The following is a 114,149-nucleotide window of genomic DNA, read 5'->3' as shown; positions in this document are numbered from 1 at the left end:
CGGCAAGACCGTGCAGGGCTGGGGCTACGCGGTATTCGGTAAAGTGATCGCCGGCACCGAAGTGGTCGACAAGATCAAAGGCGTGGCCACCACCATGAAATCCGGCCACCAGGACGTACCCGCAGAAGACGTGATCATCGAGAAAGCCGAGATCATTGAGTGATACTGCTGATTTCAGATCTGCATCTGGAAGAGGAGCGCCCGGACATTACCCGGGCGTTTCTGGATTTACTCGGTGGGCGCGCCCGCGCCGCCGAGGCGCTGTACATCCTCGGGGACTTTTTCGAGGTATGGATCGGCGACGATGCCATGACCCCCTACCAACTTTCCATTTGCCAGGCACTGCGGGAACTGAGCGACAGCGGTACGCAGGTTTTCCTCATGCACGGCAATCGCGATTTCATGCTGGGCCAGGCCTTTTGCAAGGCGGCCGGCGCCACCCTGCTCAAAGACCCCAGCGTCGTCGACTTCTACGGTGAACCGGTATTGCTGATGCACGGCGACAGCCTGTGCACCCGCGACGAAGCCTACATGCGCCTGCGCCGTTACCTGCGCAACCCGCTGAGCCTGTGGATTCTGCGGCACTTGCCGCTGGGCACCCGGCGCAAGCTGGCGCGCAAGCTGCGCAACGAAAGCCGGACCCAGACCCGCATGAAGGCCAACGACATTGTCGACGTGACCCCGGACGAAATACCGCGGGTGATGCGCGAACATGGAGTGGGCACCCTGATTCACGGCCACACCCACCGCCCGGCGATTCACAAGTTGCAGATTGGCGAGCAAGCCGCCAAGCGCATTGTGCTGGGGGATTGGGACCGGCAGGGATGGGCCTTGCAGGTGGACGAGCAGGGTTTCCAACTGGCCGCGTTCGATTTCGTCCCCACGCAGCTGGCGTTGCCCGGTTCACCCTGAACGGACGCCTTCTCTGGCAAACAGCCCCTGCAACAAACGCCCCACCGTAGGAACCGGCTTGCCGGCGAAGCGGCCAGCAAGCCCGGCATCGCCCTTACGGACGCCTTCGCTGGCAAGCCAGCTCCTACAACAAACGCCCCACCGTAGGAGCCGGCTTGCCGGCGAAAAGGCCAGCAAGCCCGGCATCGCCCTTGCGGACGCCTTCGCTGGCAAGCCAGCTCCTACAACAATGGGCGTCAATGCCCCGCCGAAGCAGGGCCGGCCTTGGCGGCAAAGGGTGGCTTGGCCAGCCACACCAGCAGAATCAGGCCCATGAAGCCCCAGCCCAGCAAGGTGAAGTAGTCCACGGTCGAGAGCATGTACGCCTGGCTGGTCAGGACTTGATCCAGTTGTGCGTAAGCCTTGCTGCTCGCGCCACCAAGATTGTTCAGCGCGTCCCGGGTCACCGGATCGAAGATGCTCATGCTCTCGCTCATGTAGGCATGGTGCTGATCGGCTCGGCGAATCCAGATCCAGGTGGTCAGCGATGCGGCAAAGCTGCCCCCCAGGGTCCGCAGGAAGGTCGCCAGGCCAGCGCCGTCGGCGATCTGGTGCGGCGGCAGGTCGGACATCAGGATGCTCAGGGTCGGCATGAAGAACAGGGCCACGCCGATCCCCATGAACAACTGCACCAAGGCGATGTGCTGGAAGTCCACCTCATTGGTGAAACCGGCACGCATGAAGCAGCTCAGGCCAATGGCCAGGAACGCCAGCCCGGCCAGCAGGCGCAGGTCGAACTTGTGGGCGTACTTGCCGACAAAGGGCGACATCAGCACCGGCAGGATGCCGATCGGCGCCACTGCCAGGCCGGCCCAGGTGGCGGTATAGCCCATCTGGGTCTGCAACCATTGCGGCAGGATCAGGTTGATCCCGAAGAACCCGGCATAACCGCCCACCAGCACAATGGTGCCGATGCGGAAGTTGCGATGGGCGAACAGCCGCAGGTTGACCACCGGGTGACGATCGGTCATTTCCCAGATCACGAACACTGCCAGGGCAATCACCGAGATCAGCGTACCGACGATGATGAAGTTGGACTCGAACCAGTCCAGGTCGTTGCCCTTGTCGAGGACGATCTGCAGGGCCCCCACCCCGACGATCAGGCTCAGCAAACCGATGTAGTCCATCGGCTGCCGGCTGGTGACCACCGGCCGTGCCTTCAATTGCTGCTGCACCACCCAGGCGGCGAACAGGCCAATCGGCACGTTGATGAAGAAGATCCACGGCCAGCTGTAACTGTCGGTGATCCAGCCCCCGAGTATCGGCCCGGCAATCGGCGCCACCACCGTGACCATCGCCAAAAGCGCCAGGGCCATGCCCCTCTTCGCCGGTGGGTAGACGGCAATCAGCAAGGTCTGGGTCATCGGGTACAGGGGGCCGGCCACCACCCCTTGCAGCACCCGAAAGCCCACCAGCTCGGGCATCGAGGTGGAAATGCCGCACAGAAACGAGGCCAGCACGAACAGCAGCGTGGCCCAGATAAACAGCTTCACCTCGCCGAAACGCCGGCTCAGCCAGCCGGTCAGCGGCAAGGCAATGGCGTTGCTCACGGCGAATGAGGTGATGACCCAGGTGCCCTGCTCCGAACTCACCCCGAGGTTGCCGGAGATGGTTGGCAACGCCACGTTGGCGATGGTGGTATCGAGCACCTGCATGAAGGTCGCCAGGGACAGGCCGATGGTGCTCAGCAGCAGGCTGGGAGGCTTGAAAGACGCGTTATTGCTCATCGCGAATCCTTTGGAACAGGGCAGGCACCCCGGCCATCAGGCTGGCCGGGGTCGACGGATTGGCGAATCAGCGCTGGGCGGTCTTGCCGATGGCAGCGCTGTTGTCGTGGATCAGGCGGGCAATCAGCGTATCGGCCTCACCCAACTGACGGTCGTAGACATTGGTGCTGAAAGACGCCTTTTGCGGAGGCTGCTGGGCCAATACCGGGCCGCTCTGGTCCCGCAGGTTGACGTTCACCTGAGTCGACAGGCCAACCCGCAGCGGATGCTTGGCCAACTCTTCGGCATTCACGTGAATACGCACCGGCACCCGCTGCACGATCTTGATCCAGTTGCCGGTGGCATTCTGCGCCGGGAGCAAGGCGAAGGCGCTGCCGGTACCGGCACCGAGGCTATCGATGGTGCCGCTGTATTTCACATCGCTGCCGTAGATGTCCGCCTCGATCTCCACCGCCTGACCGATGCGCATGTCCCGCAGTTGGGTTTCCTTGAAGTTGGCGTCGATCCACAGCTGGTCGAGAGGAATCACCGCCATCAGTGCGGTGCCCGGCTGGACCCGCTGCCCCAGCTGCACGGTGCGCTTGGCCACATAGCCGGTCACCGGCGCAATCAGGGTACTGCGGGCATTGTTCAGGTAAGCCTGACGCAGTTGCGCCGCCGCGGCCTGCACATCCGGATGGTTGGAAACCACGGTGTCATCCACCAGCGCATTGGTGGTGTTGAGTTGCTGCTGGGCATTGGCCAGGGCGTTTTGCGCCGAGGTCAGGTCATCGCGGGCGTGGGACAGTTCCTCCTGGGAAATCGCTCCGCTGGCCGCCAGATTCTTGCGTCGGCTGAAGTTCTCCTGGGCCTTCTGCACCTCGGCTTTCTGCGCCGCCACCTGGGCCCGCATGCCATCGACATTGCTGTACAGGCCACGCACCTGGCGCACCGTGCGCGCCAGATTGGCCTCGGCACTCTGCAGGCCGACCTGGGCGTCGTTGGGGTCGAAGTTGATCAACACCTGGCCTTCATGCACCAGATCGCCGTCGTCGGCGCCGATGCTGACCACGGTGCCGGTGACCAGCGGGGTGATCTCCACCACGTTGCCGTTCACGTAGGCATCGTCGGTGCTTTCATTCCAGCGCCCATAGAGCTCATGCCAGGCGAACACGCCCAGGCCACCCAGGATGACCAGGGCGGTGAGCCCCAGCAGCATGACTTTGCGCTTGCGCGATTGAGCGGCGTCCGGGGTGTTTTCGGTTGTTTGAGTGTCGGCAGTGGCCATGACAAATACCTCGAATTATTTAGTCTGCGGGGCTGGGGTCGGGTTGACCGAGGCCAGGTTCTGGGCGCCAAAGCCGCCCCCCAACGCCTGCATGAGTTGGATCGACAGATCAATCTGCTGGGCATTGAGCGTGGCCAGCTGACGCTGGGCCTGGAGCAACTGCTGCTCGATGCTCAGCACATCCAGGTAGTTGCCGATACCGGAACCGAAGCGCTGAACCACGGTGTTGTAAGAGTCCCGGGCAATGTCCGTGGCATGTTGCTGGGCGGCGATCTGCCGCCCGATATCCCGCAGTTGCGAGATGCTGTCGCTGACATCCCCCAGGGCGGTCACCAGGGTCTTGTTGTATTGCGCCACCGCCAGGTCGTAGTCGGCGTCCCGGGCATCCAGGTCGGCGCGCAGGCGCCCGCCGTCGAAAATCGGCAGCGAAACAGTCGGCGCAATGCTGAAGAAGCGGCTGGCGGAACCGAACATCGCATCCCCCAGCAACGACTCGGCACCGGCGCTGGCCCTCAGGTTGAGGTTGGGATAGAAGCGGGTCTTGCTGGCGTCGATGTTCTTGCTCGCCGCTTCCACCCGCCAGCGCGCCGCCACCAGATCAGGCCGGCGCCCCAACAGTTCGGCGGGCAGGGTCGAAGGCAGGGCCACGGCACTGGCCTGCAGGACCTTGGGCCGGACGATGTCGTCGGCCCGGCCGGGGCCTTTGCCCAACAGCACCGCCAGGGTGATCTTGGCGCTCTGCAGTTGCTTCTCGGCGTCGATCAGGCTGGCCTGGGCACTGGCCTCCAGGCTTTCGGTCTGTTGGTACTGGTACTGGCTGTCGATCCCGGAATCCAGGCGACGCCGGCTCAGGTCGAGCATCTGCCGGGTCCGCTTGAGGTCTTCGTCGGCCAGGTCATGGACGATATGGGCCCGTCCCAGGTCGCTGTAGGCCCTGGCCACATCGGCGGCCAGGGTCAGGCTGGCGGCCTGGCGGTCGATCTCGGCGGCGCGGGCCTGGCCCAGCGCGGCTTCCCAGGCCGCACGCTGGCCGCCCCAGAGATCGAAGTTGTAATTGAAGGTGGCGCTGATGTTGCGCACCGTGGAATAGACGCCGCCCTGCCCCAGCGGATCCTGGTCGCGGGCCAGACGCGAGCGGCTGACGCCGGCGCTGGCATCCAGGGTCGGCATCCGCTCGGCATCGGCGGCATAGGCCGCGGCGCTGGCCTGATGGGCCCGGGCGCTGGCGATCTGCATGTCCGGGCTGTCCCGCAACGCTTCCTGGATCAGGCCATCGAGCTGGCTGTCCCCCAGGCTTTTCCACCAGTCGCTTTGTGGCCAGGCCGCCGGCGACAGCTTCACGCCATTGAGCGACTGACCGGTTGCCAGGCTCTGCGCCTCAAGGTTTACCCCCGAGGTCGCCAGGCCACTGTAATTGGCACAACCGGCCAGGCTCATGGCCAACAGCACCAGGCTGACGCGTGTACGCAAGGTTTTACTGCTCATTTTTCACCTAAGCGCAGGACAGTGATCGGGTCACCGGCTGCCAGCAAAATTTTCTTGAGGATCTGTTCCAGGGTGCGCAACTCGTCGGGCGTGATGGCACCGGCCAGCTGGTTCATTGCATTGGCGCCGATGTAGGGCAGCCGATCGGCAAGCTTCTGCCCCTCCTCGGTCAGCACCAGGCGCACTTGGCGCCGGTCGCCTTCCGAGCGTTTGCGGGCGAGGAAATCCTTCTGTTGCAGACGATCGAGCATGCGGGTCATCGAACCGCTGTCCAGGGACAGGTGACGACACAACTCGGCCGGGGTATCGACGCCGAACTGGGCCATGATGATCAGCACCTTGAACTGCGCGGCCGTGATGCCGTGGGGTTCCATGTGCGTGTCGATGATCCGGTCCTTGAGCAAGGCGGCACGCCCCAGCAACAGGCCGAGATGGCAATTGTGAAAGTCGTCGGGTTCGAAATGCTTCATCTGAGCACCAATTAGCTGCCTAGGCAGAGAGTGTGTGTCGAGATATTACTGCCTAGGCAGCGAATGTCAACGCAATAGTTAGCTTGCTCTTTATTTGTTTGATGAACGGCGCAGCGTGCCGCCTTGCAAGCGGCGCGGGTCAGGAGCGAGGAAAGACGAGGACGTGAACGGGAGGCGTTGCGCCTCCCGGCGGCGAGCGCTAGAAGTCGCGCTTGTAGAAGATGTCCAGGGAGCTGGCAAAGCCGCTGGCCGCTTCCAGGTAGACCTTCTTGCTCAGTTTGTAGCGCAGGGCGATGGTGCTGGCCGGCTCGAACACCCCGACGCCATAGCGCAGGCTGAGCTTCTCGGAAATATTGCCGCTGGCCACCACGCTGGTGCTGTTGCCACTGCCCTGGGTATCCAGTTGGAAGTCCTGAATCCCCAGCTCTTTGGCAATACCGCCCGTGAGATCGGCACTGCCCATTAGCCCCAGGCCAAGGGCGGCCTGGGCCAGCATATTGTTGTCCTCGCCGGTGGAGCTCAGCGGCCGCCCCAGTACCAGGTAGGACAAGGCCTGCTCTTGGCTCATGGCCGGTTCGGAGAAGATCTGCGTCGCCGGTTGCTCGGCGCTGCCGCTCAGGCGGATGCCGGCGATCACGTTGTCGGTCTGGCGCACCGCTTCGATATCCAGGTACGGCTGGTCGATCGGGCCGGCGAACAGCAAGCGCGCGCGGCGCACCGTCAGGCGCTGGCCGTAGGCTCGGTAGCGGCCGTCGTTGAGCCACAGCTCGCCACGGGTGTCCAGGTTGTCGCCGATATGCACATGGCCCTGCAGGTTGGCGGTCAGACCAAAGCCGGCAAAGCTGAGCTTGTCCTGTCCCACCTCGACATCGATGTTCATCGCCATGGCCATGGGCTTCTGCCCTTCCTCGGTCTGCTGACCGACGATGACCGTGTCCTCAGACACCTTGACCGTGGACGGCGGCAGTTCACGCACGGTGATCTGCCCCCTGGGAATCAGCACCTTGCCATCGATCGCCAGCTTGTCGTCGCGCAGCGAGATCTGCAGATCCGGCGCCACTTCCAACGCCGCATAGGGCTCGACCGTCACCGGCAACTGCGTGCCTTTGAGACTCAGGTCCACCATCAGCGCCCGGCCCCAGGCCAGGTTACCGGTGAGGCTGCCCTGTCCGGACTTGCCGCTTTTCCAGCCGCCGTCCAGGCGCACGCTCTCGCCCATGATCTGTGCATTGAGTTGCAGGTCTTCAAGGCTGGTGGGCAGCTCCGAGCCGGACACCTGTCCGTCACTGAGCTGCAGATTGCCATTGACCTGGGGCGCCAACAGCCCACCCGACAGGCGACCACTGCCATTCAGGTTGCCGCCCAGCTTCTCCACCATGGGCACGAAGGGTCGCGCCACCGACAGGTCCAGGCCACTGAGACGAAATTCCCCGGACAGGGGTTTGTTTTTCCCCAGCGGATTAATCTGGGCCTGCACCATCAACTGCCCCAGCTTGCCGCCTTCGAACTGCAACTGGGTATCGATGCGCCGTGGGTTGAGGCGGGTATCGAGCTTCAGCGCCTGATAGGGGAAGTCCAGCCACTGATCCTTGTCCTTGACCCGCAGGGTGCCATCGCTGGCGTCCAGAACAATCTGTCCCTTGGGACCACTGGCCGGCAGATCCAGTTGCACCTGGCCATTGAGCAGGCCTTTCCAGGCGAAATCCTTGGGCAGCCATTGGGCCAGACTGTCGATGGGGAAACGCTTGAGCTGATAACGCAGCTTCGGATCGGGCATCAATCGCTGGTCTTCGCCGCACAGGCTGGCATCGCCACTGACCCAGCAGTGGGCGCCGAAGTTGAGGGTGCCATTGGCCAGCCGCTCGAGCCTGGCCGGGCTCTGCAACGTCCAGTCCTGGCCGCCGGTCTGTACATCGCCACTGGCCAGGCGCCCGCGCCAGTTGCCCTGGTCCAGGGTGCCGTCCAGTCCCAGGGCCAGTTTCAGCAAGGGGCCTTGCAGGTCCAGTTGCAGTGTCTGTTTCTTGATATCGCCCTGGCCGGCCAGGGTCAGGGTGCCAAGCTGAGTCTCTCCCGCTTGAATCCCACTGCCCTTGAGGTCCACCCGAGCCTTTTGTGCGCCGTCGAGCATCGCATCCAGCTTGAGGTTTTGCAGGCGGTTCTCGGCAAAGGCCAATTGCTGCCCCGCAAGATCCACCTTGCCCTGTGGCGCCTTGAGCGTGCCTGCCAGATCTACCCGGCCATTGAGTTGCCCGCGCAACTGCGGCCAGAGCTGGCCCAGGCGCGGCAGCTTGATCTCCAGTTGCCCGGCGAGCTTCTGCTGCAGGCTGCCCGCGCCCTTGATGCTGTTGTCGCCGAGGCGGATGTCCAGCGCGCTCAGTTTCCACTGCTCCCCCGCGCCGTCGGCCTTGGCCTGCAACAGCGCCGGTTGCCCTCGCAGGCGGCCCTTGAGGTCAAGGTCGGCGGTGAGCTTGAGCTGTTCATTCTTGATTTCACCCTGACTGCGCAACGGGCCGGCCAGGGTCCCGGGCAACTCGGCCAGCCAATAGGCCGGATTGATCGCCGACAGGTCCAGGGCCGTGTCCCAGGCAATGCCATCGGCAAATTGCAGGTTCAGGTGACCTTCGGCCTTGCCTTGCCCCGCCGCCAGCTTGAACTGTGGCAGGTAGATTTTCGTCAGGTCGCCACTGAACGGGCTGCTCAAGCTGAAGGCTCCTGCCGGACCATCCAGGTCACCCTTGAAATTGCCCAGGTAGTTGCCGTCCCGATAGGCCACTTCGGCATTGAATCTGCGCAGCGCCACGGCCGGTTCTTCGATCAATGGGTAAAGGCGATGCCAGGGGAAATCCAGCCAGGCTAGCTTGGTTTCGGCCGAGAAGCCTTGGCTCCAATCAAGCTGGCCACTGAGATTGAGGCTCTGCTTGTCGTTGGCCCGCAACTCCAGCGTGGCAATCTGTGCGCCCTTGGCGTCGACCTCGCCTTGCAACAGCAGAGCCACCGGCCCTTGCTCCGCCGGCAGACTGGCCTGGCCGTTGAGCTGATAGCCGTTTTTCAAGTCCCCCTTGCCGGTCAGTTCCAACTGATCCAGTTGCAGGGTGTCCGGCAAGTCGGCGCCGGCCTTGAAGCCATCGGCGGTGATCCGCACCTGAGCCGGCAGGTTCTCCACCAATGGTTGCAGTTGGCCGCTCAATTGCCCTTGCAGGTAGCCGCTGCTGTCGGCATGCAGCTTCAGGGTCTTGAGCAAGTCGCCTTCCACCTTCAGCGCCAGGGACCAGGGGCCGCCACCGGGAGCGGGCAAACCGAGGGTGCCCTGGGCAGTCAGCGGCCAGTCGCCAGCAGGTTGCAACAGCCCGGAAAGCTCCAGGCTCAAGTCATCACGCCGCAACTGCAGCGAGTCGATCTGCAGGCCTTGCGCGGTCCAGTGCGCCGCCAGTTGCAAGCCCTTGAGCTGTTCGCTGCCGTTGAACAGCAGGCTGCCGATCTGCACCTTGCCCAGCTCGATGGCCAGTGGCAGTTTCAGCTCCGGCAGGCTGATGGGACCTGAATCTGTTTCATCTTCGGCACCGGGCGGGAACTGCAGGCTGACCTGCTCGGCCTGCAATTGCTCGATGCACAGGGTGCGGCGCAGCAGGCAGGCGGGAGACCAGGCGAACTTCACCTGGGCAAGCTCGACTCGATTGTCGCCCTGTTGCCAGAGCAGATGATCGGCGCTCCATTGGCCGCCGAGGCGGCCATCGAAATGCTCCAGGGTCAGCCCCGGCACCCGCGCCAGGGCCCAGCGACTGCCGGCCTGGGTCCCCAGCACCGTGGTCACGGCCAGGATGATCAGGATCACCAGCGCAAGGACCGCCAGCAGCGTTATCTTCAAACCACGCTTCAAAGCTCTGGCCCCATGGAAAAGTGCAAACGAATACCGCCGTCGTCATTCAGCGCGTGGGCCAGGTCGACCCGGATCGGCCCCACCGGCGAGACCCAGCGCAGGCCCAGGCCAACCCCGGTCTTGAGGTTCGGCAGTTCCAGTTTATTGAAGGAGTTGCCCTGATCGACGAAGGTCGCGATCCGCCATTTCTCGGCGATGGAGTATTGATACTCGACACTGCCGGCCACCATGTAGCGGCCACCAATGCGATCGCCTTCGGCGTTTTCCGGCGACAGGGTCTGGTAGTCGTAGCCGCGCACGCTCTGGTCGCCACCGGCGAAGAAGCGCAAGGACGGCGGAATCGACTTGTAGCCGTTGGTGGCGCTGCCACCGAACTGCACCCGGCCGAGAAACCGGTGATTGTCCCAGGCCGTGGTCAGGCCCTTGAGCAGCACCGTGCCGTACAACAGGTTGGTGTCGGAACCTACGCCTTCCTTGGCCAGCTTGGTGTCGAACTGGATGCGATAACCGTTGTGTGGATCGATGCGGTTGTCACTGCGCAGGTAGGAATACGTCAGACCGGGCATCAGCAGATTACTCAACCCTGAGTCGTCCCCGAGGCGATATTCCTCACGTTGATACTTCAGCGACACCACCCGCTGCCAGCCGCTGGGCAGCTTGCTGTGCCACTCGGGGCCCACGGTGAGCAGCTTGCTCAGGGTGTCGGTGCCGGCGATCTCTTCGTTCTGGTAACCGCCAGCGAAACGCAACTTGTCGGTCAGCGGCGGATCCAGGGGGATGTCGTACCACAGGCCGACGTTCTGCCGGGGCGCCGAGACTTCCGCCTCCCAGCCGTAACTGTGGCCTTGGGGATTGACCCAATGCCGGGTCCAGTTGGCCTTGACCCGCGGGCCGACGTCGGTGGAGTAGCCCAGGCCCAGTCCCAGGGTCCGCGGCTTGCGAGTCTCCAGCTGAACCGCCACCGGGATCACTTGCTGCTCGGCGGCCGTGGGTGCGGCGTCCACCCGCACGCCTTCGAAGTAGCCGCTGGACTGCAGCGCCTGGTTGAGTTCGGCGATCAGCTCCGAGTCGTAGGGGGCACCGCTCTTGAAGGGCACCATGCGCCGCAGCAGGTCTTCGTCGAAAAGCGAATCACCGCTGAAGCTGACCTTGCCCAGGGCGTAGCGCGGGCCGCTGTCATACACCAGTTCGATGTCGGCGATGCCGGCCTGGGGGTCCACCGAGAGTTGCTGGCGCGTAAAGCGCCCGCTGAAAAAACCGTAGCGCGAGGCCTGGTTCTGGATCAGGCGCTTGGCGTCTTCATAACGGCCATGATTGAGCACCGCGCCCGGCTTGAGCTGCTCGCTGTCGGGGGTGCGAAAGGACTTGAGGGACGCCGCCGGACCTTCGACGCGGATCGTGACATTGCGCAGGTGCACCGGCTCGCCGGGATCGATGCGCAGCAGCAGACGGGGCTTGTCGCCACCGCGCACTTCGCTCTCGATATGGGGCTGGTAATAGCCCAGAGCCTGGGCGGCTTTCTTCGCCTGCTCCTCGGCCCCCCGGCTGAACCGCAGCAGGGCTTGCTCATCGCGATCACCGACATCGCCAATGTAGCCCTCCACATTGGCCTTCAGCTCGTCATTGGCGGGTTTTACCCTGACATCCAATTCGCTCTGCGCCAGCGCCGCACAGCTTGTGAACAACAGCAAAAAGCCGCTGGTAAATCTTCCTGGAAACTTCATAGGCGCGGATGCTATCACGAGCTTGGGAGGGCGATAGAGCGCTCAAACGCACGGAAAGTTCTATATCAGCCTGTTGCACTTTGTAAGAGCTGGGGGTTGGGGTGGAAGAACACGTGCTCGCGAACCGGCCCCACGGCCACCTCTCCGACTTCGGCGTAGCCCTGGCGCTTGTAGAACTCCAGATAACGGGGATTGCCGGTGTCCAGCACCACCCCTTGGGAATGCTCGTCCACCGCGCACCAGTTGTGCACCGCGGCGAGCAACTGCTCGCCAAAATGCTGCCCCTGGAACTGCGGATGCACCCCCAGCAGCGGCAACACGTGGACCGCGTCACTGGGCAGACAGGCCTGCACCGCCTCGTGGTACTCCAGGTAACGCCGCGTGCAGCGAAAACCGGTGCTCAGCACCATGCGCAAGCGCCAGGCCCAGCTCTCGGTGATCCCCAGGCGCCGTTGCGGTGGCGCAATCAACGCAATGCCGATCAGCCGGTCGTTGACCAGCAGGCCAATGGCCGGCAGATCCTGAAGAAAATGCTGCTTGACCAGTTCGCGCACCGTAGCCCGGACCCGTTGTTCGTAACCGGCGCGCTCGGACTCGAAAATGAACGCGAAGGTCGGTTCATGCCGGTAGGCCTGGTACAGCAGCGACCGCGCTTCGCGGGAGTAACCGCTGTCGAGCATATGGATATCGGCAATGGTGTTGGAGGTATCAGGCATGACGGTCACTCTCCCCTGGCCCCGGCTCAAGTGGCCGCGCTCTTGTTATTACGAGCCCTGCGCGGCGCTGATCGTTCCCCGCGCTCAAGGACATTAGCAGTGCATCCACGGCGCTGCCACGCTGGTCGACCCGGGCGTTGTCAGCTAGCATCGCTGTTTTGCCAGGACCGCCGACCATGAAGATCGTCTCGTTCAACATCAACGGGCTGCGCGCCCGCCCCCATCAGCTGGCGGCGCTGATCGACAAACACCAGCCGGACGTGATCGGCCTGCAGGAAACCAAGGTTGCCGACGAGCAGTTCCCCCTCGCCGAAGTCCAGGCCCTGGGCTACCACGTGCACTACCACGGCCAGAAAGGCCATTACGGTGTCGCCCTGCTCTCGCGCCAGGCGCCACTGGCCCTGCACAAAGGCTTCGAAGGCGATGACGAAGACGCCCAGCGACGCTTTATCTGGGGCACCTTCGCCGACGCCCATGGCACGCCGGTGACCATCATGAACGGCTACTTTCCCCAGGGCGAAAGCCGCGACCATCCGACCAAGTTCCCGGCCAAGGAGCGCTTCTACAGCGATCTGCAGCACCTGCTGGAAAGCCGCTTCAGCAATGACCAGCCGCTGGTGGTCATGGGCGACGTCAACATTTCCCCGGAAGACTGCGACATCGGCATCGGCGCCGACAACGCCAAGCGTTGGCTCAAGACCGGCAAATGCAGCTTCCTGCCGGAAGAGCGCGAGTGGATGGCCCGCCTGAAGAACTGGGGCCTGGTGGACAGCTTCCGTCACCTCAACCCCGAGGTGAACGATCGCTTCAGCTGGTTCGACTACCGCAGCCGCGGTTTCGAGGACGAGCCCAAGCGTGGCCTGCGCATCGACTTGATCATGGCCTCCCAGGGCCTGCTGCCGCGCATCAAGGACGCCGGTGTCGACTATGAACTGCGTGGCATGGAAAAGCCGTCGGACCATGCACCGATCTGGCTCGAACTGAGCTGATCGACAGGCACAAAAAAGCCCATCTGACGATGGGCTTTTCTTGCTACCGCTTACATGTGGACCACTTCAACCCGTTCAGTGGTGCCGGCTGCCGCGATGGCGTTGATGGCGCTCTCGAGAGTGGGCTCCGAATCGTACAAATGGCTGACCAGAATCACTTCCTTGCCGGCCTTGAGCTTGAAATAAGGTTTGCCGCCCGATGAAATTTTCTTGACGTAACGCTCGGGAGAAGCGCAGTGTGCGCGGAACAGGCCGAGAGCCGCCTCGGCACTGTCCCGGCAGGGGAATCGTTCGCTTTGAAGCATGGTCTGCGCCTCCTTTGTCTTCAGCAAGAATCTGCATGCACCACTGCCATACTGCTTCAGCTCGAACCAGGCACTCATTTGTAACTCCTTTGCTTACTACGAAATAGCAGCACAACACTGCCGAGGCATCCGCGGGGATGACGCGTTGGCAGTCGCCCCAATCCCCGCCAGACAAAGTTGCCCACTCTACGCATCGCTCAGAGGCCGGTCTTTAGGACAAGTCTCAAAAAATCTAGAGAAAACAGCTATTTACGATGTAGGACTTTCGCCATTTATTGCTGAAAACCGCCATCGGTCACATCTTTGTCACCTCCCTGACTTAATCTCGCCAGCACTCCCCCTCTCTATATAGAAGGCCAGTGCCGCCATGCCCCGCGCTTCCACCGCCAGTGAACGAGATATCTGGTGCCGGACCATCAGCCTGTTTCTGATTGGCTTCGTCTGCTACGCCCTGCCCTGGTCGGTATTCGCCGCCCTGCCCCTGGCGACCGACAATGCCGCCGTGCTGCGCATCCAGGGGTCCAACACCATCGGCGCCCGGCTCGGTCCGGCGCTGGTCAAGGGCTTGCTGGAACAACAGGGCCTGCACGACATCCACATCGAGGCAAGCGGCAAGGACAATGAGCAGCGGGTTCTGGGACAGAGCCCCCAGGGCCGGACAGTCCGCGTGGAGATTGCCGCCCATGGCTCGAGCACCGGCTTCAGTGCCCTGAAAAACGCCCAGGCCGATGTGGCGGCCGCTTCCCGCCCCATCAAGGACAGCGAACTGGTGGACCTGGAAAGCCTGGGGGACCTGAAGAGCCCCAGCGCGGAACAAATCATCGCCATTGATGGCTTGGCCATCATCCTGCATCCGCACAACCCGCTGAACCAACTGAGCACCGAGCAACTGGCCCGTCTGTTCAGCGGCGAGATCAAGACCTGGGAAGAGTTGGGGAGCAGCGGCGGAGCGGTCCATCTGTATGCCCGGGATGACCAGTCCGGCACCTACGACACCTTCAAAGAGCTGGTCCTCAGCCGTCGCGGCAAGACGTTGAACCCGGCAGCCAAGCGTTTCGAGTCCAGTGAGCAGCTGTCCGACGCCGTCAGTCGCGACCCGCAAGGCATAGGTTTCATCGGCCTGCCCTATGTGCGCCAGGCCAAGGCGGTGGCGATTGTCGATGGCCAATCCCAGCCCATGCCGCCCCTCAACAGCCTGATCGCCACCGAGGACTACCCGCTGTCGCGACGTCTGTATCTGTACCTGCCGCCCAATGGCCACAATCCCTGGGCCGACGCCTTGGTGAGTTTTGCCCAGAGCGCCAAGGGCCAGGCCATCGTCGCCGCCAACGGCTTTGTCGCCCAGACCGTACAAGCCATGCGGGTAACGCCCAGCCCACAGATGCCCGAGGCCTACCAGCAACTGAGCCGGGACGCGCAACGCCTGAGCGTGAACTTTCGCTTCGAGGAGGGCAGCGCCAATCTGGACAACAAGGCGCGCCAGGACCTGAATCGGGTCCTGGACTACCTGCGCCAGCACGGCAAGCTGGACCGCCAAGTCACCCTGGCCGGCTTCGGCGATGCCAAGAGCGACCCGGCGCGTGCCGCCCTGCTGTCCAAGCTGCGAGCCATGGCGGTCCGTCGGGAACTGGTGAAAAGCGGCGTAGTGTTCCGCGAGATCCGCGGTTTTGGCGCCGAGCTGCCGGTGGCGACCAATCACGCCGACGAGGGCCGGATCAAGAACCGGCGAGTGGAAGTCTGGGTGTACTGAACACAACACTGCCGACCGGCCGGGCACTTGCCCGCCCGGCCGGCGGCGACCTCATCAATGCCCGCTGCGCAGCAGCTCCCTGGGCACGTACTTGCCGATTTCGTACTTGCCGATGGCCGCGCGGTGCACTTCATCCGGGCCGTCGGCCAGGCGCAAGGTGCGCTGCATGGCGTACATGTAGGCCAGGGGGAAGTCATTGGACACGCCCGCCCCACCGTGAATCTGGATCGCCCGATCGATCACCCGCAAGGCCACGTTCGGCGCCACCACCTTGATCTGGGCAATCTCGCTCTTGGCCACCTTGTTACCGACGGTGTCCATCATGTACGCGGCCTTCAGGGTCAACAGCCGAGCCATGTCGATTTCCATTCGCGAGTCGGCGATCTTGTCGATGTTGCCCCCCAGGCGGGCCAGAGGCTTGCCGAACGCGGTGCGATTCACCGCGCGCTTGCACATCAGCTCCAGCGCCCGCTCAGCCATGCCGATCGAACGCATGCAGTGATGGATGCGCCCCGGACCAAGACGGCCCTGGGCAATCTCGAAACCGCGACCCTCGCCCAGCAGCACGTTTTCGTAGGGCACTCGAACATTGTCGAACAGCACCTCGGCATGGCCGTGGGGCGCATCGTCGTAGCCGAACACCGGCAGCGGACGGACGATCTTCACCCCGGGGGTATCCACTGGCACCAGGATCATCGAGTGCTGCTGGTGACGTGGCGCATCGGGGTTGCTCAGGCCCATGAAGATCAGGATCTTGCAGCGCGGATCACAGGCGCCGGAGGTCCACCACTTCTTGCCATTGATCAGCCACTGGTCGCCATCGCGCACCGCGCGGGCGGCCATGTTGGTGGCGTCTGAGGAAGCCACATCCGGTTCGGTCATGGCGAACGCGGAGCGGATCTCGCCGCGCAGCAGCGGCTCCAGCCAGCGCTGCTTCTGCTCTTGATTGGCATAGCGCACCAGCACTTCCATGTTGCCGGTATCCGGCGCCGAGCAGTTGAACGGCTCGGGCCCCAGCAACGAACGGCCCATGATCTCCGCCAGTGGCGCATATTCGAGGTTGGTCAGGCCGGCACCCAGTTCCGACTCAGGCAGAAACAAATTCCACAGACCTTCAGCCTTGGCCTTGAGTTTGAGCTCTTCCATGATGGCGGTCGGTTGCCAGCGATCGCCTTCGGCAACCTGACGCTCGAAGACCGCTTCAGCCGGATAAACATAGGCATCCATGAACGCGGTGACGCGCTCACGCAGCTCCTGGACCTTGGGGGAATAGGCGAATTCCATGGGCAGTTCTACCTTTTTGAAGAACGGGTGTTGGGGGACTGAAATCGATGCTAGATCAGCTACGAAAATTTACCTAGCCTATTCTCGGCGTGTATTAACATTCATCACCGATATATGATCGGCTGATCCGACAGGCTTCCGAGCCTCCCTCACAGGCCCTAACAACAAGAGTGCAGCGCCATGAATCTGAGCAAGGTCGACCTCAACCTCTTCATCGTTTTCGACGCGATCTACACCGAAGCCAACCTGACCCGCGCCGGGCAGATCGTCGGCATCACCCAGCCGGCGGTGTCCAACGCCCTGGCGCGTCTGCGCGAGACCTTCAACGATCCGCTGTTCGTCAGGACCGCCCAGGGCATGGTGCCCACCCCCATGGCACAGAACATCATCGGCCCGGTGCGCAATGCCTTGTCGCTGCTACGGGTTTCAGTCCAGGAAAGTCGGATTTTCAACCCGCTGCAAGCGGTCAAGACCTACCGCATCAGCATGACCGACCTGACCGAGGCGGTGATCCTGCCGCCGCTGTTCCAGCGCCTGCGCCGCCTGGCCCCGGCGGTGATCATCGAGAGTTTCCTGTCCAAGCGCCGGGAAACCACCAAGGAACTGGCGGCCGGGCGCCTGGACTTTGCCGTGGACGCCCCCCTCAACACCGATCCGCAAGTGCGCCACGTCAAGCTCATGGAAGACCGCTACGTGTGCGCCATGCGCAAGGGCCACCCCCTGGCGGGCAAGGAAAAATTCACCCTGGACGATTACCTGTCCATGACCCACATCCATATCTCCAGCCGTCGCAGCGGCCTGGGCCATGTCGACCTGGCCCTGGGCAAGATGGGCATCCAGCGCAAGATCGCCCTGCGCTCCCAGCACTACCTGATGGCCTCCCAAGTGCTGCAACAGACCGATATGGTGATGACCGTGCCGGAACGCTTTGCCCGCCGCCACGACCTGCACGCCTTCAATCTGCCGGTCAATGATGTACCGCCCGTGGAAACCCACTTGTACTGGCACGAAAGCACCGACCAGGACCCGGCCAACCGCTGGATGCGCGAGCAGATGATCGAACTCTGCCAGCAGGTCACGGCTCATGAAAAGAAGCTCGACCAACAGACCGCCTGACTCCTGCGCCGGCAAGCCCTCACTACAAGAGCCGGCTTGTCGGCGAACGGTATCGACGCAGACTGCTTGACGTATACGTAAACCTGCCTTTAGCTTAGCGCCAAGTCCCACCTTGAGCGCCTCCATGAGCAGCCAGACCTACAGCATCTCCGACCTCGCCCGCGAGCTCGACATCACCACCCGGGCCATCCGCTTCTATGAGGAGCAAGGCCTGCTGGCCCCCGAGCGCCGCGGCCAGGAACGCATCTATTCGCCCCGGGACAAGGTCAGTCTGAAGCTGATCCTGCGGGGCAAGCGCATCGGTTTTTCCCTGGCCGAATGCCGTGAACTGATCGAGCTCTATGACCCCAGCAGCGGCAACCTAAAGCAGTTACACAGCATGCTGGCCAAGATCAGCGAGCGCCGTGAGCAGCTCGAACAGCAGTTGCTCGACATCGAACAGATGAAGCTGGAACTGGACACCGCCGAAGAGCGCTGCACCCAGGCACTGCAACAGACCCTCCAGAGCCAGCAGCACCCTGCCCAATAATCCCCGGGACACCGGCGCGGCTTGTGCCGGCACCCGCCCTCCCTCATAAAGGTGAACCTGTATGTCACTCCCCAGCCATGTACGCCTGATCGAAGTCGGTCCTCGCGATGGCCTGCAGAACGAAGCCCAGCCCATCAGCGTCGAAGACAAGGTGCAATTGGTCGACGCCCTGACCGCAGCGGGCCTGGGCTATATAGAAGTCGGCAGTTTCGTCTCGCCCAAGTGGGTGCCGCAGATGGCCGGCTCGGCCGAGGTTTTTGCCCGCATCCAGCGCCAGCCCGGGGTGGTCTACGGCGCGCTGGCGCCGAACCTGCGGGGCTTCGAGGACGCCCTGGCGGCCGGAGTCAAGGAAGTCGCGGTGTTCGCTGCCGCGTCGGAGTCGTTCTCCCAGCGCAACATCAACTGCTCCATCAGCGAAAGCCTGGAGCGCTTCGTACCGATCATGGACGCAGCCAAACAGCACGGGATCAGCGTGCGCGGTTACGTGTCCTGCGTGCTGGGCTGCCCCTATGAAGGCGAAGTGGCGGCGGAGCAAGTCGCCCTGGTAGCCCGCGAACTCTATGCCATGGGCTGCTACGAGGTGTCCCTGGGTGACACCATCGGCACCGGCACCGCCGGCGCCACCCGGCGCATGTTCGAGGTGGTGGGCGCCCAGGTGCCACGGGAAAAACTCGCCGGGCACTTCCACGACACCTACGGCCAGGCCCTGGCCAACGTCTACGCCAGCCTGCTGGAAGGCATTGCGGTGTTCGACAGCTCGATCGCCGGGCTCGGTGGCTGCCCTTATGCCAAGGGCGCCAGCGGTAACGTTGCTACTGAAGACGTCCTCTACCTGCTCAATGGCCTGGGCATTCACACCGGTATCGACATGGACCGCCTGATCGACGCCGGCCGGCAGATCTGCACGGTACTGGGACGCCCCAGCGGTTCTCGTGTGGCCAAGGCACGTAACGCCGGGTGAGCCAATGTGCGGCCGGGTGTTACCGGCCGCTCTAAACGGCGGCGAGAGCGAGTAACACGGAAACAGTTTGTCGATTTTTTTGCGACACAGATTGTCCTACAAAAAGATCAAGCCATTGATTTTAAAGGACTTTAAAAAGTTGGCACGGCTTCTGCTATCTCTATGGCATAACAAGAATAAAAAGCAGCAAACCTAATAAAAATAAGACGTAACGACTCTGAGATAACAAAAACAACACGGCAGAGACGCAGCTAACAGATTTTTTTGGAGAGGATGTAGTGTGCAGGAGGGCTTGCAAGAGCCACCCGCAACCGGTCAGAGAACAATAAAACTACCCTGAGGTAGCTCCCGAACTGGTTGGATCGCCCTGGCGACACATTAGATCAGCGCTCAAAAAAATACGTTTGCTCTTGATCCCGGATGGGAATCGCCAAAAACAGCGGTAAAGGGCAACGGTTGCCAAAAACAACAACAGACCGCCCCTCAATAATAAAAAAAGAGCACGCAACGACAAATTAAAGGGGAGCTTCGGCTCCCCTTTGTGCTTTTCGCGATTCGGCTTTTACCCACCCTTCCTCGCCCCTAAAGCGTGCATCGATGCAGATGCACGCCCCAGCGAGGCTCAGACCTTACCCACCTGCTCGCCCAGCTCCTCGATGCTGATTTCACGCATGCGGAATTTCTGGATCTTGCCCGTCACCGTCATCGGAAACTCCTCGACGAACTTGAAGTAACGCGGCGTCTTGAAATGGGCGATGCGCTCCTTGCACCAGGCCTGCAGCTCGACTTCATTGGCGCAATGCCCGGGATGGAACTTGATCCAGGCGACGATTTCCTCACCGTACCTGGCGCAGGGAATGCCGATCACCTGTACATCGGCCACGGCAGGATGGGTGAAGAAGAACTCTTCCAGCTCCCGGGGGTAAATGTTCTCGCCACCGCGAATGATCATGTCCTTGTTGCGCCCGGCGATGCACACATACCCCTGCTCGTTCATGGTCGCCAGGTCGCCGGTGTGCATCCAGCCCGCCTGATCGATGGCCTCGCTGGTGCCCTGGGGATTGTTCCAGTAGCCGAGCATGACGCTGTAGCCCCGGGTACAGAGTTCGCCGATCGTGCCCCGCGGCACCACATTGCCGACTTCGTCGATGATCTTGCTCTCCAGATGGGGCTGGGTACGCCCCACGGTGGTGACTCGCAACTCCAGATCGTCATCAGGACCGGTCTGCAACGACACCGGACTGGTCTCGGTCATGCCGTAGGCGATCTGCACTTCGCTCATGTGCATCTCGCTGATGACCCGACGCATCACCTCGATCGGGCAAGTGGCGCCGGCCATGATCCCGGTGCGCAGGCTCGACAGATCGAACTCGCCACGCCTGGGCTGATCAAGCATGGCGATGAACATGGTGGGCACCCCATACAAACCGGTGGCCCGCTCCTCGGCCACGGCGTTCAGGGTCAGCAATGGGTCGAAGGCATCGTTGGGGTAGATCATGGTGGTGCCATGGGTGATACAGCCCAGGTTGCCCATGACCATGCCGAAGCAGTGATACAGCGGCACCGGGATGACCAGGCGATCCGCCGCGGTCAGGCCCAGGCTCTCCCCCACCATGTAACCGTTGTTGAGGATGTTGTAGTGACTCAGGGTCGCGCCCTTGGGAAAGCCCGTGGTGCCCGAGGTGTACTGGATATTCACCGCCTGATCGAAATCCAGGCTGTCCTGGCGCGCCTGCAGTTGCTCGGCCGTGATGCTAGCGGCCAGGGCCGTCAACTGCGACCAGGGCAGAAAGCCGGAGGGCGGCTGGGCGTGCAGGCTGATCACCCCGCGTAACTCGGGCAGACGCTCACAGTGCAATTGGCCGATGGATTGCTCGGCCAGTTCGGGGATCAGCCCCTGCAGCATGCCGTGGTAGTCGGAAGTCTTGAACGCCCCGGCACAGATCAGCCACTGGCAGCCGGACTGCTTGAGCACATACTCCAGCTCGGAACTGCGGTAGGCCGGGTTGATGTTCACCAGGATCGCGCCGATCTTGGCGCTGGCCAGTTGCGCGATGCACCATTGGGCGCAGTTGGGCGCCCAGATTCCCAGTCGATCCCCTGTCTTGAGCCCCAGGGCCAGCAGCGCCCTGGCATGCAGATCCACCGCGTCGCGCAACTGCTGCCAGGTGTAGCGCAGCTGCTGATGACGCACCACCAGAGCCTCGCCCTGAGGATAGGCGGCGACGGTGTTATCGAAAGCCTGGCCGATGGTCAGCGCGAGCAACGGCTTGTCTTGCGTACCACGGGTGTAACTGCGATCCGGCTGGAAACCCGAGTGTTCCATGACGACCCCTATTGTCTTTATTAGTGGGTGTTCAGGAGTCAGGCGAAAGGTGCAAAAAAGCCTGGCCCCAATCGAAAGCCCTGCTACTCTGGCGCAAGTTGACGTTTACGTAAAGGGCGATTGACAGCCTTCGGTCGCAGATTTACGTTAACGTAAAGGTGAGAGCCCGCCAGCGCCGCTCTCCACGTCTCCTCTCTCAATAAAAACAAGTGTGAAGGTGCCCACGCCATGAGTTATCCGACCCTGAACTTCGCCCTCGGTGAAACCATCGACATGCTGCGCCAACAGGTCCAGGCCTTCATCAAGGCCGAGCTGGCACCGCGGGCGGCCCAGATCGATGTCGACAACCTGTTTCCCGCCGACATGTGGCGCAAGTTCGGTGACATGGGCCTCTTGGGCATCACCGTGGCCGAAGAGTACGGCGGTGCCGGCCTGGGTTACCTGGCGCATGTGGTCGCCATGGAAGAAATCAGCCGCGGCTCGGCCTCGGTGGCGCTGTCCTACGGCGCCCACTCCAACCTCTGCGTGAACCAGATCAACCGCAACGGCACCCACGAGCAGAAGAGCAAGTACCTGCCCAAGCTGATCAGCGGCGAACACATCGGCGCCCTGGCCATGAGCGAGCCCAACGCCGGTTCCGACGTGGTGTCGATGAAGCTGCGCGCCGACAAGCGCGGCGACCGTTTCGTGCTCAACGGCAGCAAGACCTGGATCACCAACGGCCCCGACGCCAACACCTATGTGATCTACGCCAAGACCGACCTGGAAAAAGGCCCCCACGGCATCACCGCCTTCATCGTCGAGCGCGACTGGAAAGGCTTCAGCCGCAGCAACAAGTTCGACAAGCTGGGCATGCGCGGCTCCAACACCTGCGAGCTGTTCTTCGATGATGTGGAAGTACCGGAGGAAAACATCCTCGGCGTGCTCAATGGTGGCGTCAAAGTCCTGATGAGCGGCCTGGACTACGAGCGCGTGGTGCTCTCCGGCGGCCCGACCGGGATCATGCAGGCCTGCATGGACCTGGTGGTGCCCTACATTCACGACCGCAAGCAGTTCGGCCAGAGCATCGGCGAGTTCCAGCTGATCCAGGGCAAGATCGCCGACATGTACACCCAGCTCAACGCCAGCCGCGCCTACCTGTATGCCGTGGCCCAGGCCTGCGAACGCGGCGAAACCACCCGCAAGGACGCCGCCGGGGTGATTCTCTATAGCGCCGAACGTGCCACCCAGATGGCCCTGGATGCGATCCAGATCCTCGGCGGCAACGGCTACATCAACGAATTCCCGGCCGGCCGCCTGCTGCGTGACGCCAAGCTTTACGAAATCGGCGCCGGCACCAGCGAGATCCGCCGCATGCTGATCGGCCGCGAACTGTTCAACGAAACCAAGTAAGAGCAGCCGCAAGTTGCGAGCTACGAGCGGCACGCCAAAGCTGCCGTCATACCGACTTACTTTTGCAGCTTGAAGCTTGTCGCTTGAAGCTGCCGTAGGCCCTCCCATGATTCTGAAGTCTCAGCTCAACCCGAAATCCCCCGAGTTCGCGCAGAACGCGGCCAGCATGCTGGCCCAGGTCGACGCCCTGCACGGCCTGCTCGCCCAGGTCCAGCAAGGCGGTGGCGCCAAGGCCCAGGAGCGCCACACTTCCCGGGGCAAACTGCTGCCGCGCGAGCGTATCAACCGCCTGCTCGATCCTGGCTCGCCGTTTCTTGAACTCAGCCCCCTGGCCGCCTACGAGGTCTATGGCGAAGACGTGCCGGCCGCCGGGCTGATTGCCGGCATCGGCCGGGTGGAAGGCATCGAGTGCATGATCGTGGCCAACGACGCCACGGTGAAAGGCGGTTCCTACTACCCGCTGACGGTGAAAAAGCACCTGCGGGCCCAGACCATCGCCCAGCAGAACCGCCTGCCGTGCATCTACCTGGTGGACTCCGGCGGCGCCAACCTGCCACGCCAGGACGAAGTGTTCCCGGACCGCGAGCACTTCGGACGGATCTTTTTCAACCAGGCCAACATGAGCGCCCAGGGCATCCCGCAGATCGCCGTGGTCATGGGCTCCTGCACCGCCGGTGGCGCCTACGTACCGGCCATGGCCGACGAAGCGATCATGGTCCGTGAACAGGCGACCATCTTCCTGGCCGGTCCGCCCCTGGTGAAAGCCGCCACCGGCGAAGTGGTGAGTGCCGAAGACCTGGGCGGTGCCGACGTGCACTGCAAGGTTTCCGGGGTCGCCGACCACTACGCCGACAGCGACGAACACGCCCTGGCCCTGGCGCGGCGCAGCGTGGCCAACCTCAACTGGCACAAGCAGGGGCAATTGCAGCAACGCACCCCGATCGCCCCGCTGTACGCCGGCGACGAGCTCTATGGCGTGGTGCCGGCCGATGCCAAGCAGCCCTTCGATGTGCGCGAAGTCATTGCCCGACTGGTGGACGGCTCGCTGTTCGATGAATTCAAGGCCCTGTTCGGCACCACCCTGGTCTGCGGTTTCGCCCACCTGCACGGCTATCCGGTGGCCATTCTCGCCAACAACGGCATCCTGTTCGCCGAAGCCGCGCAAAAAGGCGCGCACTTCATCGAGCTGGCCTGCCAGCGCGGCATTCCCCTGCTGTTCCTGCAGAACATCACCGGCTTCATGGTGGGACAGAAATACGAAGCCGGCGGCATCGCCAAACACGGCGCCAAGCTGGTGACCGCGGTGGCCTGCGCCAAGGTGCCGAAACTCACCGTGATCATCGGCGGCAGCTTCGGCGCCGGTAACTACGGCATGTGCGGCCGCGCCTATGACCCGCGCTTTTTGTGGATGTGGCCCAACGCGCGAATCGGCGTGATGGGCGCCGAACAGGCGGCCGGCGTACTGGTTCAGGTCAAGCGCGAACAGGCGGAACGTGGCGGACAGCCGTTCGACGCGGCCCAGGAAGCCGAAATCAAGCAGCCGATCCTCGATCAGTACGAGCACCAGGGGCACCCCTACTACTCCAGTGCACGCCTGTGGGACGACGGCGTCATCGACCCGGCGCAAACCCGTGACGTACTGGGCCTGGCCCTGTCCGCGGCCCTCAACGCCCCCATCGAACAGAGCCGCTTCGGCGTGTTCCGCATGTAATCCTGCGCGAGAAGAACATGAGCGACTTCAATACCCTGGAACTGCTGCGCGACCCCCGTGGTTTTGCCACCCTGTGGCTCAGCCGCGAAACCAAGAACAACGCCTTCAATGCCGAGATGATCCGCGAGCTGATCCTCGCCCTGGACCAGGTTCAGGCCGATCCGAGCCTGCGTTTCCTGTTGCTGCGCGGACGCGGCCGGCACTTCAGCGCCGGCGCCGACCTGGCCTGGATGCAACAGTCGGCCGAACTCGACTACCAGACCAACCTCGACGACGCCCGGGAACTGGCGGAGCTGATGTACAACCTGGCCAAGCTGAAGATCCCGACCCTGGCCGTGGTGCAAGGCGCAGCGTTCGGCGGAGCCCTGGGCCTGATCAGTTGCTGCGACATGGCGATTGGCACCGACGATGCGCAGTTCTGCCTCTCGGAAGTGCGCATCGGCCTGGCGCCGGCAGTCATCAGCCCGTTCGTGGTGCAGGCCATCGGCGAGCGCGCCGCCCGGCGCTATGCCCTCACCGCCGAACGTTTTGGCGGCCAGCGCGCGCGGGACATCGGCTTGCTGGCGGAAAGCTACCCGGCTACCGAGCTGGAACAGCACGTGAACCAATGGATCGACAACCTGCTGCTCAACAGTCCCCAGGCCATGCGCGCCAGCAAGGACCTGTTGCGGGAAGTCGGCAACGGCGCCCTGACCACGGCCCTGCGCCGCTACTGTGAGAACGCCATCGCGCGCATCCGGGTCAGCGCCGAAGGCCAGGAGGGCCTGCGGGCGTTCCTGGACAAACGTCCGCCCAGCTGGCAGTCCGCGACCACCACCAAGGAGCCCCGCTCATGAGCGCCCCTGTTCTCGACACCCTGCTGGTGGCCAACCGCGGCGAGATCGCCTGCCGCGTGATGCGCACCGCCAAGGCCCTGGGCCTGACCACCGTGGCCGTGCACAGCGCCACCGACCGTGACGCCCGGCACAGCCGCGAGGCGGATATCCGTGTCGATCTGGGCGGCAGCAAGGCCGCCGACAGTTACCTGCAGATCGATAAGCTGATTGCCGCGGCCAAGGCCAGTGGCGCCCAGGCCATTCACCCCGGCTACGGCTTTCTCTCGGAGAACGCCGGTTTTGCCCGAGCCATCGAAGCCGCCGGGCTGATTTTCCTCGGTCCGCCCGCCTCGGCCATCGACGCCATGGGCAGTAAATCGGCGGCCAAGGCGCTGATGGAAACCGCCGGCGTGCCGTTGGTGCCGGGTTATCACGGCGAAGCCCAGGACTTGGACACCTTCCGCAATGCCGCCGAGCGCATCGGCTACCCGGTGCTGCTCAAGGCCACCGCGGGCGGTGGCGGCAAGGGCATGAAGGTGGTCGAGGACGTCAGCCAGCTGGCTGAAGCCCTGGCCTCGGCACAGCGTGAAGCCCAGTCGTCCTTCGGCGATTCGCGGATGCTGGTGGAAAAGTACCTGCTCAAGCCGCGGCACGTGGAAATCCAGGTGTTTGCCGACCAACACGGCAACTGCCTGTACCTCAACGAGCGCGACTGCTCGATCCAGCGCCGCCACCAGAAAGTGGTCGAGGAAGCCCCCGCTCCGGGCCTCAGCCCTGAGCTGCGCAAAGCCATGGGCGAGGCGGCCGTGCGCGCAGCCCAGGCCATTGGCTATGTGGGCGCCGGCACCGTGGAGTTTCTCCTGGATGCCCGCGGCGAATTCTTCTTCATGGAGATGAATACCCGGCTGCAAGTGGAGCACCCGGTGACCGAGGCCATCACCGGCCTGGACCTGGTGGCCTGGCAGATCCGCGTGGCACGAGGCGAAGCCCTGCCCATCAGCCAGGAGCAGGTGCCGCTGCACGGGCATGCGATCGAAGTGCGGCTGTACGCCGAAGATCCAGCCAATGACTTTCTGCCGGCCACCGGGCGCCTGGAGCTGTACCGCGAGTCGGCTGCCGGGCCCGGGCGCCGGGTGGACAGCGGGGTTGAGGAAGGCGATAGCGTTTCACCCTTCTACGACCCGATGCTGGGCAAGTTGATTGCCTGGGGCGAGGACCGCGAACAGGCGCGTCTGCGGCTATTGAGCATGCTTGACGAATTCGCCATCGGTGGCCTGAAAACCAACCTGGCGTTCCTGCGGCGCATCATTGCTCATCCGGCATTCGCCGAGGCGCAACTGGATACCGGATTTATCCCACGCCATCAGGAGCAACTCCTGCCAGCGCCAAGCGAACCGACTACGGACTTCTGGCACGCAGCCGCCCAGGCCTTTGCGCAAAGTCAGCCGCAGCGCACCCGCGACGACGACCCTCAATCGCCCTGGTCAAGGCTCAACGGCTGGCGCAGTGGCCTGCCAGCCCAGACCAGCCTGCACCTGAGTTGTGCCGGCCAGGACCGGGCCATCAGCCTTGGGGCTCACTCCCCCGCCTATCAGTTGCAAGGCGAACACCTGTGGGTCGAGCAACAGGGGCAGCGTCGTGAACATCGCGCCATTCGTCGTGGCGACACCCTGTACCTGCACTGGCAGGGCGACATGCATGCCATCACCGCCTTCGACCCGATCGCCGCCGCAGACGCCAGTCATAGCCAGCATGGCGGGCTCACGGCGCCGATGAATGGCAGTATCGTGCGGGTGCTGGTGGGTGTCGGACAAAGCGTCGAGGCCGGTGCGCAACTGGTGGTACTGGAAGCGATGAAGATGGAGCACAGCATCCGCGCGCCCAAGGCGGGAATCGTCAAGGCGCTGTACTGCCAGGAAGGTGAGATGGTCAGCGAAGGCAGTGCGTTGGTGGAGTTGGAATAAGCGCAGGTCAAGCAGATGCACTCTCCGGCCCTTGTGGGCCTGGAGAGTGCTTTGTCACCGTCATTGCGATATCGGGTTCCAGCTAAGCCTGCGTTGGCTGTGCCAATGATCGGGCCAGTCGAAAACCCAGGTCTTCAATACGGAAGGTCGGATGGCTGCGGCGGCGATTGGATGCCAGGCAACCGCGACTCTGATCGCTCCAGCCACCCCCGCGAAAGACTCGATAGCTGCCGTAAACCTGCGGATCGTATTGATCCCAGCACCACTCCCAGACGTTCCCCAGCATGTCGTGCAAACCAAAGCCATTGGGCGCCTTCAGCCCCACGGGATGGGTGCGCTCCCCGGCATTCTGTGCGTACCAGGCGATCTCGTCCAAGTCACCGTACTGCACCGGGCCGTCCCCGGCGCGACAGGCGTATTCCCACTCGGCGTCAGTGGGCAGCCGAAACCCGCAACGCTGCCGATCCCAATGCACGTACTCATCAGCCAAGTGGATGTCGTACACCGGTTCAAGATCCAGCAGGCGGGATAGACGATTGCAGAACTCCACGGCATCCAACCAGGAAACGCATTCCACTGGCGCATCCTGGTGTTCAAAGTGCGCAGGGGATGCTTGCATGACCTCAAGGTAGAGCGCCTGGGTGGTGGGAAACCGACAGAGTTGGAAGCCCTCGATGTCACTGCTCCATTGGCTTTTCTTCCGGTCATCTCGCTGGGTGATTTGACCGGCGGGCAGAGTGAGCATCGAGCCATCCAAGTGCTGAACACTCAGGCGTGGTTCCTCAACGTCAATGAACATGCATTCGACCTTATAAAAAGGAGCAGGGCCACAAGCATAAACCTGTGCCATGAATTGACAGAAGGAAGAGGACTGCATTCGTTTAAACGGCCAGCCTTTCCTACATAGGTTGTAGGAAAAGGCTTGGCAGTTAGTTAAAACTTCGCAGTTGCTTGTACGACTACACCAATAACCCGGCACTCGTCGCTGTAGAGCATCTTCGGATAAGTGGGATTGAGTGGTACCAGATAACGCTGACTACCCTCTTGTACCAACTTGCGAAAGATCGCCTCGTCATTCCCGGGACACTGCACGACCAGCAACTTCCCAGGCTCGGCCGCAACGGCCGGATCCACCAGGATCAGCATGCCCTGACTGATGCTCAGGCCGCTTGGAGCGATCATCGCGTCACCGACCACCACCAGCCAGAAGGCTGCGCCCTGCGCCTGGTAGTCGGACAGTTCGTAACGCTCGGGCACATAGGCCGACTGGCCATTCTCCCGGACTTCTCCGACCATCCGCCAATCGCTGACCGGATAGCGGAAATACGGGTTGTATTTGTGCTGCAGGGAAGGCTCGTCCACCAGGGGTTCGCCATCGTCGCCGAGCATGGGTTTTTCGCGGACCACCAGGGCAACTTCAAGAAAGCCCATGCCGATCTCTTCAAGCACCCGGTTCATGTCTTCGATTTTCGGCTGGCGACGCTTGCTCAGCCAATGACCGATACCACCTTGAGACATGCCCAGACGCTCGGCGAGTTTTTCCTGTGTGACCTTGCGGCCTTTCATGTTGGCTTTAACCAACTCGATCCATTTGTCCATGGGCCGAACAATACGTTGTGTATTTCCCGCCTCAACACACAAGTTGTAGTATTTGAAATCTCGTCACAATTACAATACGTATTAACATCGTTCCTACCCCTCTTTCCTTATCACCATCAGGGCAGAACACTTCATGAACACAAGCAGCAAGGACGTGCCGCAATTCGATACAGAGGCCACATTGAACGCGCTCAAGGACAGCGATGCGGCACGGCGAGCAATGGACTACTACTTGAAACCCGCCATTACCGAGCCCAGCAAGGAGGAAAAGTTTTTCGAGATCAGACGCAGCCTGAGCAGCGAGGAAGCCATGATCCATGCATCCGATCTATTGCGCTGCGCGGCAGCCACCGCCTATGACGCCGCCAACAATCTGCGGGGAGCCAACCGTGACCTGGCGTTTTCGGTGGTGCACATGATCGACCTGGCCAAGGCCCTGGTGGACAAGTGCCTGGAATGCCAGCGTGGTGAGTCCAGCTAGGGTGCCTGATCCCCTCCCGACAGGAGGGTGGACAAGTGGGCAAGATAAAAAGGGAGGATTATTTACCGGAACGCGAGGAAAATCATTTGACTTGCAAATGATAATGATTATTATTGCACTCAGCTGATCGCGAGATCGGTCGATAACCCAAAGGACCTTAGGTCGGACCTCTGGATTATCTCCTCATCAGGCTAATCACGGTTTTTGACCCGGCTTTTTGCCGGGTCTTTTTTTTGCCAGTTTTTCTGGCTTGGCTTCAGGCTAATGAAGACGTGGGTGCTGCTAAAAATAATGGCGGCGATGATAGCAAAAGAATGTCGTTTTGCAAGTCAGCACCTGGCGCCATGCTCCGGGTCAAGAAAAAAGTAGCGCTTGAGAATCAATCGCATAGCCACTAAGCTGCTTTGGCGTCAAGGACGACGCCCCCCTTCTATTACCCTCTCCAGTGTGTAGAGTGACGGTCATAACAATCCTGTACAGGAGCCGAACATGACCGTGGGCAATCACGCTTCGTTTCAAATCACTGCCGACTTCGACAGTGGCAACATCAAGGTGCTGGACATCAGCAATCCACTGCAGGCCCTGCTGGCCATCCGCCCGGATACCCAGAGTCCGCATTTCCAATGGTTTCACTTCAAGGTCAGCGGCCTGCATGTCGGCCAGGAACACTGGTTCCGTCTGACCAATGCCAGCCAGTCCTCCTACAACAAGGCCTGGACCGGCTACCAGGCCGTCGCTTCCTATGACCATGTGAACTGGTTTCGCGTACCGACGATCTTCGAAGGCGACGCCCTGCGCTTCAATCTGGAAGCCACCCAGACTCACGCCTGGTTCGCCTACTTCGAGCCCTACAGCCGCGGACGCCACGACTGGCTGATCGACCAGGCCTTGAGCAAGGCCGGCGCCCAATTGCTGGCCGTGGGCAAAAGCGTCGAAGGCCGGGACATCCAGCTGCTGCGCAAGGGCAGCGGCGAGCAAGGCCGACGCAAGCTGTGGATCATCGCCCAGCAGCATCCCGGCGAGCACATGGCCGAGTGGTTCATGGAAGGCGTGATCGAGCGCCTGCAGCAGCGGGATGACCCGGAACTCAATGCACTGCTGGCCAAGGCCGATCTGTATCTGGTGCCGAACATGAACCCGGATGGCGCGTTCCATGGCCACCTGCGGACCAACGCCAAGGGCCAGGACCTGAATCGCGCCTGGCAGAACGCCAGCCAGGAGCTCAGCCCCGAAGTGCTGTTCGTCCAGCAGCAGATGGAAAAGTACGGCGTCGACCTGTTCCTCGATGTACACGGCGATGAAGAGATTCCCTACGTATTCACCGCCGGCTGCGAAGGCAACCCGGGCTACACGCCACGACTGGCGGCGCTCGAAGAGCATTTCCGCAGCCACCTGAAGCGCCAGACCCGGGATTTCCAGACCACCCACGGTTACGCCCGGGACAACCCCGGAGAGGCCAACATGACCCTGGCCTGCAACGCCGTCGGGGAAAAATACGATTGCCTGGCATTGACCCTGGAGATGCCCTTCAAGGATCACGACGATGCCCCCAACCCGGTGACCGGCTGGTCCGGCAAGCGCTCCATGCAATTGGGCAAGGATGTGCTGAGTACCCTCGCCGATCTGGTGGACAGCCTGCGCTAAGCCATGCCGACGACTGCGGGAAGCGCTCCCGCAGTCGTCATGTACTCACGACGCCGGCACCCGCAGGCAATCGTCCGGCCCCAGCAAGCGCCCATCCGCTGTCCGCAGTTCCAGTGCCGGCAGCGGTTGCCCGGTTTCCCGGTCGACCATTCGCGAATGCGCCTCGCCCTCCGCGTAGAAAAACGCCTCGCCCCATTGGCGCAAACCGATGATCAGAGGAAACAACCCCTTGCCCTTCTGCGTCAGGACGTACTCCTGATAGGCACTGCCATCGGAGGCGGGCACAACCGCCAGCACCCCATGTTCCACCAAGGTGCGCAGGCGCGCGGCGAGGATGTTCTTGGCCATGCCCAGGTTGCGCTGGAACTCGCCAAAGCGGCGGATGCCGTCAAAGGCATCGCGCACGATCAGTAACGACCACCAGTCGCCAATGGCGTCCAAGGAGCGGGCCACCGGGCACTCGGCATCTTGCAGGCTCGTGCGTTTGACCATGTCGAGGATTCTCCAGACAGGCAGCGGAAAAGTGGTTGCAATATAAAACCGCGATCACTACCGTACAACTGGTTTCATAACAAAACCAGATACGGAGTCCGCCATGTCATCAGAATCCTCAACCCCCTCGCCACTGTCAGCCAAGGTGGTGCTGTTGTTCGCCGTAGCCTGCGGGCTGGCGGTGGGCAACGTGTACTACGCACAACCGCTGCTGGACGCCATGGCCCAGGCCTTCGACCTGGCGCCGGCCACGGTGGGCATCGTCATCACCCTGACCCAGGTGGGTTACGGCCTCGGCCTGCTGTTGCTGGTGCCCCTGGGCGACCTGCTCAATCGCCGACGCTTGATCGTCAGCCAGACCCTGCTGTCGGTCCTGGCCCTGTTGACCGTGGCCCTGGCCCCCAACAGCGCCTGGCTGTTACTGGGCATGGCCTGCACCGGCCTGCTGGCGGTGGTGACCCAGGTGCTGGTGGCCTACGCCGCCCACCTGACGCCGGTCGCTCAACGCGGACGGGTGGTGGGCATGGTCACCAGCGGCATCGTCGTGGGCATCCTCCTGGCCCGCACCGTGGCCGGCACCATGGCCGATCTGGCGGGCTGGCGCTCGGTGTACCTGCTGTCGGCCGGGCTGACCCTGCTGGTGGCCCTGGCCCTGTGGAAGGTGCTGCCGACCGCTGAACAGCCGCCAGCGGTGCAACGCTACGGGCAACTGCTCGGCTCCCTGCTGCTCTTGTTCAAGGAGGAAAAGATCCTGCGCGACCGGGCTGTCCTGGCCATGCTGATTTTCGCCGCCGGCACTGTGTTATGGACCCCGCTGGTGCTGCCCCTGAGCGCCCCGCCGCTGTCGCTGTCACACACCGAGATCGGTCTGTTCGGCCTGGCCGGCGCCGCGGGCGCCCTGGGCGCGGCACGGGCCGGACACCTAGCGGATCGCGGGCTGGCGCAGTGGACCAGTGGCCTGGCCCTGACGCTGATGCTGCTGTCCTGGTTGCCCCTGGCCTTTACCCAATCCTCCTTGTGGGCCCTGCTCGTCGGGGTGATCACCTTCGACCTGGGCCTGCAGGCGGTCCACGTCACCAGCCAGAGCCTGATCTACAGCGTGCGCCCGCAAGCCCAGAGTCGTCTGGCGGCCGGTTACATGCTGTTCTACTCGGCCGGCAGCGCCGGCGGCTCCATCGCCGCCACCGCCACCTACGCCTGGGCCGGCTGGACCGGGGTGTGCCTGCTGGGCGCCGCCATCAACGGCGTGGCACTGGCCTATTGGCTGTGGAGCCTGAACCCCGGAAAACACCCGGTCACTGCGCACTGCGCCAGTTCAGCGCGTCCCTAAGAGGCTCGCCCGAAAGTGTTTCAACCCCGACCCCGCACCATGCGTTGCAGCAGCGCGGCGCCAGGGAACCGCCAGCCAGGGCATGACTGAGCCAAAGCACCTCGGGCGGACGACGGCGATATCAATGGCGCGGTGGTTCCTAGAACCCCACATCCAGCACCACGTTGTCGACATAGGTGCCGGCCGGCGGAGTGTTCTGGTCGGTATAGATCCGGGCGTTGTAGTTGAAGATCTGGCTGCCGGTGCCCAGGCCGTTGCCCGGGTTGACCTCGGCATCTGTGCTGGAGCGCCGGGCACTGCCGACACTGCCCCAGCGAGTGTTGCCGGCACTTTTGAAGATGTCATAGGCCAGGTAATTGCCGCTGGAAACCATCCGTCGCCGACCGCCCGTGCTCACCGGCTGCTGGCCATCGCTCAAACCCACGGTGTAGGCGCTGCCCTTGGTGCAGGCCAGGTTGATGGTCTGCCCGGTCACCGTGGCAAAGGCGCTGACCACCGGCGCACTGCCGAAACTGATGTTGGGCGCGGTGATCACGCAATCGTTGGACACCGTCATGTTGACTGTCAGGGCCTGGGTGCCGCTGCCGATATCACGCCCCAGGCAGGCGCCCAGTGCGCCGATCCCGGCGCAGTAGTTCCAGCTCCAGAAGATGCTCAGGTTCTCGGTATAGACCCCGGCCGCCACGTTGCTGCCGGTGATGGTCCCCATGTAGATCGGCACGGTCTTGGCCACGGTGGGGCTGCCCAGCAAACCAAGCACATCGATGATCGAGTTGCGGGCGAAGTCGAACTGCACCCCCCGAGTGATCGGGTAGCTGGTGCTGTTGTTGGCGTACAGGGTGTAGCCGATGACGTCGCCGGTGGGGCCGACCATGCCGCTGGTGGCGGAAGTGATGGTGGCGTAGAAGTGGTCGCTGCTGGTCAACAGGCTCAGCAACGAGCCGGTGCAACTCAGGCCGGCATTGGTGGTGGAGGCCGGCTGCGAAGTGGTTCGCACCAGGATCGAGCTGAGCGTGCCGAACCCCGCCGGCGCGGTACTGACCGTGGTGCACAGCGCCTGGGCCGACAGCGCCAGCATGCTGGCCAAGAGTCCCGCCACTGCCTGTCGCCAGCCCTTGAATCTGCCCACGCCTCGCCCTCCCTTGCGTCTTGATCCTGCCGCTACTGACAGACCAGCGGGCCGATCAGCGGCACCTGCTGCTGTTGCAGGTCCATATCGAACTGCGCATGACAGCGCTGGCCATCGGCCAGGCCGACTTCCAGGCTGTTGTGTTGCGCCAGGTTCTCCAGGTACACCAGCCCATCCCAGCCGACCACCGCCCGGGTGCCGCTCGGCTGGTGGGTCACACTGCTCCCCAGAGGCAACTCCCGTTGCTGGGCATCCACCAGCACCACGCTGGCGGCGATCACCCGGGCCAGGGGAAACTCCAGCAGATAGCCGCTGCCCCGGCGTACCGCCACCCGCTGCTCGACATTCGGACTCTGCACGTTGGCCGGCAGGTTCAGCGGATCGATCTCGTACTTGCCCCGGTAGTAGGCGCTGCTCCAGGGCACCAGCAGGTGCCCACTGTTGTCGGTCTTGCCCACCAACTGGTTTTCATAGCGCACCGGTATGTCCGGGTAGCCGCCGGTGCTGACCACCACGAAGGCGTCGTCGATCTGGTTGGCGGCGAACAACTGGCGGTCCATCCACACCAGCGAACCACTGGCATCGGCCCAGCGAGTCTCGGCTTCGCGGGTGCCGTAGACCCCGGCCTGCAGACGCACCGATTGCAGGCGCCAGGTGGCATCCGCCTGGCGATAGTCGGCACCGGCGCCGGTGGCATACCCCAGGTTGTATCCGACACCCCCCTCAAGCGGCACCGAACGACTGAAATTGACCCGCTGGCGGTTTTCCCCAGTCTTGCTGCGCTCGTTGCTCAGGCTCAGGCTGCCGTGCAGATCGAAGGGAATCACCAGTTGCGCCTGCAGGGCCCACTGGCTGTTGCCGATCTCCCGGTTGGCCGACAGGTAGAAGCTGCTGTTGTGCCACAACGGCTTGCTCCAGGTCAGGTTCAGCAAGCGGGTGCGGCTCGAATCGGCGGCCCGCACATCGAAATAACCGGCCCCCAGGCTGCCGTAACGCTCCAGATTGAGGCTCAGGGTCAGTTGCTCGCTGCGCTGGCTGAGACGGGTGTAGGGACTGTCGAGCAGACTCAGGTCGGCGTACTGGTCACGACGCTGCATGCGCTGGTACGCGAGGCTGAAGCGCTGGTTGTTGTACTGGTAGCCGAAGCTCAACTGCTGGCCGCCGCTGCCATCGAAGCGGCTCTGGCTGAGCGCGGTATTGAGCACGCCGAAGTGCCCCAGGCCCAGGTTGCCGCCCAATCCGCCCAGCGTCAGGGAATCCGCGGCTTCGGCGTGGGCCTCCAGGGTCAGGCTGTCGCTCAGGCCATGGCGCAGGCTGCCGGATGCGACGCCCGGGCCATAGCCGAAATCACGCAAGCTGTAGTCACGACGCAGGTTGCCCGCGGCCACCGAGAAATCCGTCAGGCCCTTCTGCAGCAAGGTGCTGGTGACATAGAACGGCACCGTGGTCGACACCTGGCGCCCCAGGGCATCGGTGGTCACCACCACCGCCTCTCCCGCACCGTTGATGAAGGGAATGTTGGTCAGGGTATAGGGACCGGGCTGCAACTCGCTGCTGCTGGCCTTGTAGCCGTTGATGAACAGGTCCAGGGAGGATGGCACCGCCGCTTCCCCGGCAAACTGCGGCAAGGGATAGGTCACCAGGTCCGGACGCACGGCGAAGTCCCGTGACAGCTGGACCCCGCCCAGGCGCACCGAACTGCTCCAGGGCAAGGCGCTGCTCACCACGTCACCCGCCTCATAGGTCAGCAGGCGCTCCTCATCGGAAAAACGCCAGGTGGTGTCGTAGCGCCCATAGCCATTGTTCAGCGAAGCACTTTCAACCCCGGACAAGGTGCGCCGGTACTGGCCGGTATTGGACAGGGTGCCCCAGGTGTCGAACAGCCGCACTTCGTTCCAGGCCGCCAGGTAAGTGCCGCCGTCATCGGTGTCATTGAGGTACAGGTCATAGTTGAGCAGCGCGCCGAAACTGCTCAGCGCCGGGGTTCGCGGATAGGCCTGGCGACTGCCGATGAACTGCTCCGGCAACCAGTCCGGCGGCACATCCAGCAGCAGGCGCTGGCCCTGGCTGTCGTAATCGCTGTGCAGGTCCGGCAGGCTCTGCAGATCCACCTCGCCGCCCAGCCCCTGCGGCAGCTTGATCCCGGCGTCCTGCAGCGTCTGCAGCGGCATGAACAGTCGTCCGGCGCGCTGCTCTACCGCCACCACCTTGCCCGTGTTCATCTGATTGATCACCAACTCCAGAAACAATTGCGCGTCGGCCATCGACTCCAGGCTGCTGGGCGGCGGCGGTAGCTCGCCGGCCTGGACGGGCCAGCCCAGCATCACGCCCCACAAGCCGGCAAAAAGCCCTTGCAAGCGCCGGAAACGACGAGCCGGAACCGGGCTCATGGCGGGTTCAAGTCCATCTATGGGCATCTCCATCCCAAGGCGAATGCGCCATCGTGCTCACATCCGTCCGTACCGCTCCCCGATTGCCCTCTTGCCGACGGCCGCGCGACGCCAGTGCTTCAATGCGCAGGCGCCAAACTCTGCAACTGCGGCGCACCGTTGACCCGCAGTTGCAGGGTCGAGTCAGCCGCCAGGGGCTCGGTCAGCGGCCAGCGCATCACCGCGCCGGGCAGGACATACCCCAGCAAGCCCGGCGCCAGCGGCCGGGTCTGCGCGCCCTGTTTGAACCCGACATCGGTCAGGCGCGCATGCACCGCGCCCTGATTGCGCATTTCGAGGAACGTCTTGCCGTCCACCGCCACCTTGCGCCAGCTCAGGTCGGGTACGCCGGCGCCCTTGGGATCGCGCTGGCGGGTGGTGTCCTCCTTGCTCCAGAGTCCGGCGCCATAGGCGAACAGCGGCACCGAGTAGCGCATCTGGAAGCGAATCGCCGCCGCGCTCTTGGCACCGTCCTGCGGGGTGATGGGTTGGGCCGAAGGGATCTCGTCGATGATGATCCGGTACGCCAGCTCCTGCCCCGGCGGCACATCGCGGGTGCGGGTCAGGCGCACCAGTTGCTTCTGCCCGGGTTCGATCTTCGCCACCGGCGGGCTGCAGATGACCTCGCGCTGGTTCTGGTACTGATCGGCAAAGCCGCTCTGGCTCCAGGCAAACACCCGGATCTGCAGGTTGGCCGTCTCGGTGCCACGGTTTTCCAGCCACAAGGCGCTGGCCTGCTGGTCGGCCTCCAGCACCGGGTCGATCGGCCAGATCAGCACCGAGCTGGCGGCCTGTACCGCGGGCACACCGGACAACAGCCCGGCCAATATCAGGTAACGGGTGGCCCGCAGGCCCCGCAAAAGTAAATGCATACTGCTACTCCTTGTCCGCCTGCCGGCTGATGGTCGATTCGCCCCTTCACCACGACAGCTGCACCTGCAGCACGTCGCTGTACGTCCCCCCAGGCTGATTGCCCGGCAACTGCACCTGTCCGTAGATCGGCAGGCTGATGTTATTGGCATCGCTGTAAGCCACGGCCACGCTCTGGCCGATCCCCAGGCTCTGGCTGTATCCCGCATCGCGAAACAACTGATAGGCGACCCGGGCACTGCCGCTGTTGATCTGCATGTGCCGCCCGCTGCTGTTGTACTGGCCGCCGTCCACCGTCATGTTAAGGGTCACTCCCGGGGTGCACTGCAACTGCACGCCGCCGCTCAGTGCCACCCGGACCGTGCTGGTGGACAGCGCCGACTGGCTGCCGAACGCCAGGCTGCCGTAGTTGCTGACGCCGCCCACCACCAGGCAACCGGCGGTGATGGTGGCGCTGACCTGGAAGCTCTGGCTGGTGGCGGCACTGATCCACGCCGGCCAGGCACTGGCACAGATCAGGGCCAGCAGCGCACATCCGGGGCGGACCATCGCATCAGAAGGTCAGTTGCACGGACACCGTATCGGTGTAGGTGCCGGCCGGCAGCCCGGCCTTGCCCACGGCCTGGCCATAGAGATTCACGGTCTGCGCCACCCCGGTGCTCGGTGCCAGGTTGATCACCCCGTTGATCGCCACGATCTGCGAATGCCCGGAGTCGGTGTACAAGTCGTAGGGCACGTAGTTGGCCACGCCGTCGTACAGCGCCCGGGTGCCACCGGTGGACTTGCCGTCGTTGCTGCCGCCCTGGATGGTCAGGCTGGGGGTGGTGCCGCTGGAGCAGAGAATCGACAGCGCTCCGCCTCCGCCTCCCAGCACCTGGCCGGTGGCGGTGGTAAACAGGCTGTTGGTGGTGCCGAAGTTCAAGGCGCCGAAGTTCAGGCCGGTGCTGCCGCCGACGCCGTTGACCTGACAGCTGCTGGTGAGGATCAGGGTCGAGCTGATCTGCCCGGTGACCGTGGTGGCGGCGTTGACCGTTGAGGCCATGACCAGCCCCAGCAAGGGCCAGCCGATTCTGGATACAAGCGCGTGCATGATGTGCGTCCTCTCATGAGTTACCAATCCAGCGTGATGGTCAGGGTGTCGGTGTAGACCCCTGCCGGAACCGCGCGGGTATTCGCGACCACCGAGCCGAACACCGGAATGGGAATCCGCCTGCCGCTGCTCACTGCGAAATTGCGCTGCTGGCCGATGCTGTAGCTGTCGCTACCGGATGCATCGACGAACAATCGATAGGGAATGGTCTGGCGCCCGTTGCTCAGGCGCCGGGTCGTGCCGTCACCGTTGAGGCCGCCATTGATGGTCACGGTGAACCCGGTGACCGAAGGGTTGCAGGCCACCTGCAAGCGGCCTTCGGCGCTGTCGGCAAGGCTGGCCTTGATCGGGTTGACCCAGGTCGGACCTTGTCGGCCGAAATCGAGCAGGCCCAGGTCGCTGACAGGACCTGCGGCGGGATCGCTGCCCGCACTGCTGACCTGACAACTGGCCAGGATCACCAGGCGCGCCTGAATCTGTCCGCTGATTACCGCCTGGGTGTCATCGGCCAGCAGGCACAGCGAACCCAAGGCGATGATCGTCCAGCTCCTGCCATTCATTGCTGCCATCCCGCTTCCATCAGGACTCCCGCCTGAGCCGTCCATCGTCGACGGCTTTCCCTGTTCTGCCCGGGATCCCCCGCGGCAGCTGTCATGCCCCCGACTTCACCAGCTCAGGGTCACCTTCAATAGATCGGAATAGCCCCCGGCCCGGGGAATCTCGGCCAGGGGCTCGATGCGCCCGTAAAGGGGCAGATCCACGCTGCCGGAATCCGGTACGCGTCCGCTGACCGGGACATTCACCGGCAACGGTATGCGCCGGGCCGGGTCCTGGTACAGGCGATAAGGAATGGGTTTGCCCGGCGCGCGGTTGCTCGCCAGGTAGCGCACGTCGCCGACACCGCCATGCAGGCCGCCATCGACGCGCAGTTGATAGGGCGTATCGGGATTGCACTCCAGACGCGGCCGGCGGCCACTGGGCAGCGCGGCGGTCAAAGGCCCCGCGGCATCATCCAAGCGCGCGCTGCTGCCGAAATCCAGGGTGCCGAGCTGCTCGATGCCGGCTTCGCGCTGTTGCCCCTGCAACTGGCAACCACGCAACACATCGACCCGGACCTGCACCTGCAGATCCGCGGCTCCTGCCGTCGCGCAGAGCAACGCGCTCATGACTGCCATCCCCTGGTATCCATTCAAGGCCTCAATCCTTGTGAGAAGCATTTGCTGCAATCAGGTTAGCAAGCAGCGGGGAAACCGCCAGTTTGCGTATTAATTGGCCAGATTCCGGCCCACCCGCCCCTCGCATCCGAGCCATGCCCTTTAGAGATCACTGGTCGACAGGTTTCCTATTGGTTAAATTGTCGCGCCGCTTTTAAGGTGAGCGGCCCGAATCATCGAGGTAACCGCTCTTGGCCGCTCTACCGCCAAAACCTGCACCGACTCGCTCCACCTGGCGTCGCCTGTTCGCCAGGCCCGCGCACCGCCCGAGTGCTGCCGGTGCGGTCATCCGCGACTACTTTCGCCACCGAGCCCAGGAGTTGGGCTACACCCTGAGCCACAGCCAGTTGCGGGTGATCGACTGCATGGCCCAACAGGCCGAAGACCTGGCCCACTCACCCGGCAAGGCCCAGAGCCTGTACCTGTACGGCGCCGTCGGCCGAGGCAAGAGCTGGCTGCTGGACGGGTTCTTCCGCGCCCTGCCCCTCGCGGAAAAACAGCGCCTGCACTTCCATGACTTCTTCGCCCAGTTGCACCAGGGCATGTTCCGCCACCGGCAACAGGCCGACGCCCTGGAAACCACCCTGGACCAATTGCTCAACGAGTGCCGGGTGCTGTGCTTCGATGAGTTCCATGTCCACGACATCGGCGATGCCATGCTCATCACCCGGCTGTTCAAGGCCTTGTTCAAACGCGGCATCACCCTGCTGGTGACCTCCAACTACGCTCCCGAAGGCCTGCTGCCCAATCCGCTGTACCACGCCCGGTTCAAGCCGGTGATCGAGCTGATCAAGCAGCGCATGCAGGTCATGGAAGTGGGCGGCCCCCACGACTACCGCAGCCAGGCCAGGACCCATGAGCAGCAGGTCTTCACCCAGGGATGCTATGTGTGGCCCGGCACCCCGGCCCAGCGCCAGGCCCTGGCACTGCCGCAGCGCCATGCCCCGGCGCAGCCGCTGAGCGTGGGGACCCGGCAACTGACCGTGCGCCAGATCCAGCAGCGCAGCATCCGTTTTGAATTCAACGACCTGTGCGAACAACCCACGGCCGTCATGGACTACCTGGAACTGAGCCGCCAGTTCGACACCTGGATCATCGACGAACTGCCCGAACTGGGAGAATGCTCGATCGCCGCCCAGCAGCGCTTCATCAACCTGATCGACGTGCTCTACGACCAGGACAAGCGCCTGCTACTGATCGGCCAGCGCCCATTGCGCGACAGCCTGGGCGGCCACGCCATTGACCTGGCGCGCACCCGCAGCCGCCTTGGGCAACTGCGGGAGATCGGTCCCGAGCCAGCCCATGACTGAGCCAGCGCACACCGGCATGCACAGGTTGCCGCTGACTTTTTTCCAGCTGCTTGACCTGCATCTGGGCAACTTGACGCTCGAACATCCGTGCCGGTTTGGCCTGCTGGCGTTCTGCCCCGCAGAATTCGCGGCAAAGGGCTACGAGTTGATCGGCGAGCCCACGGACTTTCACTTCTACGAAAAGAGCCACTCGACGGATTACCACCCGCGAACGCTGGAAGTGATTTTCAAGTGCTACTTCTTCGGCCAGCAACGGGTTAGCAGTGGCTTCAACCTGGTGCGCGGCGTCCGCCTTGCAACCTTGCTCAAGCACCTCAAAGGTCGGATCGAAGCGGGCCACAGCCTGGCCTTTTACTTCTCGCACGACAAGAAAGAGGGCGCGCTGATTGTGGATGACCGGCACGTGATGCGCTTCAACCAGTGGAGCGCCAAGGGCGCCTATCTGATTGCCACCCTGGAAAGCGACTTTGACTCAAGCACCCCCTTGGGCAGGATGGCCACCGAGGCGGTCAAAAAGACCTTTGAACACCAGAGCCTAGAGTGGATTCCAGGCGAAGCCCGAAACCTCAGGCATCCCGCCGCATTGCGCAGGCTGGCCAGAGCCATGCACGCTGGCCTTTAAATGCCGTGCGCTCCATAGAAGCAAGTTCTCCAGGGTCACGGGTCGGCCCGGTGATCGGCGTTTGGCGTCTGGCAGGAACGGTGTGCCGTTCCTGCCTGAACGATAAAGCGCGCTATTTGGCGGCCCAGGCATTGAAGCGCTGGTGCAGTTGCTCGCCATGGTCGGCCCAAAAGGTCGGGTCCATTGCCACCTGCTGTTTCAGATCAGGCAGTACGCTGAGCCGTTGCTCGCTGAGCAAGGTATTGGCGCGCTGGTTTACCGGTGCATAGGCAATGTGCTGCGCGTAATTTTTTTGTTGCTCGGCTTCAAGGGTGAAGTTGATGAACTTGAGACTTTGCTCACGGTTCTTCGCACCACGGGGTATGGCCCAGGCGTCCATGTCATACAGGCCGCCATTCCAGACGATGCGCAGGTTGCTCTGCCCCTGTACTGCGCTGATCCGGCCGCTATAGGCGGAGCTCATGACCACGTCGCCAGAGGCCAGGTACTGAGGAGGTTGGGCTCCGGCTTCCCACCATTGAATGCTGGACTTGATTTCATCGAGTTTGCGGAATGCACGATCCTGTCCCGCCTCGGTGGCCAGCACCTTGTAGACCTCCTCTGGGGCTACGCCATCGGCCAGGAGCGCAAATTCCAGGGTGTACATCGGGCCCTTGCGCAGGCCGCGTTTGCCGGGAAACTTCTGCACGTCCCAGAAATCTTTCCAACTGGTCGGGGCGCTGGTGAGCTTGTCGGCGTTGTAGGCCAGCACCGTAGACCAGACGAAGAAGCCCGCGCCGCAGTTTTGCAGCGCACCGGGAAGCAGGTCTTTCGCCAGGTTCGGGTCGACGCTGAATTCTTCCAGCAAGCCATCGTCACAGGCGCGAGCCAGCTCGGGCAGCTCCATTTCAACGACGTCCCAGGAGACACTGCCGGTGTCCACCATGACTTTGATCTTGGCCAGTTCGCCGTTGAACTCGCCAGCGATGATGCGCGTGCCGTGCTGAGCCTGATAGGGCTTGTAGAAGGCTGCAACCTGGGCGTCCTTGTTCGCGCCTCCGTGGGACACCACCGTGAGGTCGGCCAGGGCCGAAGTGGTCGCGAGGGACAACGCCAGCAGCATCAATGGCAGAGTCGGTTTCTTATTCATTATTTGCGTCTCCAGATGATTGAGGCCTAGGTCCAAAAAAGGATCTGCTGCTACCTGGACGAGTTTTAGTGTCGCCTGCCGAGTCGGCAATCGTACCAAGTTAGGATTCCGCGATTGGCCTTGGTACGTTCGTATGAGCGGGCTTTGCTGGTGGGTGTCGGGGTGGCATGCTGTGGCCCTTCAAGTCCCGGGCCTGATCGAACACGCCATGTCATTGACCGTCAGCGACATCATTCAGATTCCAGCATTGCGCACGCGCCTCATCGGAGGGGCTCGGGGGGTTGACCGACCGGTTCGCTGGGCGCACGTCTGCGAGTTGGACGAGCCGGCGCAATGGCTGGGGCCCGGGGAGCTGTTGATGAGCACCGGAATGGGCATCCCCGCAGGGCCGCAGGAACAGTGGCGTTATGTGCATCGCTTGCAGGCGGCCGGACTCTCGGGGCTGATGATTGGCGAAAGCATGCAGGCGCCGGAGGATCTGCAAGGCCTGCGGGACGCCGCCGATGCCCTGGGCTTCGCATTGCTGATGACCGAGTACGGCGTGCCGTTTTCCTCGGTGACCCGGGCCATTGTCGAGGCCACTCAACAGGAAGAAGTCGAGCGTCGGCAGGCCATCACTCGGCTCTACGAGAGTGCGCGCATGGGCATTCAGGGCTTGGGGCTCGAAGCGCTCTTGAGCCGCCTGGAAAAAGACGTCAAAGCCAGCCTCAGGCTGCTCGATCCGCACACCCTGGAGCCCTATCTGGCTGGGCTTCCAGAAGTCATTGCCGCACAACGCTCAGCGTTGCAGCAGCGCTTGAAGCCTTCGGGCAATGTGCCTGTGGTGCAACGCTGGCGCGCAGGTGACGACGATGTCCTGCTGATGTTGATGCCCAGTCGCCGTCCTTGTGTCCTGGTGGCGCAGGGCGAGAACCTGCCGGACTATGGTTTGCTGCATCACATGGCGGCGGTTTTGGGCATCGAGCTGGAGCGACTGCAGGTCGAGCGGGAACGGCATCTGCGCCTGACCTCGGAACTGCTCGATGATTTGTTCCAGCAACGCTTGTCGGATCGTCAACTGACCGAGCGTCTGCGAGCGTTTGGCGCGTCGCCGGAACATCTGCGCGTTGCGGTGATGCACAACGATGGTCGGGAACTGGCCGAGCTGGACGACCAGTTGTCACGGACCGAGGCCAAGGTGCTGATGCGCGTGCAGGGTGACGAGCTGATACTGCTGTTGTGGGGGGAGCACAGCCCCCGGACCGTTCAGGCGCGCCTGCACAGGTGCCTGGGCCTGAGTAATCCACTGGGGCATGCCGAACGCGGCCTTGAGGCGTTGCGAGAGGCGCGTTTGGCCCTGGCGCATGCCAGCGCCGAGCAGCCCCTGGCGTGCTATGAGCAGACCGAGACGATGGCTCCATGGCTGGCACAGAGCCTGGAGGGTGCGCAACAGACGTTTCAGCGGGTACTGGGCAGTCTGCTGGAGTATGACCAACTGCAAGGCACGCAATTGCTGCGGACCTTGCAGGTATTCCTGCAGCAGAATCGCTCGTGGCTGATCGCCGCCAAGGTGTTGCATGTGCACAAGCAGACGCTGGTCTATCGCATTCGGCGCATCGAAGAAATTACCGGGCGTTCCCTGGATCACACCGAAGACGTGGCGATTCTCTGGTTTGCCCTGCGCAGCGCCGAGGTCGCCGGGGTGCACGAGCGTATCGCTACCTTCAAGGAATGATCACGAAGCTCTTTCTGACGGTTTCGCGGATATCCCATTCGCCTTGGCAGTTCGCGGGAAAAAATACCGCATCGCCAGCGTGAATCTCTATCGCCGGGCCGTGGTCGGGTACAAAGAAGCCGTATCCGACGATGAAGTGACTGAACTCGCGCTCCAGTACCTGGCGGCGCCAGCGTCCAGGCGAACATTCCCAGACCCCGGTCAGTAACGACGCGCCAGCATCCGCCATGCTTATGCGAGTCCTGGCCACCAACTCACCGATGGGTTGTTTGACGTCGACCGGCATTCCCAACGCCAGGCCTGAAGTGTTGCTGAAGATAATCGGGGCGCTCATGACGGCTCCTTTGATTCAGGGTTTTTTGTCTTCAAGGCCGGCGGGGGCCAGCTTGCTCAGCGAATGGGCCAGCCAGGATGGCGCACGACCCAATGCCTGCGCGCGCTCCTTGCGCTTGACCGCATCGCGCACTAGCAGGCCGCCGCAGTAGCGCAAGGGCTCTGGCGGGAACCGGCGCAAGGAGCGATTGACCAGGCCGCAGCGGCTCCATTGGTTGTTCAGGTCCAGAGCCAGGCTGGCGAGAATCTGTCCCCCCAGATGGCTGGGTCCGACCCCATTGCCGCTCCAGCCCACGCCGTAGATGATCTGCGGCGCATCCTGCAGACGGCCGAACACGGGCAAGCTGTCATAGGTCCTGTCGATGGGGCCCGACCAGCGATGTTCGATAGCCACGTCGGCCAGCTGCGGGTAGAGGCGCCGAAAGTCCTCTTCGACCTCGGCATGCAACTGTGGCAACTGGTCATAGCGAGTGCCGACCCGGCTGGCAAACGACATCAGGCCGGTGCCCTTGCCGAAGATGATTCGCCCGTCCTGGGTGGTGCGGTAATAGTCGACCATCTGCTGGGAGTCGGTAATGGCTTCGCCGCCAGTCCAGCCGATGGCCCGCAAGCGCTCGGGGATCGGCGCAGTGGCGATGATGGTGCTGCTGACCGGCAACACACTGCGGCGCAGTTGCGGCAACTCGGCAGACCAGGCATTGGTGGCCAGGACTACGCGTTGAGCACGAAGCTGGCCGTGGTCAGTGTGCAGGCGCGTGGGTTGGCCGCGTTCCATTTGCCGAACCCGACTGTTTTCGAAAATGCGCACCCCCTGTTCCAGGGCCACCCGGCGCAGGCCGCGTACCAGGCGAGCCGGATGCACCGTGGCATTGCCCGCCTCAAATACACCTTCCAGGTGCATGGGGGAACCACAGCGGCGAGCAATTTCGGCGTTGCTCAGGCTGCGGAACACGTCCTCGCCCAATGTTGCACAGGTGTGCTGCACGCTTTGCCAGGCGCCACGTTGCGCCTCGGTTGTGGCCGTCCATAGCCAGCCTGACCGCACGAAGTGCGCATCAATGGCATGTTGCTCGCAGAAGATTTCAATTTCTTCGATGGCCTGCGCGGAAGCTCGAGCCAGCTTCAGTGCCTCTGCTGCGCCGCACAGCGCAGTCAGCGAACTGATCTTGGGCCACCATGACATGACAAAGCCACCATTGCGTCCTGAGGCACCTGCGCCGCAGATGTCCTGCTCAAGGATGGCTACGGTTTTTTCGGGAGCCAGTTGGCGAATGTGCAAGGCTGTCCATAACCCGACAAAGCCTCCACCAATGATGGCGATATCCACATTGCAGTGGCCTTCCAGCGCAGGCGCTGGACTGAGCTCATCCGCCAGTTCTTGTAGCCAGAGAGATCGTTGCATCGTTGATCCTGCCGATGTTTATCGAGCACTCACAGTGACGGCGAGCTGGGCTGGCGGGCAATTGAGCGAAGTACAGAAAATCCGCGCAGGGCTTGTTCGAAGGTATGAAGCATCACCCTTGCACGCTGAAGCGGGCTACCCCAACTCTTGAGGCTGTCGGTGCTCGGCACCGATTTTCTGCAGTTGCGCAAAGGCAATCCGCCGCCCAGGCAGCAAAACCGGCCGATCTGCTTTATCCTCCCCGCCCTTGTTCTTCATTCGAGTGTCGACGCTGTTCATGGATACCCTTGCTCAACTGCGGGCCGGCCAGCTGGCCGGAATCAAGCGCCTGGACCTGTCCTGTGGACTGACCGAGTTCCCCCGGGAGATCTTCGATCTGGCCGATTCCCTGGAGATCCTCAACCTCAGCGGCAATGCCCTGGACAGCCTGCCCGATGACCTGCATCGCCTGACCCGCCTGCGCATTCTGTTCTGCTCGGACAACCAGTTCAGAGAAGTACCGGCCTGCCTCGGCCAATGTGCGCAGCTGAGCATGATCGGCTTCAAGGCCAACCGTATCGAACGGGTGCCGGCCGCCGCGCTGCCGCCGCAATTGCGCTGGCTGATCCTCACCGACAACTGCATCAGTGAATTGCCGCAAGAGCTGGGCCAGCGCCCGCTGCTGCAAAAGCTCATGCTCTCGGGCAACCGCCTGACCCGGCTGCCCGAGAGCCTGAGCCAGTGCCATCGCCTGGAGCTGCTGCGGATCGCCGCCAACCAACTGAGCGAACTGCCGCCGTTCCTCCTGGCCCTGCCGCGCCTGACCTGGCTGGCCTATGCCGGCAACCCGCTGGAATCGGAAGCCGACGCCACGGCGCTGGCTTCCACGCCAAGCATTCCCTGGAGCGAACTGACCCTGGAGCAGCGCCTGGGCGAAGGCGCCTCGGGAGTGATTCACCAGGCCCAGTGGCAACCCGCCGGGCAACCGCCGCGCGCGGTGGCGGTCAAGCTGTACAAGGGCGAGATGACCAGCGACGGCTCGCCGCTGCATGAAATGAACGCCTGTATCAGCGCCGGGCTGCACCCGAACCTGATCCGTGTCGAAGGTCGAGTCCTCGATCATCCCCAGGAGCAGAACGGCCTGGTGATGCAACTGATCGACACCGACTTTGCCAACCTCGCCGCGCTGCCAAGCCTGGACTCCTGCTCCCGGGACATCTACCCGGACAACGCCCGCTTCAACGCCGAGGTGACCCTGGGCATCGCCCGGGGCATTGCCTCGGTGGGCGCGCACCTGCACGCCCAGGGCATCACCCATGGCGACCTCTATGGCCACAACACTTTGTGGAATGCCCAGGGCGACTGCCTGCTGGGGGATTTTGGCGCGGCATCCTTCCATGCCCAGGACGACAGCCTGCAAAGCCGCGCGCTGCAACGCCTGGAAGTACGCGCCTTCGGCATCTTGCTGGAGGAACTGCTGGAGCGTGGGGATGGCTCGCTGAGCCTGGAACAGCGGCAGAAACTGGCGGCGCTGGTGCAGCGCTGCTGTCAACCTGAGGTGCTGGCGCGACCGGATTTTGCCCAGGTCTGCGAGGAATTGGCGGGGCTTTAAAACAGCTTCGCCGGCCAGCCGGCTCCTACAGGGGTATGCAGGTGCTGGCTGGCCGGCGAATCGCGGTTTTAACCCGCCAGGCCGACGAACATGTCCTGCACGTCGTCATGGTTGTCCAGGCCTTCGAGGAAGGCTTCGACTTCAGCCATCTGCTCATCGCTCAGGCCGCTCACCGGGTTCTTCGGCTGGTAGCCGAGCTTGGCCGACAACACGGTGAAACCGTGTTCGGGCAAGGCTTTCTGTACCGCATCCAGGTCCGCAGGCTCGGTCAGGAACAGGGTCGCGCCTTCTTCGCCTGGTTCGAAATCCTGGGCACCGGCTTCGATGGCGGCCAGTTCCGGATCGGCGTCCGGGCTGTCCGGCGAAGCTTCGATCATGCCCACGTGGTTGAAGTCCCAGGACACCGAGCCGGAAGCGCCCAGCTGGCCCTTGCGGAACGCCACGCGGATTTCCGCCACGGTGCGGTTGATGTTGTCGGTCACGCATTCAACGATCAGCGGCACCTGGTGCGGGGCAAAACCTTCGTAGGTCACGCGGTGGTACTGCACTGTTTCGCCCAGCTGACCCGAGCCTTTCTTGATGGCACGCTCAAGGGTCTCACGCGGCATCGAAGCCTTTTTCGCCTGTTCCACCACCAGCCGCAGGTGGGCGTTGGTGGCGACGTCAGCGCCGTTACGTGCGGCGATGGTGATCTCTTTCACCAGCTTGCCGAAAATCTTGCCCTTGGCGTTGGCTGCCGCTTCTTTGTGTTTAACCTTCCACTGTGCGCCCATTACTCACTCTCTTGATCTATGGCGTCGAGTTGGATTTGGCCGACGCGATGGGCAAGTTTATACGTCCTCAAGGCCCTGATCGACCAAAAAGTCAGTATCCGGCCGCCGCTCTGACGGCCTTGGCCCGAGTCGGCCTTGCCGGCGGCGGCCATCTCTCGGACCTCTGCGCTGGCCAGCCAGCGCCAACCCGCGGGGGACGGGTCAGGCGGGGGCCAGGGCGAAAAATGCCTGGATCAGGCGCAACTCGCGACGCCGCTCGATGCAGCCAAGCATGTGCCGGTTGACCAGGCCCGCGCCGCGAATCGGCACGGTTCGCACCCGCGGGTCGTGGCCGACTTCCACCGAGCTGACCACGCCCACCCCCAATTGTGCCGCCACCGCCTCGGTCACCGCTTCGCGGCTGTCCAGCTCCAGCAGCACCCGGGGTTGGACTTTGGCCAGCCCGCAGGCCTCGTCGAAGGTGCGCCGGGTAATGGAGCTGGGCTCACGCAGCACCATGATCACCTGATCCAATTGTTCGATGGCGATGCCTTCGGGCAGCTCCAGCCAGGGATGTCCCTGGGGCACCAGGGCACACATCCGCGATTGCGCCAGGCTCTGCAAATGCAGGCCCTTGCGCGGCTCGACCTCGGTCAGCACCGCCACGTCGGCATGTTCGGACAGCAGCGCGGCCAGGGTTTCCTGGGCGTTGCCCAGGCGCAGGTTGACCGTCACCCCCGGATACTGCGCCCGCAGGCTGGCCAGCATCGGCATCACCAGATGCGGGCCGTCGGCCGCCACTTCCAGGCGCCCGGTCAGCAGTTGCCGGTTGGCTTCGAGCAGGGCCTGGGCCTCTTGCGCCAGGCCAAACATGGCCCGGGTGATGGCCGCCAGCTTGGTGCCCTCCTCGGTCAATTCCACCCGGCGCGCGGTGCGCCGCAGCAGCGTGATCTGGTAATGCTCTTCCAGGGCCTTGATGTGCCCGGTGACGGCCGGCTGGCTGATGAACAGCCGCCCGGCGGCCCGGGTGAAGCTGCCTTCACGGGCCACGGCGTCGAATGCGCGGAGTTGAAACAGGTTCATTGCTATCGGCCTCACTGATGGCTGGCATAACAACAAACAATTTGATTGATGACAAGGCAAACTGCAATTTAGTCCCCGTAGCGTCACCCCATCTTTTCGAGGACACCCCATGAGCGTCGCCGAGCCCATCCTGCTCACCCCCGGTCCCCTGACCACCTCCGCCCGCACCCGCCAGGCGATGCAGGTGGACTGGGGTTCATGGGATGAGCGTTTCAACCAACTGACCGCCAGCCTGTGCCGGCAACTGCTGGCCATCGTCAACGGCGCCGACAGCCACCACTGCGTGCCCCTGCAAGGCAGCGGCACCTTCGCCGTGGAAGCGGCCATCGGCACCCTGGTGCCCCGTGACGGCAAGGTCCTGGTGCTGATCAACGGTGCCTACGGCAAGCGCCTGGCGAAAATCTGCGAAGTGCTCGGCCGGGATTTCAGCACCTTCGAAACCGCCGAAGACCAGCCCACCACCGCCGCCGACGTCGGGCGCCTGCTCCAGGCCGACCGCGCCATCAGCCACGTGGCCCTGATCCACTGCGAAACCAGCACCGGCATCCTCAACCCGCTGCCGGAGATCGCCCAGGTGGTGGCCGGCCACGGCAAGCGCCTGATCATCGACGCCATGAGTTCCTTTGGCGCGCTGCCCATCGATGCCCGGGAAATTCCCTTCGACGCGCTGATCGCCGCCTCCGGCAAATGCCTGGAAGGCGTGCCCGGCATGGGCTTTGTCCTGGCCGATAAACACGCCCTGGCCCAGGCCGCCGGCAATGCCCATTCCCTGGCCATGGACCTGCACGACCAGCACAGCTACATGGCCAGGACCGGCCAATGGCGCTTCACCCCGCCGACCCACGTGGTGGCCGCGCTGCACGAAGCCCTGCTGCAATACAACGAGGAAGGCGGCCTGCCGGCGCGTCATGCGCGCTACGCCGACAACTGCCGGGCGCTGCTGCAGGGCATGGGCGAGCTGGGCCTGCAGAGCTTCCTGCCGGAGGCGATTCAGGCGCCAATCATCGTCACCTTCCATGCGCCGCAAGACCCGCGCTACCAGTTCAAGGACTTCTACGAACGGGTCAAGGCCAAGGGTTTCATCCTCTACCCGGGCAAGCTGACCCAGGTCGACACCTTCCGCGTGGGCTGCATCGGCCACGTCGACCGCCGCGGCATGCAGGCCGCGGTGGCCGCCATCGGCGAAGTACTGCGGGAAATGGAAATCCTCGACCTCTGACTCCCCCGCGCCCCTGCAGGAGCGAGCTTGCTCGCGAATCAGGCGCCGCGATCCCCGAACCTTTTTTCGCGAGCACGCTCGCTCCTACAACAGGCACTGGAACCATGAACTACAGCAACCCCACCCAGCTGCAAGCCGCCATCCTCGACTGGGCCGGCACCGTGGTCGACTTCGGCTCCTTCGCCCCGACCCAGATCTTTGTCGAAGCCTTCGCCGAGTTCGACGTCCAGGTGTCCATCGAAGAGGCCCGCGGCCCCATGGGCATGGGCAAGTGGGACCACATCCGCACCTTGTGCGACCTGCCGCAGGTGGCCGAACGCTACCGCCAGGTCTTCGGCCGCACCCCGACCGACGCCGACGTCACCGCCATCTACGAACGCTTCATGCCGTTGCAGATCGAGAAGATCGCCGAGCACTCGGCGCTGATTCCCGGGGCCCTGGAGGTGATCGCCGCGCTGCGCGAGCAGGGCATCAAGATCGGCTCCTGCTCCGGTTACCCCAAGCAGGTGATGGACAAGGTGGTGGCCCTGGCCGCGACCAACGGCTACGTCGCCGACCACGTGGTGGCCACCGACGAGGTGCCCAACGGTCGGCCCTGGCCGGCCCAGGCCCTGGCCAACGTGATCGCCCTGGGGATCGAGGACGTCGGTGCCTGCGTGAAAATCGACGACACCGTACCCGGCATTCTCGAAGGTCGCCGCGCCGGCATGTGGACCGTCGCCCTGATCTGCTCGGGCAACGCCCTGGGCCTGACCTACGACGCCTACCGGGCCCTGGCCAGCGACACCCTGGCCAGCGAGCGCCAGCGCATCCACCGGCTGTTCGAGGCCTCGCGCCCGCACTACCTGATCGACACCATCGCCGACCTGCCCGACGTCATCAGCGATATCAACCAGCGCCTGGCCCGGGGGGAAATGCCCCAGAACCATTGATCAGGCGCTGGCTGGGGCAAAGACGGCGCTGCCAGGAGGCATCGCCGTTTTTTTTCGGTCATATCCGCGCCAAAGCTCTGGCACGGGCGATAAAAGCCACAAGCGGCTCAGGCAAACCCGGGAAAAGCGGATTACAGTTAAACCACTCCGTCATTCAAGAACGGAGGCTTCAGACCTGATGACCGAGGATGTCCCGTATGCCCTGGAAAAACACTGAGTCTCGCTACAGCACCATGACCATCACCTTGCACTGGCTGATGCTGGTGGTGCTGGCGGTGGTTTACGCCTGTATCGAATTTCGCGGCATCTTTCCCAAGGGCAGTGGCGGGCGCACGCTGATTGTCGAGGCCCACTTCATGCTCGGCCTGACCGTGTTTGCGCTGGTCTGGCTGCGGCTGTTCGCCCGCGCCCAGGGCGTGGCGCCGAAGATCCTGCCCACCCCGCCGCAGTGGCAACGAGTCTTGTCGAGCCTGATGCACTGGGCGCTGTACCTGTTCATGATCGCCATGCCGATCCTCGGCTGGCTGACCACCAGCGCCAAGGGCCATCAGGTGATGTTCTACGGTTTCGACCTGCCGCTGCTGGTGCAAGAGAACAAGACCCTGGCCAAGCAGTTCCAGGGCTGGCACGAACTGCTGGGCAGCCTCGGTTACTGGCTGATCGGCCTGCATGCCCTGGCCGGGCTGTATCACCACTACGTGATGCGCGACAACACCCTGCAACGCATGTGGCGCCAGCGCGGTCAGGCCTGAGCCAGCAGCGCGCGGCGGCCCTGCAAGCCGCCGGTGTGGACGAAGATCAAGCGGCAACCCGGAGCAAAACGCCCGGCCACCACCTGTTCCTGCAAGGCCAGCAGGGCCTTGCCGGTGTACAGCGGCTCCAATGGCAACCCACTGTACAGCTCGCTCAACCGAATGAATTCCCGCAGCGGGGCATCCACCTTGGCAAAGCCGCCGCGGCTGCTGTCCAGCAGTTCATAACCCCCAGGGCCCTGCCCAGCCGCCTGCACAATGCCCTCGACCTGTTGCGCCACCCCATGGTCCTCGGGCACCGCCAGCGCGCCATACACCGGGTGCGTCCCGGCCTCCGCCAGCACCAGCCCGGCCAGGGTGGTGCCGGTGCCGGCGGCCAGCCACCAGGCGTCATAGTCATTCCAGCCCAGGCTCGGCAACTGTCGCTGCACCTGATCGCGCAAGGTCATGCAGCCCGCCGCACCGGCCAGGCCACCACCGCCTTCAGGCACCGGGTACATCTGCGGGTACTGGGCCTGCCAAGGCACCCAGAACCCCGCCTCATGGCGTGCCCGATAACCGGCGTAGCCCAGCCAGTGCAGGCGCATGCCGAACGCCTGCAGGTCGAGCACCGTCGGCGTGTCCTGGGGATGGCCACGCAACAGGCCCACGGTAGGAAAGGCAAAACGCCGGCCAGCGGCGGCCAGGGCATGCAGATGATTGGAATGGGCGCCCCCGAGGCTGATGATGCCGTGGGCACCGGCGGTACGTGCCGCCGCCAGGTGCTGGGTCAGCTTGAACCATTTGTTGCCGCTGATCAGCGGATCGATCAGGTCCAGGCGCAGCACCGCCACCTCGACCCCGGCCCGGGTCAGCCAGTCCAGCTCCAGCCGTTGCAGCGGGGCGTGGGGTAACCAGTCGAAGGATTCGGGCAAGGACATCGGCAGCGGGGGTTCAGGGAAAAGGCTGCGCAGTCTATCAGCTCCAGGCCCACGCTCATCCTTGTAGCCGCTGCCGCAGGCTGCGAACGGGTTCGCAGAACCCGCAAGAAAGGCAACCGCGCTCGCTCGTTGCAGCGCGATTGCCCGCTCGGCGAGTCCTGCGGCCTGGTGCGCAGCCTGCGGCAGCGGCTACAGGACGGCAGGCCGTTACAGCTCGGCGGCCAGGCGCGAGCCCTGGTTGATGGCGCGCTTGGCGTCCAGTTCGGCGGCCACATCGGCACCGCCGATCAGGTGCACGTTCTGCCCCGCCGCTACCAGACCATCCTGCAGCTCGCGCAGCGGGTCCTGACCGGCACAGATGACGATGTTGTCCACCGCCAGCACCTGGGGCTCACCCGCTTCGCCGATGCGGATATGCAGGCCGGCATCGTCGATCTTCAGGTACTCGACACTGTTGAGCATCTGCACCTGCTTGTTCTTCAGCCCGGTGCGGTGAATCCAGCCGGTGGTCTTGCCCAGGCCGTCGCCGACCTTGGATTTCTTGCGCTGCAACAGGAACACCTGACGCGCCGGCGCATGGGGCTCAGCCTTGATTCCGGCCACGCCGCCGCGGGCCTGGAGCTGGGTATCGATGCCCCACTCCTTCCAGAACGCTTCGCGGTCCTGGCTGGTGGCCACGCCCTGGTGCACCAGGAACTCGGAAACATCGAAGCCGATGCCACCCGCCCCGATCACCGCCACGCTCTTGCCCACCGGCTTGCGCTCCAGCAGCACGTCCAGGTAGCTGAGGACCTTGGGGTGCTCCACGCCAGGGATCGCCGGCAAGCGCGGGGCGATACCGGTAGCCAGGATGATCTCATCGAAACCGCCAGCCACCAGTTGCTCCACATCCACCCGAGTGTTGAGGCACAGCTCGACATGGGTGGTCTGCAGCTTGCGCTTGAAGTAGCGCAGGGTTTCGTAGAACTCTTCCTTGCCCGGCACCCGCTTGGCGATGTTGAACTGGCCGCCGATCTCGCTGGCGGAGTCGAACAGGGTCACCTGATGACCACGCTCGGCGGCCACGGTGGCGGCGGACAGGCCCGCCGGGCCGGCACCGACCACGGCAATCTTCTTGATCTGCTTGACCGGCAGGTAGTTGAGCTCGGTCTCGTGGCACGCGCGGGGGTTGACCAGGCAACTGGTGAGCTTGCCGCCGAAGGTGTGGTCCAGGCAGGCCTGGTTGCAGCCGATGCAGGTATTGATTTCGTCGGCACGGCCTTCAGCGGCCTTGTTGACGAAATCCGGATCGGCCAGGAATGGCCGGGCCATGGACACCATGTCGGCATCGCCCTCGGCGAGGATCTGCTCGGCGACTTCCGGGGTGTTGATGCGGTTGGTGGTGATCAGCGGAATGCTCACCGAACCCCGCAGCTTGGCCGTGACCTTGCTGAACGCGGCCCGCGGCACCTTGGTGGCGATGGTCGGGATCCGCGCTTCGTGCCAGCCGATCCCGGTGTTGATGAGGGTCGCGCCAGCCGCCTCGATGGCCTGGGCCAGTTGCACGATCTCTTCCCAGGTGCTGCCGCCTTCCACCAGGTCGAGCATCGACAGGCGGAAGATGATGATGAAGTTCGGACCCACCGCTTCACGCACCCGGCGGACGATCTCCACCGGCAGGCGCATGCGGTTTTCATAGCTGCCGCCCCAGCGGTCGGTGCGGTGGTTGGTGTGGGCGGCGAGGAACTGGTTAATGAAATACCCTTCCGAGCCCATGATCTCGACGCCGTCGTACTCGGCCTTCTGGGCCAGGGTCGAGCAGGTGACGAAATCGCGGATCTGCTTCTCGATGCCTTCCTCGTCCAGCTCCTTGGGCTTGAACGGGTTGATCGGCGCCTGGATCGCGCTGGGCGCCACCTGCTTGGGGCTGTAGGCATAGCGCCCGGCGTGGAGGATCTGCATGCAGATCTTGCCGCCGGCCTCGTGTACCGCGCGGGTCACGATCTGGTGCTTGAGCGCCTCTTCTTCGGTGGTCAGCTTGGCCGCGCCGGAGTACACCCCGCCCTCATCGTTGGGACCGATGCCGCCGGTGACCATCAGGCCCACGCCGCCCCGGGCGCGCTCGGCAAAATACGCCGCCATGCGCTCGAAGCCGCCGGGCTTCTCTTCCAGACCGGTGTGCATGGAGCCCATCAGGGTGCGGTTGCGCAGGGTGGTGAAACCCAGGTCGAGGGGGGCCAGCAAATGCGGGTAAGGTGCTCCAGCCATGGTGTCTCTCCAGATCGGGCAATCACGGGAAAATGCGGAAGCTCTGCGGCCTCCATCAGTAGTGCTGCACAGACTAAGAGCACCGCACCCGACGCTCAATGACCGTAACTGACAACTTATTGATCCAAACGCGCAGCGCCCCTTGGCAAGTGCCAGCACGGGCCCTACCCTAGTCGGCGAATCCTGCACACGGCCGCCGACTGTTTTCCCATGCGCAAACTTCTTTACTTCACCTTGTCCCTGGCCGTGCTTGCCGTCATCACCCGTTATGCACTCTGGACCCACGACCGGCCGGGGGCGCATTACCTGTCGGACCTGCGCATCGAACTGGCCGTGGACCAGGGCGTCCCTGCCGATCACGGCAACCTGCTGGCGATCCAGCCGGAGCTGTTCCCCACCGATTACCAGAGCCCCGAGCGCCTGCACCGCAAGCTCGCCGCCTACCTGCAACAGGCCCGGGACAAGGGTCTGGTGAATGCCAAGACCATCGTGGTGCTGCCGGAACACATCGGCACCTGGCTGATGGTCAGCGGCGAAAAGAACGAGCTGTACCAGGCCGTGTCCTTGAAAGAAGCAATGAACTGGCTGGCGGTGAGCAATCCACTGCCGTTCCTCAAGGCACTGATCACGGCCAAGGGAACCAGCCGCCTGGACGATGCGCACCTGCGCATGAAGGCGAAGAAGATGGCCAAGGAGTACCAGTTGCTGTTCGGCGGCCTGGCCAGGGAGTTCCAGGTGACCCTGGTGGCCGGCTCGATCATTCTGCCCGAGCCCAGCGTCAGCCAGGGCAACCTGCAGATCGGTAGCGGCGCCCTGTACAACAGCAGCCTGGTGTTCGGCAGCGACGGCCTGCCCATCGGCCAACCCCAGCGCCAGCTCTATCCCACCCATGCCGAAAGCGGCTATGTGCGGGGCGATGCCAAACAGGGGGTACAAGTCGTCGACACTCCCGCCGGGCGCCTGGGTGTGCTGATCGGCAGCGACAGCTGGTACCCGGACAACTATCGCCAGCTCAATGACCAGGGCGCACAACTGGTCGCGGTCCCGGCCTTTGTCATGGGCCGCGATGGCTGGGAGCGACCCTGGCGCGGCTTCAAGAGCATCACCACCCCCAGCGAGGTCAGCCTCAAGCCGGAGGAAACCAGCGAAGGCGAAGCCTGGCATCGCCTGACCCTCACCGCACGCCCGCCCAGCAGCCTGGCCAGCGCCGGCGTCAGCGTCTTCCTGCGTGGCCAGTTCTGGGACCAGCGCAGCAGCGGCCAGAGCTTCATCAATAGCCACGGCCAGACGTTCGCCGATCAGGGCACAACGGGCGCCCGCTTGCTGAACCTCTGGCTGTAAAGCATGAAGACCACGCCAATGCGCCTGGGGGACCTGTCGGTGGGCTTTGTCCACAGCCTGGCGGACGCGGTCCGCAGCCACGGCCAGGACCCAACCCCCTTGCTCGAACAATATGCACTGGATCCGGCCCGACTGGCCGAAGCCGGAGCACGCCTGTCGATCCCCCGCTACATGCGCCTGGGCCACGGCGCGATCCAGCTCACCGGCGACCCGGCCCTGGGTCTGCGCATGGGCCGTCTGAGTCGGCTGAGCCAGCTCGGCCTGGCCGGCGTCACTGCCGCCCAAGCCCCAACCGTGCGTGAAGCGGCCCGTTGCCTGACTCGCTTCGAAGCGCTGTACGGTTCCAACTATCGCGGTCAGTCGAGCTTTCACGAAGATGCCGGCGGCGCCTGGCTGCGCTTCTACTCCATCAGCCCATACAACGCCTACAACCGCTTCGTGGTCGACTCGATCATCTCCGGGTGGCTGCAACAGCTGTCCAGCCTCTGCGGTCAGACCCTGCTGGCCGAGCAGATCGACATCGAGTTCGAGCGCCCGGACTACCACGACGCCTACGCCATCCTCGGCCCCACGCCCATCCAGTTCGCCGCCGAACAGAACCAACTGCGCCTGAGCCAGGCCAGCCTGGCCCTGCGCAATCCGGAACACTGTCCGAGCACCTGGCGGCATCTGCTGCAGTTGTGCGAAAGGGAGCTGGAACAACTGACCCGCACTCGCAGCCTGCGCGAGCGCATCATTCAATTGCTGGGACCTTTGCTCAATGGTGGCCGTGAGCCCGACCTGGAAGAAGTGGCGATGCGCCTGAAGCTGCCGACCTGGACGTTGCGGCGCAAGCTGGCGGAAGAAGGGACGCAGTTCCGGGCCATTCTCAATGACACCCGGCGCGACCTGGCCATGACCTACATTCGCGATACCGAACTGGCGTTCGGCGAGATTGCCTATCTGCTGGGCTTTGCCTCAGCCGAGGCGTTTCAGCGGGCGTTCAAGCGCTGGAATGGCCAGACGCCTGGGGAGTTTCGCCGCTGCCATCGACAGTTCGGCTAAAAAAAACGCCACCGGCGTTACAGCTCGGTGGCGTCTTCTGCGGGTTCCAGGGGATCGAGCTCGAAAGCTTGATACTCCAGCAGTTCCTCTTGGTATTCGTCCATCGCGGACTCCTTTCTCGGTTGATTGAATAGCTCTGTGACCATTGACCGTCGGCACCAGCATAAAGTGCCGGGATGACAGAAAAAATACTACCCCCCAGGTCAGGATTTCTGCAATGAAAACGTAACAGCCCATGAGCAATTCAGCCTCCGGTTGTTGCCGACGGTTGCGGCCCATCCACTAACCTGGGAAAAACTGCGAGCATTTTTTCGAAATGGCCGCCGACAGTTCACTGCCTTGGCAGCGTTGAAAGCCCTGGTCAATGACGGGAGATTTCTTACAGCCAGATCAGCGATACCTTGAGCCGTTATCGGATCGACGTTGAACGCGTCGACCCGACCTCGGCGCAGGTGTCTTAGTGCCCGCTGCTCGGCAGGGCCGGAATCGGCTCGCTCGGCGGCGGCAAGTGGCTGGCCGGTGGCGGCGTGATGGTTTCGCTGACGGGCGCGGGCTCACTGCTGGGGGCCGGCACGATCGGCGCGGCCTCGGCTGGCGGCGCCAGCGGTTGCGAGACGGCAGGCTCCGGCTCAGCAACGGGAGCCGGCGCCGCCAATGGTGCAGGCTCGGCCTGCGGCAGCGATGCCTTGGGCTCCGGCTTGGGTTCCGGCTTGGCCTGCGGCTCGGGCTTGCTCTCGGGAACCCCGAGGTCGGCCTTGGGTTTCTCTTCGATATGGGCGGCCTTCTTGGCCTCCGGCGGCAGGAACAGTTCCACCAGGGCGAAGTAGCGCTCATAGAACTTGGCCGAGGACACCGTCTCGCTGGCCACCTTGACCATCGAATCATCGGTGGAGCCGATCGGCATCGAGACCGAGCCCAGCACCCCCACGCCAAGGCTGGCCGAGTTGTTGACCTTCTTCAGTGCATAGCGGTCCTGCAGGGCGTTGGCGAACACCGTCGAGCGCTGGTCGCCGCTGCCGTCCCGGGCGCAGACCACGTTGAAGCTGATTTCCAGGTGAGTCTCGCCGGTTTGCTGGAAGCTCTTGTGACCGCTGACCAGCTTCGGATCATTGCTGGTGATGATGTAGCCCTGGCTGAGCAGCGCCCGGCGCGCGGCCTCGCAGGAGGCGGCGTCGCTCACCGGATAATTGCGCGAGAAGGTGCCGGAATCATCGAAGCTTTCATGCTCATAGATAGCGGTCTTGTGCGAGGAACAACCGGCGATCGCGGACAACAGCAACAAGCCGGCCGCCGTGCGCAGATGAAATGATCTAAACATCGAAAATCCTGAGGAAAACGCTCCGGGGCGTATTGTGCAACAGATCAATGCCGCGCAGCGCAGGTAATTGGTGTCTTAAATTTCATACAAGTCTACTGACCGCTGTTTGCCGGAAAAAGTCGTTCGCTCAAGTGCTCGATCAGCACCCGCACCTTGGCCGCTGCATGCCGGCTCGACGGCCACAGCACCCAGAAGACGCCGTTGTGCTCCAGATAGTCGTCGAGCACGGTTTGCAACTCGCCACGCTGCACTGCCGCCTGCACCATGAAATCGGGCAGGCAGGCAACTCCCAGCCCACTGTGCGCAGCGTGCTCCACCGCCTCGATGGAGCTGCTGGTCAAACGGGTCGGCAGATCCGGTTCCGGCGAGTTGGCCTGGGCCTTGAACGGCCAGGCTTCGAGTTTGCCGGTGTGATGAAAGGTGTGCCGCAGACAAGCATGCTCACGCAGCTCCTGCGGGGTTTGCGGCACCCCGTACCGCTGAAAGTACCCGGGGCTGCCCACCAGCAGCATGCGAAAGCGCCCGAGTTGGCGAGCCAGGAGCCGCGAGTCCTTGGGGTGGCCGGTACGTACCACCAGATCGAAGCCCTCCTCCACCACATCCACCATGCGATCGCAGAGGTCGACGTCCAGCTCGATCTGCGGGTAACGCTGCATGAACTCCGCCAGCACCGGCATCAACAGGCCGTGGACCTGCGGTGCACTGATTCGCAACTTGCCCACCGGCGCGCTGGAAGAGTCACACAGCTGGAACTCGGCGGCCTCGACCTCGGCAGCGATCCTGCGGCAGCGCTCGAGAAAACCGGCACCTTCGGTGGTCAGGCTGATACTGCGAGTGGTGCGATGAAACAGACGGGTCTTAAGACGCTCCTCCAGACGCGCGATGCTTTTGCCGACCGCCGAGGAAGACACCCCAAGAAGACGCCCCGCCTCTGTGAAACTGCGGGTTTCCGCCACCTGCATAAACACCGGAATACTGCCGAGCCAATCCACAGCGCCCCCTCGAAACTAAGGACTTCTATGTCCGATAAGTTCGGAACCTTAGCCTATTTTTCCGCCATGCACAGCGCTCTAGGCTAGGCCCCTCTCTTTCAAGCCAACCTATCGGGGCCTCCACATGAGCAATACCGTCAATGCCTGCGAGCTGTTGCAAGTGCCTGCCGAACCCAGCGATCGCCTGCCTGTTGGCGGTCTGCTGGCCCTGGCGACTGCCGGGTTCATCACCTTGATGACCGAGACCCTGCCTGCCGGCCTGCTGCCGCAGATAAGTGCCGACCTGGGCGTCTCGGCGGCACTGATCGGCCAATGGGTAACCGTCTACGCCTTGGGGTCGCTGCTGGCAGCCATTCCACTGATTCTCCTCACCCAGGGCTGGCGGCGGCGCCCGCTGCTGTTGATCGCCATCGGCGGCTTTGCCCTGGTCAACAGCGTTACCGCACTCTCCACCGACTACCGCCTGATTCTGCTGGCACGCTTGTGCGCCGGAGTCTTCGCAGGCCTGCTGTGGGCATTGCTGGCAGGCTACGCCAGCCGCATGGTGGCGCCACACCTGCAGGGCCGGGCGATTACCCTGGCCATGCTCGGCGCGCCGCTGGCCTTGTCGGTGGGCATGCCTGCCGGGACCTGGCTGGGCGGCCTGCTGGGCTGGCGCATGAGCTTTGCCGTCATGACCCTCCTGACCCTGGGACTGATCGGCTGGGTGCTGGCTCAGGTGCCGGACTTCCCCGGGCTGCGCGCGCAGAAGCGTCTGTCGCTGGGCCGGGTCCTGGCCTTGCCGGGGATCCGGTCGGTACTGTTCGTGACCTTTGCCTATGTGCTGGGGCACAACATTCTCTACACCTATATCGCGCCCTTTCTTCAGCCGGCCGGGCTTGGCGGGCAGATCGAGCAGGTATTGCTGGTATTCGGCCTGGCTGCATTGCTGAGCATCTGGCTGGTGGGCCTGCTGATCGACCGCTGGCTGCGTGAGCTGGTGCTGCTCGGTTGCCTGCTGTTCATCGGCTCGACCCTGATGCTGGGTCTGCTGGATAACTGGCCAATGGCGATCTACGCAGCGACCGCTATCTGGGGGCTGTCCTTCGGCGGCATGGCCACCCTGTTGCAAACCGCATTGGCCAAGGCTGCAGGCGAGCACGCGGACACCGCGCAGTCGATGCTGGTCACCCTATGGAACCTGGCGATTGCCGGCGGCGGCCTGGGTGGCGCCTTGCTGCTGCAAGGACCGGGGGTGGCGACTTTCCCCTGGGTGATTGCCGCCCTGTTACTGATCAGCCTGATGGTAGCGGTGCACGCTCGGCAGCAGGGTTTTCCCGCCCGTCGCTGACCCGGCCCCGAGCACTGGCGACCGCGGTACTCGCGACACCGCGACATGTCAGGCCTAGCCTTCTGCCGCAGAGCCAGCCGGCAAGGCAGCGTCCACCTCGGGGGGCGCCGCGGAGCGGGCTTTGCGGCTGCGTACCAACGGCCAGAACAGCTCCTCCTTCCAGCTCACCGGCGCCAGGTGCTCGATACCGAATGCAGCGGGCCGGCGTCGAGTGATCTTCGCGGTGCCAAACAGCACATCCCAGAGGAACAGCAAATTGCCGAAGTTGCCCTTGTAGTGGGTCACGCCATCCTCGGCACTCAGGCCGTGGTGGGCCGAATGGGTCGACGGAGTCGAAAATACCCGCTCCACCAGCCACATCAGCGGCCGTAGAAAACCGATGCGGTACAACTTGTCGTCCCAGGCCACGCTGCTGTGTGCGGCAAAGATCACCGTCATCTTGAGCACCAGGTAAACGTAATAGACCGGCGCCAGCCCCAGGTAGATCAGCACCCCGGAGAACCAGATCCCGGGCATCAACAGGTAATAGAAACTGTTGTTGCGGTAGACGATGCGAATGCTCATGTAGGGCGCCGAATGGTGGGCGCGGTGCAGGGCATACAGCGCCGGCAGGCGATGGGTCAGGCGGTGCCACCAGTACTGGGTCATGTCATCGAAGACCAGGAACAACAACAGGCCCAGCACCCAGGGCGTCTGCGCCAGCATGCCCTTGGCTTGCGGCAGTGCCAGGCCCATAAGCGCCCCACTGGCCCACATCACCAGGGGAAAGGTCACGCCGAGCAACAGGCTTGAGCCCACCGCCTCGATCAACACATCGCGGCGCTGGCCACGGGGTTGGCGAAAAGTCGAACAGGCTATTTCCAGGAGGACGAAAAACCCAAAGATCGCCGAAACGATCAACAGCGGGTGGTTGGCCAGCAGATCGTGGTTCATGGCATTCTCGCTCTTGTGCTTATGGGCAACGCCCAACCATTAGAGATCAGCAAGGCGGCCCTCTCTATGCGCGAAATGGACAGAATCCAGCGAGATCCGGCCAACCGGGTGACCCCACGCTTCCACCGCGGGCGCGTCGGCGAAGTCCTGCAACGCTTTCTCGATGACCAGAGCGCTGCCACTCAGCATGACTACAATCTGCTGCACCTGGAGCAACTATGGCGCGCCGCGGCGGCGCTGGAACCGGCCATCGGCCTGAAACTGTTCGAGCGCTTCACGCCCCAGGACTGGCACGTGATCGCCCACGCCAGCCTCTATTGCCCGGATGTCGCCGCGGCCATGGCGTTCTGGGTACGCTTTGCGCCGTTGGGCTCGGATACCGACCGCGTGCAATGGATGACGGATGCCCAGGGTTCCGGCGTTGAAATCCATATCGACACCTCGGTGGAATTGAGCCGCTACCTGATCGAGCACTATGGCGTCATGGCCATCACTCAACTGCGGCGAGGGACCGGTACTGCGCTTCAGCCGGTGCTGGCCTGCTTCAGCCATTCGCGCCCGGCTTATCACGCGCAATACCGGCATTGGTTCGGCGACCGGATCGAGTTCGACTGCCCGGCCAACCGCTTCTATTTCACCCCGCAAAGCCTGCAACTGCCGCTACAGACCCGCCACACCGGCATGCTCGAACTGCTGAGCCAAGAGCTGGATCGGCGGGTGGCCCTGCACCAACGGCACAGCGGCTGGGCTGCCAGAGTGGCGGCAGCCTGTCGCCAGGCATTGATGGCAGGCCAGTCACCGACCCTGGAAGGCCTCTGTGCTCATCTGCATCAAAGCCCGCGCACGCTACGGCGACGCCTGGAGGAACAAGGGCTGAGTTTTCGCCAACTGCTGGACCAGACCCGCGCCGAGCTGGAAATGCATCTGGAACTGCAAGGCGAATCTCGAGCGCAGATCGCGCTGCAGCTGGGTTACAACGATCAGGCGGCCTATCTGCATGCCCGCAAGCGCTGGAAAACCGCCTGCACCTGAGGTTTATCCGGGCCAAAAAAAACCCCGGCATGATGGCCGGGGTCCTTTCAACACTGCGGATCAGGCATCAGTAACGCTTGATGTCCGCCTGGTTTTCCAACTGCTTGCGATAAGCAGAGAAATCCTGCTGGCCGATTCGCGAGGCCAGGAAGCGACGGTATTGAACCTTCTCTTCCTCGGTCGGCGCGGCGGCTTCGTTGACGCTGTTGAGTTGCAGCACCAGCAGGTTGCCGTTGGGCAGCGTCACGCTGGTGAAGGACGGCTTGTCCTTGGACTCAGGCTTGCTCATGCGGAACAGCGCCTGCAGTACGGTCGGATCGACACCGTCCTGGGCACGAGTCACGGCTTGCATGACCTTCCAGTTCTGACCGTCCACCGGCTTGTTCAGCGCGGTCTTGCCATCACGCAAGCTGGCGATCAGTTCTTCAGCCTTGGTCTTGGCCGCAGCACTGGCGTGCTCCTTGGCCAATTGCGCACGAATGGCGGTAGCGACACCTTCCAGCGGCAGTTGCTCAGGCTTGTGATGCTCTTTGACACGCAGCACCACGACGGTTTCAGGATCCAGTTCGATTGCGGTGCTGTTGGCACCCTCATCGAGAACCTCGGTGCTGAACGCGGCCTGCACCACGTTACGGTTGGCGGCGATGCCGTCACCGCCCTCACGGCCGAACGGCGCGGAGGTGTGAACAGTCAGTTTCAGATCCTGAGCCGGCTGTGCCAGATCGGAAGCCTCGAACGACGAATCTTCAAGCTGCTTGGTGGCCTCGACGAAACGCTGCTCGACCTGCTGGGTTTTCAGTTCGCGGGTCAGCTTGTCCTTGAGGCTGGCGAAGCTCGGCACTTGCGGTGCCTCAATGCCCAGCAGCTTGATCAAGTGGAAACCGAAGCCGGTACGCACCGGCGCCGACACCTGATCCTTGTTCAGCGCGTACAGCGCTTTTTCGAAGATCGGGTCGTAAACACCCGGGCCGGCGAAGCCCAGGTCACCGCCGTTACTGGCCGAACCTGGATCCTGGGAGAACTCCTTGGCCAGCGCCTCGAAGCTTTCACCCTTGGCCAGACGAGCCTGGATCTCCTCGATCTTGGCCTTGGCCTGGGCCTCGTTCACCTTGTCGTTGACTTCGATCAGGATGTGCGCGGCACGACGTTGCTCGGACAGGTTGGCGATTTCTTTCTGATACAGCGCTTGCAGGTCTTCGTCCTTGACGCTGACCTGGTCGAAGAACGCGGCCTTCTTCAACTCGATGTAATCGATGACCACCTGGTCAGGAGTCATGAACTCCTTGGCGTGCTGATCGTAGTAGGCCTTGACCTCTTCGTCGGTCAGCTTGACTGCCGCCGGATCGGCCTTGATGGTCAGGGAAGCGAAATCCCGGGTCTGCTTTTCCAGACGAGCGAAGGCCAGCACCTGGGCGTCGGTCACAAAACCGCTGCCGGCAAGACCGGCACGTACCTGGCCGATCAGCATTTCCTGAGCCAGCATCTGGCGGAATTGCAGACGGGTGTAACCCAGTTGACGGATGACTTGGTCGAAACGCTCGGGGCTGAATTTGCCGTCCACCTGGAATTCAGGTGTCTGCAGGATCACTTGATCCAGGGCACCTTCGGAAAACGCGAACTTGGAATCCTTCGCCCCTTGCAGCAACAGCTTGCGATCGATCAGCCCTTTCAGAGCGGCTTCACGCAGCATCTTCTCATCCAGCAGTGAGGCATCGAAGTCTTTGCCCAACTGTTGCATCAACTGACGGCGTTGCATGTCGACGGCCTGGCTCAACTCGTTCTGAGTGATTTCCTCGCCGTTGACCTTGGCCGCGTCCTGATTGTGGGTGGTGGCCTTGAAAATGGCATCGAAACCGGTCAACGCCAGCAGCGCGACGATGACCCCGATGATGGTTTTGGCAATCCAGCCTTGTGAATTGTCCCTGATATTCTGCAGCATACGTCCCCCAAAAACGGCTGTAATTCAATTTGAGCAGCCGTGGAGCGTGGGTAGAATCCGGATAGAAGAAAGGCGCATCCGAGGATGCGCCTTCTCGTAACTGGCGGAGCGGACGAGAGCTGAATCTGCAACCCTCTGCGTAAACCGATGGTGCATCGGTGAACTGGCGCCCCGCTGCCAGATCAGGCATGACCCCGACCCGGATGGGCAAAGACCCTGAAGAAACTTAGTTAACGGCTTCTTTCAGTGCTTTACCGGCTTTGAAACCTGGCTTTTTAGCAGCGGCGATTTCCAGAGTCTTACCGGTCTGTGGGTTACGGCCGATACGAGCTGGACGATCAGTTACGGAGAAGGTACCGAAACCAACCAGAACAACAGAGTCACCGGCCTTCAGAGCGCCAGTAACGGATTCGATTACTGCGTCCAGCGCACGGCCAGCAGCAGCTTTCGGGAGATCAGCAGATGCAGCGATAGCATCAATCAGTTCCGACTTGTTCACTCTAAGTCCCCTTATATATCTATGAGTATGATTCTAAGTTTTTTGGTGAAAGCAAAAACGAGTGCTGAATGGCCTACAGACACTTAAGAGCCGCTTTATAACAAGGGCTCTAAAAAGCTGTCAAGGAAGCCCCCCAGGCTAATGCGTATTAATGCGTGCTAATTCTTTCCTTAGAGTCAGACTCGCGTTTTTCGTCCTTTGCAACTATCTCCGGAGCCACATCCGGCAAGGGCTCCGGCGCGTATTGCAGCGCAATTTGCAGGACTTCGTCAATCCATTTAACCGGTTTAATCTGCAGATCCTGCTTGATATTGTCAGGAATTTCTTTCAAATCGCGAACATTCTCTTCAGGAATGATCACCGTCTTGATTCCACCTCGATGAGCGGCGAGTAATTTCTCTTTCAGTCCACCGATGGCCAACACCTGACCACGCAGAGTGATCTCACCAGTCATCGCCACATCAGCCCGTACCGGGATGCCGGTCAGCGCGGAAACCAGCGCCGTGCACATGCCTATGCCTGCGCTTGGGCCGTCCTTGGGAGTGGCCCCTTCGGGCATATGGATATGGGTATCGCGCTTCTCGTGGAAGTCCAGGGGAATGCCCAGGCTCTTCGCCCGACTGCGGACCACGGTCAGCGCTGCGGTGATCGACTCGACCATGACATCGCCCAGGGAACCGGTCTTGATCAACTGGCCCTTGCCCGGAACCACAGCAGCTTCGATAGTCAGCAATTCGCCGCCTACCTGAGTCCACGCCAAGCCGGTCACCTGACCGATCTGGTCCTGCTGCTCAGCCAGGCCGTAGCGGAACTTACGTACCCCGAGGAAATGCTCCAGCAGGTCGGAAGTGACTTTGACCGAGAAGCGTTTTTCCATCGCGTGCTCTTTCACCGCCTTGCGGCAGACCTTGGCAATCTGACGCTCCAGCCCACGCACACCAGCTTCGCGGGTGTAGTAACGAATGATGTCGCGGATCGCATCAGGGTCGAATTCCAGCTCACCCTTTTTCAGACCGTTGGCCTGGATCTGCTTGGGCGACAGGTACTTGATCGCGATGTTGATCTTCTCGTCCTCGGTATAGCCGGGCAGACGAATCACCTCCATCCGGTCCAGCAATGCCGGAGGGATATTCATCGAGTTGGAGGTGCACAGGAACATCACATCGGACAGGTCGTAATCGACTTCCAGATAGTGGTCGTTGAAATTATGGTTCTGCTCGGGGTCCAGGACTTCAAGCAAGGCAGACGCAGGATCGCCGCGCATATCACTGCCCATCTTGTCGATTTCATCAAGCAGGAACAGCGGGTTGCGTACCCCCACCTTTGTCATCTTTTGAATCAATCTTCCTGGCATCGAACCGATGTAAGTCCGGCGATGGCCTCGGATTTCCGCTTCGTCCCGAACACCACCCAACGCCATGCGCACAAACTTGCGATTGGTTGCGTTGGCGATCGATTCGGCCAGGGAGGTTTTGCCCACCCCTGGAGGCCCGACGAGGCACAGCACTGGACCACGGATTTTCTTGACCCGCTTTTGTACGGCGAGGTATTCGAGAATCCGCTCTTTGACTTCTTCCAGACCATAGTGGTCGGCATCAAGGATGTCTTCGGCACGTGCCAGGTCCAGGCGCACCTTGCTCTGAGCCTTCCACGGCACCTGCACCAACCAGTCGATGTAGGAGCGAACCACAGTGGCCTCGGCAGACATCGGCGACATCTGCTTGAGCTTGTTCAATTCGGCCTGAGCCTTGGTCATGGCGTCTTTGGGCAGACCGGCGGCGTCGATGCGCTTCTTCAGCTCTTCGATTTCGTTGTGGCCTTCGTCACCGTCACCCAGCTCTTTCTGAATGGCCTTCATCTGCTCGTTCAGGTAGTACTCGCGCTGGCTGCGTTCCATTTGCTTCTTGACGCGGCCACGAATGCGCTTTTCCACTTGCAGCAGATCAATCTCGGCGTCCAGCAATGCCAAGACATGCTCGACCCGAGCGGACAGATCAATGATCTCAAGGATTTCCTGCTTCTGCTCGATCTTCAACGCCATATGCGCAGCCATGGTATCTACCAGACGGCTTGGCTCATCGATGCTATTGAGAGAGGACAACACCTCGGCAGGGACTTTCTTGCCCAGTTGCACATACTGCTCGAACTGGGACAACAAACTACGGACGAACACTTCCGACTCACGGTCAGGAGCGTCGACTTCGTCAATCAGAGAGACTTCAGCACGGCAGTGACCATCAACTTCACTGAAGCGTTCAACAGCGCCGCGCTGTTCGCCTTCAACCAGCACCTTGACGGTGCCATCAGGCAACTTGAGCAACTGCAAGACAGTCGCAATGGTACCTACGCGATAGAGTGCATCTTCACCGGGATCATCATCAGCAGGGTTTCTCTGTGCCAGCAGAAGAATCTGCTTGTCGCCCGTCATCGCTGCCTCGAGGGCTTCGATCGACTTCTCGCGCCCCACGAACAGCGGGATAACCATGTGCGGATAAACCACAACATCACGCAATGGCAGGAGAGGCAATTCGATGGTTGTCTTCATGATTTCGCCTCTACGGCGGCCGTACGGCCGTAAACAGATGGAAGTAAGCTTGAAACCAAGATGGGGGCTGCCTGCAAAAAAAACAAGCTTAAAGACAGCACTTTAAAGACGCTAAAAGCAAAGGGGCCCGAAGGCCCCTTCTTTTAAGCAACACCACAACACTTACGCGTCTGGCGCAGCCTTGGCCGTCGGCTCACTGTTCTCATAGATGTACAGTGGCTGGGACTTGCCTTCAATAACGCTTTCATCGATCACTACTTTACTCACCTCGGATTGCGAGGGGATCTCATACATAGTGTCGAGCAGAACACCTTCGAGAATAGAGCGCAGACCACGAGCACCCGTCTTGCGCTCAAGCGCTCGCTTGGCGACCGACTTCAATGCATCAGTACGGAACTCCAGGTCTACACCTTCCATCTCGAACAACTTGGCATACTGCTTGGTCAAAGCATTCTTCGGCTCAGTAAGAATCTGAATCAAGGCAGCCTCGTCCAGCTCATCCAGCGTCGCAAGAACCGGCAGACGACCGACGAACTCCGGGATCAGACCGAACTTGACCAGATCGTCAGGCTCAACTTCACGCAGGGACTCACCAACCTTCTTGCCCTCTTCCTTGCTGCGAACTTCGGCGTTGAAACCGATGCCGCCACGGGTGGAGCGGTTTTGAATAACCTTTTCCAGACCCGAGAAAGCGCCGCCGCAGATAAACAGGATGTTGCGGGTGTCAACTTGCAGGAACTCCTGCTGCGGGTGCTTGCGACCACCTTGAGGCGGAACGGAAGCGACCGTACCCTCGATCAACTTCAACAGAGCCTGCTGAACACCCTCGCCGGAAACATCCCGGGTAATCGAAGGGTTGTCAGACTTGCGGGAAATCTTGTCGATTTCATCGATGTAGACAATGCCCATCTGAGCTTTTTCTACGTCGTAATCGCACTTCTGCAGCAATTTCTGAATGATGTTCTCAACGTCCTCACCCACATAACCGGCTTCGGTCAGGGTGGTTGCGTCGGCAATGGTGAAAGGCACATTTAACAGACGAGCCAGGGTTTCCGCCAACAGTGTCTTACCCGAACCTGTAGGCCCGATCAGCAAGATATTGCTCTTGCCGAGCTCGACATCGTCGTTCTTTTTGTCACGCTGATTCAGACGCTTGTAGTGGTTGTAAACCGCTACCGCCAGAACCTTTTTCGCACGCTCCTGACCAATCACATACTGATCAAGGATGCCGCTGATTTCTTTAGGCGAAGGCAATTTATGCGCGCTGCTCTCGGCCTGTGCTTCCTGCACCTCCTCACGGATGATGTCATTGCACAAGTCGACGCACTCGTCGCAGATAAAGACCGAGGGGCCGGCAATCAATTTGCGTACTTCATGCTGGCTTTTGCCACAGAAGGAGCAATAAAGCAGTTTGCCGTTGTCCTCGCCGTTGCGGGTGTCAGTCATTCGATCGATCCAAATCCGATAGGCTTGCAACACAAGATGAAGGCAATTGCGGGCTTTTTCAAGTCCGCAGGCGGCCAGTTAAATCAGCCGCCTACATTTGAGTTGCTTAGGCAGGCATTTGACGCTTGTTGATCACGGAGTCGATCAAACCGTACTCCGCGGCGCGCTCGGCGCTCATGAAGTTGTCACGCTCGGTGTCACGCTCAATGGTTTCGAGGCTCTGACCAGTGTGGTGAGCCAGCAGCGAGTTCAGGCGCGAACGAATGTGCAGGATTTCCTTGGCATGGATGTCGATATCCGACGCCTGACCTTGGAAACCGCCGAGCGGTTGGTGAATCATCATCCGCGAGTTAGGCAGGCAATGACGCTTGCCTGCAGCACCGCCAGCGAGCAGGAAGGCACCCATGCTGCAAGCCTGGCCAATGCAGATAGTCGAAACGTCAGGCTTGATGAACTGCATGGTGTCGTAGATCGACATGCCAGCAGTTACCGAGCCACCTGGCGAGTTGATGTAGAGATGGATGTCCTTGTCCGGGTTTTCCGCTTCAAGGAACAGCAGTTGCGCCGCAACCAGGTTGGCCATGTAGTCCTCTACCGGGCCAATCAGGAAAATCACCCGTTCCTTCAGAAGGCGCGAGTAGATGTCATAGGCGCGTTCGCCGCGGGCGGACTGCTCGATAACCATCGGGACCAGGCCGCCTGCGGCCTGGATGTCAGAGCTCTGCTGATAATAAGAATTGCGGGACATGTCCTGCAGTCACTCCCAAATAGTCATGTCTTGAATACGCATAAGCCAGCACGAAGGCTGGCTTATGGTGTGTGCTTCGAACGAAAAGAAGATCAGTCGGCTTGAGGTGCCTCTACCGGCTTGACCGCTTCTTCGTAAGAGACCGATTTGTCGGTCACGCTAGCTTTCTGCAGAACAGTATCCACAACTTGCTCTTCCAGCACAACCGAACGGACTTCGTTCAACTGCTGCTCGTTCTTGTAGTACCAGGACACGACTTGCTCAGGCTCTTGGTAAGCCGAAGCCATTTCCTGGATCAGCTCGCGAACGCGCGCTTCATCAGGCTTGAGGTCGAATTGCTTAACAACCTCGGCGACGATCAGGCCCAGCACTACGCGACGCTTAGCTTGCTCTTCGAACAGCTCAGCAGGCAGTTGATCCGGCTTGATGTTGCCACCGAACTGCTGCACGGCTTGAACGCGCAGACGGTTAACCTCGTTGTCCAGCAGTGCCTTCGGCACTTCAATCGGATTGGAGGCCAGCAGACCGTCCATAACCTGATTCTTCACTTTGGACTTGATGGCCTGACGCAGTTCGCGCTCCATGTTCTTGCGAACTTCGGCACGGAAGCCATCCAGACCCGCTTCCTTGATCCCGAATTGAGCGAAGAACTCTTCGGTCAGTTCTGGCAGCTTAGGCTCGGAAACGCTGTTGACGGTAACAGTGAACTCAGCGGCTTTGTTGGCCAGATCCAGGTTCTGATAGTTCTCTGGGAAGGTCAGATTCAGAACACGCTCTTCGCCAGCTTTAGCGCCAACCAGACCGTCTTCGAAGCCAGGAATCATGCGACCGGAGCCCAACACCAGTTGAGTACCCTTGGCCGAGCCACCTGCGAAAACTTCGCCGTCGACCTTGCCAACGAAATCGATGTTCAGCTGGTCATCTTTCTGCGCAGCGCGATCAGCCACTTCGAAGCGAACATTCTGCTTGCGCAGGATTTCCAGCATGTTGTCCAGATCGGCATCAGCCACTTCAGCGCTCAGACGCTCAACAGCGATGTTTTCGAAACCGGCGACGGTGAACTCTGGGAATACTTCGAAAGTGGCAACGTATTCCAGATCCTTGCCCTTCTCCAGCACTTTAGGCTCGACCGAAGGAGCGCCAGCCGGGTTCAGCTTCTGCTCAACAACAGCTTCATAGAAAGAAGCCTGGATCACGTCACCCACTGCTTCTTGACGCGCGTCAGCCTCATAACGCTGACGAATCACGCTCATTGGAACCTTGCCAGGACGGAAGCCTGGGATTTTGGCCTTTTGGGCAGTCTGCTGCAGACGCTTGTTGACCTGGCTCTCGATGCGCTCAGCCGGCACGGTGATGCTCATGCGGCGCTCAAGAGCAGAAGTATTTTCAACAGAAACTTGCATGGATATTCCTCGTTGCACAGACGTTAGCCGGCCGTTTTCCGACCCCAGAATCAAGGGCATGCATTCTAGTGGGTCAAACTCAAGAAGTCACCCTACTGAAAAAGGGTGAAATACGACCGACAATGTGAAGGCGGGGACAAAGGGTTGAGCCTCGCCATGAGAGCAATTACTACAAATCCCGCCAGGGGCTCTAGACCAATCCTTCTATATATAGAAGGGATCGACCGGCCCACCCCTGACAAACACCAGCCAACAGCAGAAGCTCATACACCTGACGACCAGGAGCGAATCTGGCGCCACCGGTCAGCCCATTACATGCGGCTAGACCACAGCATCGAATCCAGAAACGAAAACGGCGCAGCCCCCTTTCAGGTGCTGCGCCGTGATCTGCTATTAACTAGCTACTTTAATGGTGCGGACGAAGAGACTCGAACTCTTACACCTTGCGGCGCTGGAACCTAAATCCAGTGTGTCTACCAATTCCACCACGTCCGCTTAACAAGCTTTTAAAGCAAAGGCGCCAGACTATTAATCTGGCGCCTTCTTCGAATATGGGGTGGACGATGGGGATCGAACCCACGACAACAGGAGTCACAATCCTGTGCTCTACCAACTGAGCTACGCCCACCATATTGCGTTACTTGTGCCAAAGCTGCCTAATGGCGCACCCGGCAGGACTCGAACCTGCGACCATCCGCTTAGAAGGCGGATGCTCTATCCAGCTGAGCTACGGGCGCCTTATTAATCTGTATTCTTTAATGACTACAAACTAATTGCTTTCAGTCGTTACGAGTTAAACATCAACTCTGCCCGACCTTCTTAACCAGTGCTAGGCTGTGCCCGACAAGTGCGACGAATGTTATAGACGAGCCGTTAGGTCGTCAACTCTTTTTTAAAAAAAATTCATTTAATTAAAGGAGTTAGGGGAATTTGCAGACCAAGCGCCTTTGCCCTCACGTCCCGACATGCGAGAATACGTTCTCTTTTTCTCTCCCTCTCGATGGTTAATCACGCGTCATGACTGCACAACTAATCGACGGCAAAGCGATCGCCGCTAGCCTGCGCCAGCAGATCGCCAAACGTGTCGCCGAGCGTCGCCAGCAAGGCCTGCGTACTCCGGGTCTCGCGGTGATTCTGGTCGGCAGCGACCCGGCCTCTCAGGTTTATGTCTCGCACAAGCGTAAAGACTGCGAAGAGGTCGGCTTCCTTTCACAAGCCTATGACTTGCCCGCCAACACCACTCAAGAAGATCTGGCCGGTCTGATCGACAAGCTCAACGATGACCCGAATATCGACGGCGTCCTGTTGCAGTTGCCGCTGCCCGAGCACTTGGACGCCTCCTTGTTGCTTGAGCGCATTCGCCCGGACAAAGACGTGGATGGTTTCCATCCCTATAACGTCGGCCGCCTGGCCCAGCGCATTCCCCTGCTGCGTCCCTGCACCCCCAAGGGCATCATGGCCCTGCTGCAAAGCACCGGTGCCGATCTGTACGGCATGGACGCAGTTGTCGTAGGCGCCTCCAATATCGTCGGTCGTCCGATGGCCATGGAGTTGCTGCTGGCGGGCTGCACCGTGACCGTGACTCACCGCTTTACCAAAGACCTGGCCGGCCACGTCGGCCGCGCCGATCTGGTCGTGGTTGCCGCAGGCAAGCCGGGCCTGGTCAAGGGCGAGTGGATCAAGGAAGGCGCCATCGTCATCGACGTGGGCATCAATCGTCAGGAAGACGGCAAGCTGGTGGGCGACGTTGTATATGAGACCGCCCTGCCCCGCGCCGGCTGGATCACCCCCGTACCTGGCGGCGTCGGCCCCATGACCCGCGCCTGCCTGCTGGAAAACACCCTGTACGCCGCTGAAACGCTACACAGCTGAGTGTTGCCAGCCCGCTTGAATAAGCCCGCCATTGGCGGGCTTTTTTATGCCCTCTCTGCACACACACGACCGCCGACATATAGCGCCTGAATCTTAGCGCCCCGGATCGAGCTGGACCTATCCTGATGAGCAGTTGCCACTCAGGGAAAACCGGTGTTTTTTCTTGGTTTTTAAGGGTTTTCGACTGACCGCTGAAGAACAATCGACAGTTCCTCAGCTATATTCATAAAATGTAACGTTTTCCCGAAAAAACCCGTTGCCAGACGGCATATCCATCTTTATCGAGTCCGCCCGCGTGAAAATTCGTCTCTCCATCCTCAGCTTGTTGTTTGCTGTGTCCGGCACCCTGATCGCGCACAGCGTCGACGCCAGCGAAACCACCGCGGCGCCAAGAGACACTTCACAGTTGCACATCGCCTCCGGCAGCGCCCTGCTGCTGGATCTGCAGACCAACAAAGTCATCTACTCCAGCAACCCGGACGTCGTGGTGCCCATCGCTTCGGTCACCAAACTGATGACCGCCATGGTCGTGCTCGACGCCAAGCTGCCACTGGATGAACACATCTCCATGAACATCAGCGACACCCCGGAGATGAAGGGTGTGTTTTCCCGGGTCAAGCTCAACAGTGAGCTGAGCCGTCGCGACACCTTGCTGATCGCCCTGATGTCCTCGGAAAACCGCGCCGCCGCCAGCCTCGCCCATCACTATCCAGGCGGCTACTCGGCGTTCATCGCCGCCATGAACGCCAAGGCCAAGTCCCTGGGCATGACCCACACCCACTATGTCGAGCCCACTGGCCTGTCGATCCACAACGTTTCCACCGCGCGCGACCTGAGCAAGCTGTTGGTGGCCGCACGCAAATACCCGTTGTTGAGTGAGCTGAGCACCACCAAGGAAAAGACCGTGGCGTTCCGCAAACCCAACTACACCCTGGGTTTTCGCAACACCGACCACCTGGTCAACAAGGAAAAATGGGACATCAAGATCACCAAGACCGGCTTTACCAACCAGGCTGGCCACTGCCTGGTGCTGGTCACCAGCATGGGCAACCGCCCAGTAGCCCTGGTGATTCTCGACGCTTTCGGCAAGTACACCCACTTTGCCGACGCCAGCCGTATCCGCAACTGGGTCGAGACGGGCAAAAGCGGTTCGGTGCCAGACGTGGCCTTGCGCTACAAGGCCGACAAGAACCTCAAGAACCACCAGAGCGCAGCCCCGCAAGCCTCACATTGATCCCCCGCAAAAACAACGGCGCCCTAAGGCGCCGTTGTTGTCTTTTGAGCATTCAATGACCGTCGAGCGCCTTGCCGGCCCGAGCCGCCGCTTGCTCCTGGCCGGCCTGGGCCAGCTCGTTGGCCGCCTTCAACCACCGCTGGCGATCAACCTTGGCCGGCAACTGGTTGGGCGCCTGAATCAATACCGCAAAACTGCCGGCGTCTTTCCAGGACGACTCGAAGGCACTGAAACTCATCAGTTGCCGACGACTTTTCGCCCCCCGCAACAGCACCGTCTGCTTGTCCCGGTTATAACCGGCCAGGACCGCATAACGCGGCTGCGCCCACAAGCTCGAACCCTCGGTAAAGCGCACCAGCACCGGATAGCCTGCGGCCACCTGAGTCAGCAAGGCCGACAGATGATCATCCAGGGGATAGACCACCATGCCGTATTGCCGGGCCAGGCTCTGCAGGTTCTGCTGCAACTGCGCCTCGGCTCCCGGCAGATGCAGTGGCTTGTCCAGCAGCCCGGGGGTGATCACGACGCCCTGTTGCGACAACATACTGGCTAGCGCTCCGGGAGCGCTCTGGTACATCTCGCCACGGAAGAACGGCACGCTATTGAGCTCCACCCGCTCCGGCAGTCGCTGAATCTCCGGTTGTACGCTGCCGGCACAACCGGCCAGGCTCAGAACACAGGCGCTGGCCAGCAGCACCGCTCGAAATCGAGGAAATACCCGCACCATCATTGCTCTCTAATAGACAGACGCCGGACAACCCTGCTCCGGCTGGGGCCTTGATCATAGGGCCCTCGCGGGCGAGGGTATAGCGTTAGGCAGCAGTTAATTGCAAACCATAGAGCGAAGTGTTCGAAGACTCGCGACTATTGGTCAATAGCCTGAAACACAGGGGCTACTAGACTGTCCATTGGTAAGTGTGTGTGCCCTGAACAGGGCATATAAGGAGGCACTGATGAGCCTGACAACGACAATCCTGATGCTGATCCTGGGCTGGCTGGCCGTCGCCGGCGCCATGCTCTGGGGCGTGTTGCGTATCACTCGCCGCCACCATCCTCAGCCCCGCGAGCCACGCATCGAAAGCAAAAAGACCGCCCGGCGCCCAGCCACTGTGCACTGACCCCGCTTGCCCTTCCGATAAAACGACACGGCCGCCTGACTCCAACGAGTGCAGGCGGCCATTTGCCATGGCGGCGAATCAGACCTCGGTCTGCTGCGCCTGGCGCTTCTGCCGAGCCCGACGGGCCAGCATGTTCAGGCTTTCAATGGCCGCCGAGAACGCCATCGCCGCGTACACATAGCCCTTGGGCACATGGGCGCCGAAACCTTCGGCGATCAGGGTCATGCCGATCATGATCAGGAAGCCCAGGGCCAGCATGACCACGGTCGGGTTGTCATGGATGAACTTGGCCAGCGGTTCGGCGGCCAGCAACATCACCAGCACCGAGATCACCACGGCAATGATCATGATCGGCAGGTGCTCGGTCATGCCCACCGCGGTGATGATGCTGTCGATGGAGAACACCAGGTCCAGCAGCAGAATCTGCCCGATCGCCGCGGCGAACCCGATGCTCACCTTGGACGCCACGGTCGCGGGCTTCTCGGGCTCAGGGTCCATGCTCTGATGGATCTCGGTGGTGGCTTTCCAGACCAGGAACAGGCCACCGGCAATCAGGATCATGTCCTTCCAGGAGAAGCTCTGCCCCAGCACATCGATCACCGGTTCAGTGAGCTGGACAATGAACGCAACGGTGCTGAGCAGCGCCAGACGCAGGAACAACGCCATGCTGATCCCGATGCGCCGCGCCTTGGCCCGGTGTTTTTCCGGCAGCTTGTTGGTGAGGATGGAAATAAAGATCAGGTTATCGATGCCAAGCACGATCTCCATCACCACCAGAGTGGCCAGGGCCACCCAGGCAGTGGGGCTGGCGGCGAGCTGTAAAAGGTAATCCATGGGTCAATCCTGAATCGGTGAGATGAAAAGTCAGATTTCCTGGGAAGAATCGGGCTGCTTGGCCGCGTCGTCCTTGGATTTTTCCTTGCCGGTCACGCTTTGCGTGGCCTCGTTCAGCGCCTGCTCGGCGGCCTTGTGGGTGTCATCGATGGCTTGCTTGGCCGTCTCGGCGGCCTTGTCCAGCACCTGTTGGGCGCTTTTTTCCGCCTGATCACACCCCGCCAGAGTCAGCATAGACAGGGCCAGCAGCGACGCCGCGCCCAGGGTTTTGAATGACATGCCGTATTCCTCGATAGAACGGACAGGGCCAATGAGGGCCCCGTCGATAGCGGGGCATTCTAAGGAGACGAATACTTCAGGAAAATTCGTATTTTTTGCAGTTATACTTCGGTTTTTACGAACTGATAGTCGCCATGCTCAACTACCGCCAACTGCATTACTTCTGGGTTGTGGCCAAGACCGGCAGCATCGTGCGCGCCTGCGAGCAGCTCAACCTGACCCCACAAACCATCAGCGGCCAGATCAGCCTGCTGGAGCAGACCTACGGCATCGAACTGTTTCACCGGGTCGGGCGCCAGCTGGAATTGAGCGAAGCCGGACGCCAGGCCCTGCCCTACGCCGAACAGATGTTCCAGCTCGGCGGCGAGCTGGAAGCCATGCTGCGAGCCCGCCCCGACGAACAGCAGATCCAGTTCCGGGTCGGGGTGGCCGACGTGGTGCCCAAGTCCATCGTCTATCGCCTGATCGCCCCGACCATGGAGCTCAGCGAACCGATTCGCCTGACCTGCCGCGAAGACAAACTCGAACGCCTACTGGCCGACTTGGCCATCCAGCGCCTGGACTTGGTGATTTCCGACAGCCCGATGCCCTCGCACCTGGACATCAAGGGCTACAGCCAGAAGCTCGGGGAATGCGGCATCAGTTTCTTCGCCACCGCCGAACTGGCCCGGCTGCACGGTGCCGACTTCCCGCGCGGCCTGCACGGCGCGCCGCTGCTGATTCCCGGGCAGGAAACCGTGGTCCGCAGCCGCCTGCTGCGCTGGTTCGCCGAACAGCAACTGCAACCACGGATCATTGGTGAATTCGACGACAGCGCCCTGATGCAGGCCTTTGGCCAATCCGGCAGCGGGATCTTCATCGCCCCCAGCGTGATTGCCGAGGAAGTCCGGCAGCAGTACGGCGTCCAGCTGATCGGCCAGACCGACGCCGTGACCGAATCGTTCTATGCCATCTCGGTGGAACGCAAGGTCAAGCACCCGGGCATCCTGGCCATCACCGAGGGCGCGCGCCGCGAACTGTTCACGCCCCTGGCGCATGGATAGAGGCGCAGGCCCGCGGCGTCTTGAGGTTCATCAGCAGCAAGGCCAGGGCAATCGACAACACAATGAACGCCGACGCCGCCATCCCCAGGCTGCCCAGGCCCAGGGTATCGATCACCCGCCCGCCGACCATCGCCCCCAGGCCGATCCCCAGGTTGGCCCCGGCGATGTTCAGCGACGCGGCGAAAGCCGGCGCTTGCGGCGCCGCCTTGATCAAGCGCACATGGCTGACCAGGAACAAGGCGGCCTGGGTCACGCCCCAGACGCCCATGGCCGCCGCCAGGGCCAGGGGCGAATCAATGCTCGGCACCAGGGCCAGCATGCCGCCGATCATCAAGGCGCAGAACACCATGGAGGCGATCAGCGGATGGCGGTCCACGGCCCGGCCCCCCAGGGAGTTGCCGATCAGCCCTACGGCGCCAAACCCCATCAGGCACCAGCCCACCAGGGTGCCGTCGAAGCCGGCCAGGCGTTCGAGAATATCCGCCAGGTAGGTGTAGGCGGTGAACATGCCGCTGAACACCAGGATCGACAGCAGCACGTGCCCCTGCATCAGCGGGCTGCGCAGGATGCGAAACTGCGCCCGCAGGCTCGCCTGTGGGTTGTGCGGCCTGGTGTTCGGCAGATAGCCCCACAGCAGCAAGGCCTTGGCGACGGCCACCAGGGCCAGGATGCCGAAGGCGCTGCGCCAGCCGAACGCATCGGCGATCAGGGTGCCCACGGGAATCCCGAACACCGTGGCACAGACGATGCCGAAGCCGATCTTGGCGATGGCGCGCCCCGCGTGATCCGGACCGACGATATCCACCGCCGTTTCACTGGCCAGGGCCCAGAACACCGGCAACCCCAGGGCCGGCACCAGGCGTGCCAGGGCCATCACCCAGATGTTCGGCGCCAGGGCCGCCAGGGTGTTGGCCAGGCCGAACATCAGCAGCACGCTGATAAACAACTGCTTGCGCGGAAAACGCGCGAAATAGGCCGTCAGGAACGGCCCGAACGCCGCGACGGTAAAGGCGAACAGGGTCACCAGCAAGCCGGCCTGCGACACGCTGACCTGCAAGTCCCGGGCTATCGACGGCAACAGGCCGACAATGACGAATTCCGTGGTCAACACGGTAAAACCCGCGGCGGACAACAGCAGGATGGGCAACAACATCGCAAACTCCAGAAACAACGACAGCAGCGACAGCCCGAAGGGCCCGCTGACTGGATAGAAAAGGGGGTGGCGGATCTTAACAGAGTGGGTACGGGTCTGGGCAACCGCGCCGGCGCCGGGCGTCGCAGGTGGCAGATCGTCACATCGACACAGGAAGCCCGGGCGCCTGTGATAAAGTCCGCCCCCTGCCAAAAACAGTGGTTTTCGCGCCGGCATGCCCGTCAGGCCGCCCGATCGCCCGTTGCCCTTTGCCACCGCATCCCTGGATGCCGGCTCAGCCCCGGCATGCACTGCACATTAAAAAAACAGAGATACCGCTATGAGCGCTGCACCTCCTTCCTTCCTCCACACCCTCAAACGCCTGAGCCTGGTGACCCAGATCGTCATCGGCCTCATTGCCGGCATCGCCCTGGCCCTGCTGGCCCCCGAAGTGGCGAAGTCCACCACCTTCATCGGCAAGGTCTTCGTCTCGGCGCTCAAGGCCGTGGCGCCGATCCTGGTGTTCGTGCTGGTCATGGCCTCGATCGCCAACCACAAGCACGGCCAGGAAACCCATATCCGGCCGATCCTGGTGCTCTACCTGCTGGGCACCTTCGCCGCGGCGGTGGTCGCGGTGATCGCCAGCAGCCTGTTCCCCTCGTCCCTGGTCCTGGCCACCCACGACGTCGCCGTGAGTGCCCCGGGCGGTATCAGCGAGGTGCTGCAAAGCCTGCTGCTGAGCGTGGTGGACAACCCGGTCAGTGCCCTGATGAACGCCAACTTCATCGGCATCCTGGCCTGGGCCATCGGCATGGGCGTGGCCATCCGCCATGCCGGCGAGACGACCCGCGCCGTACTCGATGACCTGTCCAACGGGGTCACCGTCATCGTGCGCGTGGTGATCCGCTTCGCGCCCCTGGGGATCTTCGGCCTGGTGGCCTCGACCCTGGCCACCTCGGGCTTCGACGCCCTGCTCGGCTACCTGCACCTGCTGGCGGTGCTGATCGGCTGCATGCTGTTCGTGGCCCTGGTGATGAACCCGCTGATCGTGTTCTGGAAAATCCGCCGCAACCCCTTCCCGCTGGTGCTGACCTGCCTGCGCGAGAGCGGCATCACCGCGTTCTTCACCCGCAGCTCGGCCGCCAACATCCCGGTCAACCTGGAACTGAGCAAGCGCCTGGGCCTGCATGAAGACACCTACTCGGTGTCCATCCCCCTGGGCGCCACCATCAACATGGCCGGCGCGGCGATCACCATCACCGTGCTGACCCTGGCCGCCGTGCACACCCTGGGCATCGCCGTCGACCTGCCCACTGCCGTGCTGCTCAGCGTGGTCGCGGCCATCTGCGCCTGCGGTGCTTCGGGCGTGGCCGGCGGTTCGCTGCTGCTGATTCCCCTGGCTTGCAGCCTGTTCGGCATCCCCAGCGAAATCGCCATGCAGGTGGTCGCGGTGGGCTTCATCATCGGCGTGCTGCAGGACTCGGCGGAAACCGCGCTGAACTCCTCCACCGACGTGCTCTTCACCGCCGCCGCGTGCCTGGCCCAGGAAGACAAGGCGCAAGCCGCCTGATCCAACGGCCACAAAAAAGCCCGGCCAGGGTCAACCTGGCCGGGCTTTTTTATCGCCTGGGGTTTAGAACGCGCCCATGTAATCGCGCTTGCCCACTTCCACACCGTTGTGACGCAGGATCGCGTAGGTGGTGGTGACGTGGAAGAAGAACTGCGGCAGGCCGTAGGTCAACAGGTAGGACTGGCCACTGAAGCGCTTCTCTTTCGGGGTGCCCGGACGAGTGACGATCTCGATGCCTTCCTTGCCATCGATCTGCGCCGGCTGGATGCCGTCGATAAAGGCCAGGACCTTGGCGATCAGCGCCTGCAGGTCGGCGAAGGTGGTTTCGCTGTCGTCGTACTTGGGCAGCTCGACCTCGGCCAGACGCGCCGACACGCCCTTGGCGAAGTCCACGGCGATCTGCACCTGGCGCACCAGCGGGAACATGTCCGGGTACAGACGCGCCTGCAACAGGGCATTGGGCTCGATGTTCTTCGCGGTGGCGTGAGCTTCGGCCTTGTGCAGGACATCGCTCAGGGCGTTGAGCATTTGCTTGAAGACGGGAACGGAAGCGGCGTACAGGGAAATAGTCATGACAGTCTCGACAAGGATGGCGGGAGTACAACGAGCAGCGATTATAGCCACAGCGGCTCAACCCGGGGCCTTTATCCCGAAGGCCCCCGGCGATAGGCGCTGGGGGCGACGCCGAACCAGCGCTTGAAGCTCTGGGAAAAACTCGACAGGTCGCTGAAACCCAGCTCTTCCGCGATCCGGGTCAGACTCAAGGCGCGATTGCCCAACAACGCCAGGGCCCGGGCGCCGCGCTGCTCGGCCAGCAACTGGCGATAGCTGGTGCCCTCTTCCTGCAGGCGCCGTTTCAAGGTGCGCGCACTGGTCCGCGTAAGACGCGCCATGTCCGGCAGATCCGCGACTCTGCCGGCCGGCAGGGCCTCGAGATGCTGGCGGACCAGGGCCGCGGTGCTCTGATGGGCCTGTCGGCGCTCAAGCAACTGCCGGCACATCTGCTCGCACATCGCCACCGTCAGCGGGTTGGCCTGGGGCAAGGCGCGATCCAGGAACCGCCGGTCGAACGCCAGGCTGTCCAGCGCCGCCCGGTACTCGGGCACCCGGCCCAGCACCCGCGGCACATCGCAGGCCGCGCTAGCCGCGGGCGGGGCGGCACGGCGGGTCAGGCGCGCCAGACAAAAATCCTCACCGACGATCTCCTTCATCAACACCGCGGCAGCGGCCATGTCCCGTTCCAGCAGAAACCCGGCCACCTGCGGATCGGCCAGCGGCGGCGCACCGAAGGTCAGCACGCCCAGATCCCGCTCCAGTCGGTAACCGATCGAAGCGAAGGCATAGGTCAGCGGCAGAAAGCGCAGGGCCAGGCTCAGCGCATCGGCCGGCGTCGCGCTGCTGATCAGGCCATAGCCGAACAGGCCGTAGGTGGAAAAGTGGTAACGCGCACCCACCTCATAGCCCAGCCCAGGAGGATGCCCCAGCAGTTGCAGCAGATTGCTCACCAGCCGCAGCTCCTGGGCCGCCAGCAGCAGCGTATTGGGGTCCTGCAGCCCCTCCAGGGACACCGCGCAACCGGCCAGCAGACGCGTCGGCGACAGGCCCCTTTCAAGCGCAAAGTTCACCAACAGCAAGGCGCTGGACGGTCCCCGGGTGAATGCTTGAACGTTCATGGCCTGACTCATGGGCGGCGGATTTGGCCCAAATACTAAAACACTTGTCCCGTTGCAGCATGGGGTCCACGGATATTTGCCCCCATGCTTCACTCAACGGGGCCACGCCAACGTCGCCAGGACAGGGCCCCGGGTCGATCCCCCCTGCGTCCACAACAATAACAACGAGGTCGTCATGCCCGAATCCACCGCCCCGCTAAACCTCTGTTCCAGCCCCTGCGCGCCCCTGGAAGCCCTGATCATCGGCAGCGGCTTCGGCGGCCTGGGCACGGCCATCGCCCTGCGCAAGGCCGGGGTCAGTCAGTTCCTCCTGCTTGAGAAAGGCCAGGACGTCGGCGGCGTCTGGCGCGACAACACCTACCCCGGCGCCGCCTGCGACGTGCCTTCGCACCTGTACTCATTTTCCTTCGAGCCCAACCCGCGCTGGTCCCGGGTGTTCGCGCCCCAGGCCGAGATCCACGACTACCTGCAACATTGCGCCCGTACCTACGACCTGCTGCCACACATTCACTTCGGCAGCGAAGTGCGCCACGCCCGCTTCGATGAAACCGGCCATTACTGGCAGGTCGTCTGCAACGATGGCCAGGAGCATTTCACCCGTCTGCTGATCAGCGCCGTCGGCCAGCTGAGCCGTCCCGCCCTGCCCAAACTGCCGGGCATGCACAGCTTTCGCGGCCGGGTCTTTCACTCCGCCCACTGGGATCACCATTACGCCCTGGCCGACAAACGGGTGGCGGTGATCGGCACCGGCGCCTCGGCCATCCAGTTCGTGCCGCAGATTGCCGATCAGGTGGCGGCGCTCAAGGTCTTCCAGCGCTCGCCGGCCTACATCATGCCCAAGGCCGACCGAGCCTACAGCGAGCAAGAAAAACAGCGTCTGGCCCGCCAGCCCTGGCGGATGAAACTGCTGCGCGCGGCCCACTACCTGCACTTCGAATCCCGGGCCCTGGGCTTCACCCGCCTCAAGGGCCTGACCCGGTGGGTGGTCGGTGGCCCGTTCAACAAGCTCCTGCACGCCTCGGTCGCCAGCCCCGAACTGCGCCGGCAGATGACCCCGGACTACCCCATCGGCTGCAAGCGCATCCTGCTGTCCAACGACTACCTCAAGACCTTCGACCAAGCTCATGTGCAGCTGGTGACCGAGGGCATCCGGCGGATCACCGAACACGGCATCGAAACCCTCGACGGCCAGCAGCACACCGTCGACGCAATCATCTACGGCACCGGTTTTGCCGCCACCGAGTTCCTCTCGCCGATGCGCATCAGCGGCCGTGATGGGCTTGACCTGAACCAGGCCTGGCAAGACGGCGCGGCGGCCTACCTGGGTATCAGCGTGCCGGGCTTCCCCAACTTCTTCATGCTCTACGGGCCCAACACCAACCTGGGCCACAACTCCATCATCCATATGCTGGAGAGCCAGATCTCCCACGTCATGCAGGCCCGCCAGGCGCTGCTGGACAGCGACGCCAGCCAGCTGGAAGTGGATGAACACCGCCACCAGCGCTTTCAACGGCGCATCCAGCGCCGCCTGGCCACTTCGGTGTGGAGCGGCTGCAAGAGCTGGTATGTCGACGAACGGGGGCACAACAGCACCAACTGGCCAGGCTTCACCTGGTCCTATCGCTGGCTGGCACGCTATGCCGGGCTGGCCGCCTATCGCCTGTCCAGCCCATTGGACGCCCGCTCCCCGGACTGCGCCGGACAACGCATAGCCGCCCCCCGGGACTGGCTGGAGCGGGCCAACGCAGCCTTCCTGCGGGTTTTCCTACGGGTCAGTTTCAAAGCCTTGATCGGCCCGCCCCGGGCCCTGGCCAGCCAGCGCAAGATCGTCGACCAGCTGTCATGGCTGATGCCCGGCTGCCTGGGCGTGAAGCGCCGGAGCATGCGGCTGGACGGGCTCTCGTTGCAGATTGTCGAGCCCGCAAGCACGACGCCCAAGGGGGTGATTCTCTACCTGCACGGTGGCGCCTTCTGCCTCGGCGGCCCGCGCTCTCACTACAGCGTCAGCAGCCGCCTGGCCCGGGACAGCGGCTGCAGCGTCTGGGTCCCCGACTACCGGCTGGCGCCGGAGCATCCCTACCCCGCCGCGCTGGAAGACTGCCTGGCCTGTTATGACGCCATCCGCGCCCAGCTCTGCCCGGCGGACAAGCTGCTGATCGCCGGCGATTCCGCCGGCGGCGCCCTGGTCCTGGCGCTGGCCCTGGCACTGAAGGAACGTGGCGAGGAGATTGCCGCCGGGCTGATGCTGCTGTCGCCGGTCACCGATCCGGACCTGGGCGGCGCCAGTATGCAATCGCGCCAGGAGGCCGACCCGATGATCCGCCGCGACTGGCTGGAGCAAGCCCTCAAGGCCTACGCAGCGCCCGCTCAAGCCCCCACCCATCGCCCCCTGGAAGCAGACCTGCGCGGCCTGCCGCCGATGCTGATCCAGGTCGGCGACCAGGAACTGCTGCTGTCGGACTCCACGCGCCTGGCCGAGCGCGCCAGGCAGTCCGCGGTGGCTTGCCAGCTGGAAATCCACGAGGGCCGCTGGCACGTGTTCCAGTTGCAGGCGTTCTACCTGCGCTCCGCGAGAAACGCCCTGCTGGGCCTGGCCCGGTTTGCCCGCCAGTGCCTGGAGACAGCGGGCCAAGCCCGGCAGGCAGCGGATTCGCCACGCACGACACAGCCTGCAACAGACGCGCAACCCGGCTGAACCGGCCGCCCTCGCCCCACACATGGCGGCGGGGGCGCCCCGATAAACCGGCGCCGGCGCGGGCCGTGCCAAGTTCTGATGGCAAGATCCGGGTTCTGAAGGTAAAACAGAGCCCCTCCAAAGTGGCCCACCCGGCCACGGAAAAACCGCAGCGCCGCTCCAGGCCCTGTTGCGGTTTTTCACGACCCACCCATCAGTGACCAAGGGACCAGCACTTATGAGCAGCGAGCACGACACCCCCGGCGAAGAACTGCGCTTGAGCAGCACCGATATCCGCATCCTGGGTTCGTTGATCGAAAAGCAGGCCACCAGCCCGGAAACCTACCCCCTGACCCTCAACGCCCTGGTACTGGCCTGCAACCAGAAAACCAGCCGCGAACCGGTGATGAACCTGACCCCGGGCCAGGTCGGGCAAAGCCTGCGCGCCCTCGAAGCCCGTGGCTTTACCCGGCTGGTGATGGGCAGCCGCGCCGATCGCTGGGAACAGCGCCTGGACAAGGCCCTGGAACTGGTGCCGGCGCAGTTGATCCTGTGTGGCCTGATGTTTCTGCGCGGCCCGCAGACGGTCAATGAACTGCTGACCCGCAGCGGGCGCATGCATGATTTCGAAGACAGCGAGCAGGTCCTGCACCAGCTCGAACGCCTGATCGCCCGGGGCCTGGCCCTGCACATCCCGCGTCAGGCCGGCCAGCGCGAAGACCGCTACACCCACGCCCTGGGCGACCCGGCGGACATCGAGGCGATTCTCGCCGCCCGCGGCAACCCGGTGGAACGCAGCACGGGCGGCGGCGTTTCAGTGGAACGCATCGAAGAACTGGAAGCACGGATCGCCGCCCTGGAAGAGCGCCTGGCCCAGCTCGAAGGCTGATCCTGGTCGCCGCTGTCGCAGGCGGCGATCGCCCCCGAAGGAGGCGCCGCACCTAAGCACGCCCAAGGCCCTGCGGGCCTTGTCGCAGCCTGCAGCTACAGCGTTGCGGTTTCAGGCCCGGGCGAAGGCTACGGCCTTCTGGAACTGCTCCTCGCTCGGGCGCACGCCGGTATACAGCACGAACTGCTCCAGGGCCTGGATGGCAATCACTTCCAGCCCGGTGATGACCTGCTTGCCCTCGGCCTGGGCCCGCAGGATCAGCGGCGTCTGCGGCGGCACCGCCACCACGTCGAACACCGTGTCCGCCGCCGCTATCGCCTCGGCGTCGAACGCCAGTTGCTGCGCCTCTGGCCCGCCGCTCATGCCGATCGGGGTAACGTTGATCAGCATCTGCGGCCGCAGGCTGCCCAACTCGGCCTGCCACTCATAGCCCAGGGAACGGGCCAGCGCGCGCCCGGCCACTTCGTTGCGGGCCACTATCACCCCGCGGGCATAACCGCCGTCACGCAAGGCACTGGCCACGGCCTTGGCCATGCCGCCGCTGCCGCGCAGGGCGAAGGTAGACGCCTGCGGCACCGCGTGCTCGGCCAGCAAGCGGGCCACGGCGATGTAATCGGTGTTGTAAGCCTTCAGATGGCCGTCGGTATTGACGATGGTATTGATCGAGGCAATGGCCCGGGCCGAGGCGTCCAGCTCATCCACCAGGGCGATGCAGTCTTCCTTGAACGGCATGGACACGCCGCAGCCGCGAATCCCCAAGGCCCGGATCCCTCGCACCGCGCCGGGCAGGTCCTGGCTGCTGAAGGCCTTGTAGTAGAAGTTGAGCCCCAACTGCTCATACAGATGGTTGTGAAAGCGCAGGCCGAAATTCCCCGGACGCCCGGACAGCGACATGCACAACTGGGTGTCTTTATTGGGGTTCATTTGCATGTTCATCTCCTTGCCGGGCACTTTCGGATAGACGGGATTGGTCAGCCGAGCCCTTGTGCCCGATCATATCGCCGCTGGTTCACAGGCCTCTTCGACGCCCAGGGATGACGGTAAAGAGGCCGGTACAGACCTTACACAATATTTACTCAGCGGCTGTGCAGATTTTGCAAAAACCGCTGTCTTAGAAGTATCCCCGCGTCAGTTCTTGAGTCTGGTGCAGACCATGAACGCGGAGGTTGAACCGAGGAACAACCATGATTTCCAAAATCCCCAAGATAGCCTTGCTCATTGGCGCACTCGCTGTCGCAGGCCAGGCATCCGCCCACGGCGGTGGCTGGGTCGGGCCCGCCGCATTGGGTGCTGTTGTCGGCGCAGCCGTAGTGGGTTCGGTGATCGCCAACCAGGATCGTCCGGTCTATGTGCAGCAGGCGCCGGTGTATGTCCAACCGCAGCCGGTGTACGCCGCGCCACCACCACCGGTCTACTACCAGCCGGCACCGGTGTATGTGCAGCAGCCGGTCTACTACCGCCCGGCGCCGGTGTACTACGGCCCGCCTCGCGGCTACTACGGCCACCCTCATTACTACTACGGCCCGGGTCCCGGCCGCTGGTAAGGCTCCACTGAAACAGCCACAGGCCCCGCCCATCCGGCGGGGCTTGTTGCATTTTGCCATCAGCCAAATGTCTGAATAGCTCAGCATCATGTCGCGACTGGAACAGTATTTGCATGAAAATCCGGCAATAGTGTGCCAACCCCAGCGACGCCTCGGGCGACATGGGACTGTCACGCGTGTGTCATTCAGGGACCGCAAGATCGACCGGGTCCGCTCGCCCCACGCCTGTCATAACAGCCCCGTCACACAGCCTTTATAACAACAGGCCCACAAGAACAAGGACGAACCCCATGCCCACGCAAAACCCGCACCGCGTCGAAGGCCTCTGCACTTCCAGCCGGGTGTACGACGCCCTGACCGAGCTCAAGCATCTGGAAGGTCATCGCAGCGCCAAGTTCCTCTCGCTGCTGACCCAGAACCTGGTGCGCAAGGGCCTGCTCAACGAGCAGGAAGTGCTGCACATGCTCGATCAGGTGGTGGACTGAACAGCCCGTGCCGGTAGCACTGGTCGCCATGCCCCACAGCGCAATAGGTGTTTTTTCGTAGCACCGGGCCGTCCAGCGTCAGGGCAACTGCACCCGGGGCCGGGTGTCGACGAACAGCGCCCAGCTCGACATGAACAAGGCAGCGATCAGCGGCCCGATGACAAAACCGTTGAGGCCGAAGACCGCCAGCCCGCCCAGGGTCGAGATCAGGATCAGGTAATCCGGCATCCGCGTGTCCTTGCCCACCAGGATCGGCCGCAGCAGGTTGTCCACCAGGCCGATCACCAGCACCCCGAACAGCGCCAGCACCACCCCTTGCCAGATCGCGCCGCTGACCAGGAAATACGCCGCCACCGGCCCCCAGACAATCCCCGCCCCCACCGCCGGCAACAGCGACAGAAAGGCCATCAACACCGCCCAGAGCAAGGCGCTGGGAATGTCCAGGAACCAGAAGATCAAGCCGCCCAGGGCGCCCTGGGTCACCGCCACCAGCACATTGCCCTTGACCGTGGCCCGCACCACCCGGTTGAACTTCAATTGCAGGCGGCGCTTCTGGTACTCGGCCAGGGGCACGGCGCCGCGGATCTTGCGTACCAGCTCGGCGCCATCGCGCAGACAGAAAAACAACAGGTACAGCATGATGAAGAAACTCACCACGAACTCGAAGGTGCCCTGGCCGAAGCTGAAGGCCTGGGTCGCCAGGTACTGGCTGCCCTGCATCGCGCTCTTGACCACCTTGTCCTGCAGGCCCTTGAGCTCGCCCAGACCAAAGCGGTCCAGCAGGTGCTGGAAGTACGGTGGCAGGCCGTGCTTGAACTGGGCCAGGTAGCCGGCGATATCCAGCTGGCCGCTTTCGATTTTCTTGTACAGCTCGGCGCCTTCCTGAACCAGCAGCACGCTGGTGATGATCACCGGCAGGATGGCGATCAGCAGGCAGATCAACAGCGTGCACAGGGCCGTGAGATTGCGCGGCCAGCCGAACTTCAATTGCAGGCGGCGCTGCAGGGGGGCAAAGACGATGCCCAGGATCACCGCCCAGAACAGCGCCCCGTAGAACGGCAGCAGAATCCAGATGAACGCCACCGTCACCAGGGCCAGTAACAGCAGCAGGCTTTTGTTTTGCAGGTTGTTTTGCTTCATGTCCGATCCAGGTCAGTCGACGCCCGATCGCGGCGTCCAGAGGGTTAGTCCGCAGCCGCGATGCCGAGTGCGTTTTTTCTGCGCCAGACATAGACCCAGATCAATGAATGCCCCGGCGCGCTGGCTTACCCTCGCGACCTTTTGCGACCGACAGCCCCATGACGCTCCTCGCCAAACCCGAACTCCTGGCCCCCGCCGGCACCCTGAAGAACATGCGCTACGCCTTCGCCTACGGCGCCGATGCGGTGTACGCCGGCCAGCCGCGCTACAGCCTGCGGGTGCGCAACAACGAATTCGACCACGCCAACCTGGCCCTCGGCATCCAGGAGGCCCAGGCCCAGGGCAAGCGTTTCTACGTGGTGGTCAACATCGCCCCGCACAACGCCAAGCTCAAGACCTTCCTCAAGGACCTGCAACCGGTCATCGACATGGCCCCGGACGCGCTGATCATGTCCGACCCGGGCCTGATCATGCTGGTGCGCCGGCACTTCCCGCACATGCCGATCCACCTCTCGGTGCAGGCCAACACGGTGAACTGGGCCAGTGTCGAGTTCTGGCAGCAACAGGGGCTGACGCGAATCATCCTGTCCCGGGAACTGTCCCTGGAAGAGATCGAGGAAATCCGCCAGCAAGTACCGGCCATGGAGCTGGAAGTCTTCGTCCACGGCGCCCTGTGCATGGCCTATTCCGGACGCTGCCTGCTGTCGGGCTACATGAACAAGCGCGACGCCAACCAGGGCACCTGCACCAACGCCTGCCGCTGGAAATACAAGGCCGAGCAAGCCACCGAGAACGACCTGGGAGAAATCGTCCAGACCTTCCAGCCGGAGCCGACCCTGGGCCTGGGCGCGCCCACCGACCAGGTGTTCCTGCTGCAGGAAGCCAATCGCCCGGACGAGCTGATGCCAGCCTTCGAGGACGAGCACGGCACCTACATCATGAACGCCAAGGACCTGCGGGCGGTGCAGCACGTGGAGCGCCTGACCCGCATGGGCGTGCACTCGCTGAAGATCGAAGGCCGGACCAAGTCGCACTTCTACTGCGCGCGCACCACCCAGGTGTACCGCCGGGCCATCGACGACGCGGCGGCCGGGCGCGAGTTCGACCGCAGCCTGATGAACGACCTGGAATCCCTGGCCCAGCGCGGCTACACCGAAGGCTTCCTGCGCCGCCATGTGCATGACGAGTACCAGAACTACCAGAACGGCAGCTCGGTCTCGGAGCGCCAGCAGTTCGTCGGCGAACTCACCGGCGAGCGCCGCGACCGCCTGGCCGAAGTCAAGGTCAAGAACCGCTTCGCCGTGGGCGATCACATGGAACTGATGACCCCCAAGGGCAACTTCCACTTCGATCTGCACGAACTGCAGAACGCCAAGGGCGAAGCCATCGACGTGGCCCCGGGGGATGGCCACACCGTGTACCTGCCGATTCCGGATCAGGTCGACCTGCGCTTCGCCCTGCTGATGCGCGACATCAGCGCCTGACTCGGCGCACGGACCGCGCCTTGTAGCCACGGCAGCGCTGGCGATGCCTGGCCCGCGCGACAACACTGCTGGGGCCTTTTCCGGGCCTTGCGGCCCAGGCTGCGGCTACAGCGGGCGCCCTCAGATACGGAACTGCCCCACCAACCGGCCCAGGCGCTGGCCCAGGTCCGCCAGGCTGCGGGAGGTCTGGGCCCCGCGCTGGGTTTCATCGGCGACGCTGTCCACCGCCACGGCGATCTGGTGCACGCTGCGGTTGATCTCCTCGGCCACCGCGGTCTGCTCCTCGGCGGCACTGGCAATCTGCGCGTTCATCGAATTGATGGTGCCGATCAGCTGGGCCATGGTGTCCAGCGACGCCCCGGCTTCGTTGGCTTTCACCGAGGTGCCGTCGCCGGCGTCGCTGGAGCGGCGCATGGCGTCCACCGCCACCCGGGTGCCCTGCTGCAGACGGTCGATCATGCCCTGGATTTCCTGAGTGCTCTGCTGGGTGCGGCTGGCCAGGGCGCGGACCTCGTCGGCGACCACGGCAAAACCGCGCCCGGCCTCCCCGGCCCGGGCCGCCTCGATGGCGGCGTTGAGCGCCAGCAGGTTGGTCTGTTCGGCAATCGAGCGGATCACGTCCAGCACGCTGACAATCGACGACACGTCCTGCTGCAAGCTGTCCAGGGAGGTGCCGCTGTTGCGGATATCGCTGACCAGGGAGTGGATCTGCTGGATGCTGCCGTCCACCACGCGCTTGGCCGCCTGGCCTTCTTCATCGGTCTGTTGCGCGGCCACCGCTGCGCCCTGGGCACTGCGCGCCACTTCCTGGGCCGCCGAAGACATCTCATTGATCGCCGTGGCCACCTGATCGGTCTCGTGGCGCTGGCGCTCCATGGCCTGCTCGGAGCGGTGCGCCTGATCCGAGACCTGGGTCACCAGCTCGGTGAGCTGCCCGGTCATCTCGGTGATCTGCCGCACCAGGCTGTGGATTTTGTCGACAAAGCGGTTGAACGACCCGGCCAGCTGCCCCAGTTCATCCTGGCTGGTGATCGCCAGGCGCCGGGTCAGGTCGCCTTCACCGGCGGCGATGTCATCGAGGTTGGCCTTCATCAGGTTCAGCGGCCGCAACATGGTGTTGGCCACCAGAATGCCCAGGCCCGCGATCACCAGCAGCACCACCGCGGCGATCCCGAGAATGCTCAGGACCATGCCTTCCATGCGCTGGTTGACGCTGTTCTCGACCGCCGCCACCTGAGCATCGATGCCATCGAGGTTGACCGAGGTGCCCAGCACCATGTCCCACTTGGGCAGGTATTCGGTGTAGCCCAGCTTGGGCACCAGCACGTCGCTGCCCGGCTGGGTCGAGCTGTATTGCACGTAGTGACTGCCGTCCTTGCCGACCCGCACCAGCTCGCGGTTGACGTAGACCCCGTTGGGGTCGCGGTTGTCCTTGAAGCTCTTGCCCACGCCATCGGCGCTATTGCCCTTGAACAGGCGCACGGTTTCGGAGTCGTAGCCGAAGAAGTAGCCGTCCTTGCCGTAGCTGATGTTCGACAGCAGCTTGACCACCTCGGCCCGGGCCGCCTGATCCCCGGGTGCCGCCGCGTCGTACAGCGGCTTGACCGTGTTCAAGGCCACCTCGACATAGCTCTGCAGCGTGGCCTTGGCCTCGCCCAGCAAGCGCTGACGGGTTTCCTCGACTTCTTTCTGCGCCTGCTGGCGCAGCATGAATACCGTGCTCAGGCTGATCACCAGCGCAAACAACAGCACCGGGAGGACTGCCAGGGACAGGACTTTGGCCTTCAGGCTCAAGCGCATAGGGGGCTCACTCTTGGTTTTTTATTGGCGTGATAACCGCGTTAACGGCACGCCACCGCAAAAGTTGAGCCTAGCCCCATAGGCGCCGGCTTGTCGGCGAACAAGCCGACAAACCCTGTAGCGCCTTGAAAGACGCCTTCGCCGGCAAGCCGGCTCCAGCCTGTCAGGAGTCAGAGGACCATGGCCGCGACCCAGCCGAAGGCCAGCAGCGGCAGGTTGTAGTGCAGGAAGGTCGGGACCACGGTGTCCCAGATATGGTGGTGCTGGCCATCGATGTTCAGGCCCGAGGTCGGCCCCAGGGTCGAGTCCGAGGCCGGCGAGCCCGCATCCCCCAGCGCCCCGGCGGTGCCGACGATGCAGACGATCGCCAGCGGGCTGAAACCCAGTTGCACACACAGCGGCACGAAGATCGCCGCGAGGATCGGCACCGTGGAAAACGACGAGCCGATGCCCATGGTCACCAGCAGCCCCACCAGCAGCATCAGCAAGGCGCCCACGCCCTTGCTGTGACCGATCCACGCCGCCGAGGCCTGGACCAGCGAGTTGACCTCGCCGGTGGCCTTCATCACTTCGGCAAAGCCCGAGGCGGCGATCATGATGAAGCCGATCATGGCCATCATCTTCATGCCTTCGGTGAACAGCTCGTCCGTCTCGCGCCAGCGCACGATGCCCGACACCGAGAAAATCAGAAACCCGCACAAGGCGCCGATAATCATCGAGTCCAGCAGCAACTGGATGACGAACGCAGCGACGATAGCCGCCGCCGCCACCAGCAGGGTCCGCGGGTTGTACTGCACCGCCACCTGCTCGACCTTCTCGATCCGGTCCAGGTCGTACACGCGCTTCTTGCGGTAGCTGAAGAACGCCAGCAGCAAGCCGCAAAGCATGCCCAGGGCGGGAATGCCCATGGCGTGGGTGACGTTGATCTGGCTGACGTCGACCCCGCTGCGGGCCACGTTGGCCAGGAGGATCTCGTTGAGGAAGATGTTGCCGAAGCCCACCGGCAGGAACATGTAGGGGGTGATCAGGCCGAAGGTGATGACGCAGGCGATCAGCCGCCGGTCCAGTTGCAACTTGGTCAGCACATACAGCAGCGGCGGCACCAGCAGCGGAATAAAGGCAATGTGGATCGGCAGGATGTTCTGCGAGGCAATCGCCACCACCCACAGCAGGCCGATCAGCAGCCACTTGACCCGGCCGCCGCCGTGGGCGTCCTGGCGATCCACCAGCAGCAGGATCTTGTCCGCCAGGGCGTGGGCCAGCCCGGACTTGGCGATGGCCACGGCGAACGCGCCGAGCAAGGCGTAGGACAAGGCCACGGTGGCGCCACCGCCCAGGCCGCTGTTGAACGCCTTGAGCGTGGCCTCGATCCCCAGGCCGCCGGTCAGGCCGCCCACCAGCGCGCCAACGATCAGGGCGATCACTACATGCACGCGGGACAGGCTGAGCACCAACATCACGCCAACCGCGGCAATTACTGCGTTAATCATCGTTACCTCATTACTGCACCAGCAAAAATGGCGCAAAAGCCTGTGACCGACCGGAAGGCAGCGGGCTGCCGACATCGAAATGAAATGGGTTCTTATTAGGGGGGCGCACTTTGCAGCAGCCGACCCGGCTTGTCAAAACCCCGCCCCCGCCCCCGTAGGAGCGAGCTGGCTCGCCAAGCCCCCAAGACCCACCCCGTACCCGTGACCAGGGAGCTTGCTCGCGTCGGGCTGCACAGCAGCCCGAGAGCCTCACGGCTTATTTCGAACAAGCGTTTAAAGAACACCGTTGGTCGGCCGCTACAGTGCAAAGTCTCAGATATTTATCGAATAAAGGACGTCTCCATGTCGCTCAGACAACTTTCCATCCAATGGAAGATCACCCTGCTGGCCGGACTCTGCCTGTTGGGCATCGTCTCGCTGTTGGTGGGGCTTTCGCTGTATCGCATGGAGCACAGCTCCGAGCTGGTCAAGGCCTCGAGCATGGAGATGCTCAACGAAGCCGCCCAGGCGCGGATCGAGGCTCAGGGTGAAGTCCAGGCGTTGGGCATTCGCCAGCAGTTCATGGACGCCTACCAGTACGGCCACGGGTTCTCGCGCCAGGTGTTGTTCCTCCGCGAACAGGCGGAAAAGCGCTTTCTCGATGCCTTCGACCTGCGCGAGGACCTGACCCGCCAGGTCAAGTCGGCGCTGCAGGCCAACCCCGACCTGCTGGGCCTGTCCCTGGTGTTCGAAGCCAACGCCCTGGATGGCAAGGACGAGTTGTTCAGCGGCCAGGGCGAGCTGGGCAGCAACGAAAAGGGCCGCTTTGCCCTGTACTGGTCCCAGCCCACTCCGGGCAAGCTGACCTCCATGGCGCTGCCGGAAAGCGACATGAGCGACACCCGCAGCGGCCCCAGCGGCGAACCGGCCAATGCCTGGTTCACCTGCCCACGCAGCACCCTCAAGCCCTGCGTGATCGAACCCTACTTCTATGACATCGACGGCCAGAAGGTGCTGATGACCAGCATCGTCTTCCCGCTGATGGTCAACGGCAAAGTCATCGCCTCGCTGTCGGTGGACATCAACCTCAACAGCCTGCAGGCCGTCAGCCGCAATGCCAGCCAGAAGCTCTACGCCGGCCAGACCAGCGTCAGCATCATTAGCCCGGTGGGCCTGCTGGCCGGCTACAGCCCGGATGCCGGCAAGCTCAGCCAGCGCCTGGACAGCGTCGACAGCGTCAACGGCGCCGAACTGATCCGCCAGTTGGCCAACAGCACCCAGACCCACAGCCTGCACAGCAACCATGAGCTCAAGGTGCTCGCGCCCTTTACCCCGATCCCCGGCGGCAAGCCCTGGGGCGTGCTGCTGGACGTGCCGGAGAGCGTCCTGGTGGGCCCGGCCGAAACCCTGAAAAACGAGCTGGACGCCGGCAACCGCAGCGGCACCCTGATGGAGCTGGGCCTGGGCCTGCTGGCGGCGGTGGTGGGCCTGCTGCTGGTGTGGCTGATGGCCCGCAGCGTGACCCGGCCGATCCTCGGCGTGGCCCAGATGCTCGAAGACATTGCCAGCGGCGAAGGCGACCTGACCCGGCGCCTGGCCTACGACAAGCAGGACGAGCTGGGCCAGCTGGCCGGCTGGTTCAACCGTTTCCTCGACAAGCTGCAACCGATCATTGCCGAAGTGAAACGCTCGGTGCAGGACGCCCGCGGCACTGCCGACCAGTCATCGGCCATCGCCACCCAGACCAGCGCCGGCATGGAACAGCAGTATCGCCAGGTGGATCAGGTGGCCACCGCCTCCCACGAAATGAGCGCCACCGCCCAGGACGTGGCCCGCAGCGCGGCCCAGGCCGCCCAGGCGGCGCGGGACGCCGACCAGGCCACGCAACAGGGCCTGACGGTGATCGACCGCACCACCCGCAGCATCGACCAGCTGGCCGCCGACATGAGCGCCGCCATGACCCAGGTCGAAGGCCTGGCCGCCAACAGCGAACAGATCGGCACGGTACTGGAAGTGATCCGCTCGATTGCCGAGCAGACCAACCTGCTGGCCCTCAACGCCGCCATCGAAGCTGCCCGGGCCGGGGAAGCCGGGCGCGGTTTCGCGGTGGTGGCCGACGAAGTGCGCAACCTGGCCCAGCGCACCCAGGAATCGGTGGAGGAAACCCGCCAGGTGATCGAGCAACTGCAGACCGGCACCCGGGATGTGGTGGGTTCGATGAACAACAGCCATCGCCAGGCCCAGGGCAGCGTCGAGCAGGTGGGTCAGGCCGTGACCGCCCTGCGCCAGATCGGCGATGCGGTGACGGTGATCAGCGACATGAACCTGCAGATCGCCAGCGCCGCCGAACAGCAGAGCGCGGTGGCCGAAGAGATCAACAGCAACGTGGCGACCATTCGCGATGTCACCGAGTCGCTGTCGGAACAGGCCAATGAATCGGCGCGGGTCAGCCAGTCGCTCAACAGTCTGGCCAACCAGCAACAGAGCCTGATGGACCAGTTCCGCGTCTGACCTGTAGCCGCTGCCGCAGGCTGCGATAGCCACCCTTGAGGAGGCCAAAGGCCCTTCGGGCCTTGTCGCAGCCTCGCCGTGGCTCGGCAGCGGCTACAGGCTGCAAACGGTCTGGGCGGCACTCCGTTGCGGGGACGCAAAGTTCCAGAATGCGTCAGGGTTCGACGGTTGATCGACCGCCGGGGCGCCGAACCCAGCGCCCGGCGGGTTCAGCGCCTGGGCAGCTCGATCTCCACCCGCAAGCCGCCCCACTCGCTGTCCCCCAGGCTCAGGGTGCCGCCGCAGGCGTCGACAATGTCGCGCACGATGCCCAGGCCCAGCCCATGGCCATGGGTCTGTTCATCCAGCCGTGCGCCGCGACTGAACACCTCGCTACGCCGCGCTTCGGGAATACCCGGGCCGTCGTCCTCCACCCGCAGGCAAAAGCCCTGCGGCCGCTCCTCGATGCTCAGGCGCACCTGGGCATCGGCCCATTTGCAGGCGTTGTCCAGCAGATTGCCCAGCAGCTCCAGCAGGTCTTCCCGGTCCCAGGGCAGGCGCAGCCCCGGTGGCGCCTGGTAACTCAAGTCCAGGTGCTGGCCATGGATCATGTTCAAGGTCGCCAGCAAGCCCGGCAGTTCGGCATCGCATTCGAACAGCACCCCGGGCAACGCATCCCCCGCCAGCCGCGCGCGGTTGAGTTCGCGATTGAGGCGTTGCTGCACCTGCTGCAATTGCTCCAGCAACACCCTGCGCACCTCGGGGTGGCCCTCGAGCTTGGGCCCCGACGCCAGACTCAGGAGTACCGCCAGCGGGGTTTTCAAGGCGTGGCCAAGGTTGCCCAGGGCGTTGCGCGAGCGGTTCAGGCTGTCCTCGGTGTGGGCCAGCAAATGGTTGATCTGCGCCACCAACGGCTCCAGCTCCAGCGGCACCTGGGCGTCCAGTTGCGAGCGCTGGCCCTGCTGCAACTGGGCGATCTGCTCACGGGCGGTTTCCAGGGGACGCAGGGCCCGGCGCACGGTCATGCGCTGCAGCAGCAGGATCAGCAGCAACCCGGCCAGCCCCAGGCCAAGACCGACCTGACGCATGCGCTGGAAGCTCTCGCGCACCGGGGTGTAGTCCTGGGCCACGCTGATCGAGATCGATTGCCCGAGGCGCTTGTAGTCACTGCGCAGCACCAGCAGTTGCTGGCCTTCCGGCCCCAGTTGCAGGTCGCTTTGCAGGCCGGCGCGCTGCAGCTGCGGCAGCTCCTGATCCCACAGGGAACGGGAACGCCAATGCACGTCGGCAAAATCGATACGAAAGTAATGCCCGGAAAAGGGCCGCTGATAGGCCGGCGACAGGCGCCGCTCGTCCAGCTGCAAGCCTTGCGGCCCCCGCACCAGCGCCAGCAGCAGGCTCTCGCTGTCTTCCCGCAGCCCGGCCTCCAGGTAACGCTGCAGGCCCACTTCGAACAGCCAGAGGCTGGTCTGGGCCAGCACCAGACCGACCACCAGCATCACCGTGATCAGGCCCAGGCTCAGGCGCCGCTGGATCGACCTCACGAATCAGTCCCGCCGAACAGGTAGCCCTGGCCGCGGCGGGTTTCGATCACCTCGCGGCCCAGCTTGCGCCGCAGGTGGTTGACGTGGACTTCAAGGACGTTGGAATCACGCTCGGTTTCACCGTCGTAGAGGTGTTCGGCCAAGTGGCTTTTGGACAGGATCTGCTGCGGGTGCAGCATGAAATAGCGCAGCAGGCGGAACTCGGCGGCGGTCAGCAGCACGTCCTGGCCGTCGCGAACCACGCATTGCCGGCCTTCATCCAGGTGCAACCCGGCGGCTTGCAAGGTCTGCTGATTGGCCTGGCCGTGGGAGCGCCGCAGCAGGGCCTGGACCCGCAGGTGCAGCTCCTCGGGATGAAAAGGCTTGCTCAGGTAATCGTCGGCGCCGGCCTTGAGCCCCTCGATGCGCTCGGCCCAGGAACCGCGGGCGGTGAGCACCAGCACCGGGGTCGCCAGCCCGTCCGCGCGCCACTGGCGCAACACGTCCAGGCCCGGCACCCCGGGCAGGCCGAGGTCGAGAATGATCAGGTCGTAGGGTTCGCTGGCGCCCTGGTACAGCGCGTCGCGGCCGTCGGCCAGCCAGTCCACGGCGTAGCCCTGGAGTTTCAGGCCTTCGAGCAGTTCATCGGCCAGGGATACGTGATCTTCCACCACAAGCAGGCGCATCAGTCGTCTTCCTCATCTTTCAACAGGCGCCCGGTGGCGGCGTCCAGGTCCAGCTCGCGGACCACGCCGTCCAGGGTCAACAGCTCGACCTCATAAATGTACAGATCATGTTTTTCCTCCAGCTCGGCTTCCAGCAGCCGGGCCCCGGGGTAACGGTCCAGGGCCTGCTTGAGCAATTGCTCCAGGGGCAGGATCACCCCCCGCTGGCGCAGGCGCAGAGCCTCGTCCTGGTCCAGGTCGCGGGCCATGGCCAGGGAGCAGAACAGCAGCGCCAGGGCGGCGCAGCTGCCGGCGATGCGCAGAGTCCGGTTCATTAAGTGTCCTGATGATCCTTGAGAACCTGGCCGCTCACCGCGTCCAGTTCCAGGTCCCATTCCAGTCCCTGCGGGTCGCGCAGTTCAACCTGGTAGATGTACTTGCCGTACTCCTCTTCCAGCTCGGTTTCACTGATGCTCGCCCCAGGATGCCGGGACAGGGCCGTGGCATTGAGTTTTTCAAAGGACACAATGGTACCAGCGTCGCGCAGCCGCAGGGCTTCGTCCGGGCCCAGGTCGCGGGCATGGGCCGGGCTGGCGACCAGGCTGGTGGTCAGAGCGATGAGGCTGGCGCTGAACAGCGCGGTCAGGGTTTTCATGGCGGTTCTCCAAAGTCGCAGGCCAAAAAGCCGATGCCGCCGACGATACCCAAGGCAACTTAATTGAAACTGAATCGCCATCATCGGCCTGACAGAACTTTCACTCGGCCCCCGGCGCCCGGGTTCTCTATACTCGGCGGCTGATTCAAGAGTGAGCCCGGTATGACCGCCATCCATATCAAGTTTCCCGCCCTGACCCTCAAGGCCGGCCCCCGCGCCCTGGCCCGCATCCGCCGCCAAGGCCTGCACGCCGGCGAAGTCGGCACCTTGCCGGGCGCCGCCGGCGGCCCCAAGGCCCTGGGCATTCAGGGCCTGGACCTGGCGCTGTTCGGTGAATGGCTGCCCGCCGCGCCCCGCGAGCGCTCGCTGATCGGTGCTTCAGTGGGTTCCTGGCGCTTCGCCAGCGCCTGCCTGCCGGACGCCGCCGAAGGCATCCGCCGCCTGGGCCAGCTGTACAACGCCCAGACTTTCGCCAAGGGCGTGAGCATGGCGCAGATCAGCCACAGCTCCCAGCGCATGCTCGACGACCTGCTCGATGGCCGCGACGCGTCGATCCTCGACAACCCTCACTACCGACTGAACATCATGGTGGTCAAAAGCCACGGCCTGCTGGCGGACGATCATCGCGGGCGCCTTGGCCTGGGCCTGTCCTCGGTGATCGCCGACAACCTGCGGGGCCGCGCGCGGCTGTCGCGGCACTTCGAGCGCCTGGTGCTGCACGACCCGCGCCTGGCCCCGCCGCTGCAGGCCCTGGAGGACTTCCCCTCGCGCTTCGTGCCCCTGGATCGCGGCAACCTGCGCCAGGCGCTGCTGGCCTCGGGCTCGATCCCCATGGTCATGCAGGGCGTGCGCGAACTGCCCGGCGCCGGGGCCGGCACCTTCCGCGACGGCGGCCTGCTGGACTACCACCTGGACCTGCCCTACAGCGGCAGCGACATCGTGCTCTACCCGCACTTCACCGACCGGGTGATCCCCGGCTGGTTCGACAAGACCCTGCCCTGGCGCCGCGCCAGCCCCGAACGCCTGCGCGACGTCCTGCTGCTGGCGCCGTCGAAGGAATACCTGGCGCGCCTGCCCTACGGCAAGCTGCCGGACCGCAACGACTTCAAGCGCTTCATGGGCGACGATGCCGGCCGGCAAAAATACTGGCGCAGCGCCATGGACGAAAGCCGGCGCCTGGGCGACGAATTCCTCGAACTGGCGGCGCAGAACCGCCTGGGCGAGCGCCTGCAGAGCCTGTGAATCCGCCCCGGGCTGTGCATTGACCCTTTAGTCAGGGTTTTTCCGCAGCCTGGGAGCCAAGCTGATAAACTCGCCGCCTGCCTCAACTCGCCCGCGGGCGACGCCACCTGACAGAGCTGACCGACACTGTGGAAATCTTCAAAGAATTTACCTTCGAATCCGCCCATCGCCTGCCTTTCGTGCCCGAGGGCCACAAGTGCGGCCGCCTGCACGGCCACTCGTTCAAGGTGGCGATCCACCTCAGTGGCGAGGTCGACGCGCACACCGGCTGGATTCGCGACTTCTCGGAAATCAAGGCGATCTTCAAACCGCTTTACGAGCGCCTGGACCACAACTACCTGAACGACATCCCCGGCCTGGAAAACCCCACCAGCGAAGTCCTGGCCAAGTGGATCTGGAACGAGCTCAAGCCGTTGCTGCCGGAGCTGAGCGCGATCCGCATCCACGAAACCTGCACCAGCGGCTGCATCTATCGCGGCGAATAAGCCGTGCCCTGCGCGGCTGGGCAGCGCTGGTGACGCCGAATCAGTGATCGGCCGGGAGTACCGCGTTTACCGCCTTTGGGGGGGCGCTGCCCCCCAGCGCGAGCATGCTCCCTCGCCACAGAAGAGATCCAGCTGCCCATGAGCCCACGTATCTACCTCGCCGGTTTCGATGTGTTTCGCAGCGACGCCCTGGCCCATGGCAAGTACCTCAAGCAACTGTGCAGCGCCCAGGGCCTGCACGGCCTGTTCCCCCTGGATCACCAGGCGCCGCAGCACCTCTCGCCAGAAGCCACCGCGCAGTGGATCTGCCAGCAGAACCTGGCCATGATCCGCGGCTGCGACGCTCTGCTGGCCAACCTCAACGACTTTCGCGGCCTGGAGCCGGATTCCGGCACCGCCTTTGAAGTGGGCGTGGCCATCGCCCTGGGCAAGCCGGTGTGGGCCTACTTCAGCGGCCCCGCGACCCTGCGCCAGCAGGTGCCCCATGACGCCCAGGGCCATGATGCCCAAGGCTTTGCGGTGGAAGACTTCAATCTGCCGCGCAACCTGATGCTGGCCTGCACCTGGAGCGGTCGCAGCACCTGTGTGGAAACAGCCATCGGTGACCTCGGGCACTGGTTGAACGCAACCCCTGCGGCCCACTGAAGATAACCAGCAGCGTCACTTTCTGCCGAAAACGACCCCATCGGACAAAAGCCTTGTTTTGTCGCGAAGGCCGATGTTATGTTTCTAACACGAATTACAAAAATGAAATTCATATAACATTTTCCGCGAAGCCCTGGCGAGATGGTCATGGACAAGAACAGTTTCCAAGTCACCCTGGAACAGCAGTTTGCAAGCCTGACGCCCACCGGCAAGCGCATCGCCACCTACCTGCTGGCCAACCTCCAGCAATTGCCCTTCGAGACTGCCGACAGCATCGCCCAGCAAGCCGGCACCACCGGCATTTCCGTGGGGCGCTTCCTGCGCTCGCTGGGCTACCGCAACCTGGATGACGTCAAGCAAGGCCTGCGCGGCGATGCCCCGGCCTCCTGGCTGATCACCGACCGGCTTGGCGCGTTTCGCAGCGAGGCGCATCAGGACGACGCCCTGGAGCGCTCGATGCATCGCGAGATCGAGGCCATCCAGCACGTCTACGGCCTGGCCCGCAGCCAGGTGTTCGCCGACATCGTGCGGCAGATCGTCGAGGCCGACGCGGTGTTCATCATCGGCATCCAGTCGACCCGGGGCATCCTCAATGCCTTCCACAGCCACCTGGAATACATCCGGCCCAAGGTCTACTACGTCGACGGCCTGTCGGGCATCTACGCGGAAACCCTGAACTCGGGCTTCGCCAAGCCCTACGCGATCATTTCCGACTTTCGCGCCTACTCCGCCATCACCCAGACCTTCTGCGAAGTGGCCAACGCCAACGCCCTGCCCCTGGCCCTGGTCACCGACCTGCAGTGCCCCTGGGCCCGGGACTACCCGCTGGACCTGCTGCAACTGAAAACCGATGTCGGCCAGTTCTGGGATTCCCTGGCGCCGCTGACCTGCCTGTTCAACCTGATGGTGTCCGCCGTGGCCGAGGGCTATGGCGCGCGCCTGGATGAGCGCCTGGCGAAGAACCGAGCGTTGCAGGAAGCCTTCGGCCAGTTCGAATCCTGACCTTCAAGCGTGCCCCAAGATGGAGTGAGTGAGTGAACAACAGCCCCCTTGTCGAAATCGACGCCCAGCGCCACCAACTGGAAATCGACCTGGTCTACGCCAGCGCCGACAACCTGGCCGGCCAGGTGATCTACCGCAACGCCCGCTGCCTGCTGCACAAGGACGCCGCGGCCTGCCTGTACAAGGCCAGCCAGCTGGCGCGCATGGCCGGCCTGGGCCTGCGCATCTACGACGCCTATCGCCCGGCCTACGCCCAGCAACTGCTGTGGCAGGCCCTGCCCAACCCGGACTACGTGCGCGATCCGCGCCTGGGCTCGCACCACACCCGGGGCGTGGCCGTGGACCTGACCCTGGTGGATGAATCGGGCCAGCCCCTGGACATGGGCACCGCCTTCGATGCCATGGAGCCCAAGTCGCACCAGTTCTACCGCGACCTGCCGCCCCAGGTGCAGCGCAATCGCCTGATGCTGCTGGGGATCATGCTCAGCGCCGGCTTCGAGGCGATCCCCACCGAGTGGTGGCACTACGAGCTGCCCAACGCCGAGGACTTTCCCCTGATCCAGGAGCACGACCAGCCCTTCGAACACTGATCTCCCGTTCCCCAACCGGCCACAACAACAGGCAGCCCACTGCCCCAAGCCGGTCGTACTGCAACACCGCTTCAGCAACAACTGCCCGGTTATAGCTTTTATAAAAAACCTGACGAACTTCCCAACATCGAATGATCAAGGAAACCGGCATGACCCCCAATCTGCGCAATAACCCTGATGTGCGTCTGTCCACCCGTGTCGCCCTGTCGCTGCTGTGCGCCGCCCTGAGCCTGGGCACCTGGCAGGCGGCCAGCGCCGCCGCGCCCAAGGACACCCTGATGATCGGCAAGGCCGCCGACCCGCAGACCCTCGACCCGGCCGTGACCATCGACAACAACGACTGGGCCGTGACCTACCCGGCCTACCAGAAGCTGGTGACCTACAAGGTCGAGAACGGCAAGGGCAGCACCGAAGTCCAGGGCGACCTGGCCGAGAGCTGGAGCACCTCCGCCGACAACCTGACCTGGGACTTCAAGCTCAAGCCGGGCAACAAGTTCGACGACGGCAAGCCGGTGGACGCCGCCGCAGTGAAGTTCTCCTTCGACCGCCTGATGCAGCTCAAGCAAGGCCCGTCCGGGGCTTTCCCGGATGACATGAGCGTGGCCGTGGTCGACCCGCTGACCGTGCGCTTCACCCTGAAGAAGCCCTACGCGCCCTTCCTCTACACCCTGGCCCACAACGGCGGCGGCATCATCAACCCGGACGTGGCCAACAAGGGCGAAGACGTCAACGCCTACCTCTCGACCCACACCGCCGGCTCCGGGGCCTTCCGCCTGAGCAACTGGCAGAAAGGCCAGGCGCTGACGCTGGAACCCAACAGCTACTACGCAGGCCCCAAGCCGAGCCTGAACAAGGTGGTGATCAAGATCATCAGCGAGGCCTCGGTGCGCCGCCTGCAACTGGAACGCGGCGACCTGGACATCATCGAGGACATGCCCGAAGACCAGCTCGGCACCCTGGCCGGCAAGTCCGGGGTGGTGATCCAGACCTTCCCCTCGCTGCGGGTCAACTACCTGTACCTGAACAACCAGCGTGCGCCCCTGGACAACGTCGAGGCGCGCCAGGCACTGGTCCAGGCCATCGACTACAAAGGCATCGTCGACGGCATCCTCAAGGGCCAGGCCAAGCTGATGAACGGGCCGATCCCCGACGGCATGTGGGCCCACGACCCAAGCCTGCCGCTGATGCAGCAGAATCTGGACGGCGCCAAGGCCAGCCTGGCCAAGGTGCCGCAGAAGATCAGCAACCTGACCTACCTGTACTCGGACAAGGACGCCAACTGGGAGTCCATCGGCCTGACCCTGCAAGCGGGCCTGGCGCCCCTGGGCATCAACCTGAAGATGGAAAAACTGGCCAACGCCACCATGCGTGAACGGGTCGGCAAGGGTGACTACGACGTGGCCATCGGCTCCTGGAGCCCGGACTTCGCCGACCCCTACATGTTCATGAACTTCTGGTTCGACTCCAGCCTGCAAGGCCTGCCGGGCAACCGCTCGTTCTACAGCAACCCGGAAGTCGACAGCCTGATCCGCGAGGCGGCGGCCACCAACGACACCGCCCAGCGCATCGAGCTGTACCAGAAGGCGCAGAAGATCGTCCTCAAGGACAACGTCTACGCCTACCTGTACCAGAAGAACTACAGCCTGCCGATGCGCGATTCGGTGAAGGGCTACGTGTTCCATCCGATGCTGGAACAGGTGTTCAACATCGCCGAAATCAGCAAGTAGGACCGGCCCTGCAATCCCCGTCGCCAGCCCCTGAACCGGGCCGGCGCCGGGTGGCCGTGTCCCCGCTGCGGGGCCGTTATGGCCCCTGCCGTTCGTCAAGCGTTAACGAGGTTGCCTCATGGCCTTCCTGAATATGTTGCGCAAACGCCTGCTCGGCCTGTTGCTGGTCGTGATCGGGGTTTCGCTGATTACCTTCACCATCTCGCACCTGATTCCCGGTGACCCGGCGCGGCTGATCGCCGGCGACCGGGCCAGCGATGCCATCGTGCAGAACATCCGCCACCAACTGGGCCTGGACCTGCCGCTGTACCAGCAATACGGGCGCTACATGCTCGACCTGCTGCACGGCGACCTGGGCACTTCGATCCGCACCAGCCGCCCGGTGCTGGAGGACCTGCAGACCTTCTTCCCGGCCACCCTGGAGCTGGCCCTGGCCGCCCTGCTGCTGTCGGTGCTGGTGGGCGTGCCGCTGGGGGTGCTGTCGGCGGTCTACCACAACCGCTTTATCGACCAGATCGCCCGCACCCTGGCGGTCACCGGGATCTCCACCCCGGCGTTCTGGCTGGGCCTGGGGCTGATCCTGCTGTTCTACGGCAACCTGGGCTGGCTGCCCGGCAGCGGGCGCCTGGACGAAGGCCTGGAGCCGCCGCCAACCATCAGCGGCTTCTACCTGATCGATTCGCTGCTGGCCGGGGACATCCCGCTGTTTTTCAATGCCCTGCAGCACCTGATCCTGCCCGCCGTGACCCTGGGTTTCGTCAACCTCGGGGTGGTGGCGCGGCAGATCCGCTCGGCGATGCTCGACCAGCTCGGCGAGGACTACATCCGCACCGCCCGGGCCTACGGCCTGTCGCGCTGGGCGGTGATCCTGCGCCACGCCCTGCCCAATGCGCTGATCCCCTCGGTGACGGTGCTCGGCCTGACCCTCGGCGATCTGCTGTACGGCGCGGTGCTGACCGAGACGGTGTTCGCCTGGCCGGGCATGGGCGCCTACGTGGTGAAGTCGATCCAGGCCCTGGATTTCCCGGCGGTGATGGGCTTCGCCATCCTGGTGTCGTTCATTTATGTGCTGCTGAACATGGCGATCGACCTGTTGTACCGGGTGATCGACCCGCGCATTGGCGAGGTAAGTTGAGATGTCCGCTCCCTTGATCGTTCCCCTGCCACAACCCACCGCCCAGGCCAGCGGCTGGCGTACGCGCCTGGCCTACCTGGGCTACCGCGTGCGGCAAAGTCCGCTGACCATCGCCGGGCTGTGCATGACCCTGCTGGTGCTGTTGTGCATGGCCTTTGCGCCCTGGCTGTCGAGCCATGACCCCAATGCCCTGAACCTGGCCCAGCGCCTGGCCGCCCCCAGCGCCGCCCACTGGTTCGGCACCGACGAAGTCGGCCGCGACCTGTTCAGCCGGGTGCTCCACGGCAGCCGCCAGTCGGTGGGCGTGGGCCTGTTCGTGGCCTTCGCCTCATGCCTGGCCGGGGGCCTGTTGGGCTGCCTGTCGGGGATCATCGGCGGGCGCTTCGACAGCCTGATCATGCGCCTGATGGACATCATGCTCTCGGTGCCGTCGCTGGTGCTGATCATGGCCCTGGCCGCCGCCCTGGGCCCGAGCCTGTTCAACGCCATGCTGGCGATCACCCTGGTGCGCATTCCGTTCTACGTGCGCCTGGCCCGGGGCCAGGCCCTGAGCATCCGCCAGATGGGCTACGTCAAGGCGGCCCAGACCTACGGCGCCGGGCGCTGGCACATCGTCAGCTGGCACGTAGGGCGCAACGCCATGCCGCCATTGCTGGTGCAACTGAGCCTGGACATCGGCAGCGCCATCCTCATGGCCTCGGCCCTGGGCTTCATCGGCCTGGGGGCGCAACAGCCCACCGCCGAATGGGGGGCGATGGTGGCTACCGGGCGCAACTTCATCCTCGACAACTGGTGGTACTCGACCTTTCCCGGGCTGGCGATCCTGTTCACCGCCACCGGCTTCAACCTGCTGGGTGACGGCATCCGTGACCTGCTCGATCCACGGCAACAGGGGAAATGACCATGAGCTCATCCGCCGTTCTCAACATCGACAACCTGAGCCTGGAATTCCCCGCCTACCGCAGCAACGTACAGGCCCTCAACGGCGTGTCGCTGCACGTCAACCCGGGGGAAATCGTCGGCGTGGTCGGCGAATCCGGCTCGGGCAAGTCGGTGACCGCCATGCTCAGCCTGCGCCTGCTGCCCGAGCGCAGCTACCGCGTCACCTCCGGCAGCCTGAGCCTGCTGGGCCGGGACATGCTCGCCACCCCGGAAAAGCAGCTGCTGCAGATCCGTGGCCGCGACGCAGCGATGATCTTCCAGGAGCCGATGACCGCCCTCAACCCGACCCGGCGCATCGGCCGGCAGATGCTCGACGTGATCATCCATCACCAGCGCCTGAGCCAGGACCAGGCCCGGGCCAAGGCCATCGCCCTGCTGCGGGACATGCACATTGCCGACCCCGAGCAGGTGCTCCAGGCCTACCCCTTCGAGCTGTCCGGCGGCATGCGCCAGCGGGTGATGATCGCCCTGGCATTTTCCTGCGATCCGCAGTTGCTGATTGCCGACGAGCCGACCACTGCCCTGGACGTCACCGTGCAGCGCCAGGTGCTGCTGTTGCTGCGCGAGAAGGCCCGGCAACGGGGCACCGCGATCCTCTTGATCACCCACGATATGGCGGTGGTCTCGCAGTTCTGCGACCGGGTCTATGTGATGTACACCGGCGCCGTGGTGGAGCAAGGCAGCACCGCCCAGGTCATGCTCGACCCACAGCATCCCTACACCCGCGGCCTGCTCAGCGGCCTGCCGGAACAGGTGGCCCCCGGCGCGCCGCTGCTGACCATTCCCGGGCAGGTGCCGAACCTCGCCCACCTGCCCGCTGGCTGCACCTTCCGCGAGCGCTGCCCGCAGGCCATGGCGGTGTGTGCCCAACGGCCACCGCTGCATTCGATCAACGCCTGCGAGCAGCGCAAGAGCGCCTGCTGGCTGGCCGCCCCGGAGTCCGCCCAATGACCGCCCCTCAATCCCACACCGGCAACGCGCCGCTGCTGCGGCTCAACGACGTGCAAGTGCGCTTCCCCCTGAGCAATGACTGGCTGGGCCGGCCCCGGGCCTTCGCCCACGCGCTGAACGGCATCGACCTGGAACTGCGCCCCGGGGAAACCCTGGGCATCGTCGGCGAGTCCGGCTGCGGCAAAAGCACCCTGGCGCAACTGCTGATGGGCCTGGTCCAGCCCAGCAGCGGCGACCTGCGCTGGGCCTACGCCAGCGACCGCGAGCGCCACAGCCATGTGCAGATCGTGTTCCAGGACCCGCAATCGTCCCTCGACCCGCGCCTGCCGATCTGGAAGATCATCACCGAGCCGCTGTTCGCCCTGGGCAACACCCCGGCCGGGCAGATGCGCGAGATCGCCGCCAAGGTCGCGCAACAGGTAGGCATCCGCGGCGAATACCTGGAGCGCTACCCGCACCAGTTCTCCGGCGGCCAGCGCCAGCGCATCGCCATTGCCCGGGCCCTGGCGTCGAACCCGGACATCATCGTCCTCGACGAGCCGACCTCGGCCCTGGACATCTCGGTGCAGGCGCAGATCCTCAACCTGCTGGCGGACCTGCAACGCAGCCGCGGCCTGACCTTCGTGCTGATCTCGCACAACGTCTCGGTGGTGCGGCACATGGCCGACCGGGTGGCGGTGATGTACCTGGGGCAGATCGTCGAACTGGGCAGCGCCGAGCAGGTGCTGGAGCGCCCGCGCCACCCCTATACCCAGCTGTTGCTAGATGCGGTGCCACGCCTCGGCGCGCCGCTGGCGGACAGCCAGGTTTCAGCGCCCACCGAACTGCCGGGCAACCGCAAGCTGCCCAGTGGCTGTTTCTTCTTCGACCGCTGCAGCCGTCGCGGCCCGGGTTGCGAACAGCCGCAAGCGCTGCTGGGCGATGCGACGCAGCAAGTGCGTTGCCATCGGCAGGATCTCGCGGGGTGATCCAACAGCACCACGCCGCCTGCCACGGCGTGGTGCTTGCTCCCTGCTCGCCAAGGGCTTAAAACAAGCGCCTTCTCTCTGACGTCGCAGGAACCCCTCCCATGGAAAGCCACTGGCTGACCCACGCCAAACGCCTGCAAGCCATCGCCTCCACCGGCCTGCACTTTTGCCAGGACGTGCACGACCGCGAGCGCTACCAGGAAATCGCCGACATCGCCCACGACATGCTCGCGCAACTGGGCAACGTGCCCCTGGAACGCATCACCGATCTGGTTTCGGACTTTGCCCAGCGCTACTCGACGCCGATGGTCGAAGTGCGCGGCGCGCTGATCGAGGACGGCAAGATTCTGCTAGTGCGCGAACAGCACGACGGCCTCTGGGCCCTGCCCGGGGGTTATGCCGACGTCGGCCTGTCGGCCAGCGAAAACGTGATCAAGGAAATCCACGAAGAAGCCGGGCTCGAGGTGTCGGTACGCGCCTTGTACGGCGTCCGGCACAAGGCCAAGGGCCCCTACAAGGCCGATCACCGCGACTTCTACAAGCTGTACTTTCTCTGCGAGCGCCACGGCGGCCCGGCCCCGGTAGCCGGCAGCGAAGCCACCGAGGCCGGCTTCTTCGCCCCCGACCAGTTGCCGCCGCTTTCCCTGGGCCGCACCGTTGAACGGGATATTCAGGAGGCCTTCGACTTCCACGCGGGCCGGCGCAGCGTGGCCCTGTTCGACTGAGCGTGACACCGCCAATGTAAAGCAACCTGGACATGGAAAAACGCCCCGCCTAATGTAAAGGACACTTTACTAAAAGGAGATTGCCCATGGGCAGCAAACGCTATTTCGTCGAATTCAGCCTGGCCTTGCTGGCCTACATCGCCTGCGTGATTTTGAGCAGCCACTGGCTGGCGGACCTGAACCCGGGCCCGGGCAAGATCGCCCTGGCCCTGGTGCCGGTGATCCCCATGGTGGCCATGGCCCTGGCGGTGGTCCGCCAGTTGCGGCGCATGGACGAACTGGCCCGGCGCATCCAGCTCGAAGCTTTGGGTCTGTCCTTTGTCTGCACCGCGCTGATCACCTTCAGCTACGGCTTCCTGGAAACCGCCGGCCTGCCCCGGCTCTCGATGTTCTACGTATGGCCCGTGATGGGCCTGGTCTGGGCCCTGGCCACGGTGGCCGGCGTGCGGCGCTACCGATGAACAACCAACTGCGCGAACTGCGCACCCTCAAAGGCTGGTCCCAGGCCGAACTGGCCACCCGGCTAGAGGTGTCCCGGCAGACGGTGAATGCCATCGAGACCGGGCGCTACGACCCCAGCCTGCCCCTGGCATTCAAGATTGCCCGGGCCTTCGAGATGCCCATTGAAAGCATTTTCACTCCCGACGCGGACTGACTGCCGGTGAACCAATCTGGCCCGGGGGTGCACTTCTTTCGCCCCTGGGCCACAGGCACCCGGTGCAGGGGCACGGGCATCGGCTATAACTGCTGGGGCGCCCGGCCCTGCCGTCAAGGATTGGCACGGCGTCTGCAACAGCGTGGCATCACTGCGACCAGGGACAGGCCCATGAACCAGCACCAACCCGGCAACGACTACCCCTTGAGCGAAGTTCCACAGCACGCCCGCAAGGGCCTGGCCTCCATGGCCATGGTGCTGCTGGGCTTCACCTTCTTCACCGCCACCATGTTCGCCGGCGGCAAGCTGGGGGTGGCGTTCGACTTCACCACCCTGCTGCTGGTGATCCTGGTCGGCAACTTGCTGCTGGGAATCTACGCCGCGAGCCTGGGCTACATCGCCTTCAAGAGCGGGCTGAACACGGTGCTGATGGGGCGCTTCTGCTTCGGTGAGCGGGGCAGCAAGCTCAGCGACCTGATCCTGGGTTTCACCCAGATCGGCTGGTACGCCTGGGGCACCGCCACCGCCGCGGTGGTGCTGGGCAAGTACTTCCAGCTCGATCCGGGCGCGGTGCTGGGGCTGATGCTGCTGTTCGGCATGGCCTTCTGCGCCACCGCCTATATCGGTTATCGCGGCCTGGAGATCCTGTCGTGGATCGCGGTGCCGGCCATGGGCCTGCTGCTGGTGCTGTCGATGGCGGTGGCGACCACCCAGGTCGGCGGCCTGGACGGCCTGCTGGCCCGCAGCGCCAGCCTGGACCTGTCCACCGCCCTGACCCTGGTGTTCGGCACCTTTGTCAGCGGTGCGACCCAAGCCACCAACTGGACCCGTTTCTCGCGCTCGGCGCGGGTGGCGGTCAGCGCCAGCCTGATCGGCTTCTGCCTCGGCAATGGCCTGATGGTGCTGATCGGGGCCTACGGCGCCATCGTCTACCAGCAGCCGGACGTGGTCGAAGTGCTGTTGCTGCAGGGCTTTGCCACGGCCGCCATGGCCATGCTGCTGTTGAACATCTGGAGCACCCAGGACAACACCATCTACAACTTCGCCGTGGCCGGCTGCAACCTGCTGCGCACCGACCGGCGCAAGACCGTGACCCTGGTGGGCGCGCTGATCGGCACCCTGCTGGCGATGCTCGGCATGTACGACTTGCTGGTGCCCTACCTGGTGCTGCTGGGCACGGTGATTCCGCCGATTGGCGGGGTGATCATGGCCGACTTCTTCTACCGCTGGCGCGGCCGCTACCCGCGTCTGGCCGACAGCCAGTTGCCGGACTGGAACTGGCCGGGCCTGGCCGCCTACGGCCTGGGCACCCTGGCGGCGTTCTGCTCGCCCTGGGTCGCACCGCTGGTGGGCATCGCCGTGGCCAGCCTGAGTCATGTGCTGTTCAGCGCCTGGCGCGGCGCGCGCTCCAGCGCCGGCGCCGAGGCCCGGGGCTGAACCCGCGCCTTGCTCATTCGACGCGCTCCGGGTCTATCATGGCCCGGTCACGCAACACCCTGTCCCTGCCCAGCGGCCCGGTCACGGCCGGCGCAGGGACAGTCCAATGACCGTGGGACAAGGGCCAGCGCCCGGATCTCACGGCGCCACCACTGATTGCCCGACTCGAGGAATTGCCCCGATGCTGATCACCAACGCCCGCCTGCGCCACCGTGAAGGTCTGCACCAACTGCACCTGGAAAACGGCCGCATCGCCCGCATTGTCCTGCAAGGCCCGGACGCTCCCACCGCCGCGCCGGCCTTCGGCCCCGAACACCTGGATGCCGCTGGCAACCTGGTGGTGCCGCCCTTCGTCGAACCGCACATTCACCTGGACGCCACCCTGACCGCCGGCGAGCCGCGCTGGAACATGAGCGGCACCCTGTTCGAAGGCATCGAATGCTGGGGCGAACGCAAGGCCAGCATCACCGCCGAAGACACCCGCACCCGCGCCCACAAGACCATTCGCGCCCTGGCCGCCCACGGTATCCAGCACGTGCGCACCCATGTCGACGTCACCGATCCCGACCTCACCGCCCTCAAGGCCATGCTCGAAGTGCGCGAGCAGACCGGGCACCTGATCGATATGCAGATCGTCGCCTTCCCTCAAGAGGGCATCGAATCGTTCCGCAACGGTCGCGAACTGATGGAGGAAGCCATCCGCCTGGGCGCCGACGTGGTGGGCGGCATTCCGCACTTCGAATACACCCGCGACCAGGGCGTGAGTTCGGTGAAATTCCTCATGGACCTGGCCGAACGCACCGGTTGCCTGGTGGACGTGCACTGCGACGAAACCGACGACCCGCACTCGCGCTTTCTCGAAGTGCTGGCCGAAGAAGCCCGCAGCCGCGACATGGGCTCACGGGTCAGCGCCAGCCACACCACCGCCATGGGCTCCTACGACAACGCCTACTGCGCCAAGCTGTTTCGCCTGCTCGGGCATTCGGGCATCAGCTTCGTCTCCTGCCCCACCGAGAGCATTCACCTGCAGGGGCGCTTCGACAGCTTCCCGAAACGCCGCGGCGTGACCCGGGTCAAGGAGCTGCTGGATGCCGGGATGAACGTCTGCTTCGGCCAGGACTCGATCGTCGATCCCTGGTACCCCCTGGGTAACGGCAACATCCTGCGGGTGCTCGAAGCCGGCCTGCACATCTGCCACATGCTCGGCTACAGCAACCTGCAAAGCGCTCTGGACCTGGTCACCGACAACAGCGCCAAGGCCCTGGCCCTGGGCGAGGGTTACGGCATCGAGGAGGGCCGCCCGGCGAACCTGCTGATCCTCTCGGCCGACAGCGACTACGAAATGCTCCGCAGCCAGGGCTTGCCGCTGTACTCGATCCGCCACGGCAAGGTGCTGATGCAACGGCAGATGGCCCAGGTGCAACTGGCCGGCGACTGACGGTGGCGATGCCTACTTGACCCGAAACGGCCGGGCCGCCATGAACGCCACCGGCAACAGCGGCAGGGCAAGGATCGTCAACACGCCGTCCGCGGTGAGGGTGACCGGCGTCAGCAGCACCTGGCCGACCTTGCTCTTCTCGCGGTACGCCGAGAAATTCAGGGTGTAGGTGCTGTTCAACGGGTTGGCCGGGTAGGCGCTGATATCCCGCTTGGACTCAAAGCGGCTGCCGCGAATGGCATAGCGGTGCAGCAGGGCGTTCTGCGACCTTGCGACGACGAAGCCCAACGCCCGGGCTTCATCGATCTGCCTGGCGTCGAGCCGGTCCGGCTCGGGAATCCTCAGGACCAGCTCGCCCTCCAGGTTCTGCCACGCATTGACGAGGATCGGCGAAAACTCGGCCTGCATTTTTCCATGCAGG

General features: G+C 63.4%; 101 protein-coding genes, 3 tRNA genes and 3 pseudogenes (2 of these 107 cut by a window edge). 52 read left to right on the top strand and 55 right to left on the bottom strand.

The window, feature by feature from the left end; translation table 11 throughout:
* Nucleotides 1–163 carry the end of a peptidylprolyl isomerase gene (locus GGI48_RS26230; RefSeq protein ID WP_016965727.1) on the top strand. Its footprint begins 341 nt before the window's first position, so the window shows 163 of its 504 coding nt (coding positions 342–504); its start codon lies beyond the left edge, outside the window; the stop codon is at nt 161–163.
* Nucleotides 160–912, top strand: coding sequence for a UDP-2,3-diacylglucosamine diphosphatase (gene lpxH / locus GGI48_RS26225; protein ID WP_016965728.1), 753 nt, complete (start codon nt 160–162; stop codon nt 910–912). Before GGI48_RS26230 ends, lpxH begins: the two co-directional genes overlap by 4 nt.
* Nucleotides 913–1,148: 236 nt before the next feature.
* Here the strand turns inward: lpxH and GGI48_RS26220 are convergent, their stop codons facing one another.
* The 7 genes from GGI48_RS26220 to GGI48_RS26190 form a co-directional block, all read right to left on the bottom strand.
* Nucleotides 1,149–2,678 (bottom strand): DHA2 family efflux MFS transporter permease subunit, encoded by a 1,530-nt coding sequence (locus GGI48_RS26220; protein WP_047305323.1) that lies wholly within the window; start codon nt 2,676–2,678, stop codon nt 1,149–1,151.
* Between the two features lie 67 nt (nt 2,679–2,745).
* Nucleotides 2,746–3,945 (bottom strand): HlyD family efflux transporter periplasmic adaptor subunit, encoded by a 1,200-nt coding sequence (locus GGI48_RS26215; protein ID WP_016965729.1) that lies wholly within the window; start codon nt 3,943–3,945, stop codon nt 2,746–2,748.
* A 15-nt stretch (nt 3,946–3,960) separates the two neighbouring features.
* Nucleotides 3,961–5,430: an efflux transporter outer membrane subunit gene (locus GGI48_RS26210; protein WP_179600744.1), complete on the bottom strand. Its 1,470-nt coding sequence runs from the start codon at nt 5,428–5,430 to the stop codon at nt 3,961–3,963.
* On the bottom strand, nt 5,427–5,900 hold the full coding sequence (locus GGI48_RS26205) for a MarR family winged helix-turn-helix transcriptional regulator (RefSeq protein WP_016965731.1): 474 nt from the start codon (nt 5,898–5,900) through the stop codon (nt 5,427–5,429). The genes GGI48_RS26210 and GGI48_RS26205 overlap by 4 nt, the downstream gene beginning before the upstream one ends.
* 199 nt (nt 5,901–6,099) lie before the next feature.
* Nucleotides 6,100–9,777 (bottom strand): translocation/assembly module TamB domain-containing protein, encoded by a 3,678-nt coding sequence (locus GGI48_RS26200; protein WP_179600742.1) that lies wholly within the window; start codon nt 9,775–9,777, stop codon nt 6,100–6,102.
* A complete protein-coding gene (locus tag GGI48_RS26195) occupies nt 9,774–11,501 on the bottom strand; it encodes an autotransporter assembly complex protein TamA (RefSeq protein ID WP_016965733.1) in 1,728 nt (575 codons plus the stop codon). Before GGI48_RS26195 ends, GGI48_RS26200 begins: the two co-directional genes overlap by 4 nt.
* Nucleotides 11,502–11,566: 65 nt before the next feature.
* The gene (locus GGI48_RS26190; RefSeq protein WP_016965734.1) at nt 11,567–12,217 is read right to left on the bottom strand and encodes a GNAT family N-acetyltransferase; all 651 of its coding nucleotides are present in this window, start codon (nt 12,215–12,217) and stop codon (nt 11,567–11,569) included.
* A gap of 176 nt (nt 12,218–12,393) precedes the next feature.
* Between GGI48_RS26190 and xthA the strand changes: the two genes are divergently transcribed.
* Nucleotides 12,394–13,206, top strand: coding sequence for an exodeoxyribonuclease III (gene xthA / locus GGI48_RS26185; protein ID WP_016965735.1), 813 nt, complete (start codon nt 12,394–12,396; stop codon nt 13,204–13,206).
* Nucleotides 13,207–13,256: 50 nt separating this feature from the next.
* Here the strand turns inward: xthA and GGI48_RS26180 are convergent, their stop codons facing one another.
* Nucleotides 13,257–13,589 carry a YegP family protein gene (locus tag GGI48_RS26180; protein WP_016965736.1) on the bottom strand — a complete coding sequence of 111 codons (333 nt, stop codon included), beginning with the start codon at nt 13,587–13,589 and terminating at the stop codon, nt 13,257–13,259.
* A 289-nt stretch (nt 13,590–13,878) separates the two neighbouring features.
* Between GGI48_RS26180 and GGI48_RS26175 the strand changes: the two genes are divergently transcribed.
* Nucleotides 13,879–15,261, top strand: coding sequence for a substrate-binding domain-containing protein (locus GGI48_RS26175; RefSeq protein WP_179600740.1), 1,383 nt, complete (start codon nt 13,879–13,881; stop codon nt 15,259–15,261).
* Nucleotides 15,262–15,315: 54 nt separating this feature from the next.
* Here the strand turns inward: GGI48_RS26175 and GGI48_RS26170 are convergent, their stop codons facing one another.
* Nucleotides 15,316–16,545 (bottom strand): acyl-CoA dehydrogenase, encoded by a 1,230-nt coding sequence (locus GGI48_RS26170; RefSeq protein ID WP_016965738.1) that lies wholly within the window; start codon nt 16,543–16,545, stop codon nt 15,316–15,318.
* Nucleotides 16,546–16,725: 180 nt separating this feature from the next.
* On the opposite strand from GGI48_RS26170, the gene GGI48_RS26165 reads away from it, so the two are divergent.
* The 3 genes from GGI48_RS26165 (at nt 16,726) to GGI48_RS26155 (ending at nt 19,151) form a co-directional block, all read left to right on the top strand.
* The gene (locus tag GGI48_RS26165; RefSeq protein WP_179600738.1) at nt 16,726–17,661 is read left to right on the top strand and encodes a LysR family transcriptional regulator; all 936 of its coding nucleotides are present in this window, start codon (nt 16,726–16,728) and stop codon (nt 17,659–17,661) included.
* Between the two features lie 124 nt (nt 17,662–17,785).
* Complete coding sequence (locus GGI48_RS26160; RefSeq protein ID WP_016965740.1) at nt 17,786–18,190, top strand: MerR family transcriptional regulator; 405 nt, start codon at nt 17,786–17,788, stop codon at nt 18,188–18,190.
* Between the two features lie 61 nt (nt 18,191–18,251).
* Nucleotides 18,252–19,151 carry a hydroxymethylglutaryl-CoA lyase gene (locus tag GGI48_RS26155; RefSeq protein ID WP_179600736.1) on the top strand — a complete coding sequence of 300 codons (900 nt, stop codon included), beginning with the start codon at nt 18,252–18,254 and terminating at the stop codon, nt 19,149–19,151.
* 622 nt (nt 19,152–19,773) lie between these two features.
* On the opposite strand, the gene GGI48_RS26150 is transcribed toward GGI48_RS26155, so the two are convergent.
* Nucleotides 19,774–21,477 carry an AMP-binding protein gene (locus GGI48_RS26150; RefSeq protein WP_179600734.1) on the bottom strand — a complete coding sequence of 568 codons (1,704 nt, stop codon included), beginning with the start codon at nt 21,475–21,477 and terminating at the stop codon, nt 19,774–19,776.
* Between the two features lie 228 nt (nt 21,478–21,705).
* Here GGI48_RS26150 and GGI48_RS26145 point away from each other — a divergent pair, with 228 nt between their 5' ends.
* From GGI48_RS26145 to GGI48_RS26130, 4 genes are all read left to right on the top strand, one after another.
* Nucleotides 21,706–22,869 carry an isovaleryl-CoA dehydrogenase gene (locus GGI48_RS26145; RefSeq protein WP_179600731.1) on the top strand — a complete coding sequence of 388 codons (1,164 nt, stop codon included), beginning with the start codon at nt 21,706–21,708 and terminating at the stop codon, nt 22,867–22,869.
* A gap of 106 nt (nt 22,870–22,975) precedes the next feature.
* Nucleotides 22,976–24,580: a carboxyl transferase domain-containing protein gene (locus tag GGI48_RS26140; protein WP_103741644.1), complete on the top strand. Its 1,605-nt coding sequence runs from the start codon at nt 22,976–22,978 to the stop codon at nt 24,578–24,580.
* A gap of 17 nt (nt 24,581–24,597) precedes the next feature.
* Nucleotides 24,598–25,416, top strand: coding sequence for a gamma-carboxygeranoyl-CoA hydratase (locus tag GGI48_RS26135; protein WP_016965744.1), 819 nt, complete (start codon nt 24,598–24,600; stop codon nt 25,414–25,416).
* Nucleotides 25,413–27,359: an acetyl/propionyl/methylcrotonyl-CoA carboxylase subunit alpha gene (locus GGI48_RS26130; RefSeq protein WP_179600729.1), complete on the top strand. Its 1,947-nt coding sequence runs from the start codon at nt 25,413–25,415 to the stop codon at nt 27,357–27,359. Before GGI48_RS26135 ends, GGI48_RS26130 begins: the two co-directional genes overlap by 4 nt.
* 82 nt (nt 27,360–27,441) lie before the next feature.
* Here GGI48_RS26130 and GGI48_RS26125 read toward each other — a convergent pair whose 3' ends face one another.
* Together GGI48_RS26125 and GGI48_RS26120 are read right to left on the bottom strand one after the other, a co-directional pair.
* Nucleotides 27,442–28,158, bottom strand: coding sequence for a formylglycine-generating enzyme family protein (locus tag GGI48_RS26125; RefSeq protein WP_179600727.1), 717 nt, complete (start codon nt 28,156–28,158; stop codon nt 27,442–27,444).
* A 134-nt stretch (nt 28,159–28,292) separates the two neighbouring features.
* On the bottom strand, nt 28,293–28,958 hold the full coding sequence (locus GGI48_RS26120) for a LexA family protein (protein WP_047305333.1): 666 nt from the start codon (nt 28,956–28,958) through the stop codon (nt 28,293–28,295).
* A 133-nt stretch (nt 28,959–29,091) separates the two neighbouring features.
* Between GGI48_RS26120 and GGI48_RS26115 the strand changes: the two genes are divergently transcribed.
* Both GGI48_RS26115 and GGI48_RS26110 read left to right on the top strand, forming a co-directional pair.
* Nucleotides 29,092–29,439, top strand: coding sequence for a DUF6124 family protein (locus GGI48_RS26115; protein WP_047305334.1), 348 nt, complete (start codon nt 29,092–29,094; stop codon nt 29,437–29,439).
* A 489-nt stretch (nt 29,440–29,928) separates the two neighbouring features.
* Complete coding sequence (locus GGI48_RS26110; RefSeq protein ID WP_016965749.1) at nt 29,929–31,083, top strand: M14-type cytosolic carboxypeptidase; 1,155 nt, start codon at nt 29,929–29,931, stop codon at nt 31,081–31,083.
* Nucleotides 31,084–31,128: 45 nt separating this feature from the next.
* Here the strand turns inward: GGI48_RS26110 and GGI48_RS26105 are convergent, their stop codons facing one another.
* Nucleotides 31,129–31,575, bottom strand: coding sequence for a winged helix-turn-helix transcriptional regulator (locus tag GGI48_RS26105; RefSeq protein ID WP_016965750.1), 447 nt, complete (start codon nt 31,573–31,575; stop codon nt 31,129–31,131).
* 103 nt (nt 31,576–31,678) lie between these two features.
* On the opposite strand from GGI48_RS26105, the gene GGI48_RS26100 reads away from it, so the two are divergent.
* Entirely contained in the window at nt 31,679–32,905 is a 1,227-nt protein-coding gene (locus GGI48_RS26100; RefSeq protein ID WP_179600726.1) for an MFS transporter, read from the top strand.
* Between the two features lie 139 nt (nt 32,906–33,044).
* Here the strand turns inward: GGI48_RS26100 and GGI48_RS26095 are convergent, their stop codons facing one another.
* The 7 genes from GGI48_RS26095 to GGI48_RS26065 form a co-directional block, all read right to left on the bottom strand.
* Complete coding sequence (locus tag GGI48_RS26095) at nt 33,045–33,983, bottom strand: spore coat U domain-containing protein (RefSeq protein WP_179602132.1); 939 nt, start codon at nt 33,981–33,983, stop codon at nt 33,045–33,047.
* Between the two features lie 83 nt (nt 33,984–34,066).
* Entirely contained in the window at nt 34,067–36,424 is a 2,358-nt protein-coding gene (locus GGI48_RS26090; protein WP_179600724.1) for a fimbria/pilus outer membrane usher protein, read from the bottom strand.
* A gap of 119 nt (nt 36,425–36,543) precedes the next feature.
* Nucleotides 36,544–37,335, bottom strand: a complete 792-nt coding sequence (locus GGI48_RS26085; RefSeq protein WP_179600722.1) for a molecular chaperone — start codon at nt 37,333–37,335, stop codon at nt 36,544–36,546.
* 46 nt (nt 37,336–37,381) lie between these two features.
* Complete coding sequence (locus GGI48_RS26080; RefSeq protein WP_103741639.1) at nt 37,382–37,882, bottom strand: spore coat U domain-containing protein; 501 nt, start codon at nt 37,880–37,882, stop codon at nt 37,382–37,384.
* Between the two features lie 4 nt (nt 37,883–37,886).
* Entirely contained in the window at nt 37,887–38,423 is a 537-nt protein-coding gene (locus GGI48_RS26075) for a spore coat U domain-containing protein (protein WP_016963521.1), read from the bottom strand.
* 20 nt (nt 38,424–38,443) lie between these two features.
* On the bottom strand, nt 38,444–38,983 hold the full coding sequence (locus GGI48_RS26070; protein ID WP_179600720.1) for a spore coat U domain-containing protein: 540 nt from the start codon (nt 38,981–38,983) through the stop codon (nt 38,444–38,446).
* 105 nt (nt 38,984–39,088) lie between these two features.
* Complete coding sequence (locus GGI48_RS26065) at nt 39,089–39,589, bottom strand: spore coat U domain-containing protein (protein ID WP_016963519.1); 501 nt, start codon at nt 39,587–39,589, stop codon at nt 39,089–39,091.
* Between the two features lie 239 nt (nt 39,590–39,828).
* On the opposite strand from GGI48_RS26065, the gene zapE reads away from it, so the two are divergent.
* A complete protein-coding gene (gene zapE, locus GGI48_RS26060) occupies nt 39,829–40,947 on the top strand; it encodes a cell division protein ZapE (protein WP_179600718.1) in 1,119 nt (372 codons plus the stop codon).
* Nucleotides 40,940–41,569, top strand: coding sequence for a hypothetical protein (locus tag GGI48_RS26055; RefSeq protein ID WP_179600716.1), 630 nt, complete (start codon nt 40,940–40,942; stop codon nt 41,567–41,569). Before zapE ends, GGI48_RS26055 begins: the two co-directional genes overlap by 8 nt.
* Before the next feature lie 112 nt (nt 41,570–41,681).
* Here GGI48_RS26055 and GGI48_RS26050 read toward each other — a convergent pair whose 3' ends face one another.
* Complete coding sequence (locus GGI48_RS26050) at nt 41,682–42,698, bottom strand: ABC transporter substrate-binding protein (protein WP_179600714.1); 1,017 nt, start codon at nt 42,696–42,698, stop codon at nt 41,682–41,684.
* A 208-nt stretch (nt 42,699–42,906) separates the two neighbouring features.
* Here GGI48_RS26050 and GGI48_RS26045 point away from each other — a divergent pair, with 208 nt between their 5' ends.
* Nucleotides 42,907–44,412 carry a PucR family transcriptional regulator gene (locus tag GGI48_RS26045; protein WP_179600711.1) on the top strand — a complete coding sequence of 502 codons (1,506 nt, stop codon included), beginning with the start codon at nt 42,907–42,909 and terminating at the stop codon, nt 44,410–44,412.
* Here GGI48_RS26045 and GGI48_RS26040 read toward each other — a convergent pair.
* Together GGI48_RS26040 and GGI48_RS26035 are read right to left on the bottom strand one after the other, a co-directional pair.
* Nucleotides 44,402–44,746: a cupin domain-containing protein gene (locus GGI48_RS26040; RefSeq protein ID WP_047305341.1), complete on the bottom strand. Its 345-nt coding sequence runs from the start codon at nt 44,744–44,746 to the stop codon at nt 44,402–44,404. The genes GGI48_RS26045 and GGI48_RS26040 overlap by 11 nt on opposite strands.
* Before the next feature lie 15 nt (nt 44,747–44,761).
* Entirely contained in the window at nt 44,762–46,147 is a 1,386-nt protein-coding gene (locus GGI48_RS26035; protein ID WP_179600709.1) for an FAD-binding oxidoreductase, read from the bottom strand.
* 277 nt (nt 46,148–46,424) lie between these two features.
* Between GGI48_RS26035 and GGI48_RS26030 the strand changes: the two genes are divergently transcribed.
* On the top strand, nt 46,425–47,738 hold the full coding sequence (locus tag GGI48_RS26030; protein ID WP_179600707.1) for a leucine-rich repeat-containing protein kinase family protein: 1,314 nt from the start codon (nt 46,425–46,427) through the stop codon (nt 47,736–47,738).
* 68 nt (nt 47,739–47,806) lie between these two features.
* Here the strand turns inward: GGI48_RS26030 and GGI48_RS26025 are convergent, their stop codons facing one another.
* Complete coding sequence (locus GGI48_RS26025; RefSeq protein ID WP_016968482.1) at nt 47,807–48,511, bottom strand: YebC/PmpR family DNA-binding transcriptional regulator; 705 nt, start codon at nt 48,509–48,511, stop codon at nt 47,807–47,809.
* Between the two features lie 201 nt (nt 48,512–48,712).
* Entirely contained in the window at nt 48,713–49,573 is an 861-nt protein-coding gene (locus GGI48_RS26020; protein ID WP_047305344.1) for a LysR substrate-binding domain-containing protein, read from the bottom strand.
* Nucleotides 49,574–49,682: 109 nt separating this feature from the next.
* Here GGI48_RS26020 and GGI48_RS26015 point away from each other — a divergent pair, with 109 nt between their 5' ends.
* From GGI48_RS26015 to GGI48_RS26005, 3 genes are all read left to right on the top strand, one after another.
* Nucleotides 49,683–50,792: a 2-aminoethylphosphonate--pyruvate transaminase gene (locus GGI48_RS26015; RefSeq protein WP_179600705.1), complete on the top strand. Its 1,110-nt coding sequence runs from the start codon at nt 49,683–49,685 to the stop codon at nt 50,790–50,792.
* 104 nt (nt 50,793–50,896) lie between these two features.
* Nucleotides 50,897–51,724, top strand: a complete 828-nt coding sequence (phnX, locus tag GGI48_RS26010) for a phosphonoacetaldehyde hydrolase (RefSeq protein WP_016968479.1) — start codon at nt 50,897–50,899, stop codon at nt 51,722–51,724.
* 197 nt (nt 51,725–51,921) lie between these two features.
* Nucleotides 51,922–52,476 (top strand): cytochrome b, encoded by a 555-nt coding sequence (locus GGI48_RS26005; RefSeq protein WP_179600703.1) that lies wholly within the window; start codon nt 51,922–51,924, stop codon nt 52,474–52,476.
* Here GGI48_RS26005 and GGI48_RS26000 read toward each other — a convergent pair.
* A complete protein-coding gene (locus GGI48_RS26000) occupies nt 52,467–53,396 on the bottom strand; it encodes a 1-aminocyclopropane-1-carboxylate deaminase/D-cysteine desulfhydrase (protein WP_179600701.1) in 930 nt (309 codons plus the stop codon). The genes GGI48_RS26005 and GGI48_RS26000 overlap by 10 nt on opposite strands.
* 207 nt (nt 53,397–53,603) lie before the next feature.
* Nucleotides 53,604–55,643 (bottom strand): NADPH-dependent 2,4-dienoyl-CoA reductase, encoded by a 2,040-nt coding sequence (locus tag GGI48_RS25995; protein ID WP_179600699.1) that lies wholly within the window; start codon nt 55,641–55,643, stop codon nt 53,604–53,606.
* 210 nt (nt 55,644–55,853) lie between these two features.
* Here GGI48_RS25995 and GGI48_RS25990 point away from each other — a divergent pair, with 210 nt between their 5' ends.
* Nucleotides 55,854–56,984 carry a carbon-nitrogen hydrolase family protein gene (locus tag GGI48_RS25990; protein WP_179600697.1) on the top strand — a complete coding sequence of 377 codons (1,131 nt, stop codon included), beginning with the start codon at nt 55,854–55,856 and terminating at the stop codon, nt 56,982–56,984.
* Between the two features lie 3 nt (nt 56,985–56,987).
* A complete protein-coding gene (locus GGI48_RS25985; RefSeq protein ID WP_047305349.1) occupies nt 56,988–58,028 on the top strand; it encodes an AraC family transcriptional regulator in 1,041 nt (346 codons plus the stop codon).
* Nucleotides 58,029–58,485: 457 nt separating this feature from the next.
* On the opposite strand, the gene GGI48_RS25980 is transcribed toward GGI48_RS25985, so the two are convergent.
* Nucleotides 58,486–59,346 carry a DUF2242 domain-containing protein gene (locus tag GGI48_RS25980; RefSeq protein WP_179600695.1) on the bottom strand — a complete coding sequence of 287 codons (861 nt, stop codon included), beginning with the start codon at nt 59,344–59,346 and terminating at the stop codon, nt 58,486–58,488.
* Between the two features lie 92 nt (nt 59,347–59,438).
* Nucleotides 59,439–60,338: a LysR family transcriptional regulator gene (locus tag GGI48_RS25975; protein ID WP_179600693.1), complete on the bottom strand. Its 900-nt coding sequence runs from the start codon at nt 60,336–60,338 to the stop codon at nt 59,439–59,441.
* 124 nt (nt 60,339–60,462) lie between these two features.
* On the opposite strand from GGI48_RS25975, the gene GGI48_RS25970 reads away from it, so the two are divergent.
* The gene (locus tag GGI48_RS25970; protein WP_179600691.1) at nt 60,463–61,668 is read left to right on the top strand and encodes an MFS transporter; all 1,206 of its coding nucleotides are present in this window, start codon (nt 60,463–60,465) and stop codon (nt 61,666–61,668) included.
* Nucleotides 61,669–61,722: 54 nt separating this feature from the next.
* Here the strand turns inward: GGI48_RS25970 and GGI48_RS25965 are convergent, their stop codons facing one another.
* Nucleotides 61,723–62,601 carry a sterol desaturase family protein gene (locus tag GGI48_RS25965; protein WP_179600689.1) on the bottom strand — a complete coding sequence of 293 codons (879 nt, stop codon included), beginning with the start codon at nt 62,599–62,601 and terminating at the stop codon, nt 61,723–61,725.
* Nucleotides 62,602–62,667: 66 nt separating this feature from the next.
* Between GGI48_RS25965 and GGI48_RS25960 the strand changes: the two genes are divergently transcribed.
* On the top strand, nt 62,668–63,633 hold the full coding sequence (locus GGI48_RS25960) for an AraC family transcriptional regulator ligand-binding domain-containing protein (protein ID WP_047305354.1): 966 nt from the start codon (nt 62,668–62,670) through the stop codon (nt 63,631–63,633).
* A 67-nt stretch (nt 63,634–63,700) separates the two neighbouring features.
* Here the strand turns inward: GGI48_RS25960 and GGI48_RS25955 are convergent, their stop codons facing one another.
* The 9 genes from GGI48_RS25955 to GGI48_RS25915 form a co-directional block, all read right to left on the bottom strand.
* The gene (locus tag GGI48_RS25955) at nt 63,701–65,572 is read right to left on the bottom strand and encodes a SurA N-terminal domain-containing protein (protein WP_016965859.1); all 1,872 of its coding nucleotides are present in this window, start codon (nt 65,570–65,572) and stop codon (nt 63,701–63,703) included.
* 226 nt (nt 65,573–65,798) lie between these two features.
* The gene (locus tag GGI48_RS25950) at nt 65,799–66,071 is read right to left on the bottom strand and encodes an HU family DNA-binding protein (protein ID WP_011062271.1); all 273 of its coding nucleotides are present in this window, start codon (nt 66,069–66,071) and stop codon (nt 65,799–65,801) included.
* Nucleotides 66,072–66,219: 148 nt separating this feature from the next.
* Entirely contained in the window at nt 66,220–68,616 is a 2,397-nt protein-coding gene (lon, locus tag GGI48_RS25945; RefSeq protein WP_047305355.1) for an endopeptidase La, read from the bottom strand.
* A gap of 162 nt (nt 68,617–68,778) precedes the next feature.
* A complete protein-coding gene (clpX, locus tag GGI48_RS25940) occupies nt 68,779–70,062 on the bottom strand; it encodes an ATP-dependent Clp protease ATP-binding subunit ClpX (RefSeq protein ID WP_016965273.1) in 1,284 nt (427 codons plus the stop codon).
* 106 nt (nt 70,063–70,168) lie between these two features.
* Nucleotides 70,169–70,810 carry an ATP-dependent Clp endopeptidase proteolytic subunit ClpP gene (gene clpP, locus GGI48_RS25935; RefSeq protein WP_016965272.1) on the bottom strand — a complete coding sequence of 214 codons (642 nt, stop codon included), beginning with the start codon at nt 70,808–70,810 and terminating at the stop codon, nt 70,169–70,171.
* Nucleotides 70,811–70,902: 92 nt separating this feature from the next.
* A complete protein-coding gene (tig, locus tag GGI48_RS25930) occupies nt 70,903–72,213 on the bottom strand; it encodes a trigger factor (RefSeq protein WP_016965271.1) in 1,311 nt (436 codons plus the stop codon).
* A gap of 410 nt (nt 72,214–72,623) precedes the next feature.
* Nucleotides 72,624–72,708: transfer RNA gene (locus GGI48_RS25925), tRNA-Leu, on the bottom strand.
* 57 nt (nt 72,709–72,765) lie between these two features.
* Nucleotides 72,766–72,841: transfer RNA gene (locus GGI48_RS25920), tRNA-His, on the bottom strand.
* A gap of 32 nt (nt 72,842–72,873) precedes the next feature.
* A tRNA-Arg gene (locus tag GGI48_RS25915) sits at nt 72,874–72,950 on the bottom strand.
* 280 nt (nt 72,951–73,230) lie between these two features.
* On the opposite strand from GGI48_RS25915, the gene folD reads away from it, so the two are divergent.
* A complete protein-coding gene (gene folD / locus GGI48_RS25910; RefSeq protein WP_179600687.1) occupies nt 73,231–74,085 on the top strand; it encodes a bifunctional methylenetetrahydrofolate dehydrogenase/methenyltetrahydrofolate cyclohydrolase FolD in 855 nt (284 codons plus the stop codon).
* Nucleotides 74,086–74,380: 295 nt separating this feature from the next.
* Nucleotides 74,381–75,319, top strand: a complete 939-nt coding sequence (gene pbpG / locus GGI48_RS25905) for a D-alanyl-D-alanine endopeptidase (RefSeq protein ID WP_016965269.1) — start codon at nt 74,381–74,383, stop codon at nt 75,317–75,319.
* 52 nt (nt 75,320–75,371) lie between these two features.
* Here the strand turns inward: pbpG and GGI48_RS25900 are convergent, their stop codons facing one another.
* Nucleotides 75,372–76,046 carry a PA2778 family cysteine peptidase gene (locus tag GGI48_RS25900; protein WP_179600685.1) on the bottom strand — a complete coding sequence of 225 codons (675 nt, stop codon included), beginning with the start codon at nt 76,044–76,046 and terminating at the stop codon, nt 75,372–75,374.
* 226 nt (nt 76,047–76,272) lie between these two features.
* On the opposite strand from GGI48_RS25900, the gene GGI48_RS25895 reads away from it, so the two are divergent.
* Nucleotides 76,273–76,437: a hypothetical protein gene (locus tag GGI48_RS25895; RefSeq protein ID WP_179600683.1), complete on the top strand. Its 165-nt coding sequence runs from the start codon at nt 76,273–76,275 to the stop codon at nt 76,435–76,437.
* Nucleotides 76,438–76,515: 78 nt separating this feature from the next.
* On the opposite strand, the gene GGI48_RS25890 is transcribed toward GGI48_RS25895, so the two are convergent.
* Together GGI48_RS25890 and GGI48_RS25885 are read right to left on the bottom strand one after the other, a co-directional pair.
* Entirely contained in the window at nt 76,516–77,271 is a 756-nt protein-coding gene (locus GGI48_RS25890) for a TerC family protein (protein WP_016965888.1), read from the bottom strand.
* 30 nt (nt 77,272–77,301) lie between these two features.
* Entirely contained in the window at nt 77,302–77,550 is a 249-nt protein-coding gene (locus GGI48_RS25885) for a hypothetical protein (RefSeq protein ID WP_179600681.1), read from the bottom strand.
* 134 nt (nt 77,551–77,684) lie between these two features.
* Between GGI48_RS25885 and nhaR the strand changes: the two genes are divergently transcribed.
* Entirely contained in the window at nt 77,685–78,593 is a 909-nt protein-coding gene (nhaR, locus tag GGI48_RS25880) for a transcriptional activator NhaR (protein ID WP_042941363.1), read from the top strand.
* Here the strand turns inward: nhaR and GGI48_RS25875 are convergent.
* Nucleotides 78,571–79,746 carry an MFS transporter gene (locus GGI48_RS25875; protein ID WP_179600679.1) on the bottom strand — a complete coding sequence of 392 codons (1,176 nt, stop codon included), beginning with the start codon at nt 79,744–79,746 and terminating at the stop codon, nt 78,571–78,573. The two genes, nhaR and GGI48_RS25875, sit on opposite strands and share 23 nt — an antisense overlap.
* Before the next feature lie 319 nt (nt 79,747–80,065).
* On the opposite strand from GGI48_RS25875, the gene sstT reads away from it, so the two are divergent.
* Nucleotides 80,066–81,295, top strand: a complete 1,230-nt coding sequence (sstT, locus tag GGI48_RS25870) for a serine/threonine transporter SstT (RefSeq protein WP_179600677.1) — start codon at nt 80,066–80,068, stop codon at nt 81,293–81,295.
* A gap of 63 nt (nt 81,296–81,358) precedes the next feature.
* Here sstT and GGI48_RS25865 read toward each other — a convergent pair whose 3' ends face one another.
* Complete coding sequence (locus tag GGI48_RS25865; protein ID WP_016968416.1) at nt 81,359–81,868, bottom strand: DUF1993 family protein; 510 nt, start codon at nt 81,866–81,868, stop codon at nt 81,359–81,361.
* Between the two features lie 71 nt (nt 81,869–81,939).
* Nucleotides 81,940–82,968, bottom strand: coding sequence for an AraC family transcriptional regulator (locus GGI48_RS25860; protein WP_179600674.1), 1,029 nt, complete (start codon nt 82,966–82,968; stop codon nt 81,940–81,942).
* 175 nt (nt 82,969–83,143) lie between these two features.
* Between GGI48_RS25860 and GGI48_RS25855 the strand changes: the two genes are divergently transcribed.
* Nucleotides 83,144–85,663 (top strand): flavin-containing monooxygenase, encoded by a 2,520-nt coding sequence (locus GGI48_RS25855; RefSeq protein WP_179600672.1) that lies wholly within the window; start codon nt 83,144–83,146, stop codon nt 85,661–85,663.
* 217 nt (nt 85,664–85,880) lie between these two features.
* Nucleotides 85,881–86,531 (top strand): YceH family protein, encoded by a 651-nt coding sequence (locus tag GGI48_RS25850; RefSeq protein ID WP_016968413.1) that lies wholly within the window; start codon nt 85,881–85,883, stop codon nt 86,529–86,531.
* Nucleotides 86,532–86,642: 111 nt separating this feature from the next.
* On the opposite strand, the gene GGI48_RS25845 is transcribed toward GGI48_RS25850, so the two are convergent.
* Nucleotides 86,643–87,461, bottom strand: a complete 819-nt coding sequence (locus GGI48_RS25845; RefSeq protein ID WP_047305361.1) for a shikimate 5-dehydrogenase — start codon at nt 87,459–87,461, stop codon at nt 86,643–86,645.
* A 254-nt stretch (nt 87,462–87,715) separates the two neighbouring features.
* On the opposite strand from GGI48_RS25845, the gene GGI48_RS25840 reads away from it, so the two are divergent.
* Nucleotides 87,716–88,075 (top strand): hypothetical protein, encoded by a 360-nt coding sequence (locus GGI48_RS25840; protein WP_016965587.1) that lies wholly within the window; start codon nt 87,716–87,718, stop codon nt 88,073–88,075.
* 290 nt (nt 88,076–88,365) lie between these two features.
* Nucleotides 88,366–88,560, top strand: coding sequence for a hypothetical protein (locus tag GGI48_RS25835; RefSeq protein ID WP_016965586.1), 195 nt, complete (start codon nt 88,366–88,368; stop codon nt 88,558–88,560).
* Between the two features lie 78 nt (nt 88,561–88,638).
* On the opposite strand, the gene GGI48_RS25830 is transcribed toward GGI48_RS25835, so the two are convergent.
* Nucleotides 88,639–89,700, bottom strand: a complete 1,062-nt coding sequence (locus GGI48_RS25830; RefSeq protein WP_179600670.1) for an AI-2E family transporter — start codon at nt 89,698–89,700, stop codon at nt 88,639–88,641.
* 158 nt (nt 89,701–89,858) lie between these two features.
* Between GGI48_RS25830 and yegQ the strand changes: the two genes are divergently transcribed.
* Nucleotides 89,859–91,184 carry a tRNA 5-hydroxyuridine modification protein YegQ gene (gene yegQ / locus GGI48_RS25825; protein WP_016965585.1) on the top strand — a complete coding sequence of 442 codons (1,326 nt, stop codon included), beginning with the start codon at nt 89,859–89,861 and terminating at the stop codon, nt 91,182–91,184.
* Between the two features lie 120 nt (nt 91,185–91,304).
* On the opposite strand, the pseudogene GGI48_RS31660 reads toward yegQ, so the two are convergent.
* The 3 genes and pseudogenes from GGI48_RS31660 to GGI48_RS25815 all read right to left on the bottom strand — a co-directional run.
* Nucleotides 91,305–91,895, bottom strand: a pseudogene (locus GGI48_RS31660) (methyl-accepting chemotaxis protein); the annotation flags it as partial.
* A 315-nt stretch (nt 91,896–92,210) separates the two neighbouring features.
* Nucleotides 92,211–92,894: pseudogene (locus tag GGI48_RS31655) on the bottom strand (cache domain-containing protein); the annotation flags it as partial.
* Between the two features lie 260 nt (nt 92,895–93,154).
* Nucleotides 93,155–94,471, bottom strand: a complete 1,317-nt coding sequence (locus GGI48_RS25815) for a Na+/H+ antiporter family protein (RefSeq protein WP_179602130.1) — start codon at nt 94,469–94,471, stop codon at nt 93,155–93,157.
* 345 nt (nt 94,472–94,816) lie between these two features.
* On the opposite strand from GGI48_RS25815, the pseudogene GGI48_RS31650 reads away from it, so the two are divergent.
* Both GGI48_RS31650 and GGI48_RS31645 read left to right on the top strand, forming a co-directional pair.
* Nucleotides 94,817–96,058 (top strand): annotated as a pseudogene (locus tag GGI48_RS31650) (chemotaxis protein); the annotation flags it as partial.
* A 150-nt stretch (nt 96,059–96,208) separates the two neighbouring features.
* Nucleotides 96,209–96,964: a methyl-accepting chemotaxis protein gene (locus tag GGI48_RS31645; protein ID WP_371826206.1), complete on the top strand. Its 756-nt coding sequence runs from the start codon at nt 96,209–96,211 to the stop codon at nt 96,962–96,964.
* A gap of 209 nt (nt 96,965–97,173) precedes the next feature.
* On the opposite strand, the gene GGI48_RS25805 is transcribed toward GGI48_RS31645, so the two are convergent.
* The 4 genes from GGI48_RS25805 to GGI48_RS25790 are packed head-to-tail and all read right to left on the bottom strand — an operon-like array spanning nt 97,174 to nt 99,786.
* A complete protein-coding gene (locus GGI48_RS25805) occupies nt 97,174–98,487 on the bottom strand; it encodes a sensor histidine kinase (RefSeq protein ID WP_179600668.1) in 1,314 nt (437 codons plus the stop codon).
* Nucleotides 98,484–99,152, bottom strand: a complete 669-nt coding sequence (locus GGI48_RS25800) for a response regulator transcription factor (protein WP_103742009.1) — start codon at nt 99,150–99,152, stop codon at nt 98,484–98,486. Before GGI48_RS25800 ends, GGI48_RS25805 begins: the two co-directional genes overlap by 4 nt.
* Nucleotides 99,152–99,466, bottom strand: a complete 315-nt coding sequence (locus GGI48_RS25795) for a PepSY domain-containing protein (RefSeq protein ID WP_179600666.1) — start codon at nt 99,464–99,466, stop codon at nt 99,152–99,154. Before GGI48_RS25795 ends, GGI48_RS25800 begins: the two co-directional genes overlap by 1 nt.
* Nucleotides 99,466–99,786: a PepSY domain-containing protein gene (locus GGI48_RS25790; protein ID WP_179600664.1), complete on the bottom strand. Its 321-nt coding sequence runs from the start codon at nt 99,784–99,786 to the stop codon at nt 99,466–99,468. The genes GGI48_RS25795 and GGI48_RS25790 overlap by 1 nt, the downstream gene beginning before the upstream one ends.
* Before the next feature lie 162 nt (nt 99,787–99,948).
* Here GGI48_RS25790 and GGI48_RS25785 point away from each other — a divergent pair, with 162 nt between their 5' ends.
* From GGI48_RS25785 to codA, 15 genes are all read left to right on the top strand, one after another.
* Nucleotides 99,949–101,028, top strand: coding sequence for a hypothetical protein (locus GGI48_RS25785; RefSeq protein WP_047305369.1), 1,080 nt, complete (start codon nt 99,949–99,951; stop codon nt 101,026–101,028).
* A 128-nt stretch (nt 101,029–101,156) separates the two neighbouring features.
* The gene (gene queD, locus GGI48_RS25780; protein WP_011062303.1) at nt 101,157–101,513 is read left to right on the top strand and encodes a 6-carboxytetrahydropterin synthase QueD; all 357 of its coding nucleotides are present in this window, start codon (nt 101,157–101,159) and stop codon (nt 101,511–101,513) included.
* A gap of 138 nt (nt 101,514–101,651) precedes the next feature.
* Nucleotides 101,652–102,158, top strand: a complete 507-nt coding sequence (locus GGI48_RS25775) for a nucleoside 2-deoxyribosyltransferase (RefSeq protein ID WP_179600662.1) — start codon at nt 101,652–101,654, stop codon at nt 102,156–102,158.
* A gap of 141 nt (nt 102,159–102,299) precedes the next feature.
* Entirely contained in the window at nt 102,300–103,160 is an 861-nt protein-coding gene (locus GGI48_RS25770) for a MurR/RpiR family transcriptional regulator (RefSeq protein WP_179600660.1), read from the top strand.
* A gap of 32 nt (nt 103,161–103,192) precedes the next feature.
* Nucleotides 103,193–103,750, top strand: coding sequence for a D-alanyl-D-alanine dipeptidase (gene ddpX / locus GGI48_RS25765; RefSeq protein WP_016965614.1), 558 nt, complete (start codon nt 103,193–103,195; stop codon nt 103,748–103,750).
* 149 nt (nt 103,751–103,899) lie between these two features.
* Nucleotides 103,900–105,477, top strand: a complete 1,578-nt coding sequence (locus GGI48_RS25760; RefSeq protein WP_179600658.1) for an ABC transporter substrate-binding protein — start codon at nt 103,900–103,902, stop codon at nt 105,475–105,477.
* Nucleotides 105,478–105,595: 118 nt separating this feature from the next.
* The gene (locus GGI48_RS25755) at nt 105,596–106,612 is read left to right on the top strand and encodes an ABC transporter permease (RefSeq protein WP_103742014.1); all 1,017 of its coding nucleotides are present in this window, start codon (nt 105,596–105,598) and stop codon (nt 106,610–106,612) included.
* A gap of 1 nt (nt 106,613) precedes the next feature.
* Nucleotides 106,614–107,513 (top strand): D,D-dipeptide ABC transporter permease, encoded by a 900-nt coding sequence (gene ddpC / locus GGI48_RS25750; RefSeq protein ID WP_179600657.1) that lies wholly within the window; start codon nt 106,614–106,616, stop codon nt 107,511–107,513.
* Nucleotides 107,510–108,505 carry an ABC transporter ATP-binding protein gene (locus GGI48_RS25745; protein ID WP_103742016.1) on the top strand — a complete coding sequence of 332 codons (996 nt, stop codon included), beginning with the start codon at nt 107,510–107,512 and terminating at the stop codon, nt 108,503–108,505. Before ddpC ends, GGI48_RS25745 begins: the two co-directional genes overlap by 4 nt.
* Nucleotides 108,502–109,473, top strand: coding sequence for an oligopeptide/dipeptide ABC transporter ATP-binding protein (locus tag GGI48_RS25740; protein ID WP_179600655.1), 972 nt, complete (start codon nt 108,502–108,504; stop codon nt 109,471–109,473). The genes GGI48_RS25745 and GGI48_RS25740 overlap by 4 nt, the downstream gene beginning before the upstream one ends.
* Before the next feature lie 101 nt (nt 109,474–109,574).
* A complete protein-coding gene (locus GGI48_RS25735; protein WP_047305376.1) occupies nt 109,575–110,198 on the top strand; it encodes an NUDIX hydrolase in 624 nt (207 codons plus the stop codon).
* Nucleotides 110,199–110,284: 86 nt separating this feature from the next.
* The gene (locus GGI48_RS25730) at nt 110,285–110,659 is read left to right on the top strand and encodes a hypothetical protein (protein WP_047305377.1); all 375 of its coding nucleotides are present in this window, start codon (nt 110,285–110,287) and stop codon (nt 110,657–110,659) included.
* Nucleotides 110,656–110,853, top strand: a complete 198-nt coding sequence (locus GGI48_RS25725; protein ID WP_016965799.1) for a helix-turn-helix transcriptional regulator — start codon at nt 110,656–110,658, stop codon at nt 110,851–110,853. Before GGI48_RS25730 ends, GGI48_RS25725 begins: the two co-directional genes overlap by 4 nt.
* Nucleotides 110,854–111,024: 171 nt before the next feature.
* Nucleotides 111,025–112,290 carry a cytosine permease gene (gene codB, locus GGI48_RS25720; RefSeq protein WP_179600653.1) on the top strand — a complete coding sequence of 422 codons (1,266 nt, stop codon included), beginning with the start codon at nt 111,025–111,027 and terminating at the stop codon, nt 112,288–112,290.
* A gap of 181 nt (nt 112,291–112,471) precedes the next feature.
* Nucleotides 112,472–113,728 (top strand): cytosine deaminase, encoded by a 1,257-nt coding sequence (codA, locus tag GGI48_RS25715; RefSeq protein ID WP_016965653.1) that lies wholly within the window; start codon nt 112,472–112,474, stop codon nt 113,726–113,728.
* Between the two features lie 12 nt (nt 113,729–113,740).
* Here codA and GGI48_RS25710 read toward each other — a convergent pair whose 3' ends face one another.
* Nucleotides 113,741–114,149 carry the 3' portion of a hypothetical protein gene (locus GGI48_RS25710; RefSeq protein ID WP_179600651.1) on the bottom strand. 251 nt of this gene lie beyond the right edge of the window, so the window shows 409 of its 660 coding nt (coding positions 252–660); its start codon lies off the right edge, out of view; the stop codon is at nt 113,741–113,743.

The organism is Pseudomonas protegens (assembly GCF_013407925.2).
In the GTDB taxonomy this organism is placed as follows: Bacteria; Pseudomonadota; Gammaproteobacteria; order Pseudomonadales; family Pseudomonadaceae; genus Aquipseudomonas; species Aquipseudomonas fluorescens_AP.
Note: the sequence above shows the minus strand (reverse complement) of the source record. Positions and strands in the feature narration are given on the sequence as shown.

Bases quoted from the DNA above. Each gene is read 5' to 3' on its own strand.
- GGI48_RS26220 (WP_047305323.1), bottom strand. From the start codon at position 2,678: ATGAGCAATAACGCGTCTTTCAAGCCTCCCAGCCTGCTGCTGAGCACC.
- GGI48_RS26215 (WP_016965729.1), bottom strand. From the start codon at position 3,945: ATGGCCACTGCCGACACTCAAACAACCGAAAACACCCCGGACGCCGCT.
- GGI48_RS26210 (WP_179600744.1), bottom strand. From the start codon at position 5,430: ATGAGCAGTAAAACCTTGCGTACACGCGTCAGCCTGGTGCTGTTGGCC.
- GGI48_RS26205 (WP_016965731.1), bottom strand. From the start codon at position 5,900: ATGAAGCATTTCGAACCCGACGACTTTCACAATTGCCATCTCGGCCTG.
- GGI48_RS26195 (WP_016965733.1), bottom strand. From the start codon at position 11,501: ATGAAGTTTCCAGGAAGATTTACCAGCGGCTTTTTGCTGTTGTTCACA.
- GGI48_RS26190 (WP_016965734.1), bottom strand. From the start codon at position 12,217: ATGCCTGATACCTCCAACACCATTGCCGATATCCATATGCTCGACAGC.
- xthA (WP_016965735.1), top strand. From the start codon at position 12,394: ATGAAGATCGTCTCGTTCAACATCAACGGGCTGCGCGCCCGCCCCCAT.
- GGI48_RS26180 (WP_016965736.1), bottom strand. From the start codon at position 13,589: ATGAGTGCCTGGTTCGAGCTGAAGCAGTATGGCAGTGGTGCATGCAGA.
- GGI48_RS26175 (WP_179600740.1), top strand. From the start codon at position 13,879: ATGCCCCGCGCTTCCACCGCCAGTGAACGAGATATCTGGTGCCGGACC.
- GGI48_RS26170 (WP_016965738.1), bottom strand. From the start codon at position 16,545: ATGGAATTCGCCTATTCCCCCAAGGTCCAGGAGCTGCGTGAGCGCGTC.
- GGI48_RS26165 (WP_179600738.1), top strand. From the start codon at position 16,726: ATGAATCTGAGCAAGGTCGACCTCAACCTCTTCATCGTTTTCGACGCG.
- GGI48_RS26160 (WP_016965740.1), top strand. From the start codon at position 17,786: ATGAGCAGCCAGACCTACAGCATCTCCGACCTCGCCCGCGAGCTCGAC.
- GGI48_RS26155 (WP_179600736.1), top strand. From the start codon at position 18,252: ATGTCACTCCCCAGCCATGTACGCCTGATCGAAGTCGGTCCTCGCGAT.
- GGI48_RS26150 (WP_179600734.1), bottom strand. From the start codon at position 21,477: ATGGAACACTCGGGTTTCCAGCCGGATCGCAGTTACACCCGTGGTACG.
- GGI48_RS26145 (WP_179600731.1), top strand. From the start codon at position 21,706: ATGAGTTATCCGACCCTGAACTTCGCCCTCGGTGAAACCATCGACATG.
- GGI48_RS26140 (WP_103741644.1), top strand. From the start codon at position 22,976: ATGATTCTGAAGTCTCAGCTCAACCCGAAATCCCCCGAGTTCGCGCAG.
- GGI48_RS26135 (WP_016965744.1), top strand. From the start codon at position 24,598: ATGAGCGACTTCAATACCCTGGAACTGCTGCGCGACCCCCGTGGTTTT.
- GGI48_RS26130 (WP_179600729.1), top strand. From the start codon at position 25,413: ATGAGCGCCCCTGTTCTCGACACCCTGCTGGTGGCCAACCGCGGCGAG.
- GGI48_RS26125 (WP_179600727.1), bottom strand. From the start codon at position 28,158: ATGTTCATTGACGTTGAGGAACCACGCCTGAGTGTTCAGCACTTGGAT.
- GGI48_RS26120 (WP_047305333.1), bottom strand. From the start codon at position 28,958: ATGGACAAATGGATCGAGTTGGTTAAAGCCAACATGAAAGGCCGCAAG.
- GGI48_RS26115 (WP_047305334.1), top strand. From the start codon at position 29,092: ATGAACACAAGCAGCAAGGACGTGCCGCAATTCGATACAGAGGCCACA.
- GGI48_RS26110 (WP_016965749.1), top strand. From the start codon at position 29,929: ATGACCGTGGGCAATCACGCTTCGTTTCAAATCACTGCCGACTTCGAC.
- GGI48_RS26105 (WP_016965750.1), bottom strand. From the start codon at position 31,575: ATGGTCAAACGCACGAGCCTGCAAGATGCCGAGTGCCCGGTGGCCCGC.
- GGI48_RS26100 (WP_179600726.1), top strand. From the start codon at position 31,679: ATGTCATCAGAATCCTCAACCCCCTCGCCACTGTCAGCCAAGGTGGTG.
- GGI48_RS26095 (WP_179602132.1), bottom strand. From the start codon at position 33,983: ATGCTGGCGCTGTCGGCCCAGGCGCTGTGCACCACGGTCAGTACCGCG.
- GGI48_RS26090 (WP_179600724.1), bottom strand. From the start codon at position 36,424: ATGAGCCCGGTTCCGGCTCGTCGTTTCCGGCGCTTGCAAGGGCTTTTT.
- GGI48_RS26085 (WP_179600722.1), bottom strand. From the start codon at position 37,335: ATGCATTTACTTTTGCGGGGCCTGCGGGCCACCCGTTACCTGATATTG.
- GGI48_RS26080 (WP_103741639.1), bottom strand. From the start codon at position 37,882: ATGGTCCGCCCCGGATGTGCGCTGCTGGCCCTGATCTGTGCCAGTGCC.
- GGI48_RS26075 (WP_016963521.1), bottom strand. From the start codon at position 38,423: ATGCACGCGCTTGTATCCAGAATCGGCTGGCCCTTGCTGGGGCTGGTC.
- GGI48_RS26070 (WP_179600720.1), bottom strand. From the start codon at position 38,983: ATGAATGGCAGGAGCTGGACGATCATCGCCTTGGGTTCGCTGTGCCTG.
- GGI48_RS26065 (WP_016963519.1), bottom strand. From the start codon at position 39,589: ATGAGCGCGTTGCTCTGCGCGACGGCAGGAGCCGCGGATCTGCAGGTG.
- GGI48_RS26055 (WP_179600716.1), top strand. From the start codon at position 40,940: ATGACTGAGCCAGCGCACACCGGCATGCACAGGTTGCCGCTGACTTTT.
- GGI48_RS26050 (WP_179600714.1), bottom strand. From the start codon at position 42,698: ATGAATAAGAAACCGACTCTGCCATTGATGCTGCTGGCGTTGTCCCTC.
- GGI48_RS26045 (WP_179600711.1), top strand. From the start codon at position 42,907: ATGTCATTGACCGTCAGCGACATCATTCAGATTCCAGCATTGCGCACG.
- GGI48_RS26040 (WP_047305341.1), bottom strand. From the start codon at position 44,746: ATGAGCGCCCCGATTATCTTCAGCAACACTTCAGGCCTGGCGTTGGGA.
- GGI48_RS26035 (WP_179600709.1), bottom strand. From the start codon at position 46,147: ATGCAACGATCTCTCTGGCTACAAGAACTGGCGGATGAGCTCAGTCCA.
- GGI48_RS26030 (WP_179600707.1), top strand. From the start codon at position 46,425: ATGGATACCCTTGCTCAACTGCGGGCCGGCCAGCTGGCCGGAATCAAG.
- GGI48_RS26025 (WP_016968482.1), bottom strand. From the start codon at position 48,511: ATGGGCGCACAGTGGAAGGTTAAACACAAAGAAGCGGCAGCCAACGCC.
- GGI48_RS26020 (WP_047305344.1), bottom strand. From the start codon at position 49,573: ATGAACCTGTTTCAACTCCGCGCATTCGACGCCGTGGCCCGTGAAGGC.
- GGI48_RS26015 (WP_179600705.1), top strand. From the start codon at position 49,683: ATGAGCGTCGCCGAGCCCATCCTGCTCACCCCCGGTCCCCTGACCACC.
- phnX (WP_016968479.1), top strand. From the start codon at position 50,897: ATGAACTACAGCAACCCCACCCAGCTGCAAGCCGCCATCCTCGACTGG.
- GGI48_RS26005 (WP_179600703.1), top strand. From the start codon at position 51,922: ATGCCCTGGAAAAACACTGAGTCTCGCTACAGCACCATGACCATCACC.
- GGI48_RS26000 (WP_179600701.1), bottom strand. From the start codon at position 53,396: ATGTCCTTGCCCGAATCCTTCGACTGGTTACCCCACGCCCCGCTGCAA.
- GGI48_RS25995 (WP_179600699.1), bottom strand. From the start codon at position 55,643: ATGGCTGGAGCACCTTACCCGCATTTGCTGGCCCCCCTCGACCTGGGT.
- GGI48_RS25990 (WP_179600697.1), top strand. From the start codon at position 55,854: ATGCGCAAACTTCTTTACTTCACCTTGTCCCTGGCCGTGCTTGCCGTC.
- GGI48_RS25985 (WP_047305349.1), top strand. From the start codon at position 56,988: ATGAAGACCACGCCAATGCGCCTGGGGGACCTGTCGGTGGGCTTTGTC.
- GGI48_RS25980 (WP_179600695.1), bottom strand. From the start codon at position 59,346: ATGTTTAGATCATTTCATCTGCGCACGGCGGCCGGCTTGTTGCTGTTG.
- GGI48_RS25970 (WP_179600691.1), top strand. From the start codon at position 60,463: ATGAGCAATACCGTCAATGCCTGCGAGCTGTTGCAAGTGCCTGCCGAA.
- GGI48_RS25965 (WP_179600689.1), bottom strand. From the start codon at position 62,601: ATGAACCACGATCTGCTGGCCAACCACCCGCTGTTGATCGTTTCGGCG.
- GGI48_RS25960 (WP_047305354.1), top strand. From the start codon at position 62,668: ATGCGCGAAATGGACAGAATCCAGCGAGATCCGGCCAACCGGGTGACC.
- GGI48_RS25955 (WP_016965859.1), bottom strand. From the start codon at position 65,572: ATGCTGCAGAATATCAGGGACAATTCACAAGGCTGGATTGCCAAAACC.
- lon (WP_047305355.1), bottom strand. From the start codon at position 68,616: ATGAAGACAACCATCGAATTGCCTCTCCTGCCATTGCGTGATGTTGTG.
- clpX (WP_016965273.1), bottom strand. From the start codon at position 70,062: ATGACTGACACCCGCAACGGCGAGGACAACGGCAAACTGCTTTATTGC.
- clpP (WP_016965272.1), bottom strand. From the start codon at position 70,810: ATGTCCCGCAATTCTTATTATCAGCAGAGCTCTGACATCCAGGCCGCA.
- tig (WP_016965271.1), bottom strand. From the start codon at position 72,213: ATGCAAGTTTCTGTTGAAAATACTTCTGCTCTTGAGCGCCGCATGAGC.
- folD (WP_179600687.1), top strand. From the start codon at position 73,231: ATGACTGCACAACTAATCGACGGCAAAGCGATCGCCGCTAGCCTGCGC.
- GGI48_RS25900 (WP_179600685.1), bottom strand. From the start codon at position 76,046: ATGGTGCGGGTATTTCCTCGATTTCGAGCGGTGCTGCTGGCCAGCGCC.
- GGI48_RS25895 (WP_179600683.1), top strand. From the start codon at position 76,273: ATGAGCCTGACAACGACAATCCTGATGCTGATCCTGGGCTGGCTGGCC.
- GGI48_RS25890 (WP_016965888.1), bottom strand. From the start codon at position 77,271: ATGGATTACCTTTTACAGCTCGCCGCCAGCCCCACTGCCTGGGTGGCC.
- GGI48_RS25885 (WP_179600681.1), bottom strand. From the start codon at position 77,550: ATGTCATTCAAAACCCTGGGCGCGGCGTCGCTGCTGGCCCTGTCTATG.
- nhaR (WP_042941363.1), top strand. From the start codon at position 77,685: ATGCTCAACTACCGCCAACTGCATTACTTCTGGGTTGTGGCCAAGACC.
- GGI48_RS25875 (WP_179600679.1), bottom strand. From the start codon at position 79,746: ATGTTGTTGCCCATCCTGCTGTTGTCCGCCGCGGGTTTTACCGTGTTG.
- sstT (WP_179600677.1), top strand. From the start codon at position 80,066: ATGAGCGCTGCACCTCCTTCCTTCCTCCACACCCTCAAACGCCTGAGC.
- GGI48_RS25865 (WP_016968416.1), bottom strand. From the start codon at position 81,868: ATGACTATTTCCCTGTACGCCGCTTCCGTTCCCGTCTTCAAGCAAATG.
- GGI48_RS25860 (WP_179600674.1), bottom strand. From the start codon at position 82,968: ATGAACGTTCAAGCATTCACCCGGGGACCGTCCAGCGCCTTGCTGTTG.
- GGI48_RS25855 (WP_179600672.1), top strand. From the start codon at position 83,144: ATGCCCGAATCCACCGCCCCGCTAAACCTCTGTTCCAGCCCCTGCGCG.
- GGI48_RS25850 (WP_016968413.1), top strand. From the start codon at position 85,881: ATGAGCAGCGAGCACGACACCCCCGGCGAAGAACTGCGCTTGAGCAGC.
- GGI48_RS25845 (WP_047305361.1), bottom strand. From the start codon at position 87,461: ATGCAAATGAACCCCAATAAAGACACCCAGTTGTGCATGTCGCTGTCC.
- GGI48_RS25840 (WP_016965587.1), top strand. From the start codon at position 87,716: ATGATTTCCAAAATCCCCAAGATAGCCTTGCTCATTGGCGCACTCGCT.
- GGI48_RS25835 (WP_016965586.1), top strand. From the start codon at position 88,366: ATGCCCACGCAAAACCCGCACCGCGTCGAAGGCCTCTGCACTTCCAGC.
- GGI48_RS25830 (WP_179600670.1), bottom strand. From the start codon at position 89,700: ATGAAGCAAAACAACCTGCAAAACAAAAGCCTGCTGCTGTTACTGGCC.
- yegQ (WP_016965585.1), top strand. From the start codon at position 89,859: ATGACGCTCCTCGCCAAACCCGAACTCCTGGCCCCCGCCGGCACCCTG.
- GGI48_RS31645 (WP_371826206.1), top strand. From the start codon at position 96,209: ATGGAACAGCAGTATCGCCAGGTGGATCAGGTGGCCACCGCCTCCCAC.
- GGI48_RS25800 (WP_103742009.1), bottom strand. From the start codon at position 99,152: ATGCGCCTGCTTGTGGTGGAAGATCACGTATCCCTGGCCGATGAACTG.
- GGI48_RS25795 (WP_179600666.1), bottom strand. From the start codon at position 99,466: ATGAACCGGACTCTGCGCATCGCCGGCAGCTGCGCCGCCCTGGCGCTG.
- GGI48_RS25790 (WP_179600664.1), bottom strand. From the start codon at position 99,786: ATGAAAACCCTGACCGCGCTGTTCAGCGCCAGCCTCATCGCTCTGACC.
- GGI48_RS25785 (WP_047305369.1), top strand. From the start codon at position 99,949: ATGACCGCCATCCATATCAAGTTTCCCGCCCTGACCCTCAAGGCCGGC.
- GGI48_RS25775 (WP_179600662.1), top strand. From the start codon at position 101,652: ATGAGCCCACGTATCTACCTCGCCGGTTTCGATGTGTTTCGCAGCGAC.
- GGI48_RS25770 (WP_179600660.1), top strand. From the start codon at position 102,300: ATGGTCATGGACAAGAACAGTTTCCAAGTCACCCTGGAACAGCAGTTT.
- GGI48_RS25760 (WP_179600658.1), top strand. From the start codon at position 103,900: ATGACCCCCAATCTGCGCAATAACCCTGATGTGCGTCTGTCCACCCGT.
- GGI48_RS25755 (WP_103742014.1), top strand. From the start codon at position 105,596: ATGGCCTTCCTGAATATGTTGCGCAAACGCCTGCTCGGCCTGTTGCTG.
- ddpC (WP_179600657.1), top strand. From the start codon at position 106,614: ATGTCCGCTCCCTTGATCGTTCCCCTGCCACAACCCACCGCCCAGGCC.
- GGI48_RS25745 (WP_103742016.1), top strand. From the start codon at position 107,510: ATGACCATGAGCTCATCCGCCGTTCTCAACATCGACAACCTGAGCCTG.
- GGI48_RS25740 (WP_179600655.1), top strand. From the start codon at position 108,502: ATGACCGCCCCTCAATCCCACACCGGCAACGCGCCGCTGCTGCGGCTC.
- GGI48_RS25735 (WP_047305376.1), top strand. From the start codon at position 109,575: ATGGAAAGCCACTGGCTGACCCACGCCAAACGCCTGCAAGCCATCGCC.
- GGI48_RS25730 (WP_047305377.1), top strand. From the start codon at position 110,285: ATGGGCAGCAAACGCTATTTCGTCGAATTCAGCCTGGCCTTGCTGGCC.
- GGI48_RS25725 (WP_016965799.1), top strand. From the start codon at position 110,656: ATGAACAACCAACTGCGCGAACTGCGCACCCTCAAAGGCTGGTCCCAG.
- codB (WP_179600653.1), top strand. From the start codon at position 111,025: ATGAACCAGCACCAACCCGGCAACGACTACCCCTTGAGCGAAGTTCCA.
- codA (WP_016965653.1), top strand. From the start codon at position 112,472: ATGCTGATCACCAACGCCCGCCTGCGCCACCGTGAAGGTCTGCACCAA.